This window comes from Micromonospora sp. NPDC005203, assembly GCF_042872705.1.
Taxonomy (GTDB): domain Bacteria; phylum Actinomycetota; class Actinomycetes; order Mycobacteriales; family Micromonosporaceae; genus Micromonospora.
In genome coordinates this window covers 1-115,343 of sequence record NZ_JBIAKV010000011.1, presented here as the reverse complement: position 1 = coordinate 115,343, position 115,343 = coordinate 1, and the positions used below count along the sequence as shown (strand labels likewise).

The 115,343-nt window shown below is 72.5% G+C and carries 99 protein-coding genes, 1 pseudogene and 1 riboswitch (1 of these 101 running past the window's edge); of the genes and pseudogenes, 30 read left to right on the top strand and 70 right to left on the bottom strand.

Annotation, left to right across the window (positions count from 1 at the left end; all coding sequences use genetic code 11):
* The 7 genes from recA to ACFYPM_RS23235 form a co-directional block, all read right to left on the bottom strand.
* Nucleotides 1–534, bottom strand: the 5' portion of a protein-coding gene (recA, locus tag ACFYPM_RS23265; RefSeq protein ID WP_007456801.1) for a recombinase RecA. 513 nt of this gene lie to the left of the window's left edge; only the first 534 of its 1,047 coding nucleotides appear in the window; the start codon lies at nt 532–534; the stop codon falls past the left edge of the window.
* A 184-nt stretch (nt 535–718) separates the two neighbouring features.
* Nucleotides 719–919 carry a DUF3046 domain-containing protein gene (locus tag ACFYPM_RS23260; RefSeq protein ID WP_387200497.1) on the bottom strand — a complete coding sequence of 67 codons (201 nt, stop codon included), beginning with the start codon at nt 917–919 and terminating at the stop codon, nt 719–721.
* 5 nt (nt 920–924) lie between these two features.
* Entirely contained in the window at nt 925–2,268 is a 1,344-nt protein-coding gene (locus ACFYPM_RS23255) for an MFS transporter (protein ID WP_387200494.1), read from the bottom strand.
* Nucleotides 2,269–2,505: 237 nt separating this feature from the next.
* Nucleotides 2,506–3,096: a hypothetical protein gene (locus ACFYPM_RS23250; RefSeq protein ID WP_387200491.1), complete on the bottom strand. Its 591-nt coding sequence runs from the start codon at nt 3,094–3,096 to the stop codon at nt 2,506–2,508.
* A 101-nt stretch (nt 3,097–3,197) separates the two neighbouring features.
* On the bottom strand, nt 3,198–4,802 hold the full coding sequence (locus tag ACFYPM_RS23245) for a flavin monoamine oxidase family protein (protein ID WP_387200488.1): 1,605 nt from the start codon (nt 4,800–4,802) through the stop codon (nt 3,198–3,200).
* Nucleotides 4,803–5,005: 203 nt separating this feature from the next.
* On the bottom strand, nt 5,006–5,710 hold the full coding sequence (locus ACFYPM_RS23240) for a UdgX family uracil-DNA binding protein (protein ID WP_387200485.1): 705 nt from the start codon (nt 5,708–5,710) through the stop codon (nt 5,006–5,008).
* Nucleotides 5,711–6,207: 497 nt separating this feature from the next.
* A complete protein-coding gene (locus ACFYPM_RS23235; protein ID WP_387200482.1) occupies nt 6,208–7,548 on the bottom strand; it encodes an aminotransferase class I/II-fold pyridoxal phosphate-dependent enzyme in 1,341 nt (446 codons plus the stop codon).
* Between the two features lie 36 nt (nt 7,549–7,584).
* On the opposite strand from ACFYPM_RS23235, the gene ACFYPM_RS23230 reads away from it, so the two are divergent.
* Complete coding sequence (locus ACFYPM_RS23230) at nt 7,585–8,826, top strand: bifunctional pyridoxamine 5'-phosphate oxidase family protein/GNAT family N-acetyltransferase (protein WP_387200479.1); 1,242 nt, start codon at nt 7,585–7,587, stop codon at nt 8,824–8,826.
* Nucleotides 8,826–9,497, top strand: a complete 672-nt coding sequence (leuE, locus tag ACFYPM_RS23225; RefSeq protein ID WP_387200760.1) for a leucine efflux protein LeuE — start codon at nt 8,826–8,828, stop codon at nt 9,495–9,497. The genes ACFYPM_RS23230 and leuE overlap by 1 nt, the downstream gene beginning before the upstream one ends.
* Before the next feature lie 112 nt (nt 9,498–9,609).
* Here the strand turns inward: leuE and ACFYPM_RS23220 are convergent, their stop codons facing one another.
* The 10 genes from ACFYPM_RS23220 to ACFYPM_RS23175 all read right to left on the bottom strand — a co-directional run bounded on the left by ACFYPM_RS23220 (nt 9,610) and on the right by ACFYPM_RS23175 (nt 20,036).
* On the bottom strand, nt 9,610–10,539 hold the full coding sequence (locus ACFYPM_RS23220) for a sporulation protein (protein WP_387200476.1): 930 nt from the start codon (nt 10,537–10,539) through the stop codon (nt 9,610–9,612).
* 125 nt (nt 10,540–10,664) lie between these two features.
* Nucleotides 10,665–11,729 (bottom strand): hemolysin family protein, encoded by a 1,065-nt coding sequence (locus ACFYPM_RS23215; protein WP_387200473.1) that lies wholly within the window; start codon nt 11,727–11,729, stop codon nt 10,665–10,667.
* 52 nt (nt 11,730–11,781) lie between these two features.
* On the bottom strand, nt 11,782–13,137 hold the full coding sequence (locus ACFYPM_RS23210; protein WP_387200471.1) for a hemolysin family protein: 1,356 nt from the start codon (nt 13,135–13,137) through the stop codon (nt 11,782–11,784).
* A gap of 172 nt (nt 13,138–13,309) precedes the next feature.
* The gene (gene mnhG, locus ACFYPM_RS23205; RefSeq protein ID WP_357248048.1) at nt 13,310–13,669 is read right to left on the bottom strand and encodes a monovalent cation/H(+) antiporter subunit G; all 360 of its coding nucleotides are present in this window, start codon (nt 13,667–13,669) and stop codon (nt 13,310–13,312) included.
* Nucleotides 13,669–13,932, bottom strand: coding sequence for a monovalent cation/H+ antiporter complex subunit F (locus tag ACFYPM_RS23200; protein ID WP_357247414.1), 264 nt, complete (start codon nt 13,930–13,932; stop codon nt 13,669–13,671). Before ACFYPM_RS23200 ends, mnhG begins: the two co-directional genes overlap by 1 nt.
* A complete protein-coding gene (locus ACFYPM_RS23195; RefSeq protein WP_387200468.1) occupies nt 13,929–14,540 on the bottom strand; it encodes a Na+/H+ antiporter subunit E in 612 nt (203 codons plus the stop codon). The genes ACFYPM_RS23200 and ACFYPM_RS23195 overlap by 4 nt, the downstream gene beginning before the upstream one ends.
* A complete protein-coding gene (locus ACFYPM_RS23190; protein ID WP_387200465.1) occupies nt 14,537–16,042 on the bottom strand; it encodes a Na+/H+ antiporter subunit D in 1,506 nt (501 codons plus the stop codon). The genes ACFYPM_RS23195 and ACFYPM_RS23190 overlap by 4 nt, the downstream gene beginning before the upstream one ends.
* On the bottom strand, nt 16,042–16,521 hold the full coding sequence (locus ACFYPM_RS23185; protein WP_387200462.1) for a Na(+)/H(+) antiporter subunit C: 480 nt from the start codon (nt 16,519–16,521) through the stop codon (nt 16,042–16,044). The genes ACFYPM_RS23190 and ACFYPM_RS23185 overlap by 1 nt, the downstream gene beginning before the upstream one ends.
* 175 nt (nt 16,522–16,696) lie before the next feature.
* The gene (locus ACFYPM_RS23180; RefSeq protein WP_387200459.1) at nt 16,697–19,531 is read right to left on the bottom strand and encodes a Na+/H+ antiporter subunit A; all 2,835 of its coding nucleotides are present in this window, start codon (nt 19,529–19,531) and stop codon (nt 16,697–16,699) included.
* 142 nt (nt 19,532–19,673) lie between these two features.
* Nucleotides 19,674–20,036, bottom strand: coding sequence for a hypothetical protein (locus ACFYPM_RS23175; protein WP_387200456.1), 363 nt, complete (start codon nt 20,034–20,036; stop codon nt 19,674–19,676).
* 177 nt (nt 20,037–20,213) lie between these two features.
* Here ACFYPM_RS23175 and ACFYPM_RS23170 point away from each other — a divergent pair, with 177 nt between their 5' ends.
* A complete protein-coding gene (locus ACFYPM_RS23170) occupies nt 20,214–24,956 on the top strand; it encodes a DEAD/DEAH box helicase (protein ID WP_387200453.1) in 4,743 nt (1,580 codons plus the stop codon).
* 33 nt (nt 24,957–24,989) lie between these two features.
* Here ACFYPM_RS23170 and ACFYPM_RS23165 read toward each other — a convergent pair whose 3' ends face one another.
* Nucleotides 24,990–25,595, bottom strand: a complete 606-nt coding sequence (locus ACFYPM_RS23165) for a hypothetical protein (RefSeq protein WP_387200450.1) — start codon at nt 25,593–25,595, stop codon at nt 24,990–24,992.
* Between the two features lie 146 nt (nt 25,596–25,741).
* Between ACFYPM_RS23165 and ACFYPM_RS23160 the strand changes: the two genes are divergently transcribed.
* From ACFYPM_RS23160 to ACFYPM_RS23150, 3 genes are read left to right on the top strand one after another with little or no spacing between them, the layout of a single operon-like run.
* Entirely contained in the window at nt 25,742–26,236 is a 495-nt protein-coding gene (locus ACFYPM_RS23160; RefSeq protein ID WP_387200447.1) for a GNAT family N-acetyltransferase, read from the top strand.
* Between the two features lie 9 nt (nt 26,237–26,245).
* A complete protein-coding gene (locus ACFYPM_RS23155; RefSeq protein WP_387200444.1) occupies nt 26,246–27,046 on the top strand; it encodes an S-adenosyl-l-methionine hydroxide adenosyltransferase family protein in 801 nt (266 codons plus the stop codon).
* Between the two features lie 25 nt (nt 27,047–27,071).
* Nucleotides 27,072–27,314: a CPCC family cysteine-rich protein gene (locus tag ACFYPM_RS23150; protein WP_110566168.1), complete on the top strand. Its 243-nt coding sequence runs from the start codon at nt 27,072–27,074 to the stop codon at nt 27,312–27,314.
* A gap of 26 nt (nt 27,315–27,340) precedes the next feature.
* On the opposite strand, the gene ACFYPM_RS23145 is transcribed toward ACFYPM_RS23150, so the two are convergent.
* Nucleotides 27,341–28,594, bottom strand: a complete 1,254-nt coding sequence (locus ACFYPM_RS23145) for a hypothetical protein (protein WP_387200441.1) — start codon at nt 28,592–28,594, stop codon at nt 27,341–27,343.
* A gap of 109 nt (nt 28,595–28,703) precedes the next feature.
* On the opposite strand from ACFYPM_RS23145, the gene ACFYPM_RS23140 reads away from it, so the two are divergent.
* The gene (locus ACFYPM_RS23140) at nt 28,704–29,513 is read left to right on the top strand and encodes a DNA-formamidopyrimidine glycosylase family protein (RefSeq protein WP_387200438.1); all 810 of its coding nucleotides are present in this window, start codon (nt 28,704–28,706) and stop codon (nt 29,511–29,513) included.
* A gap of 165 nt (nt 29,514–29,678) precedes the next feature.
* Nucleotides 29,679–33,296, top strand: coding sequence for a hypothetical protein (locus ACFYPM_RS23135; RefSeq protein ID WP_387200435.1), 3,618 nt, complete (start codon nt 29,679–29,681; stop codon nt 33,294–33,296).
* Between the two features lie 28 nt (nt 33,297–33,324).
* Here the strand turns inward: ACFYPM_RS23135 and ACFYPM_RS23130 are convergent, their stop codons facing one another.
* The 7 genes from ACFYPM_RS23130 to ACFYPM_RS23100 form a co-directional block, all read right to left on the bottom strand.
* On the bottom strand, nt 33,325–34,110 hold the full coding sequence (locus tag ACFYPM_RS23130; RefSeq protein WP_387200432.1) for a hypothetical protein: 786 nt from the start codon (nt 34,108–34,110) through the stop codon (nt 33,325–33,327).
* A gap of 23 nt (nt 34,111–34,133) precedes the next feature.
* On the bottom strand, nt 34,134–34,994 hold the full coding sequence (locus ACFYPM_RS23125; RefSeq protein WP_357247373.1) for a PspA/IM30 family protein: 861 nt from the start codon (nt 34,992–34,994) through the stop codon (nt 34,134–34,136).
* 203 nt (nt 34,995–35,197) lie between these two features.
* Nucleotides 35,198–35,638 (bottom strand): helix-turn-helix domain-containing protein, encoded by a 441-nt coding sequence (locus ACFYPM_RS23120; protein ID WP_387200427.1) that lies wholly within the window; start codon nt 35,636–35,638, stop codon nt 35,198–35,200.
* A 201-nt stretch (nt 35,639–35,839) separates the two neighbouring features.
* A complete protein-coding gene (locus ACFYPM_RS23115) occupies nt 35,840–36,400 on the bottom strand; it encodes a CinA family protein (RefSeq protein ID WP_387200424.1) in 561 nt (186 codons plus the stop codon).
* A gap of 151 nt (nt 36,401–36,551) precedes the next feature.
* The gene (pgsA, locus tag ACFYPM_RS23110) at nt 36,552–37,142 is read right to left on the bottom strand and encodes a CDP-diacylglycerol--glycerol-3-phosphate 3-phosphatidyltransferase (protein ID WP_387200421.1); all 591 of its coding nucleotides are present in this window, start codon (nt 37,140–37,142) and stop codon (nt 36,552–36,554) included.
* A gap of 65 nt (nt 37,143–37,207) precedes the next feature.
* Complete coding sequence (rimO, locus tag ACFYPM_RS23105; RefSeq protein WP_387200417.1) at nt 37,208–38,716, bottom strand: 30S ribosomal protein S12 methylthiotransferase RimO; 1,509 nt, start codon at nt 38,714–38,716, stop codon at nt 37,208–37,210.
* Between the two features lie 104 nt (nt 38,717–38,820).
* Entirely contained in the window at nt 38,821–39,744 is a 924-nt protein-coding gene (locus tag ACFYPM_RS23100; RefSeq protein ID WP_387200414.1) for an ornithine cyclodeaminase family protein, read from the bottom strand.
* Between the two features lie 118 nt (nt 39,745–39,862).
* Nucleotides 39,863–39,927: riboswitch (guanidine-III (ykkC-III) riboswitch) on the top strand.
* A 61-nt stretch (nt 39,928–39,988) separates the two neighbouring features.
* Between ACFYPM_RS23100 and ACFYPM_RS23095 the strand changes: the two genes are divergently transcribed.
* Complete coding sequence (locus ACFYPM_RS23095) at nt 39,989–40,303, top strand: DMT family transporter (RefSeq protein WP_387200411.1); 315 nt, start codon at nt 39,989–39,991, stop codon at nt 40,301–40,303.
* Between the two features lie 82 nt (nt 40,304–40,385).
* Nucleotides 40,386–40,628 (top strand): hypothetical protein, encoded by a 243-nt coding sequence (locus ACFYPM_RS23090; protein ID WP_357247351.1) that lies wholly within the window; start codon nt 40,386–40,388, stop codon nt 40,626–40,628.
* Nucleotides 40,629–40,701: 73 nt separating this feature from the next.
* Here ACFYPM_RS23090 and ACFYPM_RS23085 read toward each other — a convergent pair whose 3' ends face one another.
* Nucleotides 40,702–43,158, bottom strand: coding sequence for a DNA translocase FtsK (locus ACFYPM_RS23085; protein ID WP_387200408.1), 2,457 nt, complete (start codon nt 43,156–43,158; stop codon nt 40,702–40,704).
* A gap of 113 nt (nt 43,159–43,271) precedes the next feature.
* Here ACFYPM_RS23085 and ACFYPM_RS23080 point away from each other — a divergent pair, with 113 nt between their 5' ends.
* Nucleotides 43,272–43,751: a YbjN domain-containing protein gene (locus ACFYPM_RS23080; RefSeq protein WP_387200405.1), complete on the top strand. Its 480-nt coding sequence runs from the start codon at nt 43,272–43,274 to the stop codon at nt 43,749–43,751.
* Nucleotides 43,748–45,451 carry a YbjN domain-containing protein gene (locus ACFYPM_RS23075; RefSeq protein ID WP_387200402.1) on the top strand — a complete coding sequence of 568 codons (1,704 nt, stop codon included), beginning with the start codon at nt 43,748–43,750 and terminating at the stop codon, nt 45,449–45,451. Before ACFYPM_RS23080 ends, ACFYPM_RS23075 begins: the two co-directional genes overlap by 4 nt.
* Before the next feature lie 62 nt (nt 45,452–45,513).
* On the opposite strand, the gene ACFYPM_RS23070 is transcribed toward ACFYPM_RS23075, so the two are convergent.
* The 5 genes from ACFYPM_RS23070 to ACFYPM_RS23050 form a co-directional block, all read right to left on the bottom strand.
* A complete protein-coding gene (locus tag ACFYPM_RS23070) occupies nt 45,514–47,202 on the bottom strand; it encodes a ribonuclease J (RefSeq protein WP_387200400.1) in 1,689 nt (562 codons plus the stop codon).
* A 52-nt stretch (nt 47,203–47,254) separates the two neighbouring features.
* The gene (gene dapA / locus ACFYPM_RS23065; RefSeq protein WP_387200397.1) at nt 47,255–48,181 is read right to left on the bottom strand and encodes a 4-hydroxy-tetrahydrodipicolinate synthase; all 927 of its coding nucleotides are present in this window, start codon (nt 48,179–48,181) and stop codon (nt 47,255–47,257) included.
* 47 nt (nt 48,182–48,228) lie between these two features.
* The gene (thyX, locus tag ACFYPM_RS23060; RefSeq protein WP_387200756.1) at nt 48,229–48,969 is read right to left on the bottom strand and encodes an FAD-dependent thymidylate synthase; all 741 of its coding nucleotides are present in this window, start codon (nt 48,967–48,969) and stop codon (nt 48,229–48,231) included.
* Nucleotides 48,970–49,518: 549 nt separating this feature from the next.
* On the bottom strand, nt 49,519–50,160 hold the full coding sequence (locus tag ACFYPM_RS23055; protein ID WP_387200394.1) for a DUF2752 domain-containing protein: 642 nt from the start codon (nt 50,158–50,160) through the stop codon (nt 49,519–49,521).
* 4 nt (nt 50,161–50,164) lie between these two features.
* On the bottom strand, nt 50,165–51,394 hold the full coding sequence (locus ACFYPM_RS23050; RefSeq protein WP_387200391.1) for a winged helix-turn-helix domain-containing protein: 1,230 nt from the start codon (nt 51,392–51,394) through the stop codon (nt 50,165–50,167).
* A 79-nt stretch (nt 51,395–51,473) separates the two neighbouring features.
* Between ACFYPM_RS23050 and ACFYPM_RS23045 the strand changes: the two genes are divergently transcribed.
* Nucleotides 51,474–52,025 carry a GNAT family N-acetyltransferase gene (locus ACFYPM_RS23045; RefSeq protein ID WP_387200388.1) on the top strand — a complete coding sequence of 184 codons (552 nt, stop codon included), beginning with the start codon at nt 51,474–51,476 and terminating at the stop codon, nt 52,023–52,025.
* On the opposite strand, the gene ACFYPM_RS23040 is transcribed toward ACFYPM_RS23045, so the two are convergent.
* Entirely contained in the window at nt 51,924–53,198 is a 1,275-nt protein-coding gene (locus ACFYPM_RS23040; RefSeq protein ID WP_387200385.1) for a glycosyltransferase family 87 protein, read from the bottom strand. The two genes, ACFYPM_RS23045 and ACFYPM_RS23040, sit on opposite strands and share 102 nt — an antisense overlap.
* A gap of 35 nt (nt 53,199–53,233) precedes the next feature.
* Here ACFYPM_RS23040 and ACFYPM_RS23035 point away from each other — a divergent pair, with 35 nt between their 5' ends.
* Nucleotides 53,234–53,809 (top strand): GNAT family N-acetyltransferase, encoded by a 576-nt coding sequence (locus ACFYPM_RS23035; RefSeq protein ID WP_387200383.1) that lies wholly within the window; start codon nt 53,234–53,236, stop codon nt 53,807–53,809.
* Nucleotides 53,810–54,263: 454 nt separating this feature from the next.
* On the opposite strand, the gene dapB is transcribed toward ACFYPM_RS23035, so the two are convergent.
* From dapB to truB, 6 genes are all read right to left on the bottom strand, one after another.
* On the bottom strand, nt 54,264–55,031 hold the full coding sequence (gene dapB, locus ACFYPM_RS23030; protein WP_387200380.1) for a 4-hydroxy-tetrahydrodipicolinate reductase: 768 nt from the start codon (nt 55,029–55,031) through the stop codon (nt 54,264–54,266).
* A 106-nt stretch (nt 55,032–55,137) separates the two neighbouring features.
* Entirely contained in the window at nt 55,138–56,535 is a 1,398-nt protein-coding gene (locus ACFYPM_RS23025; protein WP_387200377.1) for a M16 family metallopeptidase, read from the bottom strand.
* Nucleotides 56,536–56,582: 47 nt separating this feature from the next.
* Nucleotides 56,583–58,973 (bottom strand): polyribonucleotide nucleotidyltransferase, encoded by a 2,391-nt coding sequence (locus ACFYPM_RS23020; RefSeq protein ID WP_387200374.1) that lies wholly within the window; start codon nt 58,971–58,973, stop codon nt 56,583–56,585.
* A gap of 226 nt (nt 58,974–59,199) precedes the next feature.
* On the bottom strand, nt 59,200–59,469 hold the full coding sequence (gene rpsO, locus ACFYPM_RS23015; RefSeq protein ID WP_030337594.1) for a 30S ribosomal protein S15: 270 nt from the start codon (nt 59,467–59,469) through the stop codon (nt 59,200–59,202).
* A gap of 192 nt (nt 59,470–59,661) precedes the next feature.
* On the bottom strand, nt 59,662–60,591 hold the full coding sequence (locus tag ACFYPM_RS23010) for a bifunctional riboflavin kinase/FAD synthetase (RefSeq protein WP_387200371.1): 930 nt from the start codon (nt 60,589–60,591) through the stop codon (nt 59,662–59,664).
* A gap of 77 nt (nt 60,592–60,668) precedes the next feature.
* Nucleotides 60,669–61,553: a tRNA pseudouridine(55) synthase TruB gene (gene truB / locus ACFYPM_RS23005; RefSeq protein WP_387200369.1), complete on the bottom strand. Its 885-nt coding sequence runs from the start codon at nt 61,551–61,553 to the stop codon at nt 60,669–60,671.
* A gap of 157 nt (nt 61,554–61,710) precedes the next feature.
* Between truB and ACFYPM_RS23000 the strand changes: the two genes are divergently transcribed.
* Nucleotides 61,711–62,670 (top strand): hypothetical protein, encoded by a 960-nt coding sequence (locus tag ACFYPM_RS23000; protein ID WP_387200366.1) that lies wholly within the window; start codon nt 61,711–61,713, stop codon nt 62,668–62,670.
* A 103-nt stretch (nt 62,671–62,773) separates the two neighbouring features.
* Here the strand turns inward: ACFYPM_RS23000 and ACFYPM_RS22995 are convergent, their stop codons facing one another.
* From ACFYPM_RS22995 to rimP, 10 genes are all read right to left on the bottom strand, one after another.
* Complete coding sequence (locus ACFYPM_RS22995) at nt 62,774–64,099, bottom strand: MATE family efflux transporter (RefSeq protein ID WP_387200363.1); 1,326 nt, start codon at nt 64,097–64,099, stop codon at nt 62,774–62,776.
* Nucleotides 64,100–64,631: 532 nt separating this feature from the next.
* Complete coding sequence (locus ACFYPM_RS22990) at nt 64,632–64,841, bottom strand: DUF6186 family protein (RefSeq protein ID WP_357248036.1); 210 nt, start codon at nt 64,839–64,841, stop codon at nt 64,632–64,634.
* Entirely contained in the window at nt 64,841–65,248 is a 408-nt protein-coding gene (locus tag ACFYPM_RS22985; RefSeq protein ID WP_357247302.1) for a hypothetical protein, read from the bottom strand. Before ACFYPM_RS22985 ends, ACFYPM_RS22990 begins: the two co-directional genes overlap by 1 nt.
* Nucleotides 65,249–65,351: 103 nt before the next feature.
* Nucleotides 65,352–66,353, bottom strand: a complete 1,002-nt coding sequence (locus tag ACFYPM_RS22980) for a bifunctional oligoribonuclease/PAP phosphatase NrnA (protein WP_387200752.1) — start codon at nt 66,351–66,353, stop codon at nt 65,352–65,354.
* A gap of 53 nt (nt 66,354–66,406) precedes the next feature.
* On the bottom strand, nt 66,407–66,907 hold the full coding sequence (gene rbfA, locus ACFYPM_RS22975; RefSeq protein WP_387200360.1) for a 30S ribosome-binding factor RbfA: 501 nt from the start codon (nt 66,905–66,907) through the stop codon (nt 66,407–66,409).
* A 126-nt stretch (nt 66,908–67,033) separates the two neighbouring features.
* Nucleotides 67,034–67,330, bottom strand: a complete 297-nt coding sequence (locus ACFYPM_RS22970; RefSeq protein ID WP_030489481.1) for a DUF503 domain-containing protein — start codon at nt 67,328–67,330, stop codon at nt 67,034–67,036.
* A gap of 90 nt (nt 67,331–67,420) precedes the next feature.
* Complete coding sequence (gene infB / locus ACFYPM_RS22965; RefSeq protein WP_387200357.1) at nt 67,421–70,447, bottom strand: translation initiation factor IF-2; 3,027 nt, start codon at nt 70,445–70,447, stop codon at nt 67,421–67,423.
* A 93-nt stretch (nt 70,448–70,540) separates the two neighbouring features.
* Nucleotides 70,541–70,873 carry a YlxR family protein gene (locus ACFYPM_RS22960; protein WP_387200354.1) on the bottom strand — a complete coding sequence of 111 codons (333 nt, stop codon included), beginning with the start codon at nt 70,871–70,873 and terminating at the stop codon, nt 70,541–70,543.
* Nucleotides 70,874–70,889: 16 nt separating this feature from the next.
* Nucleotides 70,890–71,933, bottom strand: coding sequence for a transcription termination factor NusA (gene nusA, locus ACFYPM_RS22955; RefSeq protein ID WP_387200350.1), 1,044 nt, complete (start codon nt 71,931–71,933; stop codon nt 70,890–70,892).
* Nucleotides 71,930–72,628: a ribosome maturation factor RimP gene (gene rimP, locus ACFYPM_RS22950; protein ID WP_387200749.1), complete on the bottom strand. Its 699-nt coding sequence runs from the start codon at nt 72,626–72,628 to the stop codon at nt 71,930–71,932. Before rimP ends, nusA begins: the two co-directional genes overlap by 4 nt.
* Nucleotides 72,629–72,783: 155 nt before the next feature.
* Here rimP and ACFYPM_RS22945 point away from each other — a divergent pair, with 155 nt between their 5' ends.
* From ACFYPM_RS22945 to ACFYPM_RS22915, 7 genes are all read left to right on the top strand, one after another.
* Nucleotides 72,784–73,296, top strand: a complete 513-nt coding sequence (locus ACFYPM_RS22945; RefSeq protein ID WP_387200746.1) for a hypothetical protein — start codon at nt 72,784–72,786, stop codon at nt 73,294–73,296.
* Complete coding sequence (locus tag ACFYPM_RS22940) at nt 73,293–73,730, top strand: ferritin-like domain-containing protein (RefSeq protein ID WP_387200347.1); 438 nt, start codon at nt 73,293–73,295, stop codon at nt 73,728–73,730. The genes ACFYPM_RS22945 and ACFYPM_RS22940 overlap by 4 nt, the downstream gene beginning before the upstream one ends.
* A gap of 52 nt (nt 73,731–73,782) precedes the next feature.
* On the top strand, nt 73,783–74,385 hold the full coding sequence (locus ACFYPM_RS22935) for a PadR family transcriptional regulator (protein WP_387200345.1): 603 nt from the start codon (nt 73,783–73,785) through the stop codon (nt 74,383–74,385).
* Nucleotides 74,382–75,116: an ABC transporter ATP-binding protein gene (locus ACFYPM_RS22930; RefSeq protein WP_387200342.1), complete on the top strand. Its 735-nt coding sequence runs from the start codon at nt 74,382–74,384 to the stop codon at nt 75,114–75,116. The genes ACFYPM_RS22935 and ACFYPM_RS22930 overlap by 4 nt, the downstream gene beginning before the upstream one ends.
* Entirely contained in the window at nt 75,113–77,896 is a 2,784-nt protein-coding gene (locus ACFYPM_RS22925) for an FtsX-like permease family protein (protein ID WP_387200340.1), read from the top strand. Before ACFYPM_RS22930 ends, ACFYPM_RS22925 begins: the two co-directional genes overlap by 4 nt.
* An 83-nt stretch (nt 77,897–77,979) precedes the next feature.
* A complete protein-coding gene (locus ACFYPM_RS22920) occupies nt 77,980–78,480 on the top strand; it encodes a nitroreductase/quinone reductase family protein (RefSeq protein ID WP_387200337.1) in 501 nt (166 codons plus the stop codon).
* A gap of 116 nt (nt 78,481–78,596) precedes the next feature.
* On the top strand, nt 78,597–79,334 hold the full coding sequence (locus ACFYPM_RS22915) for a nucleotidyltransferase domain-containing protein (RefSeq protein WP_387200334.1): 738 nt from the start codon (nt 78,597–78,599) through the stop codon (nt 79,332–79,334).
* Nucleotides 79,335–79,340: 6 nt separating this feature from the next.
* Here the strand turns inward: ACFYPM_RS22915 and ACFYPM_RS22910 are convergent, their stop codons facing one another.
* Nucleotides 79,341–80,054 carry a VIT1/CCC1 transporter family protein gene (locus ACFYPM_RS22910; RefSeq protein ID WP_357247272.1) on the bottom strand — a complete coding sequence of 238 codons (714 nt, stop codon included), beginning with the start codon at nt 80,052–80,054 and terminating at the stop codon, nt 79,341–79,343.
* Nucleotides 80,055–80,109: 55 nt separating this feature from the next.
* Nucleotides 80,110–80,967 (bottom strand): type I methionyl aminopeptidase, encoded by an 858-nt coding sequence (gene map, locus ACFYPM_RS22905; protein WP_387200331.1) that lies wholly within the window; start codon nt 80,965–80,967, stop codon nt 80,110–80,112.
* A gap of 95 nt (nt 80,968–81,062) precedes the next feature.
* Between map and ACFYPM_RS22900 the strand changes: the two genes are divergently transcribed.
* A complete protein-coding gene (locus tag ACFYPM_RS22900) occupies nt 81,063–81,377 on the top strand; it encodes an STAS domain-containing protein (RefSeq protein WP_387200328.1) in 315 nt (104 codons plus the stop codon).
* A gap of 31 nt (nt 81,378–81,408) precedes the next feature.
* On the opposite strand, the gene ACFYPM_RS22895 is transcribed toward ACFYPM_RS22900, so the two are convergent.
* From ACFYPM_RS22895 to ACFYPM_RS22870, 6 genes are all read right to left on the bottom strand, one after another.
* Nucleotides 81,409–85,068: a SpoIIE family protein phosphatase gene (locus ACFYPM_RS22895; RefSeq protein WP_387200325.1), complete on the bottom strand. Its 3,660-nt coding sequence runs from the start codon at nt 85,066–85,068 to the stop codon at nt 81,409–81,411.
* A gap of 194 nt (nt 85,069–85,262) precedes the next feature.
* The gene (locus tag ACFYPM_RS22890; protein ID WP_387200322.1) at nt 85,263–85,814 is read right to left on the bottom strand and encodes a pyridoxamine 5'-phosphate oxidase family protein; all 552 of its coding nucleotides are present in this window, start codon (nt 85,812–85,814) and stop codon (nt 85,263–85,265) included.
* Nucleotides 85,815–85,855: 41 nt separating this feature from the next.
* The gene (locus tag ACFYPM_RS22885; RefSeq protein ID WP_387200319.1) at nt 85,856–86,554 is read right to left on the bottom strand and encodes a gamma-glutamyl-gamma-aminobutyrate hydrolase family protein; all 699 of its coding nucleotides are present in this window, start codon (nt 86,552–86,554) and stop codon (nt 85,856–85,858) included.
* An 8-nt stretch (nt 86,555–86,562) separates the two neighbouring features.
* Entirely contained in the window at nt 86,563–87,330 is a 768-nt protein-coding gene (locus ACFYPM_RS22880; protein ID WP_210784710.1) for a 3-oxoacyl-ACP reductase, read from the bottom strand.
* Nucleotides 87,331–87,335: 5 nt separating this feature from the next.
* A complete protein-coding gene (locus tag ACFYPM_RS22875) occupies nt 87,336–88,691 on the bottom strand; it encodes an aldehyde dehydrogenase family protein (protein WP_387200315.1) in 1,356 nt (451 codons plus the stop codon).
* 115 nt (nt 88,692–88,806) lie between these two features.
* On the bottom strand, nt 88,807–90,171 hold the full coding sequence (locus ACFYPM_RS22870) for a glutamine synthetase family protein (protein WP_387200312.1): 1,365 nt from the start codon (nt 90,169–90,171) through the stop codon (nt 88,807–88,809).
* A 90-nt stretch (nt 90,172–90,261) separates the two neighbouring features.
* Here ACFYPM_RS22870 and ACFYPM_RS22865 point away from each other — a divergent pair, with 90 nt between their 5' ends.
* Entirely contained in the window at nt 90,262–91,407 is a 1,146-nt protein-coding gene (locus ACFYPM_RS22865; RefSeq protein WP_387200309.1) for a PQQ-dependent sugar dehydrogenase, read from the top strand.
* A 16-nt stretch (nt 91,408–91,423) separates the two neighbouring features.
* Here the strand turns inward: ACFYPM_RS22865 and ACFYPM_RS22860 are convergent, their stop codons facing one another.
* The 5 genes from ACFYPM_RS22860 to pcaF form a co-directional block, all read right to left on the bottom strand.
* The gene (locus ACFYPM_RS22860; protein WP_387200306.1) at nt 91,424–93,010 is read right to left on the bottom strand and encodes an amino acid permease; all 1,587 of its coding nucleotides are present in this window, start codon (nt 93,008–93,010) and stop codon (nt 91,424–91,426) included.
* A 500-nt stretch (nt 93,011–93,510) separates the two neighbouring features.
* Nucleotides 93,511–94,011, bottom strand: coding sequence for a DUF456 domain-containing protein (locus ACFYPM_RS22855; protein ID WP_387200303.1), 501 nt, complete (start codon nt 94,009–94,011; stop codon nt 93,511–93,513).
* 40 nt (nt 94,012–94,051) lie between these two features.
* Entirely contained in the window at nt 94,052–96,202 is a 2,151-nt protein-coding gene (locus tag ACFYPM_RS22850; RefSeq protein WP_387200300.1) for a putative bifunctional diguanylate cyclase/phosphodiesterase, read from the bottom strand.
* 5 nt (nt 96,203–96,207) lie between these two features.
* Nucleotides 96,208–97,020, bottom strand: a complete 813-nt coding sequence (locus ACFYPM_RS22845) for an SAM-dependent methyltransferase (RefSeq protein ID WP_387200297.1) — start codon at nt 97,018–97,020, stop codon at nt 96,208–96,210.
* Nucleotides 97,021–97,121: 101 nt separating this feature from the next.
* Nucleotides 97,122–98,327 carry a 3-oxoadipyl-CoA thiolase gene (gene pcaF, locus ACFYPM_RS22840; RefSeq protein ID WP_387200294.1) on the bottom strand — a complete coding sequence of 402 codons (1,206 nt, stop codon included), beginning with the start codon at nt 98,325–98,327 and terminating at the stop codon, nt 97,122–97,124.
* Between the two features lie 105 nt (nt 98,328–98,432).
* Between pcaF and ACFYPM_RS22835 the strand changes: the two genes are divergently transcribed.
* The 4 genes from ACFYPM_RS22835 (at nt 98,433) to ACFYPM_RS22820 (ending at nt 102,692) form a co-directional block, all read left to right on the top strand.
* Nucleotides 98,433–99,398, top strand: coding sequence for a glutathione S-transferase family protein (locus tag ACFYPM_RS22835; RefSeq protein ID WP_387200291.1), 966 nt, complete (start codon nt 98,433–98,435; stop codon nt 99,396–99,398).
* Complete coding sequence (locus ACFYPM_RS22830) at nt 99,391–100,065, top strand: DUF998 domain-containing protein (RefSeq protein WP_387200288.1); 675 nt, start codon at nt 99,391–99,393, stop codon at nt 100,063–100,065. The genes ACFYPM_RS22835 and ACFYPM_RS22830 overlap by 8 nt, the downstream gene beginning before the upstream one ends.
* Before the next feature lie 201 nt (nt 100,066–100,266).
* Nucleotides 100,267–101,559 (top strand): dicarboxylate/amino acid:cation symporter, encoded by a 1,293-nt coding sequence (locus ACFYPM_RS22825; protein WP_387200743.1) that lies wholly within the window; start codon nt 100,267–100,269, stop codon nt 101,557–101,559.
* A gap of 68 nt (nt 101,560–101,627) precedes the next feature.
* Entirely contained in the window at nt 101,628–102,692 is a 1,065-nt protein-coding gene (locus tag ACFYPM_RS22820; protein WP_387200285.1) for an NADH:flavin oxidoreductase/NADH oxidase, read from the top strand.
* Nucleotides 102,693–102,740: 48 nt separating this feature from the next.
* On the opposite strand, the gene ACFYPM_RS22815 is transcribed toward ACFYPM_RS22820, so the two are convergent.
* Complete coding sequence (locus tag ACFYPM_RS22815) at nt 102,741–106,298, bottom strand: ATP-binding cassette domain-containing protein (protein ID WP_387200282.1); 3,558 nt, start codon at nt 106,296–106,298, stop codon at nt 102,741–102,743.
* Nucleotides 106,299–106,971: 673 nt separating this feature from the next.
* Between ACFYPM_RS22815 and ACFYPM_RS22810 the strand changes: the two genes are divergently transcribed.
* Nucleotides 106,972–107,559, top strand: coding sequence for a hypothetical protein (locus ACFYPM_RS22810; protein ID WP_387200279.1), 588 nt, complete (start codon nt 106,972–106,974; stop codon nt 107,557–107,559).
* 242 nt (nt 107,560–107,801) lie between these two features.
* Here ACFYPM_RS22810 and ACFYPM_RS22805 read toward each other — a convergent pair whose 3' ends face one another.
* Entirely contained in the window at nt 107,802–108,641 is an 840-nt protein-coding gene (locus tag ACFYPM_RS22805; protein ID WP_387200276.1) for a GNAT family N-acetyltransferase, read from the bottom strand.
* 341 nt (nt 108,642–108,982) lie between these two features.
* Between ACFYPM_RS22805 and ACFYPM_RS22800 the strand changes: the two genes are divergently transcribed.
* On the top strand, nt 108,983–109,564 hold the full coding sequence (locus ACFYPM_RS22800; RefSeq protein ID WP_387200273.1) for a PadR family transcriptional regulator: 582 nt from the start codon (nt 108,983–108,985) through the stop codon (nt 109,562–109,564).
* A gap of 88 nt (nt 109,565–109,652) precedes the next feature.
* Here ACFYPM_RS22800 and ispG read toward each other — a convergent pair whose 3' ends face one another.
* The 6 genes and pseudogenes from ispG to ACFYPM_RS22770 form a co-directional block, all read right to left on the bottom strand.
* Nucleotides 109,653–110,825: a flavodoxin-dependent (E)-4-hydroxy-3-methylbut-2-enyl-diphosphate synthase gene (gene ispG / locus ACFYPM_RS22795; protein WP_357247209.1), complete on the bottom strand. Its 1,173-nt coding sequence runs from the start codon at nt 110,823–110,825 to the stop codon at nt 109,653–109,655.
* A 9-nt stretch (nt 110,826–110,834) separates the two neighbouring features.
* Nucleotides 110,835–112,085, bottom strand: a complete 1,251-nt coding sequence (locus ACFYPM_RS22790) for a M50 family metallopeptidase (RefSeq protein ID WP_387200270.1) — start codon at nt 112,083–112,085, stop codon at nt 110,835–110,837.
* On the bottom strand, nt 112,085–113,296 hold the full coding sequence (gene dxr, locus ACFYPM_RS22785) for a 1-deoxy-D-xylulose-5-phosphate reductoisomerase (RefSeq protein WP_387200267.1): 1,212 nt from the start codon (nt 113,294–113,296) through the stop codon (nt 112,085–112,087). Before dxr ends, ACFYPM_RS22790 begins: the two co-directional genes overlap by 1 nt.
* 166 nt (nt 113,297–113,462) lie before the next feature.
* On the bottom strand, nt 113,463–114,122 hold the full coding sequence (locus ACFYPM_RS22780) for a Uma2 family endonuclease (protein ID WP_387200264.1): 660 nt from the start codon (nt 114,120–114,122) through the stop codon (nt 113,463–113,465).
* 250 nt (nt 114,123–114,372) lie between these two features.
* Nucleotides 114,373–114,570, bottom strand: coding sequence for a DUF397 domain-containing protein (locus tag ACFYPM_RS22775; protein ID WP_387200261.1), 198 nt, complete (start codon nt 114,568–114,570; stop codon nt 114,373–114,375).
* A pseudogene (locus ACFYPM_RS22770) lies at nt 114,560–115,008 on the bottom strand (Scr1 family TA system antitoxin-like transcriptional regulator); the annotation flags it as partial. The gene ACFYPM_RS22775 and the pseudogene ACFYPM_RS22770, both read right to left, overlap by 11 nt.
* Nucleotides 115,009–115,343 lie beyond the last annotated feature (335 nt).

Below are 115,343 nucleotides of genomic sequence, written 5' to 3'. Positions count from 1 at the left end.
CTTCCGTAGTGCCTGGCTCATCAGCCGGGCCTGGAGGCCCACGTGGCTGTCGCCCATCTCGCCCTCGATCTCGGCGCGCGGCACGAGGGCCGCCACCGAGTCGATCACGATGATGTCCAGGGCACCGGAGCGGATCAGCATGTCCGCGATCTCCAACGCCTGCTCACCGGTGTCCGGCTGCGAGACCAGCATCGCGTCGGTATCGACGCCGAGGGCCTTCGCGTACTCCGGGTCGAGCGCGTGCTCGGCGTCGATGAAGGCGGCGATGCCGCCGTTGCGCTGGGCGTTGGCCACCGCGTGCAGTGCCACCGTGGTCTTACCGCTGGACTCGGGACCATAGATCTCGACCACCCGGCCGCGCGGCAGACCGCCGATGCCCAGCGCCACGTCGAGCGCGATGGAGCCGGTCGGGATGATCGCGGTCTGGACGACCGGCCGGTCACCCAGCCGCATCACCGAGCCCTTGCCGAATTGCTTGTCAATCTGAGCGAGAGCAAGGTCGAGTGCCTTCTCCCGGTCAGGCCCTGCTGCCATGGTTGCCACCCCTGCCTTCGCCGGCGTCTTTGCTGAGCTTCGCGTCACGCGGACACGCTAGGCGCTAGGTCCGACAGAAAACCAGCCGACGGGCCGCGAGCTGTGGACGAGCACCCCGCTGTGGACAATAGCCGAACAGGTGTACGACTCGACAAGCGACACGCGGAAGCGACGAAAAGGCTGCTCAGCGTAGCCGGGTGGGCACTCGGTCGGGGTACGCGGCACACACCGCCCGCCACACCACGTGCGTCTGCTCCCCCGACGACAGAGCCTGCTCGATGGTCCGTCCGCCGAGCTGCGACAGCACCTGGTCGCGGGCGATGCTGGCCGCGTAGCCGGGCCCGAACGCCTCGTCAAGGCGCGTCCAGAAGTCGGTCAGCCGCACAGTGATCAGCCCTCCTCGTCCGGTGCCCCGGTCGGCACCGGGCGCAACGCTAGCGCCACCAGGGGCACCGCCGCGACCGCCGCGAGCAGGGTGAGCACCGGATAATCGGCGAGCTGCATGACAAACCCGCTCACCACGGCGGCAGCGGCCCCGGCCAACCCCATGATCAGGTCGCAGAACCCCTGGACGCTCGGCCGCACGTCGGCCGGCACCGACTCGGACAACAGGGTCGAACCGGCCACCATCGTGCCCGACCAGCCCAGCCCGAGCAGGGCCAGACCCACCGACAGTCGGGGTGTGTGGTGCCCGGCGGTGCCGGCGACCGCGCAGGCGGCCAGCAACAACCCGACCCCACCCAGGATCACCGCCCGCCGACCGAGCCGGTCGGTGAGCCAGCCCACCACCGGGGAGAACGCGTACATGCCGGCGATGTGCAGGCTCAACACGATGCCGACCAGCCGCAGCACGTCGGCGTCGGCGTGCGACTCGCCGAGCCGGACCGGCGTCATCGCCATCACCGCCACCATCACCACGTGACCGACCGCCACCGCGGCGATGCCGAGCCGGGCGGCCGGCCGCCCGCGTACCACCGACCAGGCCGTCCGCATCCCGGCGGTGCGCGGCGCGCGTACCTTGACCGGCGCGACGGCCGCCGGCGCGTCGGTGGCCGGCGGCGGGCCGGCGGCGGGTGCGTCGGCCGCCGCGAGCCGGCGCGCGGTGAGCAGCGGGTCGGGCCGGAGCAACCCGAGGAGTACGACGGCAGCCAGCACGAACGCGGCCGCGCTGAACGCGAACGGGCCGGCCAGCGCGGGCAGCCCCCAACCGGAGGTGACCCGGTCGGCCAGCGCGGCGAAGTTCGGCGCGGCCACCGCGCCGATGGTGGTGGCCCAGACGATCAGGGAGAGCTGCCGGCCTCGGCGGGCCGGCTCGGCGAGATCCACAGCCGTGTAGCGGGCCTGGAGGTTCGCGGCGGTTCCCCCGCCGAAGAGCAGCATGCCGAGAAGGAGCAGCGGCACCCAGCGGGTGGCCGCAGCCAGCACCACCAGTACGCCGCCAACGGCGCCGATCGCGTACGCCAGCACCAGCCCGGGCCGGCGACCGTGCCGCGCCATGATTCGGGTGACCGGGACGGCGAGCAACGCCGCGCCCACCACCCCGGCGCTCTGCGCCACACCGGCCATCGCGGTGCCGGCGATCCGCGCGGCGAGCAGCGCGCCCACGGCGATGCCGATGGTCACGCCGATCCCACCGATGATCTGGGTGGTGAAGAGCAGCCGCAGGGTACGCCGCTGGATCGACGCGACGTCGGGTCGGGCGGCGGTACGCGGCGCGGTCAGGTCGGTCGCCATCGGCGCTCCTCGGGACGGGATGACCCATCCTCGCGCACCCACCCCGACCAGCGGCAGTGGGTTTCGCCCACAGCCGCCTGCCGCCTGCTGCCTGCTGCCTGCCGCCTGCCGCCTGCCGCCTGCCGCAAGATCATTTCAACTTCGGTGGAACTGCTGTCTCAGCGCGCCGGGAAGCAGCACTTTCCCCGACGTTGCGCGGCCGTGGGTTCGTGCGCGCGGGCGGGTACCCGGGTTGTCCTACTCGCGCGGTTGTCGTGGTTTGGGCACGGGCAGCAGGGCTGCGAGCCGGCGGATCCGGGTCAGGGTGAGCGCGGCGGCGACCACACTGATGGCGGCGACCACGCCGAAGGTCACCGCGAAGCCCTCGCTGTCGGCGGCGAGCAGGGCGAGCAGGATCAGCCCGAGGGAGATGCCCAGGACGGACAGCAGCGCCGCCCAGGTGGCCTGCCGCTGCCCGGCGAGGTACCCGGGCAGTCCAACCCGTACCGCGTCGTCCTCGGGCACGCTGCCGGTACGCAGTGCCTCGCGCAGCGGGTGCCCCTCGGGATCCCGACGGGCATTCTGCTCGGCCGCCGACCGCCTGCTCAGGTAGATCGCCGGGCCGATCCAGACGGTGTTCAGGGCGGCGCCAAGCACGGCCTCGACAAGTGGTTCCTGTCGGTCGAAGAGCCAGCGCACCGGCAGCCCGACGACCACCGTCATCGGCACCCAGTAGACGACCATGAGCTGCAAGCCGGGCGCCCGATTGAGGAACCGCCTCCATCTCTCGCGACGCCCGGCGGCCACAGCGGGCGCATCGGCGCGACGCTCGTCGTTGTCAACGTCCATCGACACCCGTTACCCACCCACGCGATCCGCGACGCAGTGTCGGTTGCCGATCCGCGCGACCGGAAACTGCCCAAGATCTGGACGGCATACGGCCGGGTTGGTCAGCCCGCCATCACCCGCTGGTGCAGCGCGGCGACCGCCGAGCGGGCCGCCACGAACGCCCCGTGCTGCCAGGCCACCTCGTGGCTCAGCCAGTCCCCGGCGAAGTAGACCCGCCCGGCCGGCTGAAGCAGCAGGTTGTATCCGGGTGTGCCGTACCGGGGCGAGGTCCACGCGCCCTCGATGTAGGGGGTCCGGTCCCAGGCGTGCGAGTACGAGGTGACCAACTCGCTGCGGTACTTGTCGCCGTGGATCTTCACACCCTGGCTGACGGCACGCTCTCTGCGCTGTTCCGGCGCGAGCCCGCTGTACGCCCTGGCGTTCGCCCCGGTGTTGTAGTAGCCGACGACCAGGCCGCGCCTGCCGTGGAAGCCGTACGACGGATACCAGATGTGCGACAGGTCCAGGTCGGTCTCGGTGATGCCGCCGTAGATCCGCTGGTCGGTCTCCCACCAGCGGCTGCGGTACTCCAGGCCGATCTTGCCGGCGGCGGTGACCGGGAAGTCGGCCAGGGCGGCGGTCACCTCGGTGCCGAGATTGTGCGGCACCCGGGCCATCAGGTGCGGCGGCAGCGCCGCCACGCAGTAGTCGGCGGTGATCTGCGACTGCCGGCCACCCTGCCGGTAGGTCACCTCCACCCGGCTGCCCCGGTCGGTCACCCCGGTCACCTCGGCGTTGAGGCGTACCCGCTTCGGCCCCACGGCCTTGGCCAGGGCGCGCGGGATCTGGTCCATCCCGCCGACCGGCTGGAACATCAGCATGGCCTGGTCGTAGCCCAGCTCGAACGAGAAGTACCGGCCGACGTTGCTGGCGAAGACGTCGGAGAGCGGCGGCGGCGGGCCGAGCACGGTGCCCACGTCGTTGCCCGCGCCCGGATACCCGGAGAAGCCGCGCCGGCTGGTCCCGGTGTACGCCCAGTCGCTGGCCCGCCCGCCGATCGCGCCGAAGCTCTGCAGGAACGACAGCAGCCGGTCGCGATCGTCGGTGGTCAGCCGGCCGTCCAGCGCCCCCTGGTCGGTGGCCTTGGCGAGCAGTTCCGAGACGTAGCCGTACACGTCGGCCTTGGCGGTGCGGTACCGGACCGGCTCGGTCATCCCGGCGGACTCGTTGTAGATCCAGGCGTCGGCGTTCTGGTTGGTGAAGACCTCGATGGGTACGCCGAGTTCCCGGCAGTAGTCCATGGTGAGCATCCACTGCGCGATCCGACCCGGCCCGGCGTTGAAGTAGACCCCGTCGGAGAAACCGGCCCGCTGGGTGCGTCCGTCGAGGTCGGTCTCGACGTCGCCGCCCCGGATGGTCAGGTTCCGCCCACCGACGCGGTGTCGCGCCTCCAGGATCGTGCAGTCGTAGCCGGCCTTGCCCAACTCGTACGCGGTGGTGAGCCCCGCGACGCCGCCGCCGAGAACGACCACGCTGGCGCCCGACCGCCCGGTCAGGGTGAAGTCGGATCGCTCCGGCGCTCGGAACGCGGGGACCTGGACTCCGGCCGCGCTGGGAGCGAGGCCCATGGCACCCATCGTGGCGAGCATCGCACCGGCACCGCCGCTGACCCCGACCGCCCGCAGGAACCCACGCCGGCTGACCATCGACTGTGTCTGATCGCTCATAACGGCCTCCCCTACAAGATCGACTCCCGTGAGTCTGTAGAGGACCTGTTACGCGGATCGCGCATTGTCGTTTCTGGCGGGTATCGCCTCGGCGTTCGGCCACGGTGGCACTTCCGACGGAGATTCCCCGACCCGGCAGTGCGTCGCCGACCTCCCGGGTGCGGCGGGTGAGACCACTGACGGGCGGACGGGGCTGCCGGTCCCTACCCGGCGAGGGCACGGGTGACGACGGCAAGGTCGGCGACCAGCCCTTCGTACGCCTTGTCCTGATCGTCGGCGCGCAGCACCGCGGACGGGTGGATGGTGGCCAGCAGCCGTGCCGTGGGCGCGTCGGCCCGCTTCCCGGAGTTGTCCACCGGCACCCGCCGGAAGTCCTCCGGGTGCTGTGCCGACTCGGGCCAGGGCAGCAACTCGCCGCGCTGCCGGGTGACCCGGAAGGACGGGCCGAGCAGCGCCTTGGCGGCGGTGGCGCCGAGCACCACCACGATCTCCGGACGCAGCCGGGCGAACTCGGCGACCAGCCAGGGCCGGCAGGCGGTGACGTGCACCTGGTCCGGCGTCTGGTGGATCCGCCGCCGGCCGCGCAACTCGAACCGGAAGTGCTTCACGGAGTTGGTGAGATAGAGCTGACCCGGCTCCAGCCCAGCGTCGTCGACGGCACGTCGCAGCAGCCGTCCGGCGGGGCCGACGAACGGCAGCCCTTTCTGGTCCTCCAGGTCACCGGGCTGCTCACCGACGAGCACCACCCGGGCGCTCTCGTCGCCCCGGCCGAACACCGTCTGCGAGGCGTCGCGGTACAACTCGCAACCCCGGCAACCACCGGCCGCGGTGCGCAGGTCATCGATGGTGTCAGCGTCGGGCGGGATGAACCGCTGGGCGCCCGGAGCGCTCCCGGTCTGCTCGGCCATGCCGACTGTTATATACCCGTCAGGTGCCCCACGCCCGGTACGTCCGCGCCGCGGTGCCGAGACGCGGTGCCGCGCCCTCCCGGCGGCGACGCGACACGCTGCCGGCCACGCCAGGTCGTCGGCGCGCGACGCCGACCCGCGTCAGTACCCGTTACCGCCGCCATCCCCACCGGAAGCTATCGCGATCAGCACGATGATGATAATGATGATCGCCACTGCGACAGCGATCCAGACTCCCTTACGCGCCCCACCTGAAGCCATGACCCCACCTCCGAAGCCCCGCATACCCGCCTCGTCCGCCCCGAATCCCCCGCGATCTTGCACTTTCTGCCCGGACTAATGCCGCATCTCTCGACATATCGGCGACAGAAAGTGCAAGATCGCGGGGGCGGGGGCGGGGGGCGGGGGCGGGGGGCGGGGCGGGGGGCGGGGCGGGGGGCGGGGCGGGGGGCGGGGCGGGGGGCGGGGCGGGGTGGGGTGGGGTGGGGTGGGGTGGGTTAGGTTTGGAAGCCTCGGGGTGGAGTGGGATTCTGGGCTTGAGCCAGGGCGGCTGCCAGTGGAGCCAGATCGTCGGTGGTCAGGGGGCTGACGCAGATGCGGACAGCGGGTGGCGCGGCGATCCGGTAGAGGGCGCCGGGGGCCACCGCCCAGCCGGCGTCGCGCAGGGCGGTGACCACACTTGTCTCGTCCGCCACGGGGAGCCAGACGTTGATGCCGCTGCGGCCGTGCGCGGTCAGGCCGTGCGCGGCCAGTGCGGCCAGCAGCCCCGTACGCCGCTGCTCGTAGCTCCGCGCCGCCCGCCGCACCTGCTCGGTGACCGCCGGGTCCTGCCAGAGGGCGAGGACCAGCCGCTGCAACACGGTGGAGACCCAGCCGGCGCCGACCCGGGTGCGGCCGGTCACCCGGGCGACCGTGGTCTCGTCGCCGACCAGCACCGCGAGCCGCAGGTCCGGGCCGAAGGGTTTGCTCACCGAGCGCACGAAGGCCCAGCTCGACGTCGCCCCGGCCAGCGGGTGCAGGGGTACGCGGGCCAACTCCGCGGCGTGGTCGTCCTCGATCAACAACAGGTCCCGCCGACCGGCGAGCAGCGCTCGCAGGGCCTCGGCGCGGGCGGCGGAGACGGCCGCGCCGGTCGGGTTCTGCGCCCGGCTGGTGACCACCAGCGCCCGCGCTCCGGCGGCCAACGCGGAGGCCACCCCGGCCACCAGGGGCCCCTCGTCGTCGAGCGGTACGCCGATCGGGCGCAGGCCCAGCGCGGCGACCAGGTCGAGCAGGTTGGCCCAGCCCGGATCCTCCACCGCCACCGCGTCACCGGGGCGCAGGTGTGCGCCGAGCAGCCGTTCGATGCCGTCCAGCGCGCCGCCGGTGAGGGTGAGCTCCCCGGCCGGTACGCCGTCGGCGCCCAGCCGGGCGCGGGCCACCTCGGCAAGCTCCGGCAACACCCCGGCGTCGGAGTAGCCGACCGATGGGCCGTTGTCGGCGGCGAGGGCCGCCAGGTGCGGGCCGAGTGGCGGCAGTAGCCGGGGGTCGGGCTCGCCCCGGGACAGGTCCCGGGCGCCGGGCAACGGCGGGGGGCGCAGCGCGGAGCGGCGGGCGGCCACCGGCGGGCGCGGACGCACCCGGGTGCCGTGCCGCCCGGCGGTGGCGAGCAGGCCGCGCTGACGCAGGTCCTGGTAGGCGCGGGCCACGGTGGCGGGGCTGACCCCCAACTCGGCGGCGAGAGCCCGTACGGGCGGCAGCGCGGCCCCCGGCGGCAGGGCACCCGTACGGATGCCCGACTCGATGCTGGCCGAAATCTCGACGGCCGTCGTTCCACTGAGCTGATAGCGTGCTGACACAAACAAGAGATTGTACTAGAACAAAGGGACGCGCGCATGTACGCACCTACCGCCCGGACCACACCCCACCGCTCCCGCGACAAGATGACCTACGACCGGGCCGCCGCCCACGCGGTGCTCGACGAGGCGTACCACTGTGCGTTCGGCTTCACCGTCGACGGCCAGCCACGGGTGCTGCCCACCCTTCACGTCCGCATCGGCGACACGCTCTACCTGCACGGCTCCACCGGCAGCCGCCCGCTGCTCGCCGCCCGCGATGACGGGCTGGAGGTCTGCGTCACGGTGACCCTGCTGGACGGTCTGGTCTACGCCCGCTCCCAGTTCCACCACAGCGCCAACTACCGCTCGGTGGTCGCGCTCGGCACCGCCCGACTGGTCACCGACGAGCGGGAGAAGAGCGCCATGCTCACCGCGCTCGTCGAGAAGGTCGGCTCGGGGCGCAGCACGGACACCCGCCCACCCAGTCGGCGTGAGCTGGCCGAGACCGCGGTGCTGGCGCTGCCACTGCACGAGGTGTCGGTCCGCACCCGCTCCGGTGGCGTCCGCGAGGACGAGGCCGACCTGGACCTGCCGCACTGGGCCGGCGTGCTGCCGCTGCGGCTGACCGCCGGGCAACCCGAGCCGGACGCCGGGGTCACCGCACCGCTGCCGGCGTTTCTCCGCACGGCCCGCACGCCCTGGCACGACCCGGTGGCTCTGCACGGCGAGCACGTCCGGTTGGAGCCACTGGATCTGGCGCACGCCGACGAACTGCACGCCGCCACTGCCGACCCGCAGGTGTGGCGACACCTCAGCGTCGCGCTGCCCACCACACCTGCCGCGACGGCCGAGGTGATCCGCGGCGCCCTGGCCGCCCAGCACGCCGGCGAGCGGGTGGCCTGGGTGCAGCGGTGCGCGGTGACCGGGTCGGTGGTGGGCAGCACCTCCTACTACGAGATCGACCCGCAGCGGCGGTCGGTGGCGATCGGACACACCTTCCTCGGCCGGCCCTGGTGGCGTACCGCAATCAACACCGAGGCGAAGTTGCTGCTGCTCAGCCGGGCCTTCGACGACCTGGGCGCGGTCCGGGTGGCCTGGCACACCGACATCCGCAACGTCCGCTCCCAGGCGGGCATCGAACGGCTCGGCGCGACCCGGGAAGGGGTGCTGCGGATGCACCGGCAACGCCCGGACGGCTCCTGGCGGGACACCGTGCAGTACGCGATGACCGTCGACGAGTGGCCGACGGCACAGGCACGGCTACGCGAAAGACTTCTGCGAACGGCACCGGCGGCGTGATGATGGCGGGCGTGCTGGGGATCACCGACATCTGGACGTACGTGCTGGGCACCGTGGCCATCATCCTGCTGCCCGGGCCGAACTCGCTCTTCGTGCTCTCCACCGCGGCCAAGCGGGGCGTCGCGGTGGGCTACCGGGCCGCCGGTGGTGTGTTCGTCGGCGACGGGGTGCTGATGTTCCTCTCCGCCGCCGGGGTGGCGTCGCTGCTCAAGGCGTACCCCCCGCTGTTCCTGGTGGTCAAGTACGCCGGCGCCGCGTACCTCGGTTATGTCGGGGTGACCATGCTGCTCGGCGCCGTGCGACGCTGGCGCGACCGCAACGACCCGAGCACGCCGCGGCTCATCGACGCCGCGGAGCCGGCGGCGATGCGCAGCCCGTTCCGCAAGGCGCTGGTGATCAGCCTGCTGAACCCGAAGGCGATCCTGTTCTTCATCTCGTTCTTCATCCAGTTCGTCGACCCCGACTACGCCTGGCCGGCGCTGTCGTTCCTGCTGCTCGGGCTGATCGCCCAGGTGACCAGCGCGCTCTACCTCACTGCGTTGATCTTCGCGGGCACCTTCCTGGCCGCCCAGTTCCGCCAACGCCGCCGCCTGGCCGCCGGCGGAACCACCGCCGTAGCAGCCCTCTTCCTGGCCTTCAGCCTCAAGCTAGCCACCGCCACAGCCAGCTAACTCCCGCCGCACCCCGCGTTGATCATGGGGTTGTAGCCCACTCGCTCCGGCGTGTGGGAGCTGTAAACCCGTGACCAACGCGGGGTGGGGATGCGGGGTGCGGGGAGGGAAGTTAGGTGCCGTCTCCGCCGGAGCCGCCTCCTCCTACGCCTCCGCTGCCCGCCGTGCCGCCCAGGCCGTAGCCGGACCGGACCGGCTCGTCGGGATGGCGGCTGACGTGGGCGGACCCCGCGATCTGCGCCGACCAGTCGGCGTCCGCGGCAGCGGCGGCGTGCCTGTTGATCGCCTGGCGGATCCAACCGTCGACGGTGGCGACCCAGTCCCGGCGGTCGGCGTCCTCGTGCCAGATCCGGAACCGGCTGATGCTCTGGTGGGTGATCCCGGCCAGCGCCAGTCGGCGATCCATCCAGAGGATCGCCTCCAGACCCGCCGAGTTGGTCACGAAGATCACCTCCAGCTCGGTGATCGGGCCGGCGTAGAGCGGCCCCACCCAGTAGCCCCAGCGCTGGTGCAACGGCAGGGTGTGCTCGACCCCGGGCAACCCGCCCTCCTGCAACCCGGACTGGCGGATCAGGAAGCCCAACGTGTCCAGTGCCGCCAGCACGTGCTGCTGGGTGGGGAGCGGGTGCACGAGGACCGGCACCATGGCCCCCTGGTCACGGTCGGGATCGAGCGACACCTCGGTCCGCAGGCCCATCCGCAGGCTCAGCAGTGGCGCCCCGCCGAAGATGGTCACCGGGGTCTCCCACGGCAGGGGGAACGCGAAGTCGACAGCCCGCCGCCGACCGGCCGGTACGACGAACCGACCGGCGATCGGCAGGTGGTGGAACTGCATGAGCCGCCGGGCGGCGGCGGGATCGTCCGGCTCGACAGTGGTGACCAGACCGAGCCGGACGTGTCGCACCAGCACGTCCTCCGGCCCGGCGGCGAGGGTCACCCGCCCCGGCAGGCGCAGTCCCGGCCGGGTGCTCGGGTTGGGCAGCGTGGTCTGCACGGAGAGCCCGGTCCGACCGGACTCCCGGGACACCCCTGTCAGCCGCACCACACGCCCCCTTCCGGGACAGGGCCCCGCCGACCCCGTACGGGCAGCGCCTACCCCATCGAGGCGACGTCACGCCCGCAGCACCGACCCGGCCGCACCTCGGTGGCGCGGCCGGGTCGGGCGGCTCAGCGCAACCGCCGTCCGCGCGGCACAGTGTCGGTCTCGTCGTCGAACTCACCGATGACCTCCTCCAGGAGGTCCTCCAGCGCCACGAACCCGATCGGTCGGGCCGGGCCACCGCCGTTTCGCACCAACGCGAGCTGCGACTGCCGGCCCCGCATCGCCGCCACCGCCTCGGTGACCGAGGAGGTGGCGGGCAGGGTGAACGCGGGCGTCATCAGCGACCCGGCGGTGGCGACGCGGCCGGTGGTGACCACCCGTACCGCCTCCCGGACGTGCACCAGACCGCAGACGTCGCCCGCCTCGTCGAGCACCGCCAGTCGGGACCGGCCGCTGTCCCGGCTGACCTGTTCGATCCGCTCGGCCGGGTCGTCCCGACGGACGGTGACCATGGTGGCGAACGGTTCCATCACCTGCGCCACGGACGTGCCCTGCAACTCCAGCATGCTGGTCAGCAACTGGTGCTGCTCCGCGCCGAGCAGCCCGTGCTCACGGGACTGCTCCAACAGGATCCGCAGCTCGTCCGGGCCGTGCACCTGGGCGAGCTGATCCTGCTGGTTCACCCCGACCAGCCGCAGGATCGCGTTGGCCAGGGCGTTGAGTGCGGAGAGCACCGGCCGGGACACCCGGGCAAAGGCACGGAACGGCAACGCCAACAACGTCGCCGAACGCTCCGCGTCGGTGATCGCCCACGACTTCGGCGCCATCTCCCCCACCACCAGGTGCAGGAAGGTGACCACCCCGAGGGCGAAGACCAGGGCCACGAGGTGGCTGGCCGCGTCCGGCAGGCCCACCGCGTGCAGCAGCGGGCTGAGCAGGTGCTCGATCGCCGGCTCGGCCAGCGCGCCGAGACCCAGGGTGCACAACGTGATGCCGAGCTGCGCGCCGGCCAGCATCAGCGACAGCTCGCGGACACCGTCCAGCGCGGCACGTGCCGCCCGACCGCCGTTCACCGCCGCCTGCTCAAGGCGGTAGCGCTTGCTGGCCACCAGGGCGAACTCGGCGGCCACGAAGAACCCGTTCAGCGCCAGCAGGATCACCGAACTGAACAGCGCGATCCCGGGGCTCATCGGTGCTGTCCTTCGTTCGCGACTGTGGGACTCGCAAGCTCACTCCTCGCGCTCACGCGCTCACCCCCGGTTTGGTCAGCTGCAACCGCACCGAGTCGGCCACGTGCCGGTCCACGGCCAGCACCTCGACCAGCGCCCGGGGCTCGGCCTCGTTGTCCTCGCCGTCCGCGCCCTCGGGCAACAGGCTGATCTCCAGCCGGTCACCGACCTCCGGCACCCGGCCCAGCTCCCGCATCACCAGTCCGGACAGGGTGTCGTACTCCGGGGCCTCGGGCAGGGCGATGCCGGTGCTGTCGGCGACCTCGTCGATCCGCCAGCGCGCCGGCACCACCCAGGACCCGTCGTCCTGCTGGGCCGGTGCCCGGTCCGGCGGGTCGTCCTCGTCCCGGATCGGGCCGACCAACTCCTCGGCGATGTCCTCCAGCGTGATCACCCCGGCGAAGCCGCCGTACTCGTCGACCACGCAGGCCATCTGCCGATGCCCGGACCGCAACCGGTCGAGCACCGTGGGCAGGGGCAACGTCTCCGGTACGAGCAGCGGCGGCCCGGCCACCGCGCTCACCGGGGTGGTGGCCCGCTCCCCCGGGGGTACGCCGAGCACGTCGGCGATGCCGACGACACCGAGCAGGTCGTCGACGCCCTCCGTGCCGCGTACGGGGAAGCGGGAGTGGCCGGTGTCCAGCAGCTCGACCACCCGGCTGACCGGCTCGTGTGCCCGTACGGTGTGCACGTCGACCCGGGGCACCATGGCCTCCCCGGCGGTCAGCTCGCGGAAGTCCAGACCTCGGTCGAGCAGCGTGGACATCTCGGCGTCGAGGCTGCCCTCCTCGCGGGACTCGGCGATGATCTGTTCCAGGTCGGCCGGGGTGGCGCCGCTGGGCAGCTCCTCGATCGGCTCGATGCCGATCCGCCGCAGCAGCCGTACCGAGGCCCGGTCGAAGAGCCGGATCAGCGGCCCGGCGACGGCCAGGTAGATCAGGGTGGACCGGCTCAGCGCCCGGGCCAGTTGCACGGCCCGGGCGATGGCCAGGTTCTTCGGGGCCAGCTCACCGAGCACCATCTGCACGACGGTGGCGATGACCAGGGCCAACGCCACCGACAGCGGGAGGCTGACCGCCTCGCTGACGCCGGCCACGCCGAGCAGGTCGGCGAGGCCACCGCCCAGGTACGGCTCGGCGACGTAGCCGACCAGCAGGGCGGTCACGGTGATGCCGAGTTGCGCGCCGGAGAGCATGAAGGAGAGCCGGCTGGTGACGGTCAGCGCCCGGGCGGCGGCCTGATCGCCGTCATCGGCGAGCTGGCGCAGCTTGCCCCGGTCCACGGCGACATAGCCGAACTCCTGCGCCACGAAGTATCCGGTGGCGGCAGTGAGAAGAATTATCAGAAGGAGACCAACGACGATCAACACGGGTCGCTCAGGGCTCCCGGGGTCGTCGGTACGGGGATATGCCGGGCACGACCCGGCTGGCTACTGCTGCCCTCCTGGGCAGAAGAGTCGATCATGCCGCTATTTTATCGGCGCTGGCTGGGACCCCGCTGGGGGTGGGCCGAAGGAGCGGCAACGTCCGGTTCGACAGCCGTCACGCCGGCCCCGCCGACCCGCTGCCTGGTCCACGTTCGGCCAGCTCATCGGCGTCGAGCAGGCTCCGGTCCAGCCGCCCCGACCGGTACGCGGCCCGCCCGATCATCTGGGCCGCGACCGGCGCGGTCGCCAACTGGAAGACCGCCACCAGCGCGACCATGCCCAGGTCCGCCGGAGACCGCAGGCGCAACGCGATGCCCACCAGCAGCAGGAGCACCCCGAGCACCTGCGGCTTCGTGGCCGCGTGCATCCGGCTCAGCGCGTCCGGAAAACGCAGCACCCCGATCGCGGCGGCCAGGCCGAGCAGGGCACCGGCCACCAGACAAGCGCCGCCGAGCCAGTCCGCGATCGTCGCGATCACTGCTGCTCCCGAACGGCGAAGCGGACAAGTGACACCGAGCCCACGAAGCCGAGCAGGGAGAGCACCACGAGCACGGGCAGCGTGGTGGCATGCCTGTTGACCGCCGCCTCGGCGCCCACCGCGCCGACCATGGTGGCGAGCAGCATGTCCGCGGCGATCACCCGGTCCACCAGCGACGGGCCACGGTACAGGCGGGCCAGCGCGAGCAGCGCGGTCACCGACAGCAGGGGGGTGAGGACGACGGCCAGGAACGTGGTCACGGACTGGTTCCCCTCTCGGATCGGTCGGTCTCGACACGGCGCAGTTCGGCGGCGGAACCCACCGCGCGGACGATGCGCCGTTCGACGGTGCGGGTGCGCTCGCGGGCCACGTCGAGGTCCGCCGGTCCGTGGGTGTCGAGCACGTGTAGGTAGAGCGTCCCGGAGTCCCGGTCCACCTCGAGGATCAGCGTGCCCGGCACCAACGAGACCGCCTCGGCGGTGAGCGCCAGATTGAGGTCGGTGGTGACCCGCAGCCGGACCGCGACGATCGCCCCGCGCGGCCGGTAGCCGGGCTGCACGGCGATCCGGGCGATGTGCAGGCTCGCGCTGACCAGCTCGACAACGAACCGGCCGGCGAACACCAGCAGCGCCCCGGGTCGCAGCCGGCCGCCGAAGCTGACCGCCGGCAGCGGGTAGAAGACCAGCACCGCGCCGCCCACCAGCAGGCCGCCGAGCACGTTGGCCCAGTTGACGTCCCCCCAGAGCAGGTTCCAGACCACCACCAGCCACCCGAGCGCCACCACCTGGTCGCGCCAGCGCCCGAGCCGGCCGCGTCCCACCACCCGGGGCGCGGTGGCGTCGGGAGCCGGCTCAGGGGGGCCAGTCACGGCACGTCGCCCGGCAGCACGGCATCCACGTACGGGGTGCGCAGCCGGAGGTCGGCGGCCGCGTCCGTGGTGACGTCGAACAGCGGTCCGGCCAGCACGGTCAGCGCCAACCCGAGGGCGACCAGGGCGACGGTGGCCCCGACCATCAGCTTCGGCAACCGGACGGCCGGCTCGCTGGTGGCCAGTCGGGGCGAGCGCCAGAAGGCGATGTTCCACACCCGGGACGCCACGTAGAGAGTGAGCAGGCTGGTCAGCGTGCCCGCCGCGACCAGTACCCAGGGCAGCGGACCGCCGGCCGCCACCCCGGCCTGGAGCAGGCCGAGCTTGCCGAGGAAGCCGGAGAACGGAGGTACCCCGGCGAGGTTCATGGCCGGGACGAAGAACAGCACCCCGAGCAGCGGCGCCACCCGGGCCAGCCCGCCGATGCGGCGGAGGTCGGTGCTGCCGGCGCGCTCCTCGACCAGCCCGGCGACGAGGAACAACGTGGTCTGGATGGTGATGTGGTGCACCACGTAGAAGATCGCGCCGGAGAGCCCGGCGGCGGTGCTCAACGCCACCCCGAAGATCATGTAGCCGATGTGGCTGACCAGGGTGAACGAGAACAGCCGCTTCAGATCGGACTGGGCCACCGCGCCGAGGATGCCGATCACCATGGTCAGCCCGGCGACGACCATCAGGAGCACGTCGGCGTGCCCACCGGGGAACAGCAACGTCTCGGTGCGGATGATCGCGTAGACGCCCACCTTGGTGAGCAGACCCGCGAAGACGGCGGTGACCGGGGCCGGCGCGGTGGGATAGCTGTCCGGCAGCCACGCCGACAACGGGAAGACCGCCGCCTTGATGGCAAAGGCCAGGAGCAACATCAGCTCCAGGGCCAGTCGGACGCCGTCGGGCAGGTCGTCGAGGCGCTGGGCGAGTTGGGCCAGGTTGAGCGTGCCGGTGGCCGCGTACACCAGACCCACACCGGTCAGGAAGATCATCGAGGAGAGGATGCTGACCACCACGTACGTCGAACCGGTCCGGATCCGGGTCTCGCTGCCACCCAGGGTGATCAGCACGAAACTCGCGGCCAACAGGATCTCGAAGCCGACGAAGAGGTTGAACAGGTCGCCGGCCAGGAACGCGTTGGTGACGCCCGCGGTGAGCACCAGGTACGTCGGGTGGAAGATCTCCACGGGGCTGGACTCACTGCTCTCGCTGCGACCCTGGCCGACCGAGTACAGCAGCACGCAGAGGGTCACCGCCGACGAGACCACCACCATCAGCGCGGCGAGTTGGTCGGCGACCAGCACGATGCCGACCGGCGCCGGCCAGCCACCGACCGCCACCACCACCGGCCCGTGCCGGTACGCCTGCACGAGCAGCAACAGCGCCACGACGAGCGTGCCGCCCAGACAGGACACGCTTATCGAGCGCTGGAGTCGGGGCTTACCGGCCAGCAGCAGCGTCAGCGCCGCACCGAGCAGCGGCACCACCACCGGCAGCGGCACCAGCGCGCTCATCACGACTCGTGCCCGCGGCGGAGCCGGCGGCGGGCGGGTTCGGGATCGACCTGCTCCGGGTCGCCGTTCGGACCCTCCCCGCCGTGGTCGACAGCGCCGACCTCGTTCCGCGCCGCCCGACGGATGATCTGCCGGTCCTCCAGGTCGTCGGGCACCTCGTCGTCGCCGGTCAGATACCAACTGCGGTACGCCACCGCGAGCAGGAACGCGCTGAACCCGAAGGTGATCACGATGGCGGTCAACACCATCGCCTGCGGCAGCGGATCACTCATCCGCTCCTCGGTACCGGTGCCGACGATCGGCGCCCCACCCCGACGCCCACCCAGCAGGATCAACAGATTCACCCCGTTGCCGAGCAGGATCACCCCGAGCAGAATCCGGGTCAGGGTGCGCTCCAGCAGCAGGATCACCCCGCAACCGACGAGCACCGCGACAGCCAGCACCAACACCAGCGTCGGTCCCGCTTCGCTCGCCGTCACTGTTTTCCCTTTGTTCGCGACTGCGGGGCGCGCAACCCCGGCGCACTCCTCGCGCTCACGGCGTCCACCGCTGTTCGCGACTGCGGGGCGCGCAACCCCGGCGCACTCCTCGCGCTCACGGCGTCCACCGCTGTTCGCGACTGCGGGGCGCGCGAACCCGGCGCACTCCTCGCGCTCATGCCCGCTCACCCTTGTCGACGGCCAGGCCGCCGGTGGCCGTTCCGGTGGCCTCGATGTGTCGGTCCACCTCGGCGCCGAGGCTGCGCAGGACGTCCAGCACCAGCCCGATCACGACCAGGTACACGCCGATGTCGAAGAAGAGCGACGTGACCAGGTGGGCGTCACCGATCAACGGCAGCGACCCGTCGACCTTGGCGCTCTCCAGCACCGATCCGCCGACCAGCAGCGCCACCACACCGCTGCCCACCGACATCGCCAGTCCGGCGCCGAGGATCGCACCGGCGCCGATCGGGGCGGCCTCGGTCAACTCGTACCGACCCCCGGCCAGATAGCGGACCACCAGGGCGAGACCCGCCACCAGACCGCCGGCGAAGCCACCGCCCGGCGCGTTGTGCCCGGAGAAGAGCAGGAACAGGGAGAACAGCACCACGGTGTGGAAGATCAGCCGGATGACCACCTCCAACACGATCGAGCGGCGCTCCTCGTAGAGGGTGGGACCGCCGCGCAGCCACACCGGGCGGCCGGGCTCGTCGGTCCGCTGGTCCGAGTCCGGCCGGCGCGGTCGCGGCCCGGTCCGGGACCGCTCGAAGATCAGGCTGGCCACCCCGGTCGCGGCCACCACCAGCACCGCCAACTCGCCCATGGTGTCCCAGGCCCGGATGTCGACAAGTGTCACGTTCACCACGTTGCGGCCGTACCCCTGCGCCACCGCCAGATCCGGGAAGGCGGCGGAGATGTCCGGGGCCCGGCGGGCCCCGGCGGCGGTGAGGGCCAGCCCGGCGGCCACCAGACCCACCGCTACCCCGATCGCCCGACGGACCCAACGGGTACGCCGCAGCGGGCGGGCCGAGAACCGCTGCGGCAGGCGACGCAGCACCAACACGAAGACCGCGATCGTCGCGGTCTCCACCAGGAACTGGGTGAGCGCCAGGTCGGGTGCGCCGTGCAGGACGAAGAGCATCGCGGTGCCGTAGCCGGTCATGCCCACCAGCAGCATCGCGGTCAGGCGACGGCGGGCGCCGACCGCCAGCACCGCGGCGACCGCGATCACCACCACGACCACCGGTTGGAGCAGGTTGTCCCAGAGCGGGATCCGGGCCCGCCACGGGCCGGCGGAGAGCATCGCCGCACCGGGCACCAGCACCAGCGTGACCAGGATGATGCCGAGATACTGCGGCAGCGAGCCGCGCTGGGTCGCGCCGGTGACCTCGATGGCCAACCGGTCGAACCGGCTCACGACCCACTCGTACCCCTGGTTGCCGCTGACCGGCGAACGCAGCCGGGCCAGCACCGGGGCGACTGGCGCCCGCACGGCGAAGAGCAGGCCACCGCCGGCGAGCGCCAGCACGGTCAGGCCGAGAGCCGGGGTCGGCCCGGACCAGAGCGCCAGGTGCGCGTCGACCCCACCGAGCAGATCGGCGTACGGGCGCAGCACGTCGTCCAGCACGCTCGCGGCCGGGCCGGCGAGCAGCCCGACCCCGGCGAGCACCGCTGGCGGAAGCAGCAGCGACGCGGCGATCGGGCCGGGCCGGGCCGGTGCCACACCCGGGCGGTCGGCGAACGCGCCCCAGAGGAAGCGGGCGCTGTACGCGACCGTGAGCACCGTCCCGGCGACCAGGCCGGTGAGGAGCACGGGCTGGTCGGTGAACGCCCCGAACACCGCCTCCTTCGCGACGAAGCCGACGAACGGCGGCACACCGGCCATCGACGCCGCGGCCAGCACCGCGACCACGAACAGCGGCCGGGACCAGCGCCGCAGCCCGGACAGCTCCCGCAGGTCACGGGTGCCGGCGCCGTGGTCGATGATGCCGACGACCAGGAACAACGCCGCCTTGAACAAAGCGTGCGCCAGCAGCATCGCCGTGCCGGCCAGGGCGGCGTCCGGGGTGCCCGAGCCGGTCACCGCGACCAGCAGACCGAGTTGGCTGACCGTCCCGTACGCCAGCAACAGCTTCAGGTCGGTCTGCCGCAGCGCGGCCCAGCCGCCGAGCAGCATGGTGGCCACGCCGGCGATCTGCACCACCGGCCGCCACGGCCCGACCGTGGCGAGCACCGGCGCGAGCAGCCCGACCAGGTAGACGCCGGCCTTGACCATGGCGGCGGCGTGCAGGTACGTGCTGACCGGAGTGGGCGCCGCCATCGCGACCGGAAGCCAGGAGCTGAACGGCAGCACCGCCGACTTGGACAGCGCGCCGGCCAGGATCAGCAGCACGGCGACCACCAGGTACCCGCCGCCGGGTGGTGGCTGGGCGGCGATCTCCGACCACCGGTAGGTGCCGGCGTGCACGCCCAGCATGATGAACCCGACGAGCATGGCGAGCCCGCCCAGCGTGGTGACTGTCAACGCCTGCGCCGCCGCCCACCGGCTGGACCGCCGCTCGGTGCTGTGCCCGATCAGCAGGTACGAGAAGATCGTGGTGAGTTCCCAGCCGACGTAGAGCAGCAGCAGGTCGTCGGCGAAGACCAGGACGAGCATCGCGCCGGCGAAGGCGACCAGGACACCGACGTACCGTGCCAACCCGCTCGATCCGGCGTCGAAGTAGCGGGCGCTGTAGACCAGCACCAGCGCGCCGACGCCCCCGATCAGCAGCGTCATCAGCCAGGAGAGCGTGGTGAGCCGGAACGCGATGTCGAGGCCCAACTGCGGGATCCACCGGTACGTCTCGACCACCGCCCCGCTGTCGCCGACGGCCGGGGTACGAGCCAGCGCCCAGCAGAAGGCGGCAGCCGGTACCAGCGCCAGCGGGTAGCACGCGCGGGATCCCCACCGCCGGACGAGCAGGGGCGCGACGAGGGCCGCCACGAGGTGGAGGACGAGAAGTACCAGCACCTGCGCTCCCGATCCAGGTGGCCGGCGCTCGTGCAGCGGCGGCCCCTAGCAGCGATCAGACGCCAGTTTGTCGCTCACCGGGCGGTTTTGCCGGAATTCCCCCGCTAGCCCAGCCGGCCGCGAAACGGCTTTGACACCCGCGCTAACCCAGCCGGCCCGGCAGGGGGCGGTCCTGGCGCAGCTCGGTCAGCAGGTCGGCGCGGCCGAGTTGGCGGGCCACCCGGTCGACCACCCGTTCCGCGGCGGCCAGTGAGCGCACCGAGAGCAACCGACCACGGCTCTCCCGGCGGAGCACGAAGTAGTGGACGGCGGCGCGGACCTGGCCACGATCGGCGGCGCTGGCCTGGGCGGTGCACAGGACCAACTCCCGGAGGCAGCGGGCGAGGCGTTCGGCGAGCTCGAACTCGGGGCCGTGCAGGCCGCCACGGAGGGCTGCGAGGTGGCTGTCGACCTTGCGAATCAGCACGTCGGTGCCCGGTTCGACGGTGTGCTGCTCGCCGGCCATCACATCCCCTCACCCCGGTTCGCGTTGGCAGTGAAGTTACTTTATGTTGCTCCTTAGAAGCAAGCAGTTAAGTGAGACTTAACGCATTAAGCGCACGTTCCATGCTTTTTGCTTCTGTCGGCCGCATTCCGCCGCCGGTCGGTCGTCGTTGTCGTACCGGCGGGGCAGGATGGACCGGTGACCGGGGCAGACGCAGACGCCGGCGCGGTGCTCGCCGACTTCGGCCCGGCCACCCGCGCCTGGTTCGAGGCGGCCTTCGCCGCCCCCACCGCCGCGCAGACCGGCGCCTGGCGATCGGTCGCCGCCGGCCGCAGCGCCCTCGTGGTCGCACCCACCGGCTCCGGAAAGACGCTCGCGGCCTTCCTCTGGTCACTGGACCGGCTCGCCCGCGAGCCCGCACCGGCCGAGGCTCGACAACGGTGCCGGGTGCTCTACGTCAGCCCGCTCAAGGCCCTCGCCGTCGACGTGGAACGCAACCTGCGCGCCCCACTGGCCGGCATCCGGCAGGCAGCCACCCGGTTGGGCGTCGCACCACCGGACATCACCGTCGGCATGCGCACCGGCGACACCCCGGCCGACGAGCGACGTGCCTTCGCCCGCACCCCCCCGGACATCCTCATCACCACGCCCGAGTCGCTGTTCCTGCTGCTCACGTCCGCGGCCCGCGACTCGCTGCGCGGCGTCCAGACGGTGATCGTCGACGAGGTGCACGCGGTGGCCGGCAGCAAACGAGGCGCCCACCTCGCCCTCTCCCTCGAACGCCTCGACGAACTGCTGCCCGCCCCGGCGCAGCGCATCGGCCTCTCGGCCACCGTCCGGCCGATCGACGCCTGCGCGCAGTTCCTCGGCGGCGCCCGCCCGGTCGACGTCGTGCAGCCGGCCACACCGAAGACCATCGAGGTCAGCGTCCAGGTCCCGGTGGAGGACATGACCCGCCTGGACGAGCAGGAGCAGCCACCGGAGGACGACCTGGGCGGCCCCGGGCCACGCCGGGCCTCGATCTGGCCGGCCGTGGAGGAGCGGGTCTTCACCCTCATCGGGCAGCACCGCTCCACGATCGTCTTCACCAACTCCCGCCGCAGCGCCGAGCGCCTCTGTGCCCGCCTCAACGAACTGGCCGCCGAGGCGGTGGCCGCCGGAGCAACGGCTTCCCGAGCGCTGACCTCGGCAGCGGCGGCCTCCGACGCACCGGCCCCCGACGCCGGGGCCTCCGCGTCGGGCGACGGCGCGATCGTCGTACCCGGCGGGTTGTCGGCGGGCGACGACCCGGCGGGCGACGGCGGCCCGGTGCCCGGCGCGCAACGGTGGGGTGGCCCCGCCGGCCCGCTGCGCAACCGGCCACCGGCCGAGGTGATGGCCCAGTCCGGGGCGGCGGCCGGCGCGGCGCCGGTGATCGCCCGCGCCCACCACGGCAGCGTCTCCCGGGAGGAGCGCAAGCACATCGAGGAGGCGCTCAAGTCCGGCCAGCTCCCGGCGGTGGTGGCCACCTCCAGCCTGGAGCTGGGCATCGACATGGGCGCGGTCGACCTGGTGGTGCAGATCGAGGCGCCACCCAGCGTGGCCGCCGGGCTGCAACGGGTCGGCCGGGCCGGGCACCAGGTGGGAGCGGTCTCCCGGGGCGTGGTCTTCCCCAAGCACCGGGGCGACCTGCTCTCCTGCGCGGTGGTCGCCGAACGGATGACCGCCGGCGCGATCGAGGAGCTGCACTACCCCCGCAACCCGCTGGACGTGCTGGCCCAGCAGATCGTGGCGATGGTGGCACTGGAGCCGTGGCCGCTCGGCGACCTGGCCGTGCTGGTCCGCCGGGCCGCACCCTTCGCCGAGCTGCCCGACTCCGCGCTGCACGCCGTGCTCGACATGCTCTCCGGCCGCTACCCGTCCACCGCGTTCGCCGAGCTACGCCCCCGACTGGTCTGGGACCGGGCCACCGACCTGCTCACCGGCCGCCCCGGCGCGCAGCGACTGGCGGTGACCAGCGGCGGCACCATCCCGGACCGAGGGCTGTTCGGGGTCTTCCTGGCCGGCGCCGAACGGGCGGCCCGGGTCGGCGAGCTGGACGAGGAGATGGTCTACGAGTCCCGGGTCGGCGATGTCTTCCTGCTCGGCTCGTCGTCCTGGCGCATCGAGGAGATCACCCCCGACCGGGTGCTGGTCTCGCCCGCTCCGGGGCAGGCCGCGCGGATGCCGTTCTGGAAGGGCGACCAGCTCGGCCGCCCGGTGGAGCTGGGTCGGGCCATCGGCGCCCGGGTGCGCACCCTGCTGCGCCAGACCGACGAGGCGGCACTTGCCGCGTTGCGCGACGGCGGGTTGGACGACTGGGCCGCCGGCAACCTGATGGCCTACCTGCGCGAGCAGCGGGAGGCGACCCGATCGCTGCCCGACGACCGCACGGTCGTGGTCGAGCGGTTCCGCGACGAGTTGGGCGACTGGCGGCTCGCCGTGCACAGCGTCCTCGGCGCCCGGGTCAACGGGCCGTGGGCCCTCGCGGTGGGCCGCCGGCTCGCCGAACGGTACGGGGTGGACGCCCAAGTGATGCCCTCCGACGACGGCATCGTGGTGCGACTCCCGGACACCGCCGACGAGCCGCCCGGCGCCGACGTGGTGGTCTTCGAGCCGGACGAGATCACCCAGCTCGTGGAGGAGTCGGTCGGCACCTCCGCGCTCTTCGCCGCCCGCTTCCGCGAGTGCGCCGCCCGGTCCCTGCTGCTGCCCCGCCGCGACCCGCGCCGCCGCCAGCCGCTCTGGCAGCAGCGCCAACGCGCCGCGCAACTGCTCGACGTCGCCCGCGAGTACGCGGACTTCCCGGTCACCCTGGAGGCCGCCCGGGAGTGCCTCCAGGACGTCTTCGACCAGCCGGCGCTGGCCGGGCTGATGCGCGACCTGGCCACCCGCAAGGTGCGGCTGGTCGAGGTCGAGACCAGCGCGCCGTCACCGTTCGCCCGGTCGCTGCTCTTCGGCTACGTCGGCGCGTTCCTCTACGAGGGCGACGCCCCCCTCGCCGAGCGGCGCGCCGCCGCGCTCGCCCTGGACTCCACCCTGCTCGGTGAGCTGCTCGGCCGGGTCGACCTGCGCGAGTTGCTCGACCCCGCCGTGCTCGCCGAGACCGACCGGCAGCTGCGGTGGCTGACTGAGCAGCGCCGCCCCCGCGACGCGGAGGACGTGGTCGAGCTGCTGCGGGTGCTCGGCGACCTGAGCGACGCCGAGCTGACCGAGCGGGGTGTGCCCGAGACCTGGCTGACCGAGCTGGAGGCGACCCGCCGGGTGCTGCGGGTCCGGATCGCCGGCGAGCAGCGCTGGGTGGGTGTCGAGGACGCCGCCCGGTTGCGCGACGCCCTCGGCGTGGCGTTGCCGGTCGGGGTGGCCGAGGCGTACCTCGCCCCGGTGGCCGACCCGCTCGGTGACCTGGTGGCCCGCTACGCCCGCACGCACGGGCCGTTCGCCGCGGCCAGCTGCGCGGCCCGCTTCGGGCTGGGCGTGTTCGTCGTCGAGCAGACGCTGCGTCGGCTCGGCGCCACCGGGCGGGTGGTCTCCGGGGAGTTCACCCCGGATTCGGCCGGCGCCCAGTGGTGCGACGCCGAGGTGCTGCGGATGCTGCGCCGCCGCTCGCTCGCGGCGCTGCGCCGGGAGATCGAGCCGGTGCCGCCCCGGGCACTCGCCACGTTCCTGCCCCGCTGGCAGCAGGTCGGCTCGTCCGCCCGAGGGGTGGAGGCGCTCGCCGCGACGGTGGAGCAGTTGCAGGGCGCGGCGGTGCCGGCATCCGCGCTGGAGCGGTTGGTGTTGCCCGCACGGGTCGCCGACTACTCCCCCGCCCAGCTCGACGAACTGTGCGCCAGTGGGGAGGTGCTCTGGGCCGGGTCGGGCGCGATCTCCGGGGGTGACGGCTGGGTCACCCTGGCGTACGCGGACGCCGCACCGTTGCTGCTCCCGCCACCCGACGAGGCGCTGACGCGTACCCCGCTGCACGACGCGGTGCTCGACGCGCTCGGCGACGGGCAGGCGCTCTTCTTCCGGCCGCTGGCCGACCGCGTCGGTTCGACCGACGACGCCGCCCTGACCACCGTGATCTGGGATCTGGTCTGGGCCGGGCACCTCACCAACGACACCCTCGCCCCGCTGCGCGCGGTGCTCGGCGCGGGCGGCGCGCACCGCTCCAAGCCGTCCGCGCCGCGTACCCGCTACCGGCGGCCCGGCCGGGTGGCGCTGCCCACCCGGGGTGGCCCGCCGACCGTCGCCGGTCGCTGGTCGCGCCTGCCGGAGCGGGACGTCGACCCGACCCGGCGCGCCGCCGCCCTCGCCGACGTCCTGTTGGAACGGCACGGGGTGGTGACCCGCGGCGCGGTGATGGCCGAGCAGGTGGTCGGCGGGTTCTCGGCGGTCTACCCGGTGCTGTCGGCGCTGGAGGAGCGCGGCGCGGCCCGCCGGGGTTACTTCGTCGAAGGGCTGGGCGCGGCGCAGTTCGCGGTGCCCGGTGCGGTGGACCGGCTACGCGCACTGGCCGAGCCGATGGACGGCACCCGGGGGCGGGGCACACCGGCCACCGTCCTCGCCGCCACCGACCCGGCCAACCCGTACGGCGGGGCGCTACCCTGGCCGGAACGCGTGGTCGACTCCGGCGACGGGGCTGCCCCGGCGACCGGGCACCGGGCCGGCCGCAAGGCCGGCGCGCTGGTGGTGCAGGTCGGCGGTGACCTGGTGCTGTACGTGGAGCGCGGCGGTCGGACGCTGCTGTCCTTCAGCGACGACACCGACACGCTCGCGGTGGCCGGCAAGGCCCTCGCCGACGCCGTGCACTCCGGGGCGTTGGGCGCACTGTCGGTGGAGCGGGCCGACGGCGAGGCGGTGCACTCCTCGCCGCTGCGCGACGCGCTCACCGCCGCCGGCTTCCGGGCCACCCCCCGCGGCCTGCGCCTGCGCGGCTGACCCGCCCCGGGTCGTCGAGCCCCGGCTCATTGCTCAGCGCAGGCCGTTGAGCACCCGCTCGTAGCGCGGGCGCTCGCCCACCGGCGTCTTCGCCTCGAGGTAGTTGAGCACCACCGCGCCACGGCGGTACGACTGGCCGCCCCAGGTCTCCGCGATGTCGCCGGCGCTGGTCTCGTCCGGGAAGACGTAAACGGTAACGGTGTCGGTGGCGATCAGCTCGGAACAACCCAGGCCGAGCCCGTCCGGTCCACAGTCGACCGAACGGTCCAACGGGCGCGACACCGGCAGGCCGGCGGCCCGGAACGCTTCGACGACCTGCTTCGCCCCGGGCACCCCGACCGGGCGTTCGGGCAACACCACCGGCGGTGGACTGGCCGGCCGGCGCTGCATGGGCCCCTGCGGGGCAACGGAGGGCGGGGTCGGCGGGGGTGGCGCACCGCCGGTGCGGGACGGGGCCACCGATGGCGTCGGCGCACTCGACGAAACGGCTGCCGTCGAACCCGGGGCGGACGAGCCGGACGACGCGGGCGAGGCCCTCGGGGGCGCGCTCGACGGGTCGGCGTCGCCACCGCCGCAGCCGGCGGTGAGGGCGACGGCCACCAGCAGCACCGCGACGGCAGGCAGGCTCCGATGTGTCACCAGGGCAGTCTCCCCCGACATCACCACAGCGCGGGAGTGGCCGGTCGGCCACCGCGCTGTCCCATATCCGCCACCCACGTCGGCCACCTGTCGACCGGTACGCTCCGGGGCCGACGAGCGGACGCGACGAAGGGCGGAGGCGGAAGATGGACGGGTTCGAGGTGCGGACGGCGCGATCTGCCGAGCGGGCCGCGATCGACGCGCTGCACGAGCGCGAGTGGGGTGGCCCGTACGTGGTCGCCCACGACACCCGGCACGACGTGCGTACCCTGCCGACGCTTGTGGCTGTCGACCCCGCGGCGGTGCTCGGCGCGCTGACCTACCGCGTCGACGAGGACGCCCTGGAGGTGGTCACCCTCGTCGCGGCAGTGCCCGGCCGGGGCGTCGGCACGGCCCTGCTGTCGGCGGCGACGTCGATCGCGGCCGAGACCGGGCTGGCCCGGGTCTGGCTGATCACCTCGAACGACAACCTGCGGGCACTGCGGTTCTACCAGCGGCGCGGCATGCGGCTGGTCCACGTCGACCCGGGAGCGGTGGACCGCGCCCGCCAGCTCAAGCCGGAGATCCCGCTGGTGGGCGAGGACGGCATACCTCTGCACGACGAGCTGGTCCTGGAACGGCGTACCGCCGCCGGGGGTTAGCCTGCGGGCATGTCCGCAACGCCCTGGATCTCGCTGACCACCGACTACGGCCTCAGCGACGGCTTCGTGGCCGCCTGCCACGGGGTGATCGCCCGGCTCGCGCCGGCCGTCCGGGTCATCGACGTGACCCACCTGGTGCCGCCGGCGGACGTACGACGGGGCGCCGCGGTGCTGGCGCAGACGGTGCCGCACCTGCCCGTGGGTGTGCACGTGGCGGTGGTCGACCCGGGGGTGGGTACCGCCCGACGGGGCGTCGCGTTGGCCACCCCGGGTGGGCTGCTGGTCGGTCCGGACAACGGGCTGCTGCCGGACGCCGCCGCCGCTCTCGGCGGGGTGACCGCCGCGGTGCGGCTGATCGAGCCGAGTTGGCTGGCCGATCGGGTGTCCGGCACGTTCCACGGGCGCGACGTCTTCGCGCCCGTGGCGGCCCGGCTGGCGCTCGGCGCGCCCCTGGCCGAGGCGGGGCCGCCGGTCGACCCGGCGGGCCTGGTCCGGCTGCCGACGCCGACGCTGGCCGCCGACGACGAGGGCTTCACCGCCGAGGTGCTGACCGTGGACCATTTCGGAAATGTCCAGTTGGCCGCCTCGGCGCACCTGCTCGACGGACTTCCGGCCGCCCTGCGGGTCGGGCCGCCCGGCGCGGAGCCAGCCCGGCCGGCCGTCCGGGGCCGGACGTTCGGGGATGCCCCGGCGAATGGCCTGGTGGTGTACGTCGACTCGGCCGAACTGGTCGCGGTCGCAGTGAACCGTGGGCGGGCGGTGGACCTCCTCCGGGTTGCCCCGGGTGACGTCCTGCGGGTTTCCCGCTGATATTCGACTGTGGAATGCTGCTCCGGTGGGTGAACAAGTGGTTCCCGTGGGCTGTCCCTGCTGCGCATCCCGGACCGGTGGGGGGACCTGCCCGGTCTGTTTCTGGACCGACGACGGCCAGACCGACGCCGACGCCGACGCGGTCCGGGGCGGCCCCAACGGCGACCTGAGCCTCTCGCACGCTCGACTCAACTACGCCGTCTACGGTGCCAGCCACCCGCGCTACCAGGACATGGTGCGCCCGGCCCGCCCCGACGAGCGCCCCTGATCGACACCCGTCGGGGCCGGCACGGGTCAGCAGACCGGCACAGCGCCTCCGTAGACGACCGAGATGTACGCGTGGCTGACGTACTGGCCGGTGGCCAGACGGTTCCACCGGGTGGTGGTGCGGTAGGGCCCCGCCACCGACTGGCCGGTCACGTAGCACTCGATCGGCACGGTGGCGAACCGGGCGGCGAGGCCACGCGCCGGAGACGAGGTGGTGGCCCCGCTGCGGATGTTGAGCGGTCCGTCACCGACCACGCCGCGCGGCCCACTACCGGTCCACAGGTAGGCGACGTCCACCCAGGCGTTGGTGGTCAACTGGAGGCCGTCCCAGAAGGTGCCGTCGGCCAGGTCGATGGCGGCAGGGTTGAGCACGGTCCGGCCGAACTGGTCCCGACCGCCGTTGTAGCCGGACTGGTAGGCCGCCTGCGCCTCGGGCCGACCCTGCCCCAGGTCCTTCCAGTTCTCCCGCACCGCCGACGGGTTCCAGTAGTCGTCGCGGGTGTTCCACGGCCCGACGTCCCAGACCGGGGCGTACTCGCAGCGGGAGCCGCTGGTGGTGCAGACCCGCACGGTGTAGTCGCCGCTGTTGAGCGGGGCCAGGCTGCGCCGTGACGGTAGCGCCACGAAGTGGTCCCGGGGCTGCACGGTGCGACCGTTGGCGGTCAGCTCGCCGACCAGGCCGATCCGGGTGGCGAACACCCGGTAGGTGATGCCCGGCGTGGTCGCGGAGACGGTGGCGGTCGTGTCGGCGGTCAACCGGACGCCGCGTACCGTCGCGGTGGCGCCGCTGGCGGTGGCGGTGAGCACGACCCTGCTCTGCACCCGGCTCACCGGGCGGTCGAAGACCGCGCCGACGGTGGCGGTGCGCCACTCGGTCCAGCCACTGGCCCGCCAACCTCGGACCTGGGCCTCGACGGTGGCGCCCGCCGGTGTGTGGGCGCTGACCTGGGCGCGGACCCGGGTGGCCGGCCGGCTGAGGGTCCGGGGAGCGCTCAGCAGCATCCCCTCGGCGACAGCGCTGCGCGGGCTGCGTCCGGCCGACCGGGCCTCGCGCAGGCGCAGCCCGGCGGCGGTACGTCGGACGTTGACGTCGTCCCGGTCGACGACGGACAGGTCGGCGTTCCACTGTTCGACGCCAGGTGCGGCGGCGGTGACGGTGAGCGGGCTTCCGGCGGCGGGAGCCTGGCTGGTGATGGGTAGGAGGGTGGCGGTGAGGGCGAGGGTGAGGGTGAGTGGGACGACGAGGGCGAGGGACCGAGTACGACAATGCAGCCTGGACATAGGCATTCTCCTCAGAACTTCTTGACCCTCGCATGTCGGGAGATCATGAGGAACCTGTGTACAAATAGCGACACATGCGAATTCTGCTCAAATGAGGGAGGATGACAGGGTGCCCGAAGGCGACACCGTCTGGAACACCGCGCGTGTGCTGCATCGCGCGCTCGCCGGCGCGCGGATCACCGACAGTGACTTCCGGGTGCCCCAACTCGCCACCACCGATCTCACCGGTTGGACCGTCCGCGAGTCGGCCAGCCGGGGCAAGCACCTGCTGCTGCGCCTCAGCGCCCCGAACGAGGCGCACTGGACCCTGCACTCGCACCTGCGGATGGACGGCGCCTGGCGGGCGTACGCCCCGGGGGAACGCTGGACCGGCCGGCCGGCCCACCTGATCCGGGTGGTGCTGCGCAGCCCGGGCGCCGTCGCGGTCGGCTATCACCTGCACGAGCTGACCCTCGTGCCGACCGCCGAGGAGGACCATCTGGTCGGCCACCTCGGCCCCGACCTGCTCGGCCCGGACTGGGACCCGGCCGAGGCGGTCCGGCGACTCAGCGGCCACCCGGAGCAGACCGTCGGCGAGGCGCTGCTGGACCAGCGCAACCTGGCCGGGGTGGGCAACCTCTACAAGTGCGAGGTGCTCTTCCTGCGCGGGGTGTCCCCGTGGACGCCGGTCGGCGCGGTGCCCGACCTGCCCAGCCTGGTGGCCCTCGCGCAACGGCTGCTCGCCGCCAACCGTGGCCGGTGGACGCAGAGCAGCACCGGTTCCCTGCGCCGGGGCGAGACCAGCTACGTGTACGGTCGCCGCGCCCAGCCGTGCCGCCGCTGCGGCACCGCGATCCGCAAGGAGGAGCTGGGCGAGAGGGTCACCTACTGGTGCCCGGTCTGCCAGCCCGCGCACCCGGGCGCCCTGGAATCCGACTGACCAGGGCCGGGCCTCGACCAAGACCATCCCAGATACGGACGATTGGGTAATTCCTATCCGGCCGTCGGAGTCGCATGCTGCGGTTGAGTGCTCACCGATCGTCAACAGAGCGCCGAGGCAGCCACGTCGGGGTGGCGACCCTCGCGCCCCGACCCGGGGAGAGTCATGGCGTTGTTCCGCAGGCTCCGCTCCACCTTCTTCGTACGGGCCACCCGCGACACCGACGGCTCCGTCGACGGCGCGACGGCGTCCGTGCCGGCCGCGCGTACGGCCGAGCAGACCGCCCCCGCGCCGAGCCTGGACCCGACCGTGGTGCCCCGCTACTTCGGTCCGGTGCCGAACTTCGCCCACAGCCCTCGCCCGACGCGCGACACCGGCGGGCGGGTGGTGCCCGGGACCGGGCTGCGCAAGTTCGTCGACCCGCTGCCCGTCCCGGGCCAGCGCAACGGCACCGACCTCGGCGGTCAACTGCCGCTGGCAACGCCGGACACGATCAGCTATCCGGGCTGCGACTACTACGAGATCGTCGTGCAGGAGTACGCGCAACGGCTGCACCGGGACCTGCCAGCCACCCGGCTGCGCGGCTACCGGCAGCTCAACCTGGGCACCGACCCGGCGGGCCACAACACGGTGGCACCTCCGGAGCGGCCCTGGCACCTCGGCCCGATGGTCCTCGCCCGGCGGGGCCGCCCGGTCCGGGTGAAGTTCATCAACCACCTTCCGACCGGCCGGGCCGGTGAGCTGTTCCTGCCGGTCGACGACACCATCGAGGGGGCCGGGATCGGCCCGCTGGAGGGACCCGCCCCGTTTCCGCAGAACCGCGCGGTGCTGCACCTGGCCGGCGCGCAGACCGGCTGGAACAGCGCCGGCAATCCGGGGCAGTGGATCACTCCGGCCGGGGAGATCACCCCGTACCCGAACGGGGCGGGCGTGACCCACGTGCCGGACATGCCACCGCCGGGCGCCGGGGCCACCACCCTGTACTACCCGAACGAGCAGAGCGGCCGGCTGCTGTGGTGGCACGACAACACCCTCGGCCTGGCCCGGCTCACCGTCTACGGCGGACAACTCGCGCTCTACCTGCTCACCGACCCGGCCGAGGAGCAACTCGTCGCCGACGCCGTGCTGCCGGCCGACCAACTGCCGCTGGTGATCGAGGACAAGACGTTCGTGCCGGACGACGCCCAACTCGCCGCCGAGGACCCGACCTGGGACCGGGAACGTTGGGGCGCCCGGGGCAGCCTCTGGCACCCGCACGTCTACCAGCCACGGCAGAACCCGTACCGGTCCGGCGGGCGCAACCCCACCGGCCGGTGGGACTACGGCCCCTGGTCGCGTGATCCCGCCCCGGACCGCACCTGCGCCGACGGCTGCGTCGCCAACCCGCACCACGACCCGGTCGACGCACCTGACGAACCGCCGTTTCGTCCCGGCGTGCCGCACCCGTCCGCGGTGCCCGAGGCGTACGGCGACACCCCGCTCGTCAACGGCGTCGCCTACCCGTACCTGGAGGTGGCGCCGCGCGCGTACCGGTTCCGGATCCTCAACGCCTGCCTGGACCGCAGCCTCAACCTCCAGCTCTACCGGGCCTGCTCCGACGCGCCGATGTGGACGGCCGACGGCGCGCTCGCCGACGCCGAAGCCGGGGAGGTGCCGATGGTGCCCGCGGTGCGGGCGGCGGACCGACCGACGGGTTGGCCGACCGACGGGCGCGACGGCGGCGTGCCGGATCCGCGCGCCGCCGGGCCGGAGTTCATCCAGATCGGCAACGAGGCCGGGCTGCTGCCCGCCCCGGTGGTGCTGCCGAACCGGCCGGTCGGCTACCGCTACGACCGGCTCGACCCGACCGTGCTGAACGTCGACGGGCACACCCTGCTGCTCGCGCCGGGTGAGCGGGCCGACGTGCTCGTCGACTTCTCCACCGTGCCGCCGGGCAGCACGCTGATCCTGTACAACGACGCCCCGGCGCCGCTGCCCGGCTTCGACCCACGCTACGACCAGCACACCGACGCACCGGACCGCACGGCCGAGGGTGGGCCGCCCGGCACCGAACCGGGGTACGGCCCGAACACCCGCACCCTGCTCCAGTTCCGGGTCGCTGGGGCTCCGGCGCCGCCGTACGACCTGGGTCGGCTGCGCGAACGGCTACCCGTGGCGTACGCGGCCAGTCAACGCCCGCCGATCGTGCCGCAGCCGGCGTACGACCCGGCGTTCGGCACCCAGACCGCGTCGACAACGACGGTGCCGGTGCACGCCACCTCGGTGACGATCACACCGACGGCCGGCGCGGACCCGGTGACGCTGCCGATCGCGGTCAAGGCCGTGCAGCAGGTCTTCGAGACCGACCACGGCCGGCTGGTCGGCCGACTCGGCGTCGGACACCCGCACGCCGGGCCGCTCAACCCGACGACCCTGCCCCTCGGTCCGACCGACCCAGTCACCGAGGTGCTCTTCGCCACCGACCCCGCTGTGCCGCTGGGCACCACGACCGACGGCACCCAACTCTGGCGGATCAGCGGCAACGTCCGGCAGACCGAACCGCTGCACGTCGGCGGCTGCGACGTGCAGGTGGTCAACCGGGTCGGTTGGGACGGCACGCTGCGGCTCCCCCACGGCACCGAGTTGGGCTGGAAGCAGATCGTCCGGGTCAACCCCCGGGAGGACGTGGTGGTGGCGCTGCGCCCGGTCGCCCCGACGTTGCCGTTCAAGCTGGGCGACAGCGTCCGGCTGCTCGACCCGTGCCGCCCGGCTGGCGCACGGACCGGGTCGACCCCGGTCAGCCCGGCGGACGGGCGACCCGCCACCGTGGTCAACCACCTGGTCAACCTGGGCTGGGAATACCGCTGGCACAGCCAACTCGCCGGCCACCGCGACGGTGGGATGACCCGGCCACTGGTGCTACGGGTGACGCCGAAGGCACCGACCGGGCTGACCGCCACGCCGGTGCCGGGCTCGGCCACCGCGCTACCCGCGATCGCGCTCGCCTGGACCAGCAACGGCGGCCGGCCACCGGCCACCAGTCACCTGCTGCACCGAGCCACCGACGCGACCTTCGACGGCGAGATCACCACGATCACCGTCGCGGCGGCCGCCACCCGGTACACGGACGCGTCCGTCACTCCCGGGGTGACCTACCACTACCGGATCCGGGCGGAGAACGCGGTCAGCTACTCGTCCTGGTCGAACGGGGTGCCGGCCTCGGTGCACCTGGCCGCACCGAGTGGCCTGGTCGCGGCGCTGCCGCCCGCCGCGCCGCTGCGGGTGGCCCTGCGCTGGGTGAACCGTTCGTTCGCCACCGGCATCGACGTGCAGCGGGCCACCAACCCGACCTTCACCAGCGGGCCGGGCACCACGGCGATCGCTGCCGGCGACAATCACCTGGATGTCGCGATCGCACCGGACACGACGTACTACTACCGGGTACGGACCACCTATCTGGGTGCCGCCTCGGCCTGGTCGACGATCGCCGCGGTGACCTCCCCGCCCGCGCCGGTCACCCCGAACGGGGTGAGCGCCACGGCGAGCGCACCCGGGCCGGACACCGCGACGGTGGTCCTGGCCTGGGCGGCGAGCACCTGCGCCGGACCGGGGTCCGGGTTCATCGTGCAGCGGGCGCTGGACCCGACGTTCGACCGGGGGGTGGCCACCTTCACGGTGACCGGTCGCGGCTTCAGCAATACGGGACTGGCCCGGGGCCTCACCTACCACTACCGGATCCGGTCGTTCAACGTCGTGGGCAGCTCGCCGTACACCGTCCCGGTCCGGGTGACGACGCCGCCGTGACCGGGCCGGTGGGCGCGGTGCGGGTCGCTCAGCGGGTCGGCGCGCGCAACGGGGTGCCGACGGTACGCAGCTCGGCCAGCGCCCCGGCCACCCCGTGCAGCAGGTCGGTCGCCTCGGTGAGCCGGTCGGCGGCCGGGTGGGTGGGCTCCGGTCGGGCGTCCTCGGCCAGGTAACCGGCGGCGGCGACCACCAGCCGTTCGTAGGCCGCGACCCCACCCTCCAACTGGGCGGTCAGCATGGCGTGTGCCTCGGCCAGCGGCGGACGGGCGTCGGCCGGCGCCAGCCGCAGCGCACGTTCGACGCTGGCCACGTGTGCGGCCAGGTCGCGCAGCGATCGGTCGGCGGCGGCGGCCTCCAGCACCGCCGGCTCGGCCAGCCCGGTGAGCCGGGGGGCCATGCCGGCCAGGGTGAGCGCCGCCCGGTCCAGTCGGGTCCACTGCTCGCCCGCGCTGGTGCCGCGCAGGGCGATCCGGGAGCGGACCCGGCGGACCTCGGCCAGCACCCCCGGACCGACCGGCAGCCGCTCGACGGCGGCGATCAGGCGGGCCCGCGACCGGGCCGCCGCCTCCGCGGGGTCGAGCGCCGGCGGTGCGGGTTGGGCGGCGAGGGCACGCACGTCGATCCAGCGCCAGGCGGCGAGCGCCACCGCACTGCCCGCGGCGCCGGCCCAGGCCGCGTCGGGCAGACCAAGGCCGGCGTACGGGGTGAGCACCGCGGCCGCACCCCCGAGCCCACCGGCCAGGACGCTCCACCGTCGGGCGGACCGGCGGAGCCGACCCAGTCTGCGGAAGTACCGTGTGCGCTCGTCTGCCACCCTGACCCCCTCGGTCCGGTCGTTCAGCCGGCGGCGGTCGGGTCGCCGGTGCCCCGTTCGCGGGCCATGCTGGCACGCAACTCGTCGAGTCGGGCAGCGGCCGTCGGGTCGGTGGCCGGGCCAGCCTTCTCGGCCGGCCGTTGCGCCGCGCCGCCGAGCTGCTCCCCCGCCATGCTGGACCGGATCTGCTCCAGCCGGGCCGAACCGGCCGAGTCGATGGTCGCCTTCTGGATCTCCAACATCCGGCCCTCGACGGAGTTGCCGGCCAGCTCGGCGCGGCCCATCGCGTTGGCGTACCGCCGCTCGATGCGGTCGCGCACCTCGTCCAGGGACGGGGTGTTGGTGGGCGCGGTCAGCGACGACATCGACTCCAGCGAGCGGGCCACCGACTCCTGCATCTTGGCCTGCTCCAGTTGGCTGAGCAGCTTGGTGCGCTCGGCGAGCTTCTGCTGGAGGATCATCGAGTTGTTCTCGACCGCACGGCGGGCCTGGGCGGCGGCACCCAGCGCCTGGTCGTGCAGGGTCTTGAGGTCTTCGGTGGCCTGTTCGGCGGAGACCAGCTGGGTGGCCAGGGTCTGCGCCGACTGCTCGAACCGCGTGGCCTCGGCCTCGTCACCCTTGGCCCGGGCCTGGTCGGACAGCACCAGGGCCTGCCGGGCGTTGCCCTGCAACCGCTCGACCTCGGACATCTGCCGGGACAGCTTCATCTCCAACTGACGCTGGTTGCCGATCACCGCGGCAGCCTGCTGCACCAGCGCCTGGTGCTGCCGCTGGGCATCCTCGATGGCCTGCTGGATCTGCACCTTCGGATCGGCATGCTCGTCGATCTTTGAACCGAAGAGCGCCATCAGGTAGTTCCAACCCTTGACGAACGGGTTCGCCATCTCCGCCGTATCCCCTCAGTCGCGTCGCTCCACCACGGCCGGCCGGGCCGGATGGACCGACTGGCCGCCACCGGCCGATCTCCATCGTCCCAGCCGGATGCCGGTGCGGCATCCGTACCGGTCGGTCGACCGCACCGGAAGCTTCTGTGGGCCACCCTACGCGGCCGGAGCCAGCCCCTCCCACGGTCAACCGAGCGACCGCCTCAGGCGGCGCAGACCACGTCCCGGTCGCGCTCGGTCGGGCGGACGCGCGCGCTGCGCAGCGTGGCCTTGAGCGGCGAGTCCTGGCGGACGGAGACGGAGACCTTGCCATCCGAGGTGACCTGCCGGACGCCCCGGCTGGTGCTCTTGGACACAGCCCCGGCTTCGGCCGGCTCGTCCTGCATCGAGACGAGCACCTCGGGCATCTGCTCGGCGAGCGCCACGGTGTCGCTCACCTCGCGGAGAAGCTCGGACAGACGGGCACCGAGGGCGTCACAGATCGCGGCGAGCAGCTCGCTGGACGGCTCCTTGTGCCCCCGCTCAATCTCGGAGAGGTAGCCGAGGCTGACGTTGGCGGCGGTGGAGACCTCACGCAGCGTGCGCTGCTGCCCCTGCCGGCGCGCCCGCAGTGCGTCACCGATCACCCGGCGTAGCAGGATCATCGCACCTCCCCCTGAGGGATACCTCGCGCCCGGCGCTGGGCGGCCGGCCGCGGCGGACCGCGCCGACCCCGAACGTCGGAGCCTTCCCGCAACCGTACCCGTTGCGAGCCCCGCCGACATCCCGCCCCGCCCGCCGGTTCGTCGAGACGGACTCACGTCGGGTGACCCCGACCGTCGCCACCTGCCCCGGATGCTCTCCGGTCAACTCGCGGGCAGCGGGGCATCCGCGGTGTCGGCGGCGTGGATCTGCTCGGCGAGCAGCCGCAGCGCCTCGACCACCGCCGCGGAGCGGACGTGGTCCCGCCCGCCGTCCAGGTCGAGCTGTCGGACCTCGGCGCCGTTCGGGCCGGCGACCGCGACGTAGACCAGGCCGACGGGCTTGCCGTCCTGCGGTTCGGGGCCGGCAACACCGGTGGTGGCCACCCCCCAGTCCGCGCCGCAGCGCTGGCGGCCGCCCGCGGCGAGCGCCGCCGCCACGTCCGGGTCCACCGGCCCCCGCTCGGACAGCAGGTCGGTGGGGACGCCGGCCAGGGTGCCCTTCAACTCGGTGGCGTAGACCACAAGGCCACCCCGGTAGATCCCGCTGACCCCGGCGATGTCCACGATCGAGGCGGCCAACAGCCCACCGGTGAGTGATTCGACGGTGGCCAGGGTCTCGTGCCGCTCGGCCAGTCGGTGCACGACTCCGGCTGCCGCACCGCCCACCTCGGCGTCGTCCGCCGCACCGTCCGCCGGCCGTTCACGACCCGTGTCGCGCCGCATCAACCCGCCCTCCCCGCCACACCCACACCCTTCCCCGCCCACCGACCCCCAACCCTGCCGGCCCGATCGCGAAGATCATGAGGTTAGCGTCGCGACACGCCGCCCCGGACGCCGACAACCTCATGATCACCGGGCGCTCGCCGGGGTGGGGTCAGCGGGGGCGGCGGAGGCGGAGGGCTTGGGCTATGTAGTCGAAGCCGGTCGCCACCGTGACCAGGACGGCGGCGGCCATGATCCACGGACCCACGGCAGCGAGGGCGGCGGGCATCGGCCAGAGGTACCAGGCGATGGCCAGGATCTGCAGCGCCGTCTTGACCTTGCCGCCTCGGCTGGCCGCGATCACGCCATGCCGGATCACCCAGAACCGCAGCCCGGTGATGCCCAGCTCGCGGACGAGGATCAGCGTGGTCACCCACCAGGGCAACTGGTCGTACCAGGACAGCAACACCAGGGCGGCACCCGTGAGCGCCTTGTCGGCGATCGGGTCGGCCACCTTGCCGACCGACGTGACAAGCCCGAACCGGCGGGCGATCCAGCCATCCACGAAATCCGTCGCCGACGCCACCGCGAAGATCAGACAGGCTGCCATCCGCCAGCCGGAGTGGGTCATCCCGGACATGACCACCGAGGCGGCGAAGACCGGCACCAGCGCAAGTCGCAGGGCGGTCAGCGCGTTGGCCGCGTTGACGACGGGCACCACGGCGACCACCCGGGCCGGCGTCGACTCAGCCGCCCCCGTCACCGCCGCGCTCCGTGGCGTTTCCGGCACCGCACCACAGGGCTCCCCCGCTCCGCCTGGGCCCACCGTCACCGTGCCGCGCCGGGCGCCGCCGAGATCATCTCATCCGGCACCGCCAGCAGGTCCACCCCTTCGGTGCCGGTCACCGTCGCGCGCACCAGGTCACCCGGTCGCAGCGCGGCGAGGTCGACCCCGCCCTCGGCCGGGGCGACCAGGGTGGTGGAACCGTCCACCTCCGGCGCCTGATGCGCCGCCCGACCCTCCACCACGCCGTCCGAGATCGAGTCGACGAGCACCTCGACGGTCGAGCCGAGCCGGTCCTCGGCCCGCTGTGAGCACAACTCGTCGGCGAGCGCGCTCAGCCGGTCGTAGCGCCGCTTGATCGTCGCGGCGGAGACCTTGCCGGGCAGGCCGGCGGCCTCGGTGCCGTCCTCGTCGCTGTAGTCGAACATCCCGATCGCGTCCAGCCGGGCCTCGGTCAGGAACCGGACCAGCTCGTCGACATCGGCGCGGGTCTCGCCGGGGAAACCGACGATGAAGTTGCTCCGGGCGCCCGCGTCCGGGGCCAACGCCCGGGCACCCGCGAGCAGCTCCAGGAAACGGTCGGTGGAGCCGAAACGCCGCATCCGGCGAAGCACCGGCTCACTGGAGTGCTGGAACGACAGGTCGAAGTACGCGGCCACGCCCGGGGTGTTGGCGATCGCCTCGACCAGTCCGGGACGGGTCTCCGCCGGCTGGAGGTAGCTCGCCCGCACCCGGACGATGCCGGTCACCGCGGCGAGCTGCGGCAGCAGCTTCTCCAGCGCGCGGGGGTCACCGAGGTCCTTGCCGTACGAGGTGGAGTTCTCACTGACCAGCACCAGCTCCCGTACGCCGGTCTTGGCCAACCACTCCGCCTCGGCGAGCAACTCGTCGGGCGTACGCGAGACGAACGCCCCCCGGAAGGCGGGAATGGCACAGAACGCGCAGCGCCGGTCGCAGCCACTGGCCAGCTTCAGCGAGGCCACCGGGCCGGTGTCCAGTCGACGGCGCAGGATCTGCCGCAGGTGCGCGGGGGTGTGCTCGTCGGTGTCGACGGCGGTGCGGCTCACGGTGCCGTGACCGGGCAGCGACACGGCGCTGTCGCGCCGCTTCACCGGGGTCAGCGGCAGCAGCTCACGCCGATCCCGGGGGGTGTGCGCGACGACCTGCTCACCGGCGACGACCGCGTTCAGCCGGGCGGCGATGTCCGGGTAGTCGTCGAAGCTCAGCACCGCCTGCGCCTCGGGCAGGCTGTCGGCCAACTCCCGGCCGTACCGCTCGGCCATGCAGCCCGCTGCGACCACCTTGGCGCCGGTCCCGGCGGCGGCGAGCAGGGTCTGGATGGAATCCTGCTTGGCCTTCTCCACGAAACCACAGGTGTTGACGACCACCACGTCGGCGCCCTCGCCGTCGGTGGTCACCTGCCAGCCATCGGCGTGCAGCCGCGCGGCCAGCTCCTCCGAGTCGACCTCGTTACGGGCGCAGCCCAGGGTGAGCAGGGCTACGCGACGGCCCTCGGCGTTGTCAGCGGGGGCAGGAGAGGTGGCAGACACCATCCGAGGGTACCGGGCCGTCCGGGGAAGCCCTCGCACACGGGGCTGCGGCGACGGCCGGACTCGCGGCTCGGCAGCGCATCGGTCACCCGGTCCCCCGCCGGCGCTCAGCGGGCCACGGCGCCGATGCGGGTCAACGCATCGAGCAGAAAGACCTCGGTGCCGGCCAGGCCGGTGGAGCAGAAGACCGAGATCTGGTCCGCGGTGGTCCGGCCGGGGACCGCGCCGGCCAGGATGCCGCCCAGGTCGCGCAACCGCCCGGCGTACGGGGGCGTGGCCGCGAGCATCGGCGGCTGGTAGTCCGCCGCCTGGGCTGGCGAGTCGGTGACCAGCAGGTCGGCGGCGTCCAGCAGGTCGGTGCCGAACTCGCTGCGGTCACACTGTTTGAAGCCGACCGCGTTGACGTGCGTGCCGGGGCTGAGGTCGGCGGCGCGCAGCACCGGGGTCGGGCTGGTCGTCGCGAGCACCACGATGTCCCGCCCGGCGACGGCCGAGCCCGGGTCGGCCACCGTTCGGGCGGGCACGCCCAGCTCGGCGCGGACCCGCGCGGCGAGGGCGTCCCGCCGGGCCGCGGAGCGGCTGTGCACCACCACCTCGCGCAGCGGGCGGACCGCGGCGGCGGCCCAGACCTGGGTCCACGCCTGCCGGCCGGAGCCGATCACGCCGAGGGTGGCCGCGTCCGGACGGGCCAGGGCGTCGACCGCCAGGGCACCCAACCCTCCGGTACGACGGGAACCCAGCTCCTCGCCCACCGCCACCGCCCGGATCGCCCCGGTGCCCGCGTCGTGCAGCACCACCACCTGCTCGCCCCGCGGGTGGCCGAAGGTGTCGTAGGAGCGAAAGCCGTACCACTCGCCGACCAGATGCCCCGCGGTGAGCACCAGCCGCCCACCGCCCAGCGGGGCGGCGGCCCGGGGCGGGGCCACGAGGCGTCCCCCGTACGCGGCCAGGACGGCGGCACGCATGGCGTCGACCGTGGTGGAGGCGTCCAGCGCGGCGGCGACCTCGGAGTCGGCATAGATCAGCGTCATGGTGGACATCCTGCAAGTTAGAGTCAAGTGCAGGTCAAGAAGGGGTGGCGGGAGTCACTGCGCCACCGCCGCCCAACCCATCCATCCGTCCCGACCGCCGACCGGTGCTAGCGTCGGCTTCGGTGGCCCGCGGCCACCCCGGACGAGTGGTGGGCGTACCCGGTCAGGCCAAGACGCCCCGCGACGTGCAGACCCGACTCGTCCCGGCCCCCGGCGGCCCGGGCACTCTCGCGTGAGGTGAACGATGGCCTGGCTGGTGTTGGTGATCTCCGGACTGCTGGAGACGGCCTGGGCGGTCGCCCTGGACCGCAGCGCCGGCTTCAGCCGGCTGGTCCCGTCCGTGGTGTTCGCGGTGACGCTGGTCCTGAGCATGGCCGGCCTGGCGTACGCGCTGCGCGAGATCCCGGTCGGTACCGGTTACGCGGTCTGGGTCGGCATCGGCGCGGTCGGCACCGCGCTGATCGGGATGCTGGCGCTCAGCGAGTCGGCGAGCCTGCCCCGGATCCTGTGCCTGCTGCTGGTGGTCGCCGGCGTGATCGGCCTGAAGATCTTTCACTGAGCAGCCACCTCGGCAGGCGTGACCACCGCCCACAGTGGGTAGTGATCGTGCCGTCACGACAGGCTCTCACCCGGAGGAAGACATGGCCGACCTGCCCAGCAACGCACGCCCCCGCGCCAACGCTGCCCGGATCCTCACCATCGTGGGCTTCGTCTTCGCGGTTCTCGCCCTGCTGCTTCCCCCGATCGTCTTCGGCGTGCTCGGCATCGTCGCGGGCATCGTCGGCGCGGTGCTCGGTGACAAGCCACTGGGCTGGTACGCCGCAGCGGCCAGCCTCGTCGGCGCGATCATCGGCACCGCCATCGCCGCCGCGTTGCTCAACTGAACACCCCCCGAGTCACGGGCCCGCCGGCTGCCGGCGGGCCCGTCGTGTTTGCGGGGTCGGTCGTCCCCGTCGGTCAGTCCACGCTGCCGCGCAGGCCGACCAGGACGTCCTCCAGCTCGTCCGGCTTGACCAGCACGTCGCGCGCCTTCGACCCCTCCGACGGCCCGACCACTGCCCGGGTCTCCATCAGGTCCATCAGGCGACCCGCCTTGGCGAAACCGACCCGTAGCTTGCGTTGCAGCATGGAGGTCGAGCCGAACTGCGAGGTCACCACCAACTCCACCGCCTGCACCAGCAGGTCGAGATCGTCGCCGATGTCCTCGTCGATCTTCTTCTTGCTCTCCTGCGCGGGGGCCAGCACGTCCTTGCGGAACTCCGGCTCGCGCTGGTCCTTGCAGAACTTCACGACGTCGGCGATCTCCCGCTCGGTGACCCAGGCGCCCTGGATGCGGACCGGCTTGGAGGCGCCCATCGGCAGGAAGAGGCCGTCACCGCGGCCGAGCAGCTTCTCCGCGCCCGGCTGGTCGAGGATGACCCGGGAGTCCGCGAGCGAGGAGGTGGCGAACGCCAGCCGGGACGGCACGTTCGCCTTGATCAGACCGGTCACCACGTCGACCGAGGGCCGTTGGGTGGCCAGGACCAGGTGGATGCCGGCCGCGCGGGCCAGCTGGGTGATCCGGACGACGGAGTCCTCCACGTCGCGCGGCGCGACCATCATCAGGTCGGCCAACTCGTCCACGATCACCAACAGGTACGGGTACGGGCGCATCTCGCGTTCGCTGCCCGGCGGGGCCTTGATCTCGCCGTTGCGGACCTTGCGGTTGAAGTCGTCGATGTGGCGGACACCGTTGGCGGCGAGGTCGTCGTAGCGCATGTCCATCTCGCGGACCACCCAGTCCAGCGATTCGGCCGCCTTCTTGGCATTTGTCACGATCGGGGTGACCAGGTGCGGGATGCCCTCATAGCCGGTCATCTCGACCCGCTTCGGGTCGATCAACAGCAGGCGCACCTCGTCCGGGGTGGCCCGGGTGAGGACGGACACCAGCAAGGTATTGAGGCAGCTCGATTTTCCCGCGCCGGTGGCCCCGGCGATCAGAATGTGCGGCATTTTCGCGAGGTTGGCCACCACGTAGCCACCCTCGATGTCCTTGCCGAGCGCCACCACCATCGGATGGTGGTCGCTCGTCGCCGCGTGCGAGCGCAGCACGTCACCGAGGGCGACGTTCTCCGGGTCGGTGTTCGGGATCTCCACGCCGACCGCGCTCTTGCCCGGGATCGGGCTGAGGATCCGGACGTCCGGCGACTTCACCGCGTACGCGATGTTGCGGGAGAGCTGGGTGATCCGCTCGACCTTGACGCCGTGCCCCAGCTCCACCTCGTAGCGGGTGACGGTCGGGCCGCGGGTGAAGCCGGTGACCGCCGCGTCCACGTCGAACTGGTCGAACACCCCGGTCAGCGCGGCGATCACCTCGTCGTTGGCCTTGCTGCGGGTCTTCGCGGCGGCGCCGGCGCTGAGCATGTTGGCCGGCGGCAGCCTGTAGTCCCCGGCCAGCCCGGTCAACGCGAGCTGTTCGGCCCGCGTCGGCGCGGGCGAGTGCTCCGGCGGCTCGACCGGCGGCCGGCGGCTCGCCGGCACCTTCGCCGGAGACTTGCGCGGCAGCACCACGGTCTCCTGGAGGTCCACACCGTCCAGGTCCTCGAAGTCGTCCGGGTCCACCGGTGGAGGCATCCGCTTCGCCGGCCGCTTCCGCGCCCGCTGGGCGGCCGGCTCGTCGGCTTCCTCAGCGGCCTCCGGCGCGGCGACCAGCCCGCCGGCCAGCAGGCCCAGCCGCTCCGGAATCTTGTTGATCGGTGTCGCCGTCACCACGAGCAGACCGAAGAGCAGCAGCAGGATCAGCAGCGGCACCGCCACCCAGGCGGTGACCGCGCGCTCCAGCAGCCCGCCGATGCCCGCGCCGACCAACCCGCCCGCGAAGTCCCGCTGTAGGGGGTTGGCCGGGGCCTGACCGATGTGCAGCAGCGCGGCGGTCGAGACGAGCAGCGAAGTCCAGCCGATCAACCCGCGGCCCCGGTGCTCCGGATCGGCCGGCTGGCGCATCAACCGCCAGGCCCCGATCATCAACAGCACCGGTACGACCACCGAGATCGCGCCCAGGAACAACCGGATCGTGTCGGCCAGTTGGGCACCCACCGGACCCGCTCCGGAGAGCCAGAGCGCCACGGCGGTGAGCAGGGCGAACCCGAACAGCAGCAGTCCGGCGCCGTCGCGGCGGTGCTCCGGGTCGAGGTCGCGGGCGGAGGCGGCCTGTCGACCGGCGGCCCGCACCGCCCAGCCCATCCCGTGCGCCACGCCCATCCACAGTGCGCCCACCGCGCGGCCCACGTAGACAGCCGCGCCGGGCCGGGCCGGCACCGTACGACGTCGGACCGGCGCGCGGGTCTTCTTCGCCGGTTGACGGGCACGACTGTTGGTGCCACCGCGCGGCGACGCGCCGCGCCGCCGGCTCGCCTGAGAGGTACGGCCCGCCATAGAGTCACGGTAACGGTGGGGCCGGGCAGATCCCCGCTTTTCCGGGTCGTGTCCGCGCGTCGAAACACGAACCCCGCCGCCGGTCGTGATATCCGCCTCAGAAGGGATGCCCTATGGCGTCGCCGGAATTCGAGGGCGATCCGGACGATCCGCTGGCCGGGCACCCGGGCGCGCTGCGCCCGCTGAGCGGCGAACTGGTCGCCGCGGTGCTCGCCGCCTGTGGCCGGTCCGTCGGCCTGACCGAGGGCGGCGAGTTGGTGGGTCGCTTCGACGACAACATGATCTGGTTCCTGCGCCTCGGCAGGGACGGCGAGCTGCTCCAGGTCCGCACGATGGTCACCCCCACCTTCGGAATCGAGCAGGTGCCCGCCCTGTACGCCTTCTGCAACTCGTGGAACCACGACCGGCTCTGGCCCAAGGCGTTCGTGCACGTCGACGACGACGGTCGGGCCCGGGTCTACGGCGAGGTGGTCACCGACCTGGAACGCGGGGTGACCCCGCACCAACTCGACCAACTGCTCGACTGTGGCATCTCCACCGGCTGCCAGCTCGCCGTGGCGGTCCGTCGACTGCCCGGCGCGGTGCCGTCGTGACCGGCCGGGACGAGTTCACCGGCAGTCGCACCGACCGGGCGGGCGGGGCCGGCGATCCGGACCTCACCCGACGGCCGCCCGTGCGGCGTGACCCGGTACTGGTGAGCGCGCTCGCCGATGCGCGGGACCTGCCCGACGGACCGGCCCGGCTGCTGGCCCTCGAACGGCTCGCCGAGCGGGCCGACGCGTGCGGGGACCTCCGGTCCGCCCTGGACGCCCGGTTCGCGCTGATCGAGGCGTACCTGTTGCACGGCGAGCGGTGGCGGCTGGTCGAGCCGGTACGCAGGTGCCGAGCCGCCGCCGACTACCGGCCCGAGCTGCTCACCGAGGACGAGCCGCCCCTGCTGCTGCGCCTGCAGCGGTACGCCGTGGAGGCGCTGCTCGGCACCCCTCGGGTGGGGCTGGACCAGACCCGGTCCCTCCTGGACGACCTGGCCCACCGGGTCGGGGCGGACGGCCCCGAGGCGCCGACCGTCGCGGAGCTGCGCTGCCGGATCGCCGACCACCTCGGCGACGAGCCCACCGCCCGCCACTGGTACCAGCGGTGGGCGGGCACGGTCGGCACCCCGTCCGGTGGCTGCCCCGGTTGCGCCCCGGCCCGCCGCGCCGAACTGCTCGCCGGGTGGGGGGAATGGCGCGCCGCGCTGACCGAGCTGCGGGAGCCCACCGGCGACGCGGGAAGTTGCACCGACCAGCCCGAGCGGGCGCTGGTGGCCGGTCTGCTACCCGAACTGCGCGTCGGCGAGGCCGAACGGGCCGCGGCGGCGCACGTGCGGGCGTACCGGCGACACCGGCGCGAGCGCGCGGCCTTTCCCCACCTCGCCGCACACCTGCGGTTCTGCGCTCTCGGCGGGCACCTGGACCGTGGGCTGAGCATTCTGGCCGAGCAACTGCCCCGGCTGGACCGGCCCACCGACGATCTCGCCGCGATGGAGTTCGCCGCTGCCGGTGCGCTGGTCTGCGCGGTGGCCGTCGAGGCCGGGCTCGGTCTGCGCACGGTGCCCCGTCCGGCGTACGGCGGGCGGCCGGCCACCGACCTGGACGTGGCCACCCTCGGCGCGTTGCTGCTCGCGATGGTCAACGAGCTGGCCGGCAGCTTCGACGCCCGCAACGGCACCGGCCACCACTCCGGGCGGATGGCCGCCTGGCTCGCCGAGCGTCCGCTGTCGGACGCGGTGCCCCTGCCCGCCGACGACAAGCCAGCCGGCGACAGATCCGGCGACGAGGGATCGGGCGGCGCTTCGCCCGACGGTGCTTCGCCCGACGGCGCGGAGCGTGAATCCGACGACGAGCGGGAACTGGTGACGCTCACGGTCGATCTGATCACGGCCGCCCTGGACCGCCGCGGGGACCGCTACGTCGTGGAGGAGGGCGAGCGGGTGGTGGGACTGTGGGATGGGGTGGTGATCCAGTTCCGCCGGGCCGGCGAGCGCGGCGAGGTGCTGCACGCCCGGGCCATGGCCACCCGCCGGCTGCCGGCGACCCGCCGCTGCGAGGCGTACGCCTTCTGTAACGCCTGGAACCACGACCGGCTGCTGCCCAAGGCGTACGCGCACGAACTCGGCGGCGAGTTGGTGCTGGCCGGTGACGTGGCCACCGATCTGACCCACGGGGTGGCCCCGGCGCAGCTCACGGTGCTGGTGGACGCCGCCATCACCACCGGCGTCGCCTACGCCGAGGCGGTCGCCGCGCTGCCCTGACCCCCGGGCGCGGCGACGCCGGCCCACCCCGAACGGAGTGGACCGGCGTCAGCGGAACAGGCTCAGACCTCGACGACGGTGGGCACGATCATCGGGCGACGACGGTACTTGTCGTTGACCCACCGCCCCACGGTCCGGCGGACGATCTGCTGGAGCTGGTGCGGGTCGGTGATGCCGTCCGCCGCGGCCCGGTTGAGCGCCTCGGTGACCAGCGGGACCACCGGGTTGAACGCCTCCGGGTCCTCGGAGAAGCCCTTCGCGGACAACGTCGGGCCGGCGACCACCTTGCCGGTGACCGAGTCCACGACGACGGTGGTGGCGATGAAGCCGCCGTCGCCGAGGATCCGCCGCTCGGTGAGCAGCGACTCACTGACGTCACCGACGGCGAGGCCGTCCACGTAGACGTACCGGCTCTTCACGTGCCCGACCAGGCTGGCGCGGCCCTCGACCAGGTCGACCACGTCGCCGTCCTCGCAGATCACCACCCGGTCGGCGGCGACCCCGGACTCGATGCCGAGCCGGGCGTGGGCACGCAGGTGACGCCACTCCCCGTGCACGGGCATCAGGTTGCTCGGCCGGACCACGTTGAGCAGGTAGAGCAGCTCCCCAGCGGGGGCGTGCCCGGAGACGTGCACCTTCGCGACGTCCTTGTGCACGACCACCGCGCCGGCCCGGGCCAACCGGTTGATCACCCGGTAGACCGAGGTCTCGTTGCCGGGCACCAGCGAGGAGGCCAGCACGACGGTGTCACCGGGGGCGATGGTGATGTGCCGGTGGTCGCCGCTGGCCATCCGGCCCAGCGCGCTCATCGGCTCACCCTGCGAACCGGTGGACATCAGCACGATCTCATCCGGCGGCAGCGTGGTCGCCTCGTCGATGCTGATGACCAGCCCGGCCGGGATGTTGAGCAGGCCCAGGTCCCGGGCGATGCCCATGTTGCGGACCATGGACCGGCCGATCAGCGCGACCTTGCGGCCGTGCTCCGCGGCAGAGTCGAAGACCTGCTGCACGCGGTGCACGTGCGAGGCGAACGAGGCCACGATGATGCGGCCCTTGGCCTTGCCGAAGATCGAGTCGAGCACCGGCCCGATTTCCCGCTCCGGGGTGACGAAGCCGGGGATCTCCGCGTTGGTGGAGTCGGACAGCAGCAGGTCGACGCCCTCGGCGCCGAGCCGGGCGAAGCCGGCCAGGTCGGTGATCCGACCGTCCAGCGGGAGCTGGTCCATCTTGAAGTCGCCGGTGTGTAGCACCAGGCCGGCGGGGGTGCGGATGGCCACGGCGAGGGCGTCCGGGATCGAGTGGTTGACCGCGAAGAACTCACACTCGAACGGGCCGAGCCGCTCCCGGCCACCCTCCCGCACGGTCAGCGTGTACGGCTGGATCCGCCGCTCGGCCAACTTGGCCTCGACCAGTGCGAGGGTGAACTGTGAGCCGACCAGCGGGATGTCGGGTTTGTGGGCGAGCAGGTACGGCACCGCGCCGATGTGGTCCTCGTGACCGTGGGTCAGCACGATGGCCTGGACGTCGGCGAGCCGGTCCAGGATCGGGCCGAAGTCGGGCAGGATCAGATCCACGCCCGGTTGCTCGACGTCGGGGAAGAGCACCCCGCAGTCGACGATCAGCAACTTGCCGTCGAACTCGAAGACGGTCATGTTCCGACCGATGGCGCCGAGCCCGCCGAGCGGGATGATCCGCAGGCCACCTTCCGGCAGCGGCGGGGGTAGTTCCGCCTCGATGTGCGCCTCGGTCACGCGTTCACCTCAATCTGCGACGCCGTCACTCGGCGTCCATCGTGTCGTTTGATCATTCGGGCAGCTCCAGGCCCGCTGCCGCGAAGTCCGCGCGCAGCTGGGCGATCTCGTCGGTGGTGGCGTCCACGAGCGGGGGGCGCACCGGACCGGCCGGCAGACCCAGCGATGCCAGGCCCGCCTTCACCAGGATCGTGCCCTGGGTGCGGAAGATGCCGGTGAACAGCGGCAGCAGCCGCCGGTGCAGCGCCAGCGCGGTCGGCATGTCCCCCGCGTCGTACGCCTCGATCATCTGTGCGGTCAGCGCCCCGGTGAAGTGCGTCGAGGTGCCGACCACGCCCACGCTGCCGACGGCCAGCGCCGGCAGGGTGAGGGCGTCCTCGCCGCAGTAGAAGGCGAGGGCGGTCCGGCTGGTCACCCAGCCGGTGGCGATCAGGTCGCTCTTGGCGTCCTTGACCGCGACGATCCGGCCGTGCTCGGCGAGCCGGACCAGCGTCTCGGTGTCGATCGGCACGCCGGAGCGGTGGGGGATGTCGTACAGCATCACCGGGAGGCCGCTGGCGTCGGCGACGGCGGTGAAGTGTCGCAGCAACCCGCTCTGCGGCGGCTTGTTGTAGTACGGGGTGACCACCAGCAGGCCGTGCGCACCCGCCTTCTCGGCGGCGGCGGCCAGCTCGATGCTGTGCCGGGTGTCGTTCGTGCCGACCCCGGCGACCACCTTGGCACGGTCACCGACGGCCTCCACCACGGCCCGGATCAGGTGTTCCTTCTCCGCGTCGGTGGTGGTCGGGGACTCACCGGTGGTGCCGTTGACCACCAGCGCGTCGTTGCCCTGCTCGTCGACCAGGTGGCTCGCCAGCCGGGCGGCGCCGTCCAGGTCGAGCGAGCCGTCAGGGGTGAACGGGCTCACCATGGCGGTGAGCACCCGGCCGAAGGGGCGGGACGCCGGTCGGGCGGCGGCGTCGAGGTGGTCGTGCGTCATACCCTTCAACCTAGCGGACGACCAGCCGGACCCCGCCGGGGAAGGGCTCAGGACGCCTCGTGCGGGCTGGCCGCCACTTCGGTGCCGTCCGACAGCGTGGAGATCACGAAGTCGGCGAACACGTTCGGGGCGACCCCCTGCAGCTGGCGCAGGCACTCCACGGCCAGCTCACGGATCTCCACGTCGGCGTGCTCGGTGGCCCGCATCGCGATGAAGTGCCGCCACGCCCGGTAGTTGCCGGAGACCACGATCCGGGTCTCGGTGGCATTGGGCAGCACCGCCCGGGCGGCCTGCCGGGCCTGCTTGCGGCGCAGCGTCGGGTTCGGCTCGTCGGAGAAGCGCTGCTCCAGGCCCTCCAACAACTCGGTGTACGCCTGAACGCTCGCCTCGGCGGCCGCCACGAACAACTTGTGCAGCTCCGGGTCGTCGGCGATGACCGCCGGCTCGACCATGGCCGCGTCCCGTTCCGGGACGTAGCGCTGGGACAGCTGGGAGTACGAGAAGTGCCGGTGCCGGATCAGCTCGTGGGTGAAGGAGCGGGACACCCCGGTGAAGTAGAAGGTGACCGATCCGTGCTCCAGCACCGACAGGTGCCCGACGTCGAGGATGTGCGCCAGGTAGCCGGCGTTGGTGGCGGTCGCCGGGTTCGGCTTCTTCCACGACTGGTAGCAGGCCCGGCCGGCGAACTCGGCGAGCGCCTGACCACCCTCCGCATCGGTCGACCACGGCACGTCGTCCGGGGCCGCGAACTGGGTCCACGCGATCAACTTGACCTGGGGCTGCACCATCTCCGGCATTCCTGGGACTGTAGTGGCGCGGCGCCTCCGGCCCCAACTCAGGCGAGCCTCGTGCAATGTCGATCACTCAGGCAGCGGGTCGTCCTCCGCCCGCAAGATCGCGCCACATCTTGGATGTGGTGGCATCCGTCGCCCCCAACCCCACTACCTCCAGCACAACCCCGCTACGTGCGGCGCAATGACTGTTCGCCAACCCAGCCTGCATCGCGATCTTGCACTTTCTGCCCCGACATTAGAGTGCATTCCCGCCTAAATCGACGACAGGAAGTGCAAGATCGGCGCGATTCTCCCCTGACGCGACGGTGTTGACATCCGGGATTGAGCACGATCTTGCGGGCGAGATGCGTCGGCCCGACCCGAACTCGTCGCCGGCCTGCTCCTGGTCCGTGCGCCGCCGGCGCGACTGTTCGGCTGACCATTGGGGTGATCGACCGACTCGGCTTCCCGAAAGTCGGGGTGTCCGGGGCGGGTGGTCGGCCCGGTTTCCTTGATGTCGAGTCGATCATGGGTGGCGTCGGAGCGCGACGGGCAGCGGCGCGCTCAGACGTAGAGCGAGGTGAACGGCGCCCAGGGCAGGTTGCGCAGCACCGAGAAGGCGAGCCACCCGCCCATGAACCCCACGATGACCTTCGAGCTGATCCGCAACTCCGGCAGCCGCCAACCGAACGCCTGGTTGGCCGCCCAGGCGACGAAGAGGTACGCGAGGAACGGCAGCGCGAAGACGAACAGGAAGTGGTGCCGGGCGGCGGCTGGCAGGTCGGCGTGCAGCACGTACCAGAGTGCGCGGGTGCCGCCGCAGCCTGGGCAGTCCAGCCCGGTGGTCAGCTTGAGCAGGCAGGTGGGTGCGGCGTCCGGGGGGGCGTCGGCCGGATTGCTGAGCAGCGCGTAACCCATGCCGGCGGCGACGCAGCCGACTGCGGCCAGCGGCACCGCCCAGCGCGGTGAACTCTCGTAGAGACGCAGCACGAACCTGGTCAGCCGGTCCGGCTGGGGCGCCGGGTAGCCACCCGCTGGGGTCGTCGGCCAACCACCCGGACCGACACCAGCCGCACCGAGACCGTCCGGACTGACACCACCCGGACTGACACCACCCGGACCGACACCAGCCGGGTCAGCCGGCACGGTGTGCACCGCCCCGGGGGCGGGCTGCGGCTGGTCGACCGGACCGGGAGCGCTCGTCACGCGCTCACGGTACACCGGACACGCCGGCCAACGCGGCGGTCAGCGGACCGGCCAGGTCGCCGCCCAGCGGTGCTGCCACCGCGTCCAGGCCGAGCCAGCCGGCGAGCCGGTGCAACTCGGCGGCGAGCGCCACCGCGGTCTCCGCCGGGTCGGCGTCGGGCTCGATCCAGGCAGCCGGCACCAGCAGCACCCCGGCCTTACGGTCGGCCTTCAGGTCGACCCGGGCGGTGAACCGGTCGCCCTGCAGGAACGGCAACACGTAGTAGCCGTAGACCCGCTGTGGCGCCGGGACGTAGATCTCGATCCGGTAGGTGAACCCGAACAGCCGCTCGGTGCGGGCACGTTCCCAGATCAGCGGGTCGAAGGGGCTGACCAGCGTGTTGCCCCGAATCCACCGGGGCAGCCGCGCGGACGCGTGCAGCCAGGCCGGCTGTCGCCAGCCGGCCACGGTGACCGGCAGCAGCTCACCGGCCTCGGCCAGCTCGGCGACGGCCTGCCGGGCACCGGCCAGCGGCAACCGGAAGTAGTCACGCAGCTCCGGCTCGGCGGCCACCCCGAGCGACCGCGCGGCAAGGGCCACAAGCGTGCGGTACGCCTCGGCGTCGGTCGGGGTGGGCGCGGCCAGCACCGCCGGGGGCAGCACCCGCTCGGGTAGGTCGTAGCGGCGGGCGAAGGAGGTGCTGCGCTCCGCGGCGGCCACCTCACCGGCCCAGAAGAGGAACTCCAACGCCCGCTTGACCGCCGACCAGTTCCACCCCCAGTTGCCGGTCTCCCGCGGCGCGTCGTGCTCGATCTCGGCAGCGGTCAGCGGGCCGCGGGCGGCCACCTCGTCGCGAACCCAGGCGACCAGCTCCGGCTGCTCCTGGGCGATCCGCCGCATGCCGCCCCAGGATTCGCTGTGCGCGCGGGCCATCCGCCAGCGCAGCATCGGGTGCAGCTCGACCGGCACCAACGACGCCTCGTGACCCCAGTATTCGAACAACTCGCGGGGACGGCGGTAGGCGGCCTGGTCGAGCATCGTGGTCGGGTAGGGCCCGAGCCGGCTGTAGAGCGGCAGGTAGTGCGCGCGTTGCAGCACGTTCACCGAGTCCATCTGGATCAGGTTGACCCGGTCCAGCACCCGACGCAGGTGCCGGCGGGTGGGCACGCCGGCTGGCGCCGGGTCGGCGAAGCCCTGAGCGGCGAGCGCCAGCCGTCGAGCCTGGGCGAGCGAGAGTGATTCCGGTGCGGCCATCGTCGGCGACCTTAATTCATCGGTACGACGCCGGTGCGGGAAGCTGGACGCGACGACCAACGGGGCATAGAACGGTGCAATGCTGACCATCCGTCGGGAGGAGCCGGACGACGCCGAGGCGGTCGCCCGGGTGCACGTGCACGGCTGGCAGGCGGGCTACGCCGGCTTCATGCCGGACGAGGTGCTGGCCCGGCTGAACGTGGCCGCCTGGGCGCAGCGTCGCCGCGACATCGGCACCGCCGACCCGGACCACCCGTTCACCACCCTGCTGGGCGAGGTGGACGGGCTGGTCGTGGGCTTCACGACCTTCGGGCCGTACCGCCGCGACCAGGACCGCGACGACCTGGACCCGACGGTCGGCGAGGTGCTGGCGATCTACGTGGAGCCGGCGTGCTGGGGTGACGGGACCGGCACCGCGCTCCTGGCCGCCGCCCGGGCCGGGCTGCACGAGCGGGGCTGGACCGACTATCGGCTGTGGGTGCTGGCGGACAACCGGCGGGCCCGGCGATTCTGCGAGCGGGCCGGGTTGTCACCGGACGGTGAGCAGTCGACCTACCAGGTGCCGCTTGCCGGTGGGAGCCCGCCGGTGGGGCTGGTCGAGCTGCGGTACGCCGGACGCCTCGACGGTTGAGCCGCCCGGGGTCAGCCAACCGCGAATCGGGAGGAAGGCCAGCAGCGCGAGGCTGATCCACACGTAGGCGTTGCTGCCCAGGAAGCCGTCGACACCGGTGAAGTCCTTCTCCCAGAACCAGACGGTCCGGCTGATCAACAGCACGTAGGCGATGGTCGCGGCGACCAGCAGGACCCATCGCCGACGGCCGGCCGGCGCGGCCATGGCGTTGTCGACGAGCAGGATCAGCGCGGGCAGCAGCCAGACCAGGTGGTGCACCCAGGTCACCGGGCTGACCAGGCACATCACCGCGCCGGTCAACGCCAGGCCGGTGAGCTCGTCGCCGGCGGAGACGGCGGCCCGGGACCGCCAGGCCCAGAGGGCCAGGGTGCCGAGCACCAGCAGCAGCCACACCAGGGTGCTCGGGTGCTCCGGGTCGAGTCGGGCGACCACCCCGCGCAGCGACTGGTTGGAGACGAAGGCGAGCTCCCCCACCCGTGCGGTGTTCCACAGCGCCTCGGTCCAGAACTCCCGGGACGCGTCCGGGAAGAGCGCACCGGCCAGCAGCGACACCCCGGCGGCCGTCCCGCAGGCGGTGCGGGCCGCCCGCCACCGCCCGGTCACCAGCAGGTAGACGATGAAGACACCAGGGGTCAGTTTGATCGCGGTGGCGAGCCCGATGCCCACCCCGGCCCACCGGTTGCCGGCCGGCAGCAGCCGCAGCAGATCCACCGCCACCAGGAAGAGCAGCAGCGTGTTGACCTGGCCGAAGTTGATCGTCTCCCGCATCGGCTCGAACGCGGCGGCCAGGCAGAGCGCCACCGCGAGGGCGAACCACCGGGTCCAGCCGGCCCGGCGGGCGATCGGGTCGACCAGCCACCAGATGAGCACCGTGGTGGTGACCACGCTGGCGAGCACGCTCACCACGATCGCGGCCGTCCACGGCAGGTACGCCATCGGCAGCATCACCAGCGCGGCGAACGGCGGGTAGGTGAAGCCGTACTGGGTGGTCGGCTTGAGGTAGTCGTAGATCTCCCCGCCGTCGTGCACCCACCAGGTCAACGCGCCGTAGTAGACCTTCAGGTCGAAGAAGCCGTGCCGCACCGCCGCGACGGCGAGGAACGCGGTGACCGCCGCGGCGAGCACCACCACCCCGACGACCTGCGCGGTCGTCCTCCTGGCACCCTGCGCCACCGTCGTCTCCCCCGTCCTGCGTAGGCTTCCGTCCCATGGCTCTCGGGTACGTCCGCCCGGCGCGTCCTGAGGACGCCGGCGAGATCGCACGCATCCAACTCGCGACCTGGCGGGTCGCGTACCGTCGGATCCTGCCTCGGCACGTGCTCGACAACCTGGACGAGGCGTTCCTCGCCCGGCGGTGGAGCGCCGCGGTGCTGGAGCCGCCCTCGGGCGCGCACCGGGTGCTGGTCGCCGTCGAACAGGCCGAGCAATCGTATCTGGTGGGGTTCGCCGCCTCCGGTCCGGCCGACGCCGAGGCCCTCGCGCCGGGCGAGCCGGCCGACGCGCTCGGCCCGGACGTGGCCGCGGTGACCGACCTGCTGGTGGAGCCGCGCTGGGGTCGGCGCGGGCACGGCAGCCGGCTGCTCGCCGCCACCGTCGACCTGTGGCGGTCCGACGGTCTGAGCCGGGCGGTGGCCTGGGCGTTCGACGCTGACGAGGCGACCCGGAAGTTCCTCGCCAGCACGGGTTGGGAGCCCGACGGGGCGGCCCGCGCGTTGGACGTCGACGACATGCTGGTGCCCCAGGTGCGCCTACACGTGGCTGTTCCGGCCGAGAAGGTCGAGTGACCGGTGTGGCGGCCTCGGGTCGAGGCCGCCACACCGGTCCTGCCCAGCCCTTGTCCGACCCGTCGTTGGCGTCGCAGACGAGGTACCGCCGGGGCGCTGGCCGACCCCGATCCGTGGCAGGGCTTCCAGCGGCTGGTCGAGACGGTCTGCGAGCTACAACGGGAGGAACGGGGCTTCCCGGCCGCGTTCGTCGCGGCCTTTCCGGACAGCACGCGAGAACACGCGCAGGTACGAGAACAGGCCGAGCGGGACCTCAGGACAGTCTTCCGCTCACGGCCGGTCGCTTCCAGGGACAGCGGCCCAGCAGAGCCTGATCCGAAGCCGCGCCTGCCGGGTGGCCCGCCCGGCCCCGGCCACCCGGCGACCCCGTTCCGCCCGGCCTACTGCCACGGACAGGTCAGACGGCCGCAGGCGCAACGCCCGGCACACGGCCCGCCCGCGAGCAGGCGCGGGGTCAGTCGAGCAGTGCGTCCAGGCCGACGGTGAGGCCGGGGCGGTGGCGCACCGCACGGACGGCCAGCAACACACCGGGCATGAACGACACCCGGTCGTACGAGTCGTGCCGGATGGTCAGCGTCTCGCCGGTGCCGCCGAACAGCACCTCCTGGTGGGCGACGAGCCCGGTGGCGCGAACGGCGTGGACGCGTACCCCGTCGATGTCGGCGCCGCGCGCGCCCGGCACCTCGTCCTTTGTGGCGTCCGGGACCGGACCGAGGCCGGCGTCGGCGCGCGCCTGGGCGATCTTCCGGGCGGTGTGCGTGGCGGTGCCGCTGGGCGCGTCCAGCTTGCCCGGGTGGTGCTGCTCGATGATCTCGACGGACTCGAAGTGACGGGCGGCCCGCGCGGCGAACTGCATCATCAGCACCGCGCCGATGCCGAAGTTGGGGGCGATGACCACGCCCACCCCGGGCTTGTCGGCCAGCCAGCCGCGCACCTGCTCCAGCCGCTGCTCGGTGAAGCCGGTCGTGCCGACCACCGCGCTGATGCCCTGCTCGACGCACCACCGGAGGTTGTCCATGACGACGTCCGGGGTGGTGAAGTCGACTACCACGTCAGCGCCGGAGGCGGCGGAGAGGTCGTCGCCCTGGTCGATGGCCGCGACCAGTTCGAGGTCCTCGGCGGCGTCAACCGCCTTGCAGACCTCGATGCCCATCCGGCCGCGCGCACCACACACGCCGACCCGCAACGACCCGGCCGGGGTCTTCTCCTGCTCGTCAGTCACGGGGCACAACCTATCCCAATCGGGACGCGCCCCTCGGGCCGGATCCGGTGCGCCCACCGGCCGGGACGCCCGACCGGGACGCCCTCGACGCGTCGGACGGCAGACCTCAGACCGTGAAGTCGCCCGCGCCGAACGGGCCGACCACGGCCAGCGACATGGGCCGGCTGAGCAACTCGGCGGCGAGGACGTTGACGTCCTGCACGGTGACCTCGTCGACCCGGCGGAGCAGCTCGTCCACCGGCATCAGGTCGCCGTAGAGCAGCTCACCCTTGGCCAGCCGACTCATCCGGGAACCGGTGTCCTCCAGGCCGAGCACGAACGAGCCCTTGCTCATCCCCTTGCCGCGGGCCACCTCCGCCTCGGTCAACCCGTCGGCGGCCACCCGGGCCAGCTCGGCGCGGGTCAGGGCCAGCACCTCGTCCACCTTGCCCGGCGCGCAGCCGGCGTAGACGGCGAACAGGCCGGTGTCGGCGTACTGGCTGGCGTAGGAGTAGACCGAGTACGCCAGGCCGCGCTGCTCGCGGATCTCCTGGAACAGGCGGCTGGACATGCCACCGCCGAGCACGTTGTTGAGCACCCCGAGGGCGAAGCGCCGATCGTCGAGGCGGTCGATGCCGGGGCAGCCGAGGATGACGTGCGCCTGCTCGGTCTCCTTCGGCTCCACCAGGGTGGTCGCCGGCTTGGTGCGTACCGCCGGGGTGGCCGCGCGGTGCGGCGCCGGGGTGGCCGGCTCGCTGTCCAGCGGGGTGCCCCGCACCGCCTGGCGGACCATCTTCACGACCGTGGCGTGGTCCAGGTTGCCGGCGGCGGCGATGACGATCTGCGGCGCGGCGTAGCGGCCCCGGTAGAAGCTCTGGATCTGCTTGCGGGTCATCGGCGTGACGGTCTCGGCGGTGCCGGAGATCAGCCGACCCAGCGGGTGCTCGCCGTAGACGGCCTGGACGAAGAGGTCGTGCACCTCGTCACCGGGCTCGTCGTCGTGCATGGCGATCTCTTCCAGGATCACGCCACGCTCGGTCTCGACGTCGGCCGGTTCCAACAGCGAGTCGGCGACCAGGTCGCACATCACGTCGATCGCCAGCGGCAGATCCTCGTCCAGCACCCGCGCGTAGTAGCAGGTGTACTCCTTCGTGGTGAACGCGTTCGTCTCACCACCCACCGCCTCGATCTGCGAGGAGATCTCCAACGCGGTGCGCTTGTGGGTGCCCTTGAAGAGCAGGTGCTCGAGGAAGTGCGCGGCACCGGCCTGCGGGCCGGTCTCGTCACGCGAGCCGACCGCCACCCAGACACCGAACGAGACACTGCGCATCGTCGGAATCGCCTCGGTGAGGACGCGCAGGCCGCTGGGCAGCACGGTACGACGTACCGTGCCGCCCAGCGGGTCGTCGCTGAGCGTCCGGGTCACCGCGCGGGCGGCGCCGCCGGAGCGGCCCGCCCCCTTCCCCGGGGACGCGGCCACCCCCCGTCGATCCGGTGGAAACGGCGCACTGAAGGCCCGACTCACGACTTGCTCCCGGTTCGACGAGGGGTGGGTGATGCGAGGTACGACGATCAGCTGTGCCGGGTCCGGCGGCGCGGACGCTCGCCGCCCTCGCCGCCCTCGCCGCCGCCGCCGTTGCCGCCTTCGCCGCCACGCTCGGGGCCACGGCCACCTCGGTCGCCGCCACGCTCACGATCGCCACGGTCACGCGGAGCACGGTCGCCCCGGTCCCGACCAGCCGGCCGGTCGCCAGCGGCGGCCTCACCGGCGGCCGGAGCCTCGGTGCCCTCCGGGCGGACCTTGTCGAGGTAGATCTTGCCGCGGGCGTCGATGTCCGCGATCTCGACCTCGACCCGGTCACCGACGTTGAGGAAGTCCTCAACGCGCTCGACCCGCTTGCCGTCGCCCACCTTGGAGATGTGCAGCAGGCCGTCACGGCCCGGCAGCAGCGAGATGAACGCCCCGAACGCGGCGGTCTTGACCACCGTGCCGAGGAATCGTTCGCCCTGCTTCGGCAGCGTCGGGTTGGCGATGCCGTTGATCCGGTCGACGGCCGCCTGGGCCGACGGGCCGTTGGTGGCGCCGACGTAGATCGTGCCGTCGTCCTCGATGGAGATCTCGGCGCCGGTCTCGTCCTGGATCGCGTTGATGGTCTGCCCCTTCGGGCCGATCACCATGCCGATCTTGTCGACCGGGATCTTGACGGTGGTGACCCGCGGCGCGTAGTCCGACATCTCGGCCGGAGCCTCGATCGCGGCCTTCATGACACCGAGGATGACCTGCCGGGCCTCGTTCGCCTGCTGCAACGCGGCAGCCAGCACGTCCGACGGGATGCCGTTGAGCTTGGTGTCGAGCTGGAGCGCGGTGACGAACTCCGGGGTGCCGGCGACCTTGAAGTCCATGTCACCGAACGCGTCCTCGGCACCGAGGATGTCGGTGAGCGTCACGTACTGGGTCTTGCCGTCCACCTCGTCGGAGATGAGCCCCATCGCGATGCCGGCGACCGGCGCCTTCAGCGGGACACCCGCGGAGAGCAGGCCCAGCGTCGACGCGCAGACCGAACCCATCGAGGTGGAGCCGTTGGAGCCGAGCGCCTCCGACACCTGCCGGATGGCGTACGGGAACTCCTCGCGCGACGGCAGCACCGGGATCAGCGCACGCTCGGCGAGCGCGCCGTGCCCGATCTCGCGACGCTTCGGCGAGCCGACCCGGCCGGTCTCACCGGTCGAGTACGGCGGGAAGTTGTAGTTGTGCATGTAGCGCTTGCGGTTCTCGGGGGACAATGTGTCCACCATCTGCTCCATGCGGAGCATGTTCAGCGTGGTGACGCCCAGGATCTGGGTCTCGCCCCGCTCGAACAGCGCCGAACCGTGCACCCGGGGCAGCACGCCGACCTCGGCGGTCAGCTCGCGGATGTCGCGCGGGCCCCGGCCGTCCATGCGGACCTGCTCGCGCAGCACGCGGTTGCGGACCTCGGACTTGGTGAGCGACCGGAAGGCGGCGCTGAGCTCCTTCTCCCGACCCTCGAACCGAGCGCCCAGCTCCTCGGCGACGCGGGCCTTGACCCGGTCCAGGGCCTCCTCGCGGTCGGCCTTGCCGGCGATGGTGATCGCCTCGGCGACCTCGCCGCGGGCCAGCTCGGAGACGGCGTCGTACACGTCGTCCTGGTAGTCCAGGAAGACCGGGAACTCGGTGACCGGCTTGGCGGCGACCTCGGCCAGCTCGCTCTGCGCGCGGCACAGCTCACGGATCGCCGGCTTGGCGGCCTCCAGGCCGCTGGCCACGACCTCCTCGGTCGGCGCGGTGGCGCCGGCCGAGATCAGGGCGACCGCGTTCGGGGTGGCCTCCGCCTCGACCATCATGATCGCGACGTCGCCGTCCTCGAGGGTGCGGCCGGCCACGACCATGTCGAAGGTGGCGCGGGCCAGCTCCTCCAGGGTCGGGAAGGCAACCCACTGGCCGTCGATGTGGGCGACGCGGGTCGCACCGATCGGGCCGGAGAAGGGCAGGCCGGACAGCTTGGTCGACATCGAGGCGGCGTTGATCGCCACGACGTCGTACGGGTGCTGCGGGTCGAGCGCGAGGATGGTCTCGACGACCTGGACCTCGTTGCGCAGGCCCTTCACGAACGACGGGCGCAGCGGCCGGTCGATCAGGCGGCAGGTGAGGATCGCGTCCTCGCTGGGCCGACCCTCACGGCGGAAGAACGAGCCGGGAATACGGCCCGCGGCGTACATCCGCTCCTCGACGTCGACGGTCAGCGGGAAGAAGTCGAACTGCTCCTTCGGGTGCTTACCGGCGGTGGTGGCGGAGAGAACGACCGTCTCGCCCAGCTGGGCGATGACGGAACCGGCGGCCTGGCGAGCCAGCCGGCCGGTGGAGAAGGTGATCTCGCGGGTGCCGAAGGACCCGTTGTCGATCACGGCGGTGCGGGATTCGGTGCCGAGTTTGGTCTCGGTCATGTGCTGTCGTGCTCCTTCGCGTCGTGGGCCCACGACATCGGGGAGCTGCTCAGCCGGCCGGTCTTCGATCGAAGCGCCCGGGGGCCGGCTTGATGCCGGGGTTCCCGGGGGCCACTACCGGAGACCGGTACGCTGACCGGCTCCCTCTCGGGTGGTCGCGCGGCCCGTGTTTCTTCAGGTGGGACGCCGTACGGGGGAGCAGCTGGTCAGCCACTCCCCCGTCACGTCACCGGCGCAGGCCGAGCCGCTCGATGAGCGACCGGTAGCGGGCAATGTCCTTCTTCTGGACGTAGTTGAGCAGCCGACGGCGACGGCCGACCAGCAGCAGCAGCCCACGGCGGCTGTGGTGGTCGTGCTTGTGCACCTTCAGGTGCTCGGTCAGCTCGGCGATCCGCTTGGTGAGGACCGCGACCTGAACCTCCGGCGAACCGGTGTCGCCCTCGGCGGTCGCGTACTCCGCGCGGATGCTGGCCTTGGCTTCCTGGTCGAGCGCCATGTTCTCCCTGTTTCGATGGGTTGATCAAGTAGGTGTCCGTCGTCCCGATGGACCGGGAACGGACCGGTTCCTCGCACCCGCGGCGTCGAGCAGGCACGCGAGGCCCCACGCCGGTCTCCCGACGTCTGGGCAAGACTACCAGCACTCGCCGGTAACACCCGGCGAAGGGCTCGGCGGCGCAGCCCACGGCGCTCAGGCGAGCGCGCGCCGGGTGCGTTCGACGTCCTGGTTCATCTGGGCGATCAACGGCTCGATCGAGTCGTACCGGATCTGACCGCGCAGGTGCGCCACGAAGTCCAGGGCCAGCCGCTCGCCGTACAGGTCGCCGGTGAAGTCCAGCGCGTAGGCCTCGACCCGCCGCTCCCGCCCGGAGAACGTCGGGTTGGTGCCCACCGACACCGCCGCCATCAGCGGCTCGTGCTGGCCGCGACGGATCAACCGGGCCGCGTACACCCCGTCGGCCGGGACCGCCGCGTACCGGTGGCAGAGCAGGTTGGCGGTGGGAAAGCCCAGCTCCCGCCCCCGCTGGTCGCCGCGGACCACCACACCTTCCAACCGGTGGGGGCGGCCGAGCGCGGCGGCGGCCGCGCCGACGTCGCCCGCGTCGACGCAGGAGCGGATGTACGTGGAGGAGAAGACGGTGCCGTCCTCGGCGACCAGCGGGCTGCCCTCCACCCCGAAGCCGAAGGTCTGCCCGAGCCGTTCCAGCAGCGCCACGTCGCCGGCCGCCCGGTGCCCGAACCGGAAGTTGCTGCCGACCACCACCAGCGCGCCGTGCAGGTGCTCGACCAGGACGTCGTGCACGAACTGTTCGGCCGGCAGCCGGGAGAACTCCGGTGTGAACGGCACCACACAGAGCACGTCCACGCCGAGCTGCTCGATCAGTTCCGCCTTGCGGGCCGGCTCACTGAGCACCGCCGGATGCGACCCGGGGCGGACCACCTCGGCCGGGTGCGGGTCGAAGGTGACCACCACCGACTGCACGCCCAACTCCCGGGCGCGGGCCACCGTGTGCCCGATGGTCGCCTGGTGCCCCTTGTGCACGCCGTCGAAGACGCCGATGGTGACGACCGAGCGTCCCCACCCACCGGGCGCCGCGTCGTACCCCCGCCACCGCTGCATGCCGTTCCCTCCTGCTGTCCCGCCGTCCGGCGGGTCGACACCGCCGGCCACGGGGCCGGCGGACCTGCGCCCCGCCGTCAGGCCGGGGCGAGCACGATCTCCGCGCGGGCCCGCCCGTCCCGCTCGCTGACGATAGCGATCAGACCGCCGGCCGGCCCGAAGACGGCGTACGGCCCGGTGAGGCCGGCCGGGTCCAGCGGCCCACCGTGGGCGAGCACCCGAGCCTCGTCGGGCGTGGCCTCGCGACGCGGGAAGAACCGGTCGGCCGCCGCGGCCAACGGCAGGTTCACCACGTCCGGGGCGCGCTGCTCCAACTGGTCGAGAGTCGCCGCCTCGGCGAGGGTGAAGCCACCCACCGCGGTCCGGCGCAGGGCCGTCAGGTGCCCACCGACGCCGAGCGCCAGGCCCGCGTCCCGGGCGATGGCCCGGATGTACGTGCCGGAGGAGCAGGTCACGTCGACATCCACGTCCACGACGTCGGGCTCGGTGCGGCGGACCGCCAGCACCTCCAACCGGGAGATGGTGACCCGCCGCGCCGGCAACTCGACGCTCTCGCCCTCGCGGACCCGCTTGTACGCCCGCTGCCCGTCGATCTTGATGGCACTGACCGCGCTCGGCACCTGGTCGACCTCACCGCTCAGCGCGCCCAGCGCCGACCGGATCGCGTCGTCGGTGACCTCACCGGCTGGCGCGGTGGAGATCACGTCGCCCTCGGCGTCGTCGGTGACCGTGGCCTGACCGAGCCGGATGGTGCCGGTGTAGCTCTTGCCCGCGCCGATCACGTAGGTCAGCAGCCGGGTGGCCCGGCCCACTCCGATCACCAGTACACCGGTGGCCATCGGGTCGAGGGTGCCACCGTGCCCGACCCGTCGGGTCTTCGCCAGCCGGCGAATCCGCGCCACCACGTCGTGCGACGTCATGCCGCCGGGCTTGTCGACCACGATCAGACCATCGGTGCTCACGTCGGCCAAGCCTGCCAGACCGCCAGACGGCGACAGTCGTCGCGGGGTGGCTCTCGGCCAGCCGCCACACGCCGCTGGCTCGATCGCCGAGGGGACACCACGACGTCACGGCGGATGCGAAGATCACTCGCCCACTCCCGTCGAGCCAGGACGACAGATGACCAGAGAAGAGCCCGTCACCCCGGCCCGCGACCCGGATGCCGCCGAATCTGAACCACTGCGAGTGGCGGACTGGCTGCGCGAGCCGGTGACCGAGCGCGCGCTGACCAGGGTGGAACGGCTGCGGCTGGGGTGGGAGCAGCACGCCGGAAAGGTGCTCGCCGGGACCGCCGCGCTTGTCGCGCTGACGCTTGTCACGGTGCTGGCCTGGCAGGGCATCAACCTGGCGCGGGCCGAGTCGAACTCCCGGCCGGTCGACGGGAACGGCAACGCCCTCGGCCCGTTCGCCGGCACTCCGGCGGAGACGTTCGCCGTGGGCGAGGCGGGAATCACCCTCCCGACAGCCCGGGCCGCCGCGCCGTTCACCGCCCAGCAGGTCGCGGACGCGCTGACGAAGGTCAAGCAGGCGTTGATCCACGGTCGACTCGACCCGTCCATGCTCGCTGGCGACCCCGCGAAGTTCGCCGCCCTGCTGGCACCGGACCTTCGGTACCAGATCGACAAGGACTTCGCGGCCGGCGACAACCTGGACTACGCCACCCGCATCGACCCCACCGCCGACCCGCGGTTCGACCCCGCGGCGGGCATCCGCGTCAGTGGCACCATGGGGTACCGGTCGACCACCGACGACGGCGTCCGGAACCTGGAGATCACCACCCGGTTCCTGTGGGTGTACCCCTTCGCCCTGCCCCGACCGCAGGCACATTCGCCCGGCACCGGACTCGTCACCCTCCGGGACGAAGTGGTCTGGCAGGTGCCGCACCCGGACGACGTCCTGGCCAGCTCGGCCGGCCTGTGGTTGGCAAGCACCGACGTCAACGTGCTCAACGCGACCTGCGCCGCGATCCTGCGGGGAATGATTGACCTGGAGATCGGGTTCGCACAGGGCCTGCCAGCGGGATCGACCAGAGACATCTACGACCCGCGCTGGAGTTTCGACGACGCAGAGATCTGCTAACCCCACCCCCGCTCTCCGCGATCTTGCAGTTACTGTCCCGGCATAAGGCACCAACCACCGCATATCGGCGACAGAAACTGCAAGATCGGCGTGCACGTTGGGGTCAGCGGATTGCGCCGGTCACCGCCCAGGTGTCGTTGCGCAGGCGCAGCAGCAGGGCGACCAGGCGGATCGCCACGAACAGGGTGAGCCCGGCCCAGATGCCGCCCAGCCCGAGGTGGAGCACGTAGGCCAGCCAGATGGCCGGCAGGAAGCCGCCGAGCGCCGCCACGATGGTGAGATTGCGCAGGTAACGCACGTCGCCCGCGCCGATCAGCACGCCGTCGAGGGCGAACACCACCCCGGCCAGCGGCAGCATGGCGACGAACCACGGCCAGGCCACCATGGCCTGGTCGCGTACCCCCTCGTCGGAGCTGAACCACGACGGCACGACGCCGGCGCCCGCGGCGACGACAAGCGCGAAGGCGACGCCGCAGACGCCGCCGAGCAGCCCGATCCGGCGGGCGAGCGCGCGGGCGCCCACGTCGTCGCCGGCGCCGAGCGCGGCACCGACCAGGGACTGCGCGGCGATCGCGAGGGCGTCGAGCACCAGCGCGGTGAAGAACCAGAGTTGCAGGGCGATCTGGTGGGCACCGACGGCGGCGGCGCCGAAGCGGGCGGCGACGGCCGTCGCGGAGAGGAAGCTGGCCTGGAACGCCAGCCCTCGGATGAGCAGGTCGCGGCTGAGCACCAACTGCTGGCGGATCACCCGGGGCCGGGGCCGCAGCGACACCCGCTCGGCGAACAGCGCCGCGGCGAACAGCGCCCCGCAGAGCGTCTGCGCGACGACGTTCGCCACCGCCGAACCGACCAGGCCCAGGCCGCCGGGGTAGACGAGCAGCGGGCAGAGCAGCGCGGAGAGCAGGTTGGGGCCGAGCACGAAGAACAACGGGCGGCGAGTGTCCTGCACGCCGCGCAGCCAGCCGTTGCCGGCGGCGGCAAGCAGCAGGCCGGGGGCGCCGAGGGCCGCGATCCGCAGCCAGTGAGCGGCGGCGTCGGCCACGTCGCCAGGTCCACCGGCGAGGGTACGCGCGAGCGCACCTCCGCCGACCTGCATGCCGATCGCGATCAGCAGACCGACCCCGAACGCCAGCCAGGACGACTGGACTCCCTCGGCCACCGCGGCGGCCCGGTCACCCGCGCCGAAGCGGCGGGCCGCCCGCCCGGTGGTGCCGTACGCGACAACGGTGCCGACCCACGCGGTGAGCGTCATCACCGTGCCACCGACGGCGAGCGCGGCGAGCGGCACCCGGCCGAGGTGCCCGACCACCGCCGTGTCGACGAGCACGTAGAGCGGCTCGGCGGCGAGCACCACGAGGGCCGGCAGGGCGAGGCTGGCGATCCGCCGCGGCGAGGCGGTTCGGTGGGTGGCGGTGGCGATCTGGTTCATCGCCGCCGATCCTGGCACGAGCGCGGTAAGGATCGCAATCCCGCCGCGGGCTTACACCGCTCCAATGGTGTGCCACGGAGTGTGCAGCCGCCCCGGTCGCGCCGATCCACCCGTCCTCGGGGCCGCCTCGCCGCCGGAAGCGACGCCGAGCGTCACCGCCGGACGAGTTGACTCACTGACGGGTGTCCATCGAGGTCTGCAGCGCGCGGCGGGCCTGCTCGCGGGCGTCGTCGGTGGTCTCGGGCGTGGGCTTGTTCGGCATGGTGGTGGTCCTTCCAGGGAGCGAGCCACCGACACGCGGCGGCCCTCGCGGGCGATCGTGCTGCGCGCCCCACGGCGGTCCGGGATTACCGGAGCAGCCGACTGGGCGGCGTGAGCCCGGGTCGATCCGACCCTGGAGGGAGGCAGCACGAGGTGTGGCGCCACCACCCATGACCTGCACCGCCACGCGGCGCCCGGCCTTCTCCCAAGTTATCGTTCAGGTCCATATGCTGCTCTCGGTTCCCGCCATGTGGACAAGCGGCGACCCGGCTCAGCGGGCCAGGAAGTGCCAGCCCAGCCACCACCAGAACCCGAACAGACCGATCCGGCCCACCGGCACCGAGCCGACCTCGTAGCGCATCACGTACGCGCAGACCTCGCCCAGGGTGGGGATCCGGGAACCCTCCCGCCGGGCCATCCACTCGACCACCGCGAAGAGCACCAACGCGGTGAGGAAACCGCCGATGGCGAACGCCCGCATCATCGACGCACCAGCCCCCAGAAGGCGGCCAGCCAGGCGAACCACACCGCCGACCGGGTCAGATGATCCTCCAGGAGAGGATCGGCCAGCCGGGAGAAGGTGGGGAAGTCGTCACCGGCGGCCAGCACGAAGGTCACGCCCTCGAAGACCCCGAAGACCACCACCGGCACCGCCCACCAGACCGCTCCCGAGCCCAGCCGGCGCGGTGCCGGTCGGCGAGGCACCCGATTGCTCAGACCGAGCCAGATCAGCACCCCGCCGGTGCCAATGGTGAACAGATTCGCCTCGGTGGAGAACGACGCGAACCGACCACCGACGAGCGACAGGCAGACGAGGACGGGAACGGAGACGGCGGGCCGGTCCCAGGCACGGGGGGCCTCCACGGTGAGGTCGTGCGGCTGCTCCATCCCGCAATTCTTCCCGGTCTCACCGAGCGCGGGAAGACCGACACTCCCCGGAGTTGACCCTGATCCTTCCGGACCGGGCGATCGATGACGGCGATCGTCGCCGTCAGGCTCCGGGGTGGAGCAACGCCGCGTCCAGTTGGCCGCGGATCGACTCGATGACCTGCTCGACGGTGCCCCGACCGGTGAACCCCGCCGCGAACCGGTGGCCACCACCGCCCAGCGCCACCGCGACCCGGCTGACGTCCACCGCGCCCTTGCTGCGCATCGACACCGCCCACTCGTCGGGCGTGGTCTGCTTGACCACACAGCTCACATCCGCCTCGGCCGTGCAGCGCACCGAGTCGATCAGCGCCTCCAGGACGTACGGCCGCTGGTCGTGCCGGGCCAGATCCCCAAGCGTGGCGAAGGTCCAGACGAACCCCCGGCCGCCGGCGGCCGCCGGCTCCAGCCGCGCCCGGCCGAGCACCTCACCGAAGAGACGCACCGCACCGAAGGGCCGGGTGTCGAAGACCCGGCGGGAGATGTCTCCGGGCGAGATGCCGGTGGCCAGCAACCGGGCAGCCATCTGGTGCACCGCCGGGGTGGTCGCCGCGAACCGGAACGAGCCGGTGTCCGTGGTCAGCGCCACGTAGAGGCACTCCGCGATGGCCGGATCCACCACGACCCCGAGCCGGGTCAGCAGTTGCTCCGCCACCACCGACGTCGCCGCGGCGCTCGGGTCCACGAGGTTGACGGTGCCGAAGCCCTGGTTCGAGGCGTGGTGATCGAGCACCAGCGCCGCCCCCGCCGACGACAACCGCCCGGCCAGCTCACCGAGGCGCGACTCGCTCGCCGCGTCGAAGCAGATCACCAGGTCCGGTGCCGGGTCGGCGGCGTCCGCCGGGACCAACAGGTCCAAGCCGGGCAGCCCCCGGAACGGTTCGGGCACCTCCGGCGGCCCGGGAAAGGTCGCCTGCACCTCGCGGAGGCCGATCTGCCGCAGGCCCAGCCCGAAGCCGAGCATGCTGCCCAGCGCGTCACCGTCCGGGTTGATGTGGCAGATCAGCAGCACCCGGCCACCCGGCGGGACAGCCCGCACCAGCGCCTCGGCCGCAGCCCAGTCCATCTCGGCCGGGCCGACCCCGGCCGCCCCGGCGAGCGGGACGCTGGCGGTGCTGGTCACCGCGTTTCCCTACCCCGCGCGGTCTCCTCCACGTCGGTGGCCGCATCGGCCTCGTCCGCGTCGTCGCCCTCATCGGTCTCGTCGTCGACCCGGTACGGCTGCGCCTCACCCGCGTACTTCGCCTGGGCGGCCAGCCGCTGCACCTCGGCGTCGGCGTTACGGGCGGCGGCGAGCAGGTCGTCGATGTGCTTGACCTGATCCTGCACGTCGTCGAGGACGAACGTGAGGGTCGGCGAGTGACGCAGCCCAAGGGCCTTGCCGACCGTGCTGCGTAGCAGCCCCTTCGCGCTCTCCAGCGCCGCGGCGGTGTCCGCCTGGGCCACCGCGTCACCGAGCACGGTGTAGAAGACCGTCGCGTCGCGCAGGTCCGCGGTGATCCGGGCGTCGGTGATGGTGATCATCCCGAGCCGCGGGTCCTTGATCTGGCTCCGCACCACCGACGCGACCAGCTCACGCACCCGTTCCGCGTGCCGGCGTACCTTGGCCGGATCAGACATCTCGCCACCTCCACGGCGTCCTGCTCCCGGTCGACCCGGCGACCCGGGGGTCGCCGGCCGACCGGCCAACATCTCGAACACTACCTTCGCGGCCGCACCGGTCGCCCGGCACAGCCGGCTCCGGGGTCAGTCGTCGTCCACGCCGTACAGCCGGCGCCGAACGGACAGCAACTCGACCTCGGGGCGACCGGCCACCAGGCGCTCACAGGAGTCGAGCACCTCGCGGACGTGCGCCGTCTCGGCGGCCACCACGGCCACCGCGAGCTGCGCTCGACCGTGCAGGTCGAGCGCACCCACCTCGGCGGCCGACACCTCGAAGCGGCGCAACGCCGCCACGATCGGCCGTACATATGATCTCTTGGCTTTGAGCGACCGGGAGTCGCCCGGCAGCAGCAGGTCGAAGACCGCGGTTCCGGTGAACATCGCCCCGGACGATACCGCCAAACCACCCCGCATGATCAAGGGGTTTACGCCGAACGGCGTAAACCCCTTGATCAGCGTGTCACTGCCGGATCAGGCGCGAACCTTCTCCCGCATCTCGAAGGTCTCGATGACGTCGCCGACCTGGACGTTGTTGTAACCACCCAGGGTCAGACCACACTCGAAGCCCTCGCGGACCTCGGTGGCGTCGTCCTTGAACCGCTTGAGGGAGCTGATCGTGAGGTTGTCCGCCACGACCGCCCCGTCTCGCAGCAGGCGCGCCTTGGCGTTGCGCCGAAGGACACCGGCCCGGACGATGCAACCGGAGATGTTGCCGATCTTGGACGAGCGGAAGACGTCGCGGATCTCCGCGCTGCCCAGCTCGACCTCCTCGTACTCCGGCTTGAGCAGGCCCTTGAGCGCTGCCTCGATCTCCTCGATGGCCTGGTAGATGACGGTGTAATACCGGATCTCCACACCCTCGCGGTCGGCCATCTCGCGGACCTTGTTGGAGGCCCGCACGTTGAAGCCGATGATCGTGACCGGCTCGGACGAGGCACTCGCGAGCATGACGTTGCTCTCGGTGATCGCGCCCACGCCCCGGTCGAGGACCTTGAGCTGGACCTCCTCGGGGATGTCCAGGTTGAACAGCGCGTCCTCCAGGGCCTCCACCGAACCGGAGACATCGCCCTTGAGGATGAGGTTGAGCGAGGTCTTCTCGCCCTCCTTGAGCTGCTCCATGAGCGTCTCAAGGGTGGCCCGACCACGGGAGTTGGCGAAGGACGCCGCCCGCCGCCGTGCCTGCCGCTGCTCGGCGATCTGCCGCACCGTGCGGTCGTCCGCCGCGGCGAGGAACGTGTCGCCCGCGCCGGGAGGCGCGGTCAGACCCAGCACCATGACCGGACGCGCCGGCCCAGCCTCGGTGAGCTGGTTGCCGTTCTCGTCGAGCATGGCCCGGACCCGGCCGTGCGCCCCACCGGCGACGATCGAGTCGCCGGCCCGCAGGGTGCCCTTCTGCACCAGCACCGTCGCCACCGCACCGCGACCCTTGTCCAGGTGCGCCTCGATGGCCACACCCTGCGCCGGCCCGTCGATCGGAGCGGTCAGCTCCAGCGACGCGTCGGCGGTCAGCAGGACAGCCTCGAGCAACTCCTCGATGCCGATGCCCGGCTTGGCGGCCACGTTGACGAACATGGTCTCGCCGCCGTACTCCTCGGCGACCAGGCCGTACTCGGTCAGCTGCTGGCGGACCTTGTCCGGGTTGGCGTCCGGCTTGTCGACCTTGTTGACCGCGACCACGATCGGCACGTCGGCCGCCTTGGCGTGGTTCAACGCCTCGATCGTCTGCGGCATCACACCGTCGTCGGCCGCGACGACCAGGATCACGATGTCCGTGACCTGGGCACCACGAGCACGCATGGCGGTGAACGCCTCGTGACCCGGGGTGTCGATGAAGGTGACCGCCCGGTCCTCGCCCTCGTGCGGGACGTGGACCTGGTACGCACCGATGTGCTGGGTGATGCCACCCGCCTCACCGGCCACGACGTTCGCCTTGCGGATCGCGTCGAGCAGCTTGGTCTTACCGTGGTCGACGTGACCCATGACGGTCACCACCGGCGCACGGCTGACCAGACGCTCCTCGGCCACCTCCGCGTCGAGGTCGATGTTGAACTGCGCGAGCAGCTCGCGGTCCTCGTCCTCCGGGCTGACGATCTGGATGTCGAAGCCCAGGTGCTCACCCAGCAGGTGCAGGGTGTCGTCAGAACAGGACTGGGTCGCGGTGACCATCTCGCCCAGGTTGAACATCTCCTGGACCAGCGAACCCGGGTTGGCGTTGATCTTGTCAGCGAAGTCCGACAGCGAGGCGCCACGGGAGAGCCTGACGATCTGACCCTGACCCCGGGGAGCACCCGAACTCATGGTCGGAGCCGACAGGTTGTCGAACTCCTGTCTGCGCTGCTTCTTGGACTTGCGACCGCGCGTCGGCCGGCCACCCGGACGCCCGAAGGCACCCGCGGCACCGCCGCCACGACCACGACCACCCGCACCCGGACGACCGCCGCCACCGGAGGGAGCACCCGGACGGAAACCGCCACCGGGAGCACCGCCACCGCCGCCGGGACCGCCACGGTAGCCACCGCCACCGCCGGCACCCGCGCCGCCACCAGGGCCACCGCGGTAACCGCCACCGCCGCCGGCGCCACCGCCGGGACCGCCACGGAAGCCACCGCCACCGCCACCACCGGGACGACCAGCGCCACCGCCACCGGGGCGACCAGCGCCACCGGGACCGGGACGACCGGCAGCCGGACGCTGGCTCGGCATGGAAGCCGGGCTGGGCCGCGGAGGCATGGAGTTGGGGCTCGGCCGCGGCGGCATGCCCGCCGGGCTGTTGGGCCGGGGACCACCCGCACCGGCGGCCGGGGGCCGCTGCTGCTGGCCACCCTGGATGCCGAACGGGTTGTTACCGGCGCCGCGCGCCGGTGGGCGACCACCGGGACGCGCACCCGGACCCGGAGCCGGCGTGCTCGGACGAGCAGCCGGCGAACCCGGACGGGGCGGCATCGCGGCGGGACCCGGCCGAGGACCGGGACGGTTGCCGCCGTCGGCCGGAGGCTCCCGGCGAACGGGGTTGTCCCGCTGCTGCTGGCGGGCGGCCTGTGCGGCCTTGACCGCGGCCTCCTGCTCAGCCTTCAGCGCGGCGGCACGCGCCTCGGCGGCCGCCACCTCGATGTCGTGGGCACTCGCCGGCTTGGCGACCGGAGCCGCCGGCTGCGGCGCACCAGGCACCGGACCCTTCGGCTTCGGGCCGGGTGCCGGCGCGGTCGGCCGCCGAGGCGGCATCGGCTTGGCCGAGACCCGGGGCGCGCCCGGGGTCGGGGCCGTCGTCGGGGTCGGGTTGGAAGCCTGCGTCGACGCGGGCGCCGACGGGGCGGCGGCCGGTGCCGGAGCACCGGCGGACGCGACGAATGCGTTACGCAGCCGCCGGGCGACGGGCGCCTCGACGGTGCTGGACGCGGACTTCACGAACTCGCCCATTTCCTTCAGCTTGGCGAGAACGGTCTTACTCTCGACCCCGAGCTCTTTTGCAAGCTCGTGTACGCGGGCCTTGCCTGCCACTGCACTCCTCACTCCGAGGTCGTGCGGGCAGCACCCGCAGCGACCTCACTCGTGCACTTGAAGCCTGGTCATTTCAGGGACTTCATCGTGTGCTCATGTCGGTCGTCCTACCCTGCTAGCGACCCTCGCCCGGTCGGGCTGACCGGACGTAGTGGTTGGCGCATCGACGTGCTCCGCCAGCACACCGTGGTCAAGGACCTCGGTGATGCGCAGCGCACGCCCGAAGGCGCGGCGACGCACCGCCAGCGCGAAGCAGGCCGGATCCGGGTGCATGTTCGCTCCCCGACCCGGCAGCCTGCGGCGCGGATCAGGTCGGAGACTGAAACCAGCCTCGTCCCGAACCGCGATGATCCGCAGCAATTCGCTGGCCGGCGCACGTTGCCGGCAACCCACACAGGTGCGTTCCGGCGTTGCGCGTCGTACCACTGGAAGAAGTCTACCCCTAGCTGCCCGAGATCGCTCCGCCCGGCTCCCGCACGTGATCAGCTGCCGCACGCGCGGCGGGTGCGATCTGCTCCGCATCGGACCGAATGTCGATCCGCCAACCGGTCAATCGGGCCGCGAGTCGGGCATTCTGCCCCTCCCGGCCGATCGCGAGGGAGAGCTGGAAGTCGGGGACCGTCACCCGGGCGGCCCGACCGGCCAGGTCGACCACCTCGACCCGAAGCGCCTTGGCGGGCGACAACGCGTTACCGACGAAGGTGGCCGGATCGTCCGACCAGTCGATGATGTCGATCTTTTCGCCGTGCAGTTCGCTCATCACGGCGCGCACCCGCTGGCCCATCGGGCCGATGCAGGCGCCCTTGGGGTTCACCCCGGGGGTGGTGGAGCGTACGGCGATCTTCGTACGGTGACCTGCCTCACGGGCGATCGCCCCGATCTCCACCGTGCCGTCGGCGATCTCCGGCACCTCCAGCGCGAACAGCTTCTTGACAAGCGCCGGGTGCGACCGGGACAGGGTGATCTGCGGCCCGCGCATGCCCTTGGCGACGTGCACCACGACACAGCGGACCCGCTCACCGTGGGCGTACCGCTCGCCGGGCACCTGCTCGGACTGCGGCAGCACGCCCTCCAGCTTGCCGAGGTCGACGCTGACGATGCCCTTCTCGGTACGCGTCTCGTGGGCCTGCACCACGCCGGTGACCAGGTCACCCTCGCGGCCGACGTACTCGCCGAAGTGCACCTCGTCGGTGGCCTCCCGCAGACGCTGCAGGATCACCTGCTTGGCGGTCATGGCGGCGATCCGGCCGAAGTCGTGCGGGGTGTCGTCCCACTCCCGCACCAGGCTGCCGTCGGCGTCCATCTCCTGCGCGTACACCAGGGCGGCGCCCGACCTACGGTCGATCTCCACCCGGGCGTGCGGCTCGGCGCCATCGGTGTGCCGGTAGGCGGTCAGCAACGCGGTCTCGATCGCCGCGAGAATCGTGTCGAACGGGATCTCCCGCTCGCGCTCGAGTGCGCGCAGCGCCGCGAGGTCGATGTTCACCTCTCCTCGTCCTCCACATCATCTTCGTCGTCGATGTCGTCTGAATCATCAATGTCGTCGGAGTCGTCCGCGTCGTCCGCGTCGTCGAACTCCTCGTCCACCTCGCCAAGTTCGGCGAGCCGGGTGAACTCGACCTGCACGCGACCGGGGCCGAGCTGGGCGTACGCCCAGGATGCTCGGCCCTCCCCGGTCTCCAGCTGCACGCCCTCGTCGTCGGCCGCGACCACCCGGCCGGTCAGCTGACGGTCTCCGGTGGGCTGCTCGCCGCGCTGGCCGGGTAACGCGGCTGCGCCCCGGGCGGTGACCTTGACCAGCCGGCCCACGTTGCGCCGCCAGTGGCGGGGCAGGGTGAGTGGCCGGTCGACGCCCGGCGAGCTGACCTCGAGCTGGTATTCCCCGGCGACGATGTCGCCACCGGTCTCCTCGGCGGCGTCCAGCGCGGCCGAGACCGCGCGGGAGACGACCGCGACGGCGTCCAGGTCGATCCCGCCGTCGGCGTCGACCATCACCCGCACCACGTGCCGGCGACCGGCCCGGGAAACCGACAGGTCCTCCAGGTCGTAGCCGGCGTCGTTGACCACGGGCTCGATCACGGCCCGCAACCGCGTGCGGCGCGCTGCGAGATCACCACCGCGGGGACCCGCCGCATCGCGGGGTCGCCCCGTCGACCTGGTGGCACGGCCACGCTGCGTCATCTCCGCACCCTCTCCCTGGTCGACGGTGATCGGTCGTCCCGACATGCCGGCGCACCACCGGAGCGGACGCGCCGGTGGCTGCGCAGAGCGTAACGCGCCTGCCCGGCGGCGGGCCGGGCGGCGCACCGACGTCGGTGGTCCCCGGACCGGTGGAGATGGTGTTGACTTGCCGGGTGGGGACCGGCAGAACGACACAGCGCGACCAGGCATCCAGACATTCCCGGCGAAAGCTCCTGCGTGCCGGGGCACTGCTGGCGCTCGGCGGTGCCGCGGTGCCGCTGACCGGCTGTGATCTTTTCGACCGTGACGACGAGCCGGTGCCACCACCGGACCCACTGCGGCCGATGGTGGACGAGGCACTCGGACTCGCCGCGGCGTACCAGAACCACGTGGCCACGCATCCCGACCTGGCCGACCGGCTCGGCCCGATCGCCGAGGCACACACCGCGCACGCCACCGAGCTGGCCCGGGTGATCGGCGTCGCCCTGCCCACCGCGGTCGCCGCTCCGGCGGTCGACCCGGTGAACAAGCTCGCCCCCCTGCGCGCCCTGGAGAAGGCCGCCCAGCAGTCCGCCACCGCCGCCTGCGCCGCGGCCAGCGCGGAACGGGCCGCACTGCTCGGGTCGATCGCCGCCGCCCGCGCCACCCACCAGGAGGCACTGAAGTGAGGCAGCCGTCCGCCGGGGAGGCGCTCGCCGCCGCCCTGTCCGCCGAGTACGCGGCCATCTACGCCTACGGGCGGATCGGGGTCCGACTCACCGGGGCGGCACGGGAGGCCGCACGCCAGGCCGAGGCCGCGCACCGCAGCCGACGCGACACGCTCGTGGTGCAACTGAGCGCGGTCGGCGGCGTCGTGCCGCCGGACCGCGCCGGCTACGCGTTGCCGTTCCCGGTCACCGACCGGGCCAGCGCCCTGCGGCTCGCCGCCGAGGTGGAGGAGCGCACGGCCGCGCACTGGCGAGCGGCTCTGGCGTCCACCACCGGCGCCGACCGGGACCAGGCGCTGGCCGCCCTCGTCGACTACGCGGTACGGGCCACCCGGTGGCGCAGGACGGCCGGGACGACCCCGCTGACTGTCCCGTTTCCCGGTCGGCCCACCTGAACCGTTGCCCTCCGGTTGCGGAGCGCATACCAGGTATGCATACTCCGTTGCCATGTCCATCCGTCACGGGTTGCTCGCCCTGCTCGAACGCGGCCAGATGTACGGCTACCAGCTGCGCGCAGCGTTCGAGGAGTCGACCGGCTCGACCTGGCCGCTGAACATCGGGCAGGTCTACACCACCCTGTCCCGGCTGGAACGCGATGGTCTGGTCCGCCCGTTGCCGGAGAGCGAGGCCGGGCAGCGCCCGTACGAGATAACCGACGCCGGCCGGGCGGATCTGACGCTCTGGTTCGCCACCCCGGTCAGCCGCAACGATCGGCCCCGCGACGAGTTGGCGATCAAACTGGCGCTGGCGCTGACCACCCCCGGGGTGGATGTCCGCTCCGTGGTACAGGCCCAGCGCAGCGCGACGATGCGGGCGTTGCAGGAGCTGACCCGGTTGAAGTACGTCAGCAACCGACCGGAGGACCTGCCCTGGCGCCTCGTGCTGGACTCGATGGTGTTCCAGGCCGAGGCCGAGGTCCGTTGGCTGGACCACTGCGAGACAAGTCTGGTGCGCCACCAGCCCAGCGGCGCGGCACCTCCCCCACCTCGGCCGGGTGACGCCGACGCGCGGGACGCGTCCCGGTGGGCCGGCGAGGAGGCGCGACGGTGAGCGGATCGGACGACGCGGTGCTGGAGCTACGCGCCGTCCACCGCACCCACGGCGCCGGACCGGCGGCGGTGCACGCGCTGCGCGGGGTCAGCCTGGTCGTCCGGCCCGGCGAGCTGGTCGCCGTGATGGGTCCGTCCGGCTCCGGCAAGTCGACGTTGCTGGCCCTCGCCGGCGGGCTCGACCGCCCGACCGGCGGGGAGGTCCGGGTGGAGGGGCAACCGCTGGGGGCGCTGGACCGGCGCGGGCTGGCCCAGCTGCGCCGCCGCCGGATCGGCTACATCTTCCAGCAGCTCAACCTGCTGGGCAGCCTGAGCGCGCTGGAGAACGTGGCGCTGCCCCTGGAACTCGACGGCGCCGGCGGACGCCAGGCCCGGGCGCTGGCCATGGCCGCGCTCACCGAGGTGGGCCTGCCCGCACTGGGGGACCGCTTCCCCGACCAGCTCTCCGGTGGGCAGCAGCAGCGGGTGGCCATCGCCCGCGCGCTGGTGGGCGACCGCCGGCTGGTGCTCGCCGACGAGCCCACCGGCGCCCTGGACTCGCAGACCGGCGAGGCGGTGCTGCACCTCCTGCGGCGCCGGATCGACGCGGGGGCCGCCGGAGTGCTCGTCACCCACGAGTCCCGACACGCCGGCTGGGCCGACCGGGTGGTGTTCCTTCGCGACGGCGTACTCGTCGACACGACCGCGCCACTGGGCAGTGTCGATCAACTGCTGTCCGGTATCGACCGGTGACGGTCCGCCGGACCAGGCGGGCACCTGCCCGACCCGACACCGCCGCGTCGGGACCGGAAGCGCCACCGGTCCGGGTCGGTCGTCGTCGCCTCGCCGAGCTGACCGGCTCGTGGCGGGCGGCGCTGCGGATCGCCCGGCGGGAGTCCCGGCGGGCGCGGCGCCGGACCGCCCTGGTGCTCGCGATGATCGCCCTCCCGGTGGCGGTGCTGGCCTTCCTGGCCGCCAGCTACGACATGGCCGCGTTGACTCCCCAGGAACAGGTGGATCGCCGACTCGGCGTGGCCGACGCGGAGCTGCGCTGGATCTCGGACACCCCGGTGGAACAGGACGAGTGGGGGGACAGTTGGTCCACCCCGGACAGTGAGCAACCACCCGTGGCCCGAGCCACCTCCGCCCAGGTGAGCGCGTTGCTCGGGCCGGGCAGTCGGGTCACCGAGGTGCGCGCCGGCATCCCGCTGACCCTGCGCGGCCGACACCGCGACGAGGACGTGCAGGGGCGGGTGCTGGACCTCGGCGACCCGTTGGCCCGGGGGCTGGTGCGCTTCCGCGCGGGCCGGGCGCCCGAGCAGCCCGGTGAGGTCGCGGTCAGCCCGGCGGCGCTGCGCCGTCTGGACCTGCGCCTTGGCCGCGCCGTGGCCCTGGCCGACGGGAGCAGGGCGTACACCGTGGTGGGGGTGGTCGAGTTTCCCGACGACCTCGGCGCGGTGGTGGCGCTGCATCCGGGTGCGGTGCCACGGACCAGTCCCGAACCGGAGAGCAGTTGGCTGGCGGACGTGCCCGGCACCATCGATGCCGCGCTGGTGTCCCGACTCAACGACCGGGGTGTGCTGGTCGCCATCCGTCCTCCGACCGACTCGGCCGACGAACGGAAGCGGATCTGGTTCGGCCCCGTCGACCGGGGCGACACCACCGACCTGGGCGCCAGCGTGCTGATCGCGGGCCTCGGGCTGCTGGAGGTGGTGCTGCTGGTCGGGCCGGCCTTCGCGGTCGGCGTCCGCCGCCGCCGGCGGGATCTGGCGCTCGTCGCGGTGGCCGGCGGGGATGCCGCCCAGCTCCGTCGGGTCGTGCTGGCCGACGGCGTGGTGCTGGGTGTGCTGGGCGCCGCCACCGGTCTGCTGGTCGGCGTCGGCGCGGCGTTCGCCGGTCGTCCGCTGATGGAGCAGTACGTCTTCGACGCCCGCTTCGGTGGGTACCGCTGCTGGCCGATCGCGCTGCTGCTGCTCGGTGGGGTCGCGGTGCTGGCCGGGGTGCTCGCCGCGCTGGCGCCGGCCTGGACCGCCGCGCGGCAGGACGTCAGCGCCGGCCTCGCCGGGCGACGCACTCCCCCGGTGTCCCGGATCCGCTGGTTGGCCTTCGGGCTGTCGCTGGTGGCCGTCGGGGCCGGGTTGGCGGCGTTCGGGGCGGCCCGTACCTCCACGGTGGTGATCCTCACCGGCCTGATCCTCGGCGAGTTGGGCCTGGTGTGCTGCACGCCCACGCTGATCGGCGCGCTCGCCCGGCTCGGCCGGGTGCTGCCGTTGGCACCGCGTATCGCGTTGCGCGACGCCAGCCGCAACCGCGCCTCCGCCGCGCCCGCCATCTGCGCCGTGATGGCAGCGGTCGCCAGCAGTGTGGCGCTCGGCGGGTTCCTGGCCAGCAGCGACGCCCGCACCTCGCACGCCTACCGGCCGATGCTGCCGACCGGCCATGTGCTCGTCTACGCGGGCGAGTCGGTCCGGCAGCCCTCGCCGACCCAGCTCGCCGACATGGCCCGGGACCAGCTGGGTGCCGACCGGATCGCCCCGGTCAACGCGGTGAGTTGCGCATCCGCGGCGGCGGGTTACTGCGACGTCGCGCCGGTGCTTCCGCCCGCGCGGATCTGCCCCTGGCAGCCCGGGGACAACCTCTCCGCCGCGGACCGTCGGCAGGCGCGGGCCGACCGGCGTTGTCGGATCGGCCCGCTGAGCTACGACGGCGGCTACGTGCAGGCGGGCGTGGACGACGGGACCGCACTGCCGTTGCTCACCGGTGCGGACCCGGCGACGGCAGCCACCGCCACCGCCGTGCTGCGCGCCGGGGGTGTGGTGGTGACCGACCCGCGTTACCTGCACGACGGCCTGGTGACCGTCCGCGTGAACCAGGTGGATTCCGGGACGGATCGGCCGGGCGCCGCCGCCGACTTCCCCGGGTACGCGCTGAGCGGGGCGATCGGCCAGTCCCGGCTGCTGCTCTCCGCGTCCGCGGCCCGGCAGCTCGGCCTGACCTGGTCACCGGCCGGATGGGTGCTCGGCGCCTCCATTGCGCCGGACCGGCAGCAGCGGGAACGGTTCGCCAGCGCGCTGCGGCCCTTCGGCACGTTCTCGATGTCCGTGGAGTACGGCCGTGATCCGCAGGACATGTCCCCGCTGCTGCTGCTGCTCGCGGCGGCGGCCGGCGTCGTCACGATGGGTGCGGCCGGGATCGCCACCGCACTGGCCGCCGCCGAGGGACGCGCCGAGCTGACCACCCTCGCGGCGATCGGCGCGGCACCGGCGCTACGCCGGATGCTGGCGATCTGCCAGGCGGGGTTGATCGCCGGTCTGGGCTCGGTGCTCGGCATCGTGGCTGGGCTGGGCACCGCCGCCATCGTGCTGTTCTCGGCGAACCGGCAGTACGCCAACGACTGGCCGGTACCCGACCCGTACCCGTTCGTGGTGCCGTGGCCCGCGCTCGGGGTGCTGGTCCTGGTGCCGATCGTGGCGATGCTCGGGGCGGGCCTGTTCACCCGCGCCCGGCTGCCGATCGAACGCCGGTTGGACTGACCCCGGTGGCGTGACCGCGCGGTTGGCAGGCCGGGCGCGTACGGGGGTGCCGGCGGGGGCCGGCAGCCGGCACACTGATCCGCGTGTCAGTGCTCGGAACCCTCACCCGTCGAGTCGGTCACCATCGCTGGTTCGGCGCCGCCGCACGTCTGCTGGTCCCCGCCGACCGGGTGGTCGGTCGACTCACCCGGGGGCGGGTGGTCGCCCTCGGCCTGATCCCGTCCCTGGTGATCACGACGACCGGCCGCCGCTCGGGCAAGCCCCGCAGCAACCCGCTGCTCTACGTCCCCGACGGCGACGCCTACGTGGTGATCGGCTCCAACTGGGGGCAGACCCACCACCCCGGCTGGGCGATGAACCTACTCGCCGACCCCGCCGCCGAGGTGCGGTTGAAGGGCCGGCTGATCCCGGTGCGGGCCGATCGGGCGTCCGGCGCAGAACGGGACCGGCTGTGGCAGCTGTTGGTCGCCGAGTGGCCCGCGTACCACACGTACGTGCGGCGGGCCGGCGGTCGGGAGATCCACATCTTCCGGCTCGTGCCGGCCGGGCGCGGCGCGCCGGCCGGTCCTCCGTCGGCTGGCTAGGCTGACGCGCAGTCGCGAACAGAGGCGGGTCCCGTGAGCGCGAGCACTGAGCCGGGGTGGCGAGCCCTGCGGTCGCGAGCACCGGCGGCCCCGCAGTCGCGCACCGTGGCGGCCGGATGAGCGCGGGCGATGAGCGGGCCGAAGTCGGTCGGGGCCTCGACGACAGTCGGTGGGCGGTCGCGGAACGGGTCGGCGCGGCGGTCCGCCGGCGTTTCCCGGCCGACGTGCTCGCGGTCGCGGTGCACGGGCCGCTGGCGCACGGTGACGACGACGGCGGCGGGGACCGCGAGGTGGGCCTGCTGGTGGTCACGTACCGGCCCCGGGCCGGCCCCCGGCCGGCCACCCGGCGGGTGGACGGGGTCCTGGTGGATCTGACCGTGGCCGCCGCCGAGGACTACCTGGCCCAGGCCCGGGTGATCTCCCCGCTCTGGCCGCTGACCGCCGACCGGTATGTCACCACCCAGCCGTTACACGATCCGACCGGCTGGTTGCGGAAGCTGCGCGACGAGCATCTCGGCCGGCTGGCACGCGCCCGGCCGGCGGAGTTCAGCACCGCGGCCCGGCAGGCCTGGTATCGGGGCAGCGCGGCGCACGCCCGGGCCGCCCGGCTCGCCGAGTGGTACGAGACCGACCAGGCCCTGCTGATGCTCGGTGAGGCCCGGCTGGCGGCGGCCACGGTGACGGGCCTGCTGAGCCGCACCTATTACCGGGATCCCGGTGACGCCGTACGGCGGACCGGGCTGGCCGGCGCGGACATGACCGATGTGGGTGTGGTGCTCGGTCGACAGGCCGAGGACCTGGCCGCCCGTGGTCGGGCGGTCGACGGCACGATCGACGACCTGCTCAGCGGTTGAGCGGTGTCACAGCCCGGCCGGTACGCCGATCAGCGTGCCGACCAGGTAGGTGGCGGCGGCGGCCGCGGCGCCCAGCAGCAGTTGACGCAGCCCGCTGGTCCACCATGGGCGTTGGGTGAAGCGGGCCACCACCGCACCGGCGGCGAAGAGCCCGAGCCCGCCCACGCCGAGTGCCAACCACAGCTCGGTGGCGCCGAACAGGTAGCTCAGTAGCGGCACCAGCGCGCCCACCGAGAAGAACAGGAACGACGAGATCGCCGCGGCCCACGGGCTGGGCTGGTCGTCGGGGTCGACGCCCAACTCCTCGCGGACGTGCACCCGCAGGGCCTCCTCCGGGTCGCGCCGCACCGCCTCGGCGACCTGGGTCGCCAGGTCCCGGGGAAGACCCCGGGCCACCCAGGCGTCGGCCAACTCCCGGGCCTCGGCCTCGGGGTGCCGTTCCAACTCGCGCCGCTCCTTGGCCACCTCGGCGGCGACCTGCTCGTTGGCGGAGCGGACGCTCGTGTACTCGCCGAGCCCCATCGAGATGGCACCGGCGACCAGGCCGGCGGAGCCGGTGAGCACGATGCTGCGGGGTGACACCCCGCCGCCGCCGACACCGGCGATCAGGGCGATGTTGGTGACCAGACCGTCCATCGCACCGAAGACCGCCGGGCGCAGCCACCCGCCGGAAACGTCCGCGTGGTGCGCCTCACGCAACGCCGCTGGGGTGTCGGTCACGGCGCCTGCTCTTCGTTCGCGACTGCGGGACTCCGCTTCGCTGCGTTCCTCGCGCTCACGGCAGGGTCAGGATTTCGTGGCCGTCGTCGGTCACCACGATGGTGTGCTCGAACTGGGCCGTCCACTTCCGGTCCTTGGTCACCACGGTCCACCCGTCGTCCCACATGTCGTACTGGTAGGTGCCCAGGGTGATCATCGGCTCGATGGTGAAGGTCATGCCCGGCTCCATGATGTCGGTTGGCCGCGGGCTGTCGTAGTGCGGCACGTAGAGCCCGCTGTGGAACGCCTCGCCGATGCCGTGGCCGGTGAAGTCGCGGACCACGCCGTAGCCGAACCGCTTGGCGTACGACTCGATGACCCGGCCCACCACGTTGATCTGGCGGCCCGGGGCGACCGCGCGGATGCCGCGCATCATCGCCTCGTGGGTGCGCTCGACCAGCAGCCGGGCCTCCTCGCTGACCGCGCCGACGCAGAAGGTGGCATCGGTGTCCCCGTGCACCCCACCGACGTACGCGGTCACGTCGACGTTGATGATGTCGCCGTCCTGCAACACGGTGGAGTCCGGGATGCCGTGGCAGATGACCTCGTTGAGGCTGGTGCAGCACGACTTCGGGAAGCCCTTGTAGCCGAGCGTCGACGGGTACGCGCCGTGGTCGCAGAGGAACTCGTGCACCACCCGGTCGATCTCGTCGGTGGTCACGCCGGGCTTGCAGTGCTCGCCGGCGAGCTGGGTCGCCTGGGCGGCGAGCCGGCTGGCGACCCGCATCTTCTCGATGGTCTCCGGCGTCTGCACGTGCGAGCCGCGCCACTGGGCGGGGCGCTCCTTGCCCACGTACTCCGGTCGGGCGATCTGGGACGGCACCGGACGCGTCGGGGAGAGTGTGCCTGGTGTCAGCGGCGGACGGACGGTCATGCCGCCAGCCTATCGCCGGGGCCGCTGGTGACCCGCGCCACGGGCGCTCCGAGGGGGTTGTTGCCCCGTCAGGTGGGCTGTGCCATGGTGTCAGCGTGGATCAAGGAGGAGCACCACCCGTCTTCTCCGCCAGGGCGGAGATCGACGGTGACCACCTCCAGGTGGTGGTGGCCGGTGAGGTCGACACGGCAACGGCCGACACCATGCTCCAGGCCGCGCTGCGCGAGCCCGCCGAGCGGATCACCCTCGACCTGAGCGCCGTCACCTTCTTCGACTCGGCCGCCATCCACGCCCTGGTCCGGCTCGCCCAGCAGTTCTCGGGCACGCTCACCGTCCTGCCGTCGCGGCAGGTCCGCCGGGTGCTGGAGATCTCCGGCCTGGGCGAGCAGAGCTGGCTCCGGCCCACCTGAGAGCATGACCCGGCCGCCGCCGGGCGCACGCTCAGCTCCGCAGCTCCCGGCGCAGGGTCACCTCGGTGCCCTCATCGGTACGCCGCACCGACAGCTCACCCAGCGCCCTGATCAGCGCCAGGCCACGCCCCCGGAACCCGGAGCCGGTCGACTCACGCCACTGCCCGCTGTCGCGCACGGTGGCCGTCACCGCCCGATCCTCGATGGCCACCTCCACGCTGATCATCGCCTCGAGGGGGTGCACCGGATGCTCGATGGCGTTGGCCGCGGCTTCGGAGACCGCCACGGTCAGGTCGAACACGTCCGTCTCGTCGACCGCGTGCGCGACGAGGAAGTCCTCCAGTCGCTTGCGCAGCACGCTGAGCCGGGTCGGGTCCGCCGGCAGCCGCAACGCGAAACGGTTCAGCTCGGCCGCTTCGAGGGCGAGGACCGCCACGTCGTCGCGGCGCGGCCGCCCGTCGACCCGCTCGACGACCGCGTCGATCAGGTCCGCCACGTGCTCGCTGGGGGTCGCCGCGTCGACGCGGAGCTGAGCCAGCGCGGCATCGATGCCGAGCTGACGGTCCTCGATCAACCCGTCGGTGTAGAGCACCAGTCGGTCGCCGGGTGCCAACTCGCCCTCGAGAGCCTCGTACGTCGCACCCGGGATCGCGCCGACCGGTGGGCCGAGCGCACGGTCGTGCAGGAACGTCACCTCACCCGCTCTGATCAGCAGCGGGGACGGGTGGCCGGCGCTCGCGTACCGCAACCGGCCGGTGCGCGGGTTGAACAGCAGACAGACCACCGTCGCGAAGGAGCGGGCCTCGGTGGTGCCGACCAACCGGTTGAGCCGGGTCAACGACTCACCCGGGTCGTAACCCTCCAGCAGGTACGCCCGCAGCGCGTTGCGCAGTTGCCCCATCGCCGCGGCGGCCTGGACGCCCTTGCCGACCACGTCGCCGATGACAAGCACCAGGTCGTCGTCCTCGACGTTCATGGCGTCGTACCAGTCACCGCCGACCTCGACGTCGGCGGTGCCGGGCAGGTACCGGCTGGCCACCACCGCTCCGGGTAGCTGCGGCAGCGACCGGGGCAGCAGGCTGTGCTGCAGGGTGGTCGCGATGCGGTGTTCGGCCTCGTAGAGTTGGGCGTTCTCCAGGCGGACCCCGACCAGCCGGGCCAGTTGGGTCAACGCGGCCTCGTCGACCTGCGCGCCGTCGCCGGCCGGACGCCAGACCCGCAGCTCGCCGAGCGGCTCGCCGGCGGTGCCGGTCAGCTCGGCCACGAAGGACGGGTCGGCGGCGGTGGCGCCGCCGGTGTCCGCCTCGGCCCGAGCCCCGGTGGTGGTGACCACCACCTGTGCGGCCTCGGCGAGACTCAGCGCGTGCCGGGCGGCGACCTGGAGCACGTCACCGGTGGACCGGGCGGTGTTCACGGCCACCGCCGCGTCGGCCAGCGCCCGGAGCCGACGGATGAGCTGGCCGCGGAGTTGGCCCAGCTCGACGTTGGCCCGGACCCGGGCGATCAGCTCCTGGCCGGAGAACGGCTTGGTGAGGTAGTCGTCGGCGCCGGCGGAGAGGCCGGCGACGGCCTCCGCGGAGCCGGCTCGGGCGGAGAGCAGCACGATCGGCACATGCCGGGTACGCGGGTCCGCCCGCAACGCGCTCACCAGCCCGAATCCGTCCAGTCGGGGCATCATCACGTCGCTGAGCACCAGGTCGAAGCCGCCCTCGCGGGCCAGCGGCAGGGCAACCAGCCCATCGCTCGCGGTGACCACCTCCCAGATCGGGGAGAGCAGGCTGGTGACGTGCTCGCGCAGGTCCACGTTGTCGTCGACGACAAGGATCCGGCCGGCCGGAGCGCCGTTCGTCGGCCGGCCGTCGTAGCCGGGCGCCGGCGCGACGCCGGCCCACAGCGCGGTCTCCGCCACGTAGAGCCGGGCCTGCTCGGGCTCGCCGAGCGGCAGCGGATCGAAGGCCGCGACCCGGTCCGCGGGCAGGTGTGCCGCACCGAACGGAACGCTCACCGTGAAGGTGCTGCCCTCGTCGACCTGACTGGTCAGACCGACGGTGCCGCCGTGCATCTCGGCCAGCTCCCGGACCAGCGCCAGGCCGATCCCGGTGCCCTCGTGGGTGCGGGCACGCACCCCCGGCACCCGGTGGAACCGCTCGAAGACGTGCGGCAGCTCGTCCGGCACGATGCCGATGCCGGTGTCGGTCACCTCCAGGCAGGCCACGCCGTCCGCGGCCCGGACCCGCACCCGGATCTCGCCGTCGAAGGTGAACTTGACCGCGTTCGACACCAGGTTGAGGATGATCTTCTCCCACATGTCCCGGTCGACGAGGACCGGCGCCGGCAACGGTGGACAGTCCACCACCAGCCGCAACCCGGCCCGTTCGGTGGCCGAGCGGAAGGTGCTGGCCAGTCGGGCCGTGTAGCTGGCGAGGTCGGTGGGCTGGTAGCGGGCAGCGAGCCGACCGGACTCCAGTCGGGAGAAGTCCAGCACGGTGTTCACCAGCTTGAGCAGGCGCAGCGCGTTGCGGTGCATCATGGTGAGCCGGTCGGTGTCGGCCGCGGACAGGGCCGGGTCGGCCAGCATGTCCTCCAGCGGGCCGAGCACCAGGGTCAGCGGGGTGCGGAACTCGTGGCTGACGTTGGCGAAGAAGTTGGTCTTCGCCAGATCGAGCGCCGCCAGCTCGGCGGCACGGGCCCGCTCCTGTTCGTACGCCCGCTGGGTGCCCGCCGCCCGGGAGATCTGGGCGGCGACCAGCTCCAGGAAGTTGCGGTAGTCGTCGCCGAGCGGAAGCTGGCGGGCCACGCCGACGACCAGCGCGCCGACGGTCTGGTTCGTCGCCGTGAGAGGCAGCACGAGGGCCTGGTCGGCGGCGTCGACCGGCGGCGGATCGAGCAGATCCGTCACGTCGACAGTCGCGGGCGCGTTGTCGGCGGTGACCCGGGCCAGCAGCTCGGCGGTGTCGCCGAGCGTGGCCGGGGCGGCGCCGGTGGACCCGGCCAGCGCGAGCCGACCGCTCTCGTCGGCCAGGTAGATCAGGGCGAAGGGCACGTCTGCCCGGTGCCGGCCGAGCACCTCGGCGGCGCTCCGGCCGACTTCGGCCGCGCTGCCCGTGTCGGTCACCTCGGCACCCAGTTCGGCGAGTGCCCGTAGCCGGCGCTCACCGAGGACCCGTCCGGTGGTCTCGTTGACGACGCAGTAGACGCCGGTGACCGAGCCGTCCTCACCCCGGATCGGGTCGTACGAGACGTTGAAGTAGGTCTGCTCGACGAAGCCGTGCCGGTCCAGCAGGAACGGGTGGTCGTCACCCCGGTAGGAGCGCCCGGTGCTCCGCACGCCGTCGAGCAGCGGGCCGAGCACCGCCCAGGTCTCCGCCCAGTGCTGGCGGGCCGGTTGGCAGAGCACGTCCGGATGTTTGCTGCCGATGGTCGGTCGGTAGGCGTCGTTGTAGAAGGCGAGCTGCTCGTCGCCCCAGAACATGACGATCTGCGCGCTGGAGGCGAGCATCATGCCCACCGCGCTGGAGAGCGCCAGCGGCCAGCGGCCGGGCTCGCCGAGTGGTCCGGTGGACCAGTCGAAGCGGCTCAGCCGCTCCCCCATCTCGCCACCGGCCGCGAACGCCGCCGCCAGCATCGGAGGAGCCTTCGGGCCGGGCACGACGGACCGCCCGATGTCCGCGCCCCCCTGGGCCGAGCTCATACAGCCTCCCGCTCCGGCCGGCACCCCGCGACCGTTGATCTTCACCCGCCGTGCTCCGACTTGTACCCCAGCGGACCAGCAACGTAACGCAGGACGACAGTTGGACGCTGTTGACGTCCGCCCGAGCCGTCGGGCAGCGGACCGTACGCCGGGCGCGTCGACGTGGAAGGGCGGTCGCCAGCAGCGCCGACGAGTCAGAAGACCGGCAGCCCGTCGATGCTCACCGCGTTCCTGGTGGCCCGGTAGACCGCCAGGTCGTCGTCGGTACGACGGGAGTGTGAGGTGATTAACAGATCACGTTCGGCGCGGAAGTCCATCAACGGCACCGCGTAGCCGCAGGAGTCGCTGACCCGCTCCACCTCGACGATGATCACGGCCCGGACGCCGTGCACGTCCGGCGGCGCCGGAAACTCGGCGAGCCGGTCGGCGAAGCCGTCCTCGGTCACCGAGACGCTGCGGCCCCGGCCCTGCAACCGGACGATCTTCGGCGGCCCGTCGAAGGCGCAGAACATCAGCGTGATCCGGCCGTTTTCCCGCAGGTGGGCGATGGTCTCCGCCCCGCTGCCGTGATAGTCGAGATAGGCCACCCGGTGCGGGCCGAGGATCACGAACGTGCCCCGCATGCCCTTCGGGGAGACGTTTACATGCCCCTCGGCGCCGGACGCCGCGGTGGCCACGAAGAAGACCGGCTGGTCGGCGATGAAGTCACGTAGTCGACCGTCGATCTCCGGATAGACCTTGCCCATGCGGCGATCCTCCCACCGGCCACACCACCCGTCGGGGCGACCTAGCTCACACCGCTGCCCACCCGCTCGGCGGCGGCCCGGACCAAGGCCGTGATCGGCCGAGGCTCCTCCTCGATCTCCGGATGCCACTGCACGCCGAGCACGAACGGCAGCGCCGGGTCCTCGACGGCCTCGATCACGCCGTCCTCCGCCCACCCGGTGACCGCGAGTCGACCGGGATCGGCGACCGCCTGGTGGTGGTACGAGTTGACCCGGTCCACCCCGGCCAGCACCCTCGCGGCCAGGCTCCCCGGCGCGAACCGTGCCAGGTGGGTCCCGTAGACGCCGGGCGCCGGACGGTGCCCGTCGTGACCGACCACGTCGGGTACGTGCTGGTGCAGGGTGCCGCCGTAGGCGACGGCGAGCACCTGCATCCCCCGGCACACGCCCAGCACCGGCAACTCGGCGGCGAGCGCGGCGGCCAACAACACCAGCTCACCGGCATCCCGGTCCGGCCGATCCTCGGTCCGCGGGTGGTGCCGCTGGCCGTAGCGCCCCGGGCCCACGTCCGCGCCACCGGCCAGCAGCAGCCCGTCGAGGACGGCCACCACGTCCGCGTCCACGTCGTCCGGCGGCAGGACCACCGCACGGCCACCCGCGGCCGTCACCGCCCGCGCGTACGCCTCCGGCACCAGCACGGCCCGCACGCCCCGCCAGACCGCCCAGTCGGCGGGCTCGACGTACGCGCTGATCCCGATCAACGGCCTTCTCACAGCGGTGTGACGTACGCGCCCGTGATGCCGCCGTCGACCACGAACTGCGCGGCGGTCATGAACGAGGCATCGTCGCTGGCCAGGAACGCCACCGCCGCGGCGATCTCCTCGGGTTGCCCGAAGCGCCCCATCGGCACGTGCACGAGCCGGCGGGCGGCCCGCTCCGGGTCGGCGGCGAACAGCTCCAGCAGCAACGGGGTGGCCACCGGCCCGGGACAGAGCGCGTTGACCCGAATGCCCTCGCGGGCGAACTGCACACCCAGCTCCCGGGTCATCGCCAGCACTCCACCCTTGCTCGCGGTGTACGCGATCTGCGACGTCGCCGCGCCCATCAGCGCCACGAACGACGCCGTGTTGATGATCGAGCCCTTGCCCTGGCGGCGCATGTGCGGAATCGCGTACTTGCAGCAGAGGTAGACGCTGGTGGTGTTGACCCGCAGCACCCGCTCCCACGCGTCGAGGCCGGTGTCCAGGATGGAGTCGTCGTCCGGGGGTGAGATGCCGGCGTTGTTGAACGCGATGTCCACCCGGCCGTGCCGGTCGGCCACCCCGTCGAACAGGTCGCGTACCGCCGACTCGTCGGCCACGTCGGTGGCCACGAACTCGCCGCCGCACTCCTCGGCGGCCCTCGTGCCGGCCGCCGCGTCGATGTCCACGCAGACCACCCGGGCACCCTCGGCGGCGAACCGCCGCACGGTGGCCAACCCGATGCCGCTGCCCGCTCCGGTGACCACGGCCACCCGGTCCTGCAACCGACCCTGCACAGGCGTCACTCCTCTGTCGCGATGAACACGTTCTTGACGTCGGTGAAGGAGTGCAGCGCGTCCGGGCCCAGCTCACGGCCGAGCCCGGACCGCTTCATCCCGCCGAACGGGGTCCAGTAGCGCACCGAGGAGTGCGAGTTGACGCTGAGGTTGCCCGCCTCGACGGCACGGGTCATCCGCAGCGCGCGTCCGACGTCTCGGGTCCAGATCGAGCCGGAGAGGCCGTACTCGGTGTCGTTGGCGAGCCGGACCGCGTCGGCCTCGTCGTCGAACGGCAGCACCGAGACCACCGGACCGAAGATCTCCTCCCGCCAGTGCCGGTCGGCCGGAGAGTCGGCCAGCAGCACCGTGGGCGCGTGCCAGAAGCCGGGGCCGTCGGGGCAGGAGCCGGTGAAGGCGACCCGCGCGTCGGGCAGGTAGCCGGCGACCCGGTCCCGGTGGGCTGCCGAGATCAGCGGCCCCATCTCGGCGGTGTCCCGGGACGGGTCCTCCACCCGGAAGGCGCGTACCGCCGATTCGAGCAGGTCCAGGAACCTGTCGTACACCGGACGCTGGATGAGGATCCGCGACCGTGCGCAGCAGTCCTGGCCGGCGTTGTCGAAGACCGCGCCCGGCGCGGTCGCGGCGGCCCGTTCCAGGTCGGCGTCGGCGAACACGATGTTCGCGCTCTTGCCGCCCAGTTCCAGGGTGAGTCGTTTCACCTGGGCCGCGCAGCCGGCCATGATCCGGGTGCCGACCTCGGTGGAGCCGGTGAAGCAGATCTTGCGGACCGCCGGGTGGCTGACGAACCGCTCCCCGACCACCGAGCCCGCACCCGGGACGACGATGAACACGTCGTCGGGCAGGCCCGCCTCGCGGGCCAGCTCGGCCAGGCGCAGCGCGGTGAGCGGGGTCAACTCGGCGGGCTTGAGCACCACGGTGTTGCCGGCGGCGAGGGCCGGGACGAAACCCCAGGCGGCGATGGGCATCGGGAAGTTCCACGGCACGATCACGCCGACCACGCCGAGTGACTCGTGGAAGGTGACGTCCAACCCGCCCGGCACCGGGATCTGACGCCCGGTCAGTCGCTCGGGTGCCCCGGCGTAGTAGTCCAGGACGTCGCGGACGTTGCCGGCCTCCCACCGGGCGTTGCCGATGGTGTGACCGGAGTTGCGCACCTCCAGCAGAGCCAACTCCTCGAGGTGCGCGTCGACAACGGCGGCGAACCGCCGCAGCAACCGCGCCCGATCCCCCGCGGAGACGGCCCGCCAGCCCGCAAAAGCCGATGCGGCCCGAGCGATGACCGCGTCAACCTCCTCCACCGATGCCCCCGGAACCTCCCGAAACCCAACCCCGGTAGCCGGATCCACCACGACAGTCACGCCCCGCCCCGCCCTTCCTCCACGCGATCTTGCACTTTGTGCCTCGACATCAGCGACGATTCACCACAGACCGGCGACACAAAGTGCAAGATCGCGGCGAGGGGTGGGGTGGGGGTCAGAGGCGTTCGAAGCCACGCTTCAGCTCCCAGTCCGTCACCGCGGCGTCGAAGGCCGCCAGCTCGACTCGCGCCTGGTTGGCGTAGTGGGCCACCACCTCGTCGCCGAACGCCTCCCGGGCCACGGTCGACGCCTCCCAGAGGGTCAGGGCGTCGCGCAACGTGCCGGGGACGCGCTCGGCCGCCGGGTCGTCGTACGCGTTGCCGGTGCACTCCGCGGCCAGCTCCAGCTCCCCGTCGATGCCGTGCAGCGCGCCGGCGACCAGCCCGGCGATCGCCAGGTACGGGTTGACGTCGGCGCCGGGCACCCGGTTCTCCACCCGCATGCCCTGCCCGTGCCCGACCACCCGCAGCGCGCAGGTGCGGTTGTCCACACCCCAGCGCAGCGCCGTCGGGGCGAACGATCCGGGTTGGTAGCGCTTGTAGGAGTTGATGTTGGGGGCGAAGAGCAGGCTGAACTCCCGCATGGTGGCGAGCAGCCCGGCGAGCACCCGCTGCCCGGTCGGCGACAGGTGCGCCGGCCCGTCGCCGAGCATCGCCGAGTCACCGCTGCTGTCCCGCAGGGAGAAGTGGATGTGGCAGGAGTTGCCCTCCCGCTCGTTCGGCTTGGCCATGAAGGTGATCGCCATCCCCTCCTGGGCGGCGATCTCCTTGGCGCCGTTCTTGTAGATCACGTGGTGGTCGGCGCAGGCCACCGCCTCGTCGTAGCGGAAGGCGATCTCGTGCTGGCCGAGGTTGCACTCGCCCTTGGCGCTCTCCGGGGTGAGCCCGGCAGCGGCCATCTCGGTGCGGATCCGGCGCAGCAGCGGCTCCACCCGGGCGGTGCCGAGCAGCGAGTAGTCGACGTTGTACTGGTTGGCCGGGGTCAGGTCGCGGTAACCGCGCTGCCAGGCGTCCTCGTACGAGTCGCGGAACAGCACGAACTCCAGCTCGGTGCCGGCGTACGCGGTCAGCCCGCGCTCGGCCAGCCGGTCCAGTTGCCGGCGCAGGATCTGTCGCGGTGAGGCGACCACGTCGCCGGAGCCGTCGAGCCAGGTCAGGTCGGCCAGCAGCAACGCGGAGCCCGGCTGCCAAGGCGTCCGGCGCAACGTGGCGAAGTCCGGCACCATGGCGAAGTCGCCGTAGCCGCGTTCCCAGCTCGACATCGCGTACCCGTCGACGGTGTTCATGTCGACGTCCACGGCGAGCAGGTAGTTGCAACCCTCGCTGCCGTTGGCCACCACCTGGTCGAGGAAGAACGGCGCGTGGAACCGCTTGCCCTGCAGGCGGCCCTGCATGTCGACGAGGGCCAGCACCACGGTGTCGATCTCGCCGGCCACGACGGCGACCCGCAACTCTTCCAGCGTCAACGGCGTTCTGCTCATGAGCGGGCCTCCATCACCAAGGTCTACTGGCAAACCGGATCACCGTCAATGCCCACGGCATGGTCGGCGGCAAACCACGCGGGAGTTGTCATGCGTCTTCGAGCGATCCTGGCGGTCGTCACTCTCGCCATCGGGCTCGGCACGTCGGTGAGCGCCGAGGCGGGCGTTCGTCCACGGGACGGGTCGGTCACCGCCGCGGGTGCCGGCGGGTTCGACCTCAGCCAACCGGAGGTCGTCGCGACCGGGCTCGAGGCGCCCTGGGGGCTCGACTTCCTGCCTGACGGCAGCGCCCTGGTGACGCAGCGCGACCAGGGCAGCGTGTTGCGGATACGACCGGGCCAGCCGCCCGTGCAGGTCGCCCAGATCCCCGGCGTGGTCGCCGGTGGTGAGGGGGGCCTGCTCGGCCTGGCGATCTCCCCCCGGTACCCCCTGGACCGGTGGGTCTATGTCTGCTTCACCACCGCCACGGACATCCGGATCACGCGGTTCCGGTTCAGCGCGCCGCAGACCCAGCAGGTGATCCTCAGCGGTCTCGCGCGGGCGTCCGTCCACAACGGCGGCCGGATCGCCTTCGGCCCGGACGGCCTGCTCTATGCCGGCATCGGTGACGCGGGCGTCCCCGCCAACGCGCAGAACCTGGCCAGCCGCAACGGCAAGATCCTGCGGATCCGGCCGAACGGGGGCATCCCGGCGGGCAACCCCTTCCCCGGTTCTCCGGTGTTCAGCTATGGCCACCGCAACGTGCAGGGTCTGGCCTGGGACGCGCGGGGCCGACTGTTCGCCACCGAGTTCGGTCAGAACGCCTGGGACGAGGTGAACCGGATCGGCGCGGGCGGCAACTACGGCTGGCCGGTCGTGGAGGGCCCGAGCGGCGATCCCCGGTTCCGTGCCCCGGTGGTCGTCTGGCCCCCGGCGCAGGCGTCGCCGAGTGGCGCCGCCTTCGCGGGCGGCACCCTGTTCGTCGCCGCGCTGCGGGGAGCCCGGCTGTGGGCCGTCCCGATCGGCCCCGCCGGGACGGTCGGCACACCGTCCGCCGAACTGGTGGGCGCCTACGGCCGGCTCCGTACCGTCGAGGTGGCCCCGGACGGCTCCCTCTGGGTGGCCACCAGCAACCGCGACGGCAATGGCACCCCGGGGCCGCAGGACGATCGCATCCTCCGGTTCACGACCGGCGAGCGGCAGCCACCGCCCGCCGGTCGTGTCCGAGCCCGTCTCGCGGACACCGGGCGGCCCTGACCCCGGCGGGACACGGTCATTCGGAGCCGTCGACCACCGCCGGCTCGGACCTGGGCGCCGGCTCCTCGACGGTACGGATTGGGCCGGCGAACCACTTCCGGGCCGAGGCGTACCACCAGACGGCGACCACCAGCAGCACCCCGCCGACGGCGAGCGGCGCGTAGTTCACCGCCGACCAGGTGAACCCGTCGTTGCCGGGCACCCCGGCGGGCACGATCGGCAGCACGAAGTAGACGGCGATGATCGCGATCTCGATCACCGCGATCCAGCCGAGCAGCTTGTACTTGCGGCCCAGCGTCCACGGGCCGGGCACGAACCGGTCGCCCATCCGCAGCCGCAGCGCGATCGGGATGAGGAAGGACAGGTACAGCCCGAGCACCGCCACGGAGACCACCGCGTAGAACGCGATCGGGATGCCGGCCGAGCTCTCGTAGAGCGCCGGCAAAGTCAGCACCAGGCCGGCCAGGGTGGCGCCGATGATCGCGTTGACCGGGGTGCCGTTGCGGTCGACCCTCGACCAGAGCCGCCATCCCGGCACCGCCCGGTCCCGGCTGAACGCGTACGCCATCCGACTCATCGACGTCACGCAGCTCATGCCGCAGAAGAACTGCCCGATGGTCGAGATGATGATGACGATCTTGAAGAAGACGGGGGTCAGCGCCGACTCGAAGATGGCGCCGGAGAACCCGCCGGCCGCGTTGACCGCCTCGACGTCGGTGGCCGCGAAGAGGAACGCCAGCAGCAGGATCCACCCGCCGACCGCCGAATAGAAGATCGACTGCCAGAGCCCGCGGGCGGCGGCCTGCGACGCGCCCCGGGTCTCCTCGGAGACGTGCGCGCAGGCGTCGAAGCCGGTGATCGTGTACTGGGTCAGCAGGAAGCCCAGCGGCAGCACGTAGAACCAGAACGTCAGCCCACCGACGTCCCCGTCACCGAAGCCGGAGTTGTTGAACCGCTCGGTGAACACGAACTGGAAGCTCTGGTGGTTGTCCGGGACGAAGACCAGGATGGCCACCACGACGGCCGCGCCGGCCACGTGCCACCAGACCGAAACGTTCTGGAGTACGTCGATGATCCGGTGCCCGAAGATGTTGATCAGCCCGTGCAGCACCAGGATGATCACGAAGAGGATGAACGCCTGCCGCAGCGTCCCGGCCCACCCGTCGAAGAGCGCCGACAGGGTGAGGTTGAGGAACGTCGCGCAGCCGTAGTCGACCGAGGCGGTGACCGCCACCAGACCGATGAGGTTCAGCCAGCCGGTGAACCAGCCGTGCACCGGGCGCCCCATGGTGGCCGCCCACCAGTAGATCCCGCCCGCGGTCGGGTACGCCGACACCAGCTCCGCCATGCAGAAGCCGATGATCAGAATGAACAGCGAGATCAGCGGCCAACCCCAGGAGATGGCGACCGGCCCACCGTTGTTCCACGCCTGACCGAAGGTGGTGAAGCAGCCGGCCAGGATCGAGATGATCGAGAACGAGATGGCGAAGTTGGAGAAGCCACTCCACTTGCGGCGCAGCTCCTGTTTGTAGCCGAGTTCGGCGAGCCGTCGGGCGTCGTCGTCCATCGGTTGCTCGGCGGTCGGCACGGGCGTCGTGGCCACTGCACACCTCCCTGAGGTGGTTCCGCGTGCGAGTGCGCAAAGTGTCGTCCCGGCTGATCAAGGCGGTCAATACGTCCGGGGTGGCAATCTCACCGGCGGACGGCTAATTGCGTTGCCGTCCGGCCGCTCTGACCCGCATCCTTGACCCTGTGACCAGGCCCGATCGCCAGGGCCACTCCCCGGGCACTCGGACCGCCCGGACCGCGGCGCGGGGCACACCTCTCTCTCACGTACGGCTCATCGCCGTACCCGACAAGTGCCCCGCGCCCCGCGCTCCCCCGCGCCCCGCGCGCTCCCCGCGCTCCCCGCGCTCCCGCGCGCTCCCCCGCGCGCTCCCCGCGCTCCCCGCGCTCCCGCGCGCTCCCCCGCGCCGATCTTGCAGTTTCTGTCGCCGATTTCAGCGGTTACGCCCTATAGATCGGGGCAGAAAGTGCAAGATCGCGGGGGCGGGTCAGGGGCGGGCAGGTCGGGGCGGGCAGGTCAGGGGCGGGGCGGGGCGGTCAGGTTAGGAGGAGGCCCGCTACCCAGAGGGCCGCTACCAGGAGGCCGGCCAGGAACTCCACGAGCATCGACAGGCCGACCGCCTTGATGGCCTGCACGGTGGACGGCCAGGCGAGCCGGTTGTTGCCCAGCCGCAGCCGCTCCGCCGCCCACACCCCGGCGACGAAGCCGATCACCAGCCCGACGACCGGCACCACGAAGAACCCGATGACGCCGAGCACCCCGCCGGCGAGCAGCGTGGACATCGGCACGCCGGTGTTCTTCAGGTTCCGGCCCGGCCACGCGTACTTGATCACGGTGCCGCCGGCCGCGACGACCGTGGCGGCGGCGAACACCGCCCAACCACCGGTGCCGGCACCGCCGAAGATCGCCCAGACCAGTACGCCGCCCCAGCACAGCGGTAGCGCCGGCAGACCGGGCACCACCACGCCGGCCAGCCCGGCCAGGATGGCCAGCCCGGCCACCACGGTCACCGCCGTCTGTGAATCTGTCAGGTCCACGCCGTCACCTTCCATCGCCGCCATCCGAGCCGATTCCCGCTCACGCCGCCCCGCCCCGCAGCCGGGCGGTGATCGCGTCGGCCGGGACCGGGGCGCCAAAGTATCGGCCCTGCCCGGTGTCGCAGCGCAGCGCCCGTAGCCGTTCGGCCTGCACCCCGGTCTCGACCGCCTCGGCGGTGACCCACAGCTCCAGGGCGTGCGCCAACCGGACCAACGCGTCGACGATCCGTTCGTCGCGGTGGTCGGCCACGACGTCGGTCCCGTCGGCGCGGATGCCCTCCACGAACGGGCCGGCGAGTTTCAGCGAGTGGATCGGCAATCGCCGCAGGTACGCGAGGTTCGAGTAACCGGTGCCGAAGTCGTCCACGGCCAGCCGGACGCCGAGCGCGGCGAGCCGGTACAGGCTGCGCAGGGGCTCACCGGCGCTGCCCATCACGGCGCTCTCGGTCAGCTCCAGCTGGAGCAGGTCGGCAGGCAGCCCGGTGCTGTGCAGCGCGTCGGCAACCGTGTCCACGATCGCCGGGTCGTCGGCCTGCCGTGCGGCCAGGTTGACGCTGACCACCAGCCGGGCGTCGGGGAACTCCCGCCGCCACCGCTCGGCGTCATGACAGGCCCGCCGCAGCACCCACTCGCCGAGCCGGACGATGAGGCCGGTCTCCTCGGCCAGGCCGATGAACCGGTCCGGGCCGATCAGGCCCAACTCCGGGTGCTCCCACCGGACCAACGCCTCCACCGCGAGCATGGTGCCCTCCAGCAGCGACACGATCGGCTGGTAGTGCAGCACGAACTCGCCCCGGTCCAGAGCGGCGGGCAGCCCGGCGACGAGTGCCGACCGCGCGATGTCCCGGGCACTGCGCTCCGGGTCGTAGACCGCCCAGCGGCCCCGGCCCGCCCCCTTGGCCCAGTAGAGCGTGGTGTCCGCCGCCTTCATCAGCTCGGACGCGGTGGTCTCCGCCGCCGGGCACTGGACGATGCCCACGCTGGCCGACACGGTCAGCTGGTGGTCGCCGACGTGCACCGGGGCCGCAACGGCGGCCAACGCGGACTCCGCGACGGCAACCGCGTCGTCGATGTCGTCTCCGCCGTCGACCAGGATCACGAACTCGTCGCCACCCATCCGGGCGACCAGGTGGCCATGGTCGGCCACGCACGCGGCCAGCCTGCGGGCGATCATCACCAGCAGCCGGTCGCCGAGGTCGTGGCCGAGGCTGTCGTTGATCGCCTTGAAGCCGTCCAGGTCGAGGAAGCACACCCCGACCCGCCGCCCGGCGCCCGCGGCGTCGAGGACCCGGCCCAGCGTCTCGAAGAACAACGTCCGGTTGGGCAGTCCAGTCAGCGGGTCGTGCAGCGCCTGGAAGCGTAGCCGCTGCTGGAGTTCGTACCGCTGGGTGATGTCCTCGACCATCGCGACGGTGAACCGGGGACGCCCGTCGCCGTGCCGGATCAGCGACACGGCCAGATCCGTCCAGACCACGCTGCCGTCCTTGCGGTGATAGCGCTTCTCCACCCGGGCGCTGTCGTGCTTGCCGTCGATCAGCTCCTCGTACAGCTCCCACATCCCGGCGGCGTCGTCGGGGTGAAACAGCGCCGCCACGTTGCTGCCGCGCAACTCCCCGATCGAGTAGCCGAGCATGTCGGCGAACGCCTGGTTGACATCGATGATCTGGCCGTCCACACCGGCGATGCCGATGCCGATCGCGGCGCCGCTGAAGACCGCCCGGAAACGGGCCTCGCTGTCGCGCAGTGCCTGCTCGACCCGGTCACGTGCCTGCCAGGCGGAGCGGGCGATCTGCTCCTGCTGGCTGAAGGTGCGGTCGCGCAGCGCGCGTGCGAACCCGGCCGCCAGTCCGCCCTGTAGCGCGGCGATCCGCTCGGCCAGGTTCGCCGGCCGGTCGTCGGTGGGGAGCACGCGGCCCGGGAAGTCCGTACCGAGGGCGCGCAGCGTCCAGTCCAGGGCCTGCGGTGCGGTGAGGTGCGCCTCGACAAGCGCCCGGCCGACCTCCTCCGCCGGGTCGGCACTGAACGGTTCCGCCCGGAGCGCCCGCGCCAGCCGGATCGTGTGCGCCAGCAGCAGCCGCTCGGTCTCGGCCACGCTGAGTGGCACGAAACCGAGACGGCGGATCGCGCGGGCCCAGTCGGCGGCGTACCCCTGGGCTTCGGCCCGGCCGACAGGATCCGGGGCGGCGGTCATGTCGATCAGCCGGCGGGCTGGTCGTACCGGGCGACGCCGCCGAAGGCGCCGAACCGCTCCGGGCGCTCGTCCACGTCGGACGGTGAGTCCGGGCGCCAGAGCGGCATGTGCACCACACCCGGCTCCAGGACGGTCCAGTCGCCGAAGAAGCCGGTGACCTGCGCGCGGGAGCGCAGGGTGATCTCCGTGGCGGTACGGGCGGAGAGGCGCTGGGCGTCCAGCATCTCCTGTGGCTGGTCCTCGAAGGTGGAGTGCGAGACGACCAGGAAGCTGCCCGGCGCGGCGGCGGCCCGCAGGGCGGCCAGGATCTCCTCGGGCCGGTCGCCGTCCGGGATGAAGTGCACCACCCCGGCCAGCAGGATGCCCATCGGCCGGTTGAAGTCGATCAGCCCGAGCTGCCGGGTCTCGGCGAGGATCCGCTCCGGCTCGCGCAGGTCGGCGTGGATGACCCCGGTCAGCTCGTTGCCGGCGAGCAGTTCCCGGCTGTGCGCAACGGCCACCGGGTCGATGTCGACGTACACCACACGGGCTTTCGGGTTGACCCCCTGGGCCACCTCGTGCACGTTGCCCACGGTGGGAATTCCGGAGCCGATGTCGAGGAACTGGTCGATGCCGGCGTCGAGCAGCACCCGGACGGCCCGGCGCAGGAACTCCCGGCCGGCGCGCATGGTGGCGGCGAGATTCGGGGTCATGCTGGCGATCTGCTCGGCCAGTTGCCTGTCGATCTCGAAGTTGTGCGCCCCGCCCAGGAAATAGTCGTACACCCGGGCCGCGCTCGGCCTGGTCAGATCGATCTCGGTCGGCAGTCCATCCGGCATCAGCGTGCTCCCCAACTCATCGCCGCGGCGCGGGACGGCACCGGCGTCGACGGGCGTGCGCGAGCACCGGCCGACCCGCGGGTCGTGTGGTGTGCACCACTCTAGGCGGCTGACTCCAGCATCAGCGAGATGCCTTGGCCGACGCCGATGCACATGGTGGCCAGAGCCCGGCGGCCACCGCGGCGGCGCAGCTCCAACGCGGCCGTCAGCGCCAGCCGCGCGCCGCTGGCGCCGAGCGGGTGTCCCAGTGCGATGGCCCCACCGTTCGGGTTGACGTGGTCGGCGTCCACGGGCAGACCCAACTCCCGCAGCACCGCCACGGACTGCGCGGCGAACGCCTCGTTCAGCTCCACCACGTCCACCGCGCCCATCTCGACGCCGACGCGGTCGAGCAGCTTGCGGGTGGCCGGCACCGGGCCGATCCCCATGATCCGGGGCGGCACGCCGGCCGCCGCCGCACCGACGATCCGGGCCAGCGGGGTGAGGCCGTACCGGGACACCGCCGCCTCGCTGGCCACCAGCAGCGCGACCGCGCCGTCGTTGACGCCCGAGGAGTTGCCCGCGGTGACCGTGCCGCCGTCGCGGAACGGGGTGGGCAGCGCCGCCAACTTCGCAAGCGTGGTCTCCCGGGGGTGCTCGTCGACCTCGACCAGCCGGGTTTCGCGCCGACCGGCCGGCACGGACACCGCGACGATCTCCTCGGCGAACCGGCCGTCGACCTGCGCCCTGGCCGCGCGCTGCTGCGAGCGGTACGCGAAGGCGTCCTGCTCGGCCCGGCTGACGCCGTACTCGGCGGCCACGTTCTCCGCCGTCTCCGGCATCGAGTCGACCCCCCACCCGTCGCGCATCTTCGGGTTGACCAGCCGCCAGCCCAGGGTGGTGTCGTACACCTCGGCCGAGCGGGAGTACGCCGACGTCGCCTTGGGCATGACGAACGGCGCCCGGCTCATGCTCTCCACCCCACCGGCGATCATCAACTCGGCGTCGCCGGCGATGATGGCCCGGGCGGCGGTGGCGAGGGCGTCCAGGCCCGAGCCGCAGAGCCGGTTGACGGTGCTGCCCGGCACCTCCTCGGGCAGGCCGGCGAGCAGCGCCGCCATCCGGGCCACGTTGCGGTTGTCCTCGCCGGCCTGGTTGGCGCAGCCGAGCACGACGTCGTCCACTCGCGCCCAGTCCACCGACGGGTGCCGGGCGACCAGTTCACGGATCACGTGCGCGGCCAGGTCGTCGGGACGGACGGCGGCCAGCGCGCCCGCGTACCGGCCGATCGGGGTGCGGACACCGGCCACCAGGTATGCCACGGTCATCGCGAGTCCTTCGGGGTGCAGACGGCGGGGGTGGGGCACGCCCACCGGGTCGCGGGGGCTGCCGGCCGCCAGGATATCCGCGCGGGCAACGGATAGGTTGACGGCATGGCCCGGGCCCAGTTCAGCGCAGAGACCAGCGGCGGCGGCGCGTTCGTCCGCCAACCCAACCGGTTCACCGGTCGGGTCACCGCCGACTCGACCTCCCCGCCCGGCGGCGGCCCGGACGAGCAGGACCGCTGGCCCCTGGAGGCCGGCCGCTACCGGCTAATCTGGTGCCGGGCCTGCCCGTGGGCGCACCGGGCGAGGATCGTGCGGGGCCTGCTCGGGCTGGACGAGGCGATCTCGCTGGGCACCGTCGACCCGATCCGCGACGAACGGGGCTGGGCTTTCGCCCTCGACCCGGACGGCTTCGACCCGGTCCTCGGCGTGAGTTTCCTCTCCGAGGCGTACCTGGCCACCGACCCGGACTACACCGGCCGGGTGACCGTGCCGGCGCTGGTCGACACCCGGACCGGCCGGGTGGTCACCAACGACTACCCGCAGCTCACCCTCGACTTCTCCACCGAGTGGCGGTCGCTGCACGCGCCCGACGCACCGGACCTGTACCCGGTCGCGCTGCGCCCCGAGATGGACGCGCTGATGGCGGAGATCCACACCGACGTCAACAACGGCGTCTACCGGTGCGGGTTCGCCACCTCCCAGGAGGCGTACGACGAGGCGTTCCGGACACTCTTCGCCCGGCTGGACGCGCTCTCCGAGCGGTTGGCCGGGCAGCGGTACCTGATGGGTGACGCGATCACCGAGGCGGACGTGCGGCTGTTCACGACGCTTGTCCGCTTCGACGCCGCGTACCACGGGCACTTCAAGTGCAACCGGCAGAAGCTGACCGAGATGCCGGTCCTGTGGGCGTACGCCCGGGACCTGTTCCAGACCCCCGGCTTCGGCGAGACGGTCGACTTCGACCACATCAAGCGGCACTACTACGGCACCCACCGGGAGATCAACCCCGGTGGCATCGTGCCGCTCGGGCCGGACGAGTCGGGCTGGCACACGCCACACGGGCGTGGCTGAGCCGGGTCGTTCCGGCACCACGTCCGCGCCGAGGGTCGGCGCGGACGTCGCCCGTCGGGCCGCCGGTTCCGCTGCGGCGGGTTGCGCGCTGGGCGGTGCGGTGGCGGTGACGGTCGCCGTGGTCGCCGGTCCCGGTCCCGGTCTCACCGGGTACGTCAGCGAGGCCGGCATCGCCGGCAGTGGACACGCCGCGACGTACCGGATCGGGGTCCTCGCCCTGGCCGCCGCGTTGCTGTTGCTCGGTGCCGCGCTGCCTCCCGGGGTGTGGGCGGCGGCGCCGGCGCTGCTCGCCACCGGTGCCGTGTTCACGGCGGTGTCCGGGGCGGTGACCTGCTCCGCCGGCTGTCCGTTGCCGCCGTTCGAGCGAGCCACGACCGCTGATCTGGTGCACGGCGGAGCGAGCATCGCGGCCACCGCGTCGGTGGTCTTCGCGATGCTCGCGCTCGCCGTGTCCGGGTCGGCTGCCCCGGCGGTGCGTCGACTGGCCGGCGTGACCGCCGCGCTGGCCCTGCCGCTCTGCGCGACGGTCGGGCTGGCCATGCTCGTCGTCGGCCGGGGCGCGGTGGTGGGTGTGCTGGAGCGGCTGGTTCTGGTGCTGCTGGCCGCCTGGGGTCTCGCCACCGCCACCGTACTGGCCCTGAAGCACCGACAGGCGAGCTCCCTGTAAGGATCCTCACGTCGACCGCTCCTTGCGACACCCGACCAGCGGCGTACTCTCGCCTAGCAATGACCAATGTCTGGGGCCTCACTGTCCGCCTGTATGTCGATCTCCGACTACAGGCCAGTGGCATCTGTCCGGGCTAGCTGCGTTTCCACGCCTGCCCCCGATCAGACCGGACAATTGGATAGATTCCTCATGCCCTTCAGCCTGCGCAAGATTCCCTTCTCCGTGCAGATCCTGCTCGGCCTCGTGCTCGGCGTCGCGCTGGGCTTCCTGGCCCGCGCCAACGACCTGAGCTGGCTGACCAGCACCCTGCACACCGTCGGTGGCCTCTTCATCCAGCTGCTCAAGCTGGCCGTACCGCCGCTGGTCTTCACCGCCATCGTGGTCAGCGTGGTCAGCCTGCGCGGTGTGGCCAACGCCGCGCGGCTCGCGCTCAAGACCCTGATGTGGTTCGGCATCACCGCGCTGATCGCGGTGAGCATCGGCATCGGCATCGGCCTGCTCACCAACCCGGGTAAGGGCGTGTCCCTCGACGTGGGTGGCGCGACACCGCCGAAGAACACCGGCTCGTGGACCGACTTCCTCACCGGCATCGTGCCCACCAACCCGGTCGGCGCGTTCGTCGAGGGCAACGTCCTGCAGATCGTCTTCCTCGCCCTGGTCGTGGGTGCGGCGGCCCTGCTGGTCGGCGACGCCGCCGAACCGTTCGTCGCGCTGAACCGCTCCCTGCTGGAGATCGTCCAGAAGGCGCTCTGGTGGGTCATCCGCCTCGCCCCGATCGGCACCCTCGGCCTGATCGGCAACGCCGTCGCCTCGTACGGCTGGGACCTGCTGGCCCCCCTCGCGAAGTTCACCACCGCCGTCTACGTCGGCTGCGCCATCGTGCTGTTCGTGGTCTACCCGCTGGTGCTGATCCTCGCCGGCCGCCTCAACCCGCTGCGCTTCTTCGCCGGCGCCTGGCCGGCGATCGAGCTGGCCTTCGTGTCCCGCTCCTCGGTCGGCACCATGCCGGTGACGCAGCGCTCCGTCGAGCGGCTCGGCGTGCCCCGCGAGTACGCCTCGTTCGCGGTGCCCTTCGGCGCCACCACGAAGATGGACGGTTGCGCCGCCATCTACCCCGCACTCGCCGCGATCTTCGTGGCCCAGGTCTTCGGTGTGCACCTCGGCGTCACCGACTACCTGCTGATCGCCTTCGTCTCGGTGGTCGGCTCGGCGGCCACCGCCGGCCTGACCGGCGCGATCGTGATGCTCACCCTGACCCTCAGCACGCTGGGCCTGCCGCTGGCGGGCGCCGGACTGCTGCTGGCCATCGACCCGATCCTGGACATGATCCGCACCGCCACCAACGTGGCCGGGCAGGCCCTGGTGCCGACCGTGGTCGCCGCCCGCGAGGGCACCCTCGACCGGGCCGCGTACGAGTCCGCCGGTCGTCGCGACCTGATCGACCCGGAGCCGGTCGCGGAGACCCGGCCCGAGCTGACTCCAGTTCCCGCCTGACCAGAGCACACCGACGACGACAGGCCCTCCCCCGGGGGGCCTGTCGCCGTCTCGGAGAGGATGGCCCCATGAGTTCCCTGTTCACTCCCCTGGCGTTGCGCGCCGTCACCCTGCCCAACCGGGTCGCCATGGCGCCGATGTGCCAGTACTCTGCCGGCCCGGACGGTCTGCCGACCGACTGGCACCTGATCCACCTGGGCAGCCGCGCGGTCGGCGGCGCCGGGCTGGTGCTGACCGAGGCGACCGCCGTGCTCCCCGAGGGCCGGATCAGCCCGCAGGACACCGGGCTGTGGTCCGGCGCGCACGTCGACGCGTGGCGACCGGTGACCGCGTTCGTCGCCGCCCACGGCGCGGTGCCGGCCGTGCAGCTCGCGCACGCCGGCTTCAAGGCCTCCACCTACCGGCCGTGGGCGCCGGAGCGCGGCGGGGTGCCGGACGCCGAGGGCGGCTGGACGCCCACCGCGCCCGGCTCGGAGCCGTTCACCGCCGGCTACCGGACGCCGACCGCCCTCGACGAGGCCGGCATCACCGGCGTGGTCGAGGCGTTCGCGACGGCCGCCGAACGCGCGCTGGCCGCCGGCTTCGCGGCCGTGGAGATCCACGCCGCGCACGGTTACCTGCTCAACGAGTTCCTCTCGCCGCTGACCAACCACCGCACCGACGGCTACGGCGGCGACCGGGCCGCCCGGATGCGACTCACCCTGGAGGTGGCCCGCGCGGTACGCGCCGCGGTCGGCGAGGACGTGCCGGTGCTGACCCGCATCTCCGCCACCGACTGGGTCGAGAGCGGTTGGACGATCGAGGACAGCGTGGTGCTCGCCGGTGAACTGGCCGGCGTCGGCGTCGACCTGGTCGACGCCTCCTCCGGTGGCGTCAGCACGGACCAGCGCATCCCGCTCGGCCCCGGCTACCAGGTGCCGCTGGCCGCCCAGATCCGCCGCGAGGCCGGCGTTCCCACCGGCGCGGTGGGCCTGATCGTCGAGCCCGAGCACGCCGAGCAGATCATCGCGGGCGGCGAGGCCGACCTGGTGCTGCTCGGCCGGGAGTTGCTGCGCGACCCGTACTGGCCGCGCCGGGCCGCCGCCAAGCTCGGTGTCGCCTACTCCGGGCCGCCGCAGTACGCCCGCGCCTGATCCCCGCCGCCTCGGACGGCTGCCGGGACCGGCAGCCGTCCGAGGCGGTCAGCCCGCCAGGTGCGACCAGTTCCCCTCCAGGTCCTGCCAGCTGCCCTGCGCCGCCACGGTGCCACCGATCAGCACCACCACGTGGTCGGCGCGGACCAGCGCGGCGCGCTTCGCGGTCGAGCCGACCACCGTCACCCCGTGTCCGCGCAACGCCTGCCACAACGCCAACTCGGTGGTGACGTCCAGCGCCGACGACACGTCGTCGGCGACCAACAGTTCGGTACGCGGCGCCAGCGCCCGGGCCAGCGCCAACCGCTGCAACTGCCCGCCGGAGAGCCGGGTGCCCTTGTGCCCGATGAGCAGACCCAGCCCACCGCCGGCGGCGGCCAGGTCGTGGTCGAGCTGGGCGGTGCTGACCGCGCCGGCCGCGTCCACCTGGTGTCCGAGCGCGATGTTGTCCGCGACCGTGCCGGACAGCACCCGGGGCAACTGGCCGACGTAGCCGACCTGGTTGGGGCGCAGGAACAGCTCCGGCTCGGTGACCGGGTCACCGTTCCAGGCCAGCTCCCCGGTGTGGTGCACGATCCCGGCCAGCCCTCGCAGCAGCGAGGACTTGCCCGACCCCACCGGCCCGACGACAAGCACCAACTGCCCCCGCCGCACGGTCAGGTCCACGTCGCGGACGGCCACCGTGCCGTCGGAGTGCACCACCCCGAAACCGCGCAACTCCAACCGTCGCAGCGGATGTCGCGGCGCGGGTGTCGGCGCGGGCGCCGTCCCGGCCGCCAGGTCGACCGCGGCAACCCCCGCGGAGTACGTACTCACCCCGGTCATCGCCACCGTGCGCCGCGTCCAGACCCGCGCCGACGGTAGCTGGGAGATCAACGACGCGGTGGTCCAGGCGAACCAGCGTGCCGCGCCCAACGTGGAGACGGCCACCAGCACCGCCCCGGCGGAGAGCGAGCCGCTCAGGTAGAGCGCCCACGCGCCGATCGGCAACAGCCCACTGGCCATCGACGGCGTGGAACGCGCCCACACCTGCACCGAGATCTCCCGCCGCTGCCGGTCGCTGCGCAGCACGTCCAGACCCGCCAGGTGGCGCAGCACCGCCGTGGTCGCGCCGGCGAGCTTCACCGTCCGCGCCGCGGAGAGCGCGGAGACCAGAGCCGTGGCGAAGGAGGCCCGCGCCGCCACCGTCGCCTGGGCCGCACGTTCGAGTTTCGGCCCGAACAGCGTCGCGGCCAGCCCGGAGACCACCATCGTGCCGAGGAAGAACAGCCCCGGTACGACGCTGCCGGTGACCGCCGTCATGGCGACCACCAGGCCCAGCGCGACGGCTTGGTCCAGCACGTTGTCGGCGAGCTGGACCACCCGCTCGGTGTCGCCGCCCTGCGCCACGACCTCCGCCGGGGTGTGCGAGCTGACCCGGCGCGGCCCGGTCTGACCGTGCACCAGGCGCAGGCCGATCCGCAGCATCTGCCGCACCCACCACTGCGGGAACCAGACGTGGGTGTAGAACGGCAGCGGCAGGGTGATCAGCAGCCCGGCCACGATCCCGACCGCCGGCAGGTACGGGTTGCCGGTCCCGTCGACCAGGTCGGCCCAGAGCCAGGGCAGCACCGGGCCGTCCAGCCCCAGCAGGCTGAGCCCGAGGAACAACCCGATCGCGGCCAGCCCGTACCGGGGATCGTTGGTGCAGAGCCGGAAGATCTCCCGCAGTGTCCGGGCCGGTGGCCCGGGCGGCAGCGGCGGCGGGTCGGCCCGCGTCGGCCCGACCTGCGCGGCCGGCGTGACCTGCTCGATCTGACCGGCGATCGACCCGGCCTTCGGGACGGCACCGGTCGTCGGCGGTTCGCTCGGCCAGGCATCGGCCGGATCGGGGCCGACCAGCAGGTCGGTGCCCGCGCCGGCACGGCCCATCGGTGCCACCGCGGCGTACGCGGCGGCGTGACTGGTCGCCAGCAGCTCGGCGAAACGCGTCGACGTCTCCAGTGGGCCGGACTCGACCACCGCGCCGTCGGCCAGCACCACCACCTCGTCACAGCGGCGCACGGAGGAGAGCCGGTGCGCGATGACGATGCCGATCCGGTCGCGCAGCAGTCGTTCGGTGGCCCGCTGCACCCGCGCCTCGGTCACCGGATCCAGACGCGCGGTGGCCTCGTCGAGGATCACCACATGCGGGTCACGGACCAGGATCCGGGCGAACGCCACCAGCTGCTCCTGGCCCGCGGAGAGCACGTGCCCGCCCTCCCCGAGCCGGGTCGCCAACCCGTCCGGCAACTCGGCGATCCAGCCGGCCAGGCCCAACTCGTCAAGCGCCTTCGCCGCGGCGTCGAGCAGCTCCGGGTCGTAGAGCGCCACGTTTTCCGCGAGAGTGCCGGCCAGGATCTCGGTGCGCTGCGGCACCAGCGCCACCCAGCGGCGCAGCTGCTCGACGTCGAGGTCGCAGAGGTCGGTGCCACCGAGGAAGACCGTGCCCGACGGCACGTCGACCGCCCTGGTGAGCACCTTCGCCAGCGTCGACTTGCCCGAACCGGTCCGCCCGATGAGCGCGTACGAGCGTCCGCGCGCGAAGGTGAGGCTGAGCCCGCGCAACGCGGCCCCCCGGCCGCCCTCGGGGCCACTCACCTCGTACTCGAAGGTCAGGTCGCGGATGCGGAGGTCACCCTCGGTCGGGCTGGCGCCGCCGACGGGCTCCTGCCGGGCCCTGTGCAGCAGGCGCACCCGCGCCCATGCGCCCAGCGCCTCCTGGATCTCCGGCACCATGCGGCTGACGTGTTCCGCGGTGGCCCCGAAGGCCAGGGCGAGCAGCCAGATGGCGGTGAGCCGGGCGGCGTCGATCCGGCCGGTGGCCAACGCCCAGGCCCCGCCGAGCACCACCGCGCCGATGCCGCCGCGGATCGTCGCGGTGGCGGCCGCGGCCACCCGGGCGGACAACACCCAGACCAGGCTGCCCCGGGACAACACGGCGGCGGCCCGCCGGGCGTAGAGCCGCAGCACGTACGGCCGGGCCAGGCTGGTGCGTACGTCGTCCTGGCCGTGCACCGCCTCCTCCATCACGGCGGCCAGGTCGGACCACGCCTCCTCCTCGCGCATGCGGGCCGGGGCGATCCGCGCCGTGGGCCGCCGTAGGCCGGCGGCGAGCAGCACCGTGAGCAGCAGCATCGCGACTCCGGCCGGCCACCACACGGCCACCGCCACGATCATCGACAACAGGCCGACGCAGAGTCCCTGGGCGAGCCGGGTGCCCTGGTTTCGGATCGCCGAAGCCACCTGGTAGACGTCCCCGTCGATCCGGTCGAGCAGCTCACCCACCGGGGTGGTCTCCAGGGTGGGCAGGTCCTGCCCGAGCGCGACCCGGCAGAGCCGGCGGCGTACGTCGGCGGACCAGTCCGCGGTCACGCCGGCCATCAGCAGGCTCACCGCGAGGTCGCTGAGCACCACCGCGACCAGCGCCGCGGCCAGCACGGCGAAGAAACCGGACGACCGGTGCACCAGGACCGCACCGGCCAGCGCCGAAGCGCCCGCCTGGCCGGCGGCGCCGAGCACGATCAGGACGGCCACGACCGTCATCCGACGTGCCGAGGTGCCCCACAGATCACGGAGCAGGCGCATGGAAGTCCTCCGGACGTGGGGTGGCGGAGACTTCAGCCTGGCGGCGACGACGCCCAGATTCAACCGAATTTCCGGCCCTGAACAGGGCGTCAGGCTTAGCCGGATAATGATCGACACAGCTTCCGTGAAGTCGGGGTGTCAGTCCGTCCCGGATGGCGCGATTTCCGTGCAGACGAGTGGATCATGCCCAGCCAGGCTGGTTCGTACCGCCCAGGTGGGCGTTTTGGGTGATTTGTCGGGCCTGACCGCCCGGTGGTTGTGACCGGACGCACCCGCAGGTCGGAATGGTGGCCGGGCCGGGGTCGTTACACACCCTGACGATCGCAGGACCACCGGTCAGCACCCCGGCCCGCCGGGTTGACCTAACGGGGTTGGAATGCCGACCCACGCCGGATCGTTGAAGCCCTCTGGAAGCGACCGCACGAGCACCCTGTCCCGTCGGGTGCCAACGGATGGGCCGACCCCGGAATGATCCCGGCCCCCGGTCGTTACACCTGGACCCGGCGCCCGAGCCCTCGCTCGCCGGCAGCCGATGGCCCCGAGCCCTCGGGCTTCGGGTGCCGACCTCCCAAGACGTTTCCCCGCACAACGCAGCGCCGGACGAGGTGCTCACACCCTGCCGCCGTGTCCCCCCTTGGTGGTGGGGTGTCCTACCCCCGAAGGAGCTACCCCCATGAACACGATCATGCGTAAGAGCGTCCTGTCCGTTGCTGGTCTCGCCTTCGCCGGTGGTGTGTTCGCCGGTCCGATCGCCGCCCACGCCGCTACGCCGGTGGACGCCAAGCCGGTCGCGGTGGCGGTGCAGGCGGACAAGCCCGACGTCAGCAAGCTGATCCCGCACGGCACGCAGGGCGACCAGTCGCACATCGACCTCAACGACGAGAAGACCGCCAACGCCAAGGCGATCATCGCCGCCACGAAGAAGGCCGGCCTGCCCGAGCGCGCCGCGGTCATCTCGATCGCGACGAGCCTGCAGGAGTCGAAGCTGGAGAACCTGGGCCACCTCGGCGACATGAACGACCACGACTCGCTGGGCCTGTTCCAGCAGCGCCCGTCCTCGGGTTGGGGCACCCCGGAGCAGATCACCGACCCGGCCTACTCGACGACCGCGTTCCTCAAGGGCCTGCGTCAGGTTGACGGCTGGCAGGACATGCCCCTGACCGAGGCCGCGCAGACCGTGCAGGTGTCGGCCTACCCGGACGCGTACGCGCAGTGGGAGCAGCAGGCCGCCGACCTGGTTGGCCAGTACTGGAACAGCTGACACCCGCACCACCGCAGCACACCGACCGCTGGCCGGCACCCCGCAACCCCGGGGGTGCCGGCCAGCGGCGGTTTCCGCCTGTTGGGTGCGAGCGGGTAAGCGGTGAGGTGCCCGACGGCACGCGGCCCGACGGCAACGGCGGCATGCAGCCGGGCGGCACGGGGCGGCATGCAGCCCGGCGGCACGGGGCGGCATGCAGCCCGGCGGCACGCGGCATGCAGCCCGGGCGCACGCGGCAGGGGTCAGAAGAGGACGGTGGCGAGGGTGCCGATCGGCTGGAAGCCGCAGCGCTCGTAGACCCGGCGGGCCGGGAGGTTGAAGTCGTTGACGTACAGGCTGACCGTGGGGGCGACCCGCAGCAGCGCGTCGCGGACCACGGCTGCCATGGCGGCCGTCGCGATCCCCCGGCCCCGCCACTCCGGTGCCACCCAGACGCCCTGGACCTGCGCTGTCCGCTTGGTGACGACGGCCAACTCGGCCTTGAACACGACCCTGCCGTCGACGAAGCGGGCGTACGCCCGACCGGCCCGGACCAGGTCGTTGACCCGTCGGCGGTAGCTGCGCCCGGCGTCCTCGGCCAGCGGGGAGACGCCGACCTCCTCGGTGTACATGGCCACCGCGGCTGGGAAGAGCCGATCGACCTCGCCGGAGCGGACCTGGCGGACCTCCGGGTCGGCTGGTACGGATGGCAGGGTGTCGGTGGCCAGTAGTGGCTGGTTGGGGCGGACGTCCCGCGCTGGCCCCCAGGTGTCCGAGAGCCGGTCCCACAGCCCGAGCACCGCATCGGCTCGACCGACGATGGAGGAGCAGAGCCGCTCCTCGCCGGCGAGGAGGTCGGCGAAGGCGGCCACCGCGGCGTCGGTCGCCAACACCGGCGTGAGGTTGCCACCGAGCCAGCACAGCGATTCGAGGTTGCGGCGCGCGCCGTACCCCAGGATTCTGCCCTCGGCCCGCCACCAGGAGAGCCCGCGCGCGGCAATCCGCTCGGCGACCTGCGCGCCCGCGAACGGGTCATGGTCGAGTAGACGCTCGACCGCGCGGCGCTCCGATTCCCCCAGTTGGCGTACCGGCACCGTCAGCACGCCTACCAGCCTGCCAGATCGACCCCCCGCTCCGCCGGTCGAGTGGCAAGGCCGGCAGCGGCTCGGCCGGCCCGAGGGTCGGGCGGGTCCGCCCGGCCCACCGTACGACCGGGAGCACAGTGCCCAGACCAGGATAGAAGTGCATCAACCGGAGCGGAGTGCCACAGCTCCCTGCTCGGGTGGGCGAGCACCCCCACGGCGAGCGGCCCACGGCGAGCAGCCCCACGGCGAGCACCCCCACGGCGAGCAGGCACCGCGCCAGTCGCCCGGGGACTTGTCGACGATGCATTGCCGATATATCGTTGATGCATCAGCGATAGTCCTACGGAAGGAAGAACCCGATGCGGTTCCACCGACAGCACCACCAGATGCACGAGGCCCGGATGCGGGGATTCGGCTTCCCGCCGATCCCGCCCGGTCCGCACGAGCACGGACACGGCGGCCCCTGGGGCGGTCGAGGCCGTGGCCGGGGTCGGGGCCGACGCCCCAACGTCCGAGCTGCCGTGCTGGCTCTGCTCACCGAGCGGCCGATGCACGGCTACGAGATGATCCAGGAGATCGACTCCCGCACCGGCGGTGCGTGGCGGCCGAGTCCGGGCTCGATCTACCCCACCCTCCAACTGCTGGAGGACGAGGGTGTGATCGTCGCCAGTACGGAGGAGTCCGGTGGCGGGCGGAAGCGGTTCACGGTCACCGAGGCCGGTCAGGCCGAGGCCACCGAGGCGGCGCAGACCCCGGCGTGGGCGGACGTCGCCCAGGGCACCGTGACCAGTTGGCACGACATCCGCGACTCCGGCGCGCAGGCGATGAACGCCCTGCGTCAGGTGATGATGAACGGCACCGACGACCAGCGTGAGCGGGCCGCCCAGGTGCTCGACGAGACCCGGCGCAAGCTGTACGCGATCCTCGCCGAATCCGAGTGAGCCGGGGCGCGCGGCAAGCGCCACCCACAAGCGACGAAAGCGGCCGTCTCCCCGAGGGGAGGCGGCCGCTTTCGGCAGGCAGCGGAGATCAGTGCACGGTCACGGTCGGGCCGGTCACCAGCCCCCGCAGTTCCTCGGGAAGCTCGGCGCCCATCTCGTCGGCGATCCGCAGCGCCTCCTCGATCAGCGTCTCCACGATCTGCGCCTCGGGGACGGTCTTGACGACCTTGCCCTTGACGAAGATCTGGCCCTTGCCGTTGCCGGAGGCGACGCCCAGGTCGGCCTCGCGGGCCTCACCCGGACCGTTGACGACGCAGCCCATCACGGCGACCCGCAGCGGCACCGGCAGCCCTTCCAGGCCGGCGGTGACCTCCTCGGCGAGCTTGTAGACGTCCACCTGGGCGCGACCGCAGGACGGGCACGAGACGATCTCCAGGCCCCGCTCACGCAGACCCAGCGACTCCAGGATCTGGTTGCCGACCTTGATCTCCTCCACCGGCGGGGCGGACAGCGACACGCGGATGGTGTCGCCGATCCCCTCGGCGAGTAGGGCGCCGAAGGCGACCGCCGACTTGATGGTGCCCTGGAAGGACGGGCCAGCCTCGGTGACACCGAGGTGCAGCGGGTAGTCGCACTGCTCGGCGAGCTGCCGGTACGCGCGGATCATCACGACCGGGTCGTTGTGCTTGACCGAGATCTTGATGTCGCGGAAACCGTGCTCCTCGAACAGCGAGCACTCCCACAGCGCCGACTCGACGAGCGCCTCGGCGGTGGCCTTGCCGTACTTGCTCAGCAGTCGCTTGTCCAGCGACCCGGCGTTGACGCCGATCCGGATCGGCACGCCCGCCGCGCCCGCGGCGCGAGCGATCTCCTTGACCTTGTCGTCGAACTGCCGGATGTTGCCCGGGTTGACCCGGACGGCCGCGCAGCCGGCATCGATCGCGGCGAAGACGTACTTGGGTTGGAAGTGGATGTCGGCGATCACCGGGATCTGGGACTTCTTGGCGATCGCGGGCAACGCCTCGACGTCGTCCTGCGAGGGCACAGCCACCCGGACGATCTGGCAACCGGACGCGGTCAGCTCGGCGATCTGCTGAAGCGTGGCGTTGATGTCGGAGGTGAGGGTCGTGGTCATCGACTGCACCGACACCGGCGCACCGCCACCGACCGGCACCGAACCGACCATGATCTGGCGGCTGGCCCGGCGGGGAGCCAGTGGCGGGGGCGGCACGGCGGGCATACCGAGACTGATAGCTGTCACTTCAGGCACTCACCTTGAGAAGAGCGTGATGGGGTTGACGACGTCCGCGGCGATGGTCAGCAGCGTGAACGCGCCACCGATCAGGATCACCACGTACGTGAAGGGCATCAGTTTGAGGTAGTCCACCCGGCCGGGGTCGGTCCGGCCGATCCGCGCGTAGACCCACGAGCGGGCCCGTTCGAACCAGGCGATGGCGATGTGGCCGCCGTCCACCGGGAGCAGCGGCAGCAGGTTGAACACGCCGATGAAGAAGTTCAGCGACACGAAGAGCATGAAGAAGACCAGCCAGGCGTTGTTCTCCACCGCCTCGCCGCCGAGCCGGCTGGCGCCGACCACGCTGATCGGGGTGTCGATGTCGCGTTCGCCGCCGGTGAGCGCGGTCCACAGCGCGGGGACCTTCTGGGGGAGGCGTTGCAGCGCCTGTGCGGTGCCCACGGCCAGGTCACCGGTGAAGTCGGCGGTCGCGCCGAAGGCTCCGACCGGCCCGTACGTCACCCGGGTCGGGGTGCTGGGGACGAGCCCGACGCCGAGCGCGGCCACCGGCACGGCGGCACCGGTCGGGTCGTCCAGCGGCGGGCGCTGGGTCTGCGCGAGCGTCGTGCTGGTGCTGCCCGGCTGCCCGTCGCGGACGTACTGGATCTGCGCGGCCTCTCCTGGCTTGAGCGCGCGCAGGGTGGTGAGCAGGTCGCCGTAGTTGCCGATCGCGGTGCCGTTGATCGAGGTGATCCGGTCACCGTTGCGCAGTTGCGCCTGGGCCGCCGGGCTGGCCGCGTCGGTGGAGGTGCACGCCCGCACCGCGTTCTCCGGCACCACGCACTGGCTGAGCTGGATCACGGCGGGCTCCTTGCGGGCCTCCGTGTCGGTGGTGGGAAAGTCCGGGTTGGGCAGGCCGGCGGAGACGGCGAGGATCCAGATGGTGACCAGGGCGAGCGCGAAGTGCGTGATCGAGCCGGCGGCCATCACGATCGTGCGCTTCCAGACCGGGTAGCGCCACATCACCCGCGGCTCGTCGCCCGGCTCGACGTCGTCGTCCTGCGGGGTCATCCCGACGATCTTGCAGAAGCCGCCGAGCGGGATGCCCTTGAGGCCGTACTCGGTCTCACCCCGCCGGAACGACCAGATGGTGGGGCCGAATCCGACGAAGTACTTGGTGACCTTCATCCCGAACATCTTGGCGGTCAGCAGGTGCCCCGCCTCGTGCAGACTCACCGAGACGAGGATGGCCAGGGCGAAGAGGACCACCCCGAGCAGGTACGACATCAAGCTCCTTCCACCGAACCCGCGATGATCTCCTGCGCGTGCGCGCGTGCCCACGACTCAGCCGCGAGCACGTCCTCGACGGTACCTGGTTCGTCGAAGTCCGGAGCGTCCTCCAACACGCGTTCCAGGGTGTCGACGATGCCGAGGAACGGCAGTCGGCCCGCCACGAACGCCGCCACGCACTCCTCGTTCGCCGCGTTGTAGATCGCCGGGCGGCAGCGGCCGGCCTCCCCGGCGGCCTTGGCCAGCGCGACGGCCGGGAACGCCTCGTCGTCGAGCGGCGCGAACTCCCAGCTGTGCGCGGCCGTCCAGTCGACCGCCGTGGCCGCCTCGGGCACCCGGTCCGGCCAGCCGATGCCGAGCGCGATGGGCAGCCGCATGTCGGGTGGGCTGGCCTGGGCGATCGTCGACCCGTCGACGAACTCGACCATCGAGTGGATCACCGATTGCGGGTGCACCATCACGGTGATGTCGGCGTACGGCACGTCGAACAGCTCGTGCGCCTCGATCACCTCAAGCGCCTTGTTGACCATGGTCGCCGAGTTGATCGTGACGACCGGCCCCATGTTCCACGTCGGGTGGGCCAGCGCCTGCTCCGGTGTGACCTGCGTCAACTCGTCGCGCCGCTGTCCCCGGAACGGGCCGCCGCTGGCCGTGACGATCAACCGGCGCACCTCGCCGCGCGTCCCGCTGCGCAGGCACTGGGCCAGCGCCGAGTGCTCCGAGTCGACCGGCACGATCTGCCCCGGCCGCGTCACCGCCCCCCTGACCAGGGGGCCGCCGGCCACGAGCGACTCCTTGTTGGCCAACGCGAGGGTACGACCACACCGCAGCGTGGCCAGCGCAGGAGCGAGGCCCAGCGAGCCGACCACCCCGTTGAGCACGATGTCGCACGGCCACTGGGCCAACTCGGTCATGGCGTCCGGCCCGGCCACGATCTTGGGAAGCTTGAAGTCGCCGGTGGCCCAGCCGCGCCGGCTCGCCTCGGCGTAGAACGCGAGTTGCAGATCCTGCGCGGCGGACGCCTTGGCCACCCCGACCGCCTCGACGCCCAACTCCAGGGCCTGCGCGGCGAGCAGCTCGACGTTGCCGCCACCCGCACCCACCGCGACCACCCGGAACCGGTCCGGGTTACGCCGGACGATGTCGATGGCCTGGGTGCCGATCGAACCGGTGGACCCGAGCAGGACGAGGTCGCGGGGGGAAGTCACGCGGCCATTCTCCCCCACCGTCACTGAACACCCGCTGGGAGCCTCAACCCTCCCCCTCCGCCGCTTCCACCCCGCCCGGCGCCGCGCGCCGATGATCGACTCGCCTTCAAGGAAGTCGCGCTATCCGCGGCACCCGGACGGCCCGACCTCAACGAAAGCGTGTCGATCAAGCGTTGTCGTCAGAGGAGTCGCTGGTGATTGAGTCCGGGGGTGCCTCCTCGCCGAGCAGGTCGGCCGGATCGATGGAGAACTCGAACGGCTCCCGCATGACGAAGCGCGTCCCGGCCGCAGCGGCAGCCACCGGCCGGTACTCCCCCTCGGTCAGCTCGTACAGCGCGATGGTGGGCACCCGATTGCGCAGGTCTACCCGGAGGAAGAAGGGCACGCCGGCGGCGGCGTACTCACGCGGGCGGTCGATGATGTCCTTGCGTCGGTTTACGGGGGAGACAATCTCCCCGAGAAGCACGGCGTGCCCGATGTCCATCGTCGTTCGACCGCCGCCAGGAGCATCGAGAACGACGATGTCCGGAATGAAGAGATCCCCGCTCGAGACGATGTTCGTCTCTAGATAGAGCCACAGCTTCGCGCGACGGGCCGCCTGCTTGAGAAGGTAGGCGAGATCCAGCTCCGCGTCCTGATGGTCGTACCCGGCATGTGGTGTCACGATCACGCTTCCGCTCAGGACCTCAACCTTGGGGCCGTTGGTGTCCGGCAACAGGTCGAGGGCGAGCTGCGCGGTCCACGGCTCGTCGTGCCACCGCAGCACGTCGAACGACGGCTCGGTGTGCTGCGGCGCCGGCTCCGGCGCGAACGCCGCCTGGGCCATCCGGGCTCACCCCCTCAGCGGACCATCCTGCTCAGGTCAGCCTAGCCACCGCAGCCCCAGTTAGGCGTCATCGCACACCCAGTCCGAGACCCAAGTGACTGCCGGTCATCCGCACCGCTCCTGATCAATGGGCCCGGGTAACACGACCGCAGGGCGACCAACCCGAACTTCGTGCAGATCTTGGAGGGAAATCGCCCCTCCAGGGGCCGAAATCTTCCAAGATCTCTGGCGACGAGTTGGCGCTAGCCGCTCAGCTGCGGATGTTTGACTGCTGTGTGCGGGTTGACGCGATGAAGGCGGCCCAGACCGAGGGGGTGAAGGTCAGCGTTGGCCCCTGCCGGTCCTTGCTGTCGCGTACGGCGACCGCGTCGGCGAACCCCGCCACCTCGACGCAGTTGCCCTCGCCGCCGGACCGGGTCGACGTACGCCAGACTCCGTCACGCACCATCGGTCATCTCCTTTGCTATCGCCGCGATCAGCTCACGGGACTCGTCGGCGCTCAGCGTCCGCTCGCCGAGGGAGCGCCACGCGTCCTCGTAGATCTCGATCTCGTGGGTCTTGTCAAGGTAGACCGCGCCGCACGGCCCGTCATATAGATCGTGGTCGGCTCCGGCTCGCGCACGTCGGACGGGAAGTCGAGCATGGTGAAGGTGCCGGCCTGCGCCCAGCGCACCAGGCCGGCGTCGAGCGGCAGCACCCGGATGCCGATGTTGTGCTGCCGTGACGACACCAGCAGCGATTCCAGTTGTCGGGCCATCGCCGCCCGATCGCGCAGCGGCCGGCGCAGCACCGCCTCGCTCAGGATGACGTCGAGGCGCGGAGCGCGCGGTATCGCCCGAGCCAGCAGGCGTTGGCGGCGCAGCCGCACGTCGACCTGCGCCGGACGCCCTGGCCGTGGCGCTGCGTGACTCGCTCGGCCACCTCGCCGTTGCCGACTTCGGCGAGATCACGCTGAGCGAGGAGGACGCGCAGTTCCTGCGTACCCGAGTGTTCTGTGACGCCCGGGTCGACCACGCCGGCCGCTGCCGGCGGCCCGACGCCCACGACGGACCCTGCGCGGCGACGCCCGACGATGGTCGACTCGGGTTTACGGAAGTCGGGGTGTCCGCGGCATGCGGACACCCCGAGCCAACAAAAAGACATGGGTCACGTGGGGTGTAGAAAAACGAAAGCAGCCGGGTGGTAATTGTTTGTGGCGGGCGCGAGCGTAGTTGTAGAGTG

Excerpts from the sequence above, each read along its gene's own strand:
- ACFYPM_RS23255 (WP_387200494.1), bottom strand. The coding sequence starts at position 2,268 with ATGGCGACCGACCTGACCGCGCCGCGTACCGCCGCCCGACCCGACGTC.
- ACFYPM_RS23250 (WP_387200491.1), bottom strand. The coding sequence starts at position 3,096 with ATGGACGTTGACAACGACGAGCGTCGCGCCGATGCGCCCGCTGTGGCC.
- ACFYPM_RS23245 (WP_387200488.1), bottom strand. The coding sequence starts at position 4,802 with ATGAGCGATCAGACACAGTCGATGGTCAGCCGGCGTGGGTTCCTGCGG.
- ACFYPM_RS23240 (WP_387200485.1), bottom strand. The coding sequence starts at position 5,710 with ATGGCCGAGCAGACCGGGAGCGCTCCGGGCGCCCAGCGGTTCATCCCG.
- ACFYPM_RS23230 (WP_387200479.1), top strand. The coding sequence starts at position 7,585 with ATGTACGCACCTACCGCCCGGACCACACCCCACCGCTCCCGCGACAAG.
- leuE (WP_387200760.1), top strand. The coding sequence starts at position 8,826 with ATGATGGCGGGCGTGCTGGGGATCACCGACATCTGGACGTACGTGCTG.
- ACFYPM_RS23215 (WP_387200473.1), bottom strand. The coding sequence starts at position 11,729 with ATGAGCCCCGGGATCGCGCTGTTCAGTTCGGTGATCCTGCTGGCGCTG.
- ACFYPM_RS23190 (WP_387200465.1), bottom strand. The coding sequence starts at position 16,042 with ATGAGCGCGCTGGTGCCGCTGCCGGTGGTGGTGCCGCTGCTCGGTGCG.
- ACFYPM_RS23175 (WP_387200456.1), bottom strand. The coding sequence starts at position 20,036 with ATGGCCGGCGAGCAGCACACCGTCGAACCGGGCACCGACGTGCTGATT.
- ACFYPM_RS23160 (WP_387200447.1), top strand. The coding sequence starts at position 25,742 with ATGGACGGGTTCGAGGTGCGGACGGCGCGATCTGCCGAGCGGGCCGCG.
- ACFYPM_RS23155 (WP_387200444.1), top strand. The coding sequence starts at position 26,246 with ATGTCCGCAACGCCCTGGATCTCGCTGACCACCGACTACGGCCTCAGC.
- ACFYPM_RS23145 (WP_387200441.1), bottom strand. The coding sequence starts at position 28,594 with ATGTCCAGGCTGCATTGTCGTACTCGGTCCCTCGCCCTCGTCGTCCCA.
- ACFYPM_RS23135 (WP_387200435.1), top strand. The coding sequence starts at position 29,679 with ATGGCGTTGTTCCGCAGGCTCCGCTCCACCTTCTTCGTACGGGCCACC.
- ACFYPM_RS23125 (WP_357247373.1), bottom strand. The coding sequence starts at position 34,994 with ATGGCGAACCCGTTCGTCAAGGGTTGGAACTACCTGATGGCGCTCTTC.
- ACFYPM_RS23120 (WP_387200427.1), bottom strand. The coding sequence starts at position 35,638 with ATGATCCTGCTACGCCGGGTGATCGGTGACGCACTGCGGGCGCGCCGG.
- ACFYPM_RS23115 (WP_387200424.1), bottom strand. The coding sequence starts at position 36,400 with ATGCGGCGCGACACGGGTCGTGAACGGCCGGCGGACGGTGCGGCGGAC.
- rimO (WP_387200417.1), bottom strand. The coding sequence starts at position 38,716 with ATGGTGTCTGCCACCTCTCCTGCCCCCGCTGACAACGCCGAGGGCCGT.
- ACFYPM_RS23100 (WP_387200414.1), bottom strand. The coding sequence starts at position 39,744 with ATGACGCTGATCTATGCCGACTCCGAGGTCGCCGCCGCGCTGGACGCC.
- ACFYPM_RS23095 (WP_387200411.1), top strand. The coding sequence starts at position 39,989 with ATGGCCTGGCTGGTGTTGGTGATCTCCGGACTGCTGGAGACGGCCTGG.
- ACFYPM_RS23090 (WP_357247351.1), top strand. The coding sequence starts at position 40,386 with ATGGCCGACCTGCCCAGCAACGCACGCCCCCGCGCCAACGCTGCCCGG.
- ACFYPM_RS23085 (WP_387200408.1), bottom strand. The coding sequence starts at position 43,158 with ATGGCGGGCCGTACCTCTCAGGCGAGCCGGCGGCGCGGCGCGTCGCCG.
- ACFYPM_RS23080 (WP_387200405.1), top strand. The coding sequence starts at position 43,272 with ATGGCGTCGCCGGAATTCGAGGGCGATCCGGACGATCCGCTGGCCGGG.
- dapA (WP_387200397.1), bottom strand. The coding sequence starts at position 48,181 with ATGACGCACGACCACCTCGACGCCGCCGCCCGACCGGCGTCCCGCCCC.
- thyX (WP_387200756.1), bottom strand. The coding sequence starts at position 48,969 with ATGGTGCAGCCCCAGGTCAAGTTGATCGCGTGGACCCAGTTCGCGGCC.
- ACFYPM_RS23050 (WP_387200391.1), bottom strand. The coding sequence starts at position 51,394 with ATGGCCGCACCGGAATCACTCTCGCTCGCCCAGGCTCGACGGCTGGCG.
- ACFYPM_RS23045 (WP_387200388.1), top strand. The coding sequence starts at position 51,474 with ATGCTGACCATCCGTCGGGAGGAGCCGGACGACGCCGAGGCGGTCGCC.
- ACFYPM_RS23035 (WP_387200383.1), top strand. The coding sequence starts at position 53,234 with ATGGCTCTCGGGTACGTCCGCCCGGCGCGTCCTGAGGACGCCGGCGAG.
- ACFYPM_RS23020 (WP_387200374.1), bottom strand. The coding sequence starts at position 58,973 with ATGACCGAGACCAAACTCGGCACCGAATCCCGCACCGCCGTGATCGAC.
- rpsO (WP_030337594.1), bottom strand. The coding sequence starts at position 59,469 with ATGGCGCTCGACCAGGAAGCCAAGGCCAGCATCCGCGCGGAGTACGCG.
- ACFYPM_RS23010 (WP_387200371.1), bottom strand. The coding sequence starts at position 60,591 with ATGCAGCGGTGGCGGGGGTACGACGCGGCGCCCGGTGGGTGGGGACGC.
- ACFYPM_RS23000 (WP_387200366.1), top strand. The coding sequence starts at position 61,711 with ATGACCAGAGAAGAGCCCGTCACCCCGGCCCGCGACCCGGATGCCGCC.
- ACFYPM_RS22995 (WP_387200363.1), bottom strand. The coding sequence starts at position 64,099 with ATGAACCAGATCGCCACCGCCACCCACCGAACCGCCTCGCCGCGGCGG.
- ACFYPM_RS22990 (WP_357248036.1), bottom strand. The coding sequence starts at position 64,841 with ATGCGGGCGTTCGCCATCGGCGGTTTCCTCACCGCGTTGGTGCTCTTC.
- ACFYPM_RS22985 (WP_357247302.1), bottom strand. The coding sequence starts at position 65,248 with ATGGAGCAGCCGCACGACCTCACCGTGGAGGCCCCCCGTGCCTGGGAC.
- ACFYPM_RS22980 (WP_387200752.1), bottom strand. The coding sequence starts at position 66,353 with ATGGACTGGGCTGCGGCCGAGGCGCTGGTGCGGGCTGTCCCGCCGGGT.
- rbfA (WP_387200360.1), bottom strand. The coding sequence starts at position 66,907 with ATGTCTGATCCGGCCAAGGTACGCCGGCACGCGGAACGGGTGCGTGAG.
- ACFYPM_RS22970 (WP_030489481.1), bottom strand. The coding sequence starts at position 67,330 with ATGTTCACCGGAACCGCGGTCTTCGACCTGCTGCTGCCGGGCGACTCC.
- rimP (WP_387200749.1), bottom strand. The coding sequence starts at position 72,628 with ATGACGCAGCGTGGCCGTGCCACCAGGTCGACGGGGCGACCCCGCGAT.
- ACFYPM_RS22945 (WP_387200746.1), top strand. The coding sequence starts at position 72,784 with ATGGTGTTGACTTGCCGGGTGGGGACCGGCAGAACGACACAGCGCGAC.
- ACFYPM_RS22935 (WP_387200345.1), top strand. The coding sequence starts at position 73,783 with ATGTCCATCCGTCACGGGTTGCTCGCCCTGCTCGAACGCGGCCAGATG.
- ACFYPM_RS22915 (WP_387200334.1), top strand. The coding sequence starts at position 78,597 with ATGAGCGCGGGCGATGAGCGGGCCGAAGTCGGTCGGGGCCTCGACGAC.
- map (WP_387200331.1), bottom strand. The coding sequence starts at position 80,967 with ATGACCGTCCGTCCGCCGCTGACACCAGGCACACTCTCCCCGACGCGT.
- ACFYPM_RS22895 (WP_387200325.1), bottom strand. The coding sequence starts at position 85,068 with ATGAGCTCGGCCCAGGGGGGCGCGGACATCGGGCGGTCCGTCGTGCCC.
- ACFYPM_RS22890 (WP_387200322.1), bottom strand. The coding sequence starts at position 85,814 with ATGGGCAAGGTCTATCCGGAGATCGACGGTCGACTACGTGACTTCATC.
- ACFYPM_RS22870 (WP_387200312.1), bottom strand. The coding sequence starts at position 90,171 with ATGAGCAGAACGCCGTTGACGCTGGAAGAGTTGCGGGTCGCCGTCGTG.
- ACFYPM_RS22865 (WP_387200309.1), top strand. The coding sequence starts at position 90,262 with ATGCGTCTTCGAGCGATCCTGGCGGTCGTCACTCTCGCCATCGGGCTC.
- ACFYPM_RS22850 (WP_387200300.1), bottom strand. The coding sequence starts at position 96,202 with ATGACCGCCGCCCCGGATCCTGTCGGCCGGGCCGAAGCCCAGGGGTAC.
- ACFYPM_RS22845 (WP_387200297.1), bottom strand. The coding sequence starts at position 97,020 with ATGCCGGATGGACTGCCGACCGAGATCGATCTGACCAGGCCGAGCGCG.
- pcaF (WP_387200294.1), bottom strand. The coding sequence starts at position 98,327 with ATGACCGTGGCATACCTGGTGGCCGGTGTCCGCACCCCGATCGGCCGG.
- ACFYPM_RS22835 (WP_387200291.1), top strand. The coding sequence starts at position 98,433 with ATGGCCCGGGCCCAGTTCAGCGCAGAGACCAGCGGCGGCGGCGCGTTC.
- ACFYPM_RS22820 (WP_387200285.1), top strand. The coding sequence starts at position 101,628 with ATGAGTTCCCTGTTCACTCCCCTGGCGTTGCGCGCCGTCACCCTGCCC.
- ACFYPM_RS22815 (WP_387200282.1), bottom strand. The coding sequence starts at position 106,298 with ATGCGCCTGCTCCGTGATCTGTGGGGCACCTCGGCACGTCGGATGACG.
- ACFYPM_RS22810 (WP_387200279.1), top strand. The coding sequence starts at position 106,972 with ATGAACACGATCATGCGTAAGAGCGTCCTGTCCGTTGCTGGTCTCGCC.
- ACFYPM_RS22800 (WP_387200273.1), top strand. The coding sequence starts at position 108,983 with ATGCGGTTCCACCGACAGCACCACCAGATGCACGAGGCCCGGATGCGG.
- ACFYPM_RS22790 (WP_387200270.1), bottom strand. The coding sequence starts at position 112,085 with ATGTCGTACCTGCTCGGGGTGGTCCTCTTCGCCCTGGCCATCCTCGTC.
- ACFYPM_RS22780 (WP_387200264.1), bottom strand. The coding sequence starts at position 114,122 with ATGGCCCAGGCGGCGTTCGCGCCGGAGCCGGCGCCGCAGCACACCGAG.
- ACFYPM_RS22775 (WP_387200261.1), bottom strand. The coding sequence starts at position 114,570 with ATGGTGCGTGACGGAGTCTGGCGTACGTCGACCCGGTCCGGCGGCGAG.